Below are 115343 nucleotides of genomic sequence, written 5' to 3'. Positions count from 1 at the left end.
TGGCCACCGTGTACGGGGCGTCACTTCGATGTGACTGTCCGAACTCGCGGGCGAAGACATGGCCGCGACCGAATGACTGGATGTCACTAAGGCGTTCGTTCCCGCTTGTGGCCACCGCCTCCCGCGGCCGGTGCGGGACACGTGAAGGAATCCCGGGCAGAAGGTACCGTCGTCGATGAAGTCTCGGGCGAGCTGCTGCATGAGAGGGTCGGGATCTTCCATCAGTTCGGAGAGCCGGCGGCGGACCTGCCCGAGGGCTGGCAGCGTGATTTCTGTCCGGATCGAGTGCCTGATCGCTGATCGGCTTGGTGTTCAATGTCACCGCCGCCGAGTCGTCGCTGATGTATTCCAAAAAGCACTAGCGGCCGACGAAGCGGACGCGCGTCATCACCGAACCGTCGGCGTGGCATCGGTCCCGGACTGGACTCTGACCGCACGGCCCGGCCGACTGACTAAGATGGGCACCTAACAAATAAGGAGTCGCGATGGCCGGCGGAAGCCGCGAACCCGGCAGGACCGTGACCTCGAAGGTACTCTCGATCCTGGAAGCCTTCGAAAAGTCCCGCGGGGCCCTCAGCCTGACCGACATCGCCGAAAAGTCCGGCCTGCCGTTGAGCACCGCCCACCGGCTGGTCAATGAGCTCACCGGCTGGGGCTTCCTCTCCCGCGAACCCAACGGCCGCTACCAGCTGGGCATCCGCCTCTGGGAGCTCGCCCAGAACACGGGCCGCCAGCTGCGCGACGCGGCCCGCCCGTACATCCAGGACCTGTTCTCCCTCACCGGCGAAACCGCGCACCTGGCCGTCCGGTCCGGCCACGAGGTGCTGTACATCGACCGCGTCTACGGCTCCAAGCGCCTGCCCCGTGCCTCCCGCGTCGGCGGGCGCCTGCCCATGCACGCGACCGCGGTCGGGAAAGTCATCCTGGCCTTCGAGGAGGACTGGGTCCGCGACGCCTACCTGAACCGGCAGCTCGAGCGGCACACCGCGCACACCCACGTTGACCCCAAAAGACTGGCCGCCGAACTCACCCAGATCCGGGAACAGGGCTACGCCACCACCCTCGAAGAAGTCCGGCTGGGCTCCTGCTCGATCGCCGTCCCCGTCTTCCACACCGGACGGATCGGCGCCGCGATCGGCCTGGTGCTGCCCACCAGCCAGGCAGCCACGATGACCCGGCACATGCCGGTCCTGAGGGGCATCGCTGCGCAGATTGAACGCGCCACCGCGCGGATCCCCCTGGAATCCTTGCTGGGCAGCCACGCGGCGGGAACGGAGTAGGCCGGAACCCCGCAGCTGCAGGCCCGAACTGAACTGGCTTCCGCTCAGTGGAAGTCATTCCTGCCATCCCAAGGTGTTGGGGGCCACACTGGTGAAGAGAAACCCGCGGCAAGCACTGGCGCTGCCGGCGGGACCGAATACCAAGGAGCTCAGATGTCATCGTCGACTGAAACGGCCGGCCGCTGCCCCTTCGGGCACGGCGCCGAAGCCCCCGCCGGTCACCACGGCTACCAGCCGTTCCAGATGAAGGACCCCTTCCCGGCCTACGCCGAACTCCGGGCAGGGCAGCCCGTGATGTTCGACGAACGGATCGGCCTCTACGTCGTCTCCCGCTATGACGACATCAAGGCCGTCTTCGAGGACTGGGAGACCTTCTCCAGCGAAAACGCCCAGGCTCCGGTTCGCGAACGCGGCGCCGCCGCCAAGAAGATCATGGACGACGGCGGCTTCACCGCATACTCGGGCCTTTCCGCCCGCCGACCGCCGGAACACACCCGCATCCGCGCCGTGGTCCAGAAGGCGTTCACGCCCCGCCGCTACAAGGCCCTGGAACCCTTCATCCGGCAGAACGTCGTCGACCTGCTCGAAAGGATGCTCGCCCGGCCGGACCGCCGCGGGGACATGGTCAAGGACCTCGCCTACGACGTCCCCACCATCACCATCCTCACCCTGATCGGCGCCGACGTCTCCCAGGTGGACACCTTCAAGCGCTGGAGCGACTCCCGCGCCGCCATGACCTGGGGCGACCTCAGCGACGAGGAGCAGGTCCCGCACGCCCACAACCTCGTGGAGTACTGGCAGGAATGCCTGCGCCTGGTCAGGGTTGCCCACGACGAAGGCGGCGACAACCTCACCGCAGACCTGGTCAAAGCTCAGCATGAAGGCGCCGAAATTTCCGACCACGAGATCGCCTCGGTCCTCTACAGCCTGCTCTTCGCCGGCCACGAGACCACCACTACCCTGATCTCCAATGCGCTCCGCGAACTGCTGTCCCGCCCCGAGCAGTGGAAAGTGCTCGTCGAGGAGCCCAAAAAGATCCCCGCAGCCATCGACGAGGTCCTGCGCTATGCCGGCTCGATCGTCGGCTGGCGCCGCAAGGCCCTCAAGGATACCGAAGTCGGTGGCGTCGCCATCGAGGAAGGCGCTCAGCTGCTGCTCCTCATGGGCTCAGCCAACCGGGACGAGAACAAGTTCAGCGCTGGCGAGGACTTCGACATCACCCGCCCCAACGCCCGCGAGCACCTCTCCTTCGGGTTCGGAATCCACTACTGCCTGGGCAACATGCTCGCCAAGCTCCAGGCCAAGATCGCGCTCGAGGAAGTGGCCAGGCTCGCCCCGCAGCTGCAGCTCGAGGATCCGGACGGCATAGCCTTCCGCGAAAACCTCTCCTTCCGCGTCCCCGAGACCGTCCCCGTCAGCTGGAAGGCCTGAGAAATGCAAAGCAACGAATACATCCAGTTCTTCGACGGCGGCATCGAACCGAAGCTCGAAAACCTCGGCGGTAAGGGCGCCTCGCTGGTCACGATGACCTCCGCCGGTATGCCCGTCCCGCCAGGCTTCGTGGTCACCACCGCCCAGTTCGACGCGTTCATGAAGGAAGCCGGCATCACCCGGGATATCCACCAGCTCCTCGCCGGCCTGGACCCCGAGGACATGGGCCAGGTGGACAAGATCGCCGCCGGCATCCGCGAGGACATCCGCTCCCGCCCGGTGCCCCAGGCCATGCGCGAACTCACCATCACCGCCTACGAGTCCCTGATGTCCCGCTTTGAGGCGCCAGTCCCGGTGGCCGTCCGCTCCAGCGCCACCGCCGAGGACCTTCCGGACGCGTCCTTCGCCGGCCAGCAGGACACCTACCTCTGGCTAGACGGCGTCCAGGCCGTCACCGAGCACATCCGCCAGTGCTGGGCCTCGCTCTTCACCTCCCGCGCCATCATCTACCGGCTCAAGAACAACATCCCCAACGACGGCCTCTCCATGGCCGTTGTGGTGCAGAAGATGGTCAACGCACGCGTCTCCGGCGTTGCGATCACCATGGACCCCACCAACGGCGACCGCTCCAAGATCACCATTGACTCCTCATACGGGGTGGGCGAGATGGTGGTCTCGGGCCAGGTCACGCCGGACAACATCATGCTGGACAAGGTCACCCTGGCCGTCATCTCCGAACACCTCGGCGACAAGCACGCCGAGCTCGTCCCCGACTTGGTCGCCGGCCGTCTGGTGGAACGCGAGGTCGACGCCGAACGCCGCGGCCGCCGCAGCCTCACCGACGCCGAACTCACGGCCGTCGCGCAGATGGCCAAGCGCGCGGAAAAGCACTACAAGTGCCCCCAGGACATCGAATGGGCCCTCGACGCGGACCTGCCCGACGGCGGCAACCTGCTCCTGCTGCAGTCACGCCCGGAAACCGTGCACTCCTCCAAGCCGGCGGCGGTTGCCGCAACGGCTCAGCCGGGCGCCACGGCCGGCGGCTACTTCAGCGGACTCAGCCACCCGCCATCGACCACGTCCACGACGTCGGCAGGCACCACGCCGTCGTCCTCAACCGGCGGCCTCAACCTCGGCAGCATCACCGCCTCGCTGCTCAAGCCCTCTTTCTGACAAGGTTTTTACCCGCTAGTCCGCGCGATCACCCAGGCTCAACGCCGAGCCCGTATTGAAAGGACCGCCATGTCCCTGAAGTCCTTCCCCAAGCCCTCCGAGCTTCCGGTCCCCGCCGGGGCCGAGGGCTGGGAAAAGATCTACCCCTACTATCTGGTGTTCCAGGACAAGCTCAAGGAACAGGAGGACGCCAAGTTCTGGTTCTGCGACAGCCAGCATTGGCCCACCGTGTTCAAGCCCTTCGAGACGATCGGCGGCGAGTTCGCGGTCAAGTGCCTGGGCCAGTACAACGCCCGGCACCTGATGATCCCGAACGCAAACGGCATCGAGTTCCGCGTCCACCTGGGCTACCTCTACATGTCGCCGATCCCGGTGCCGGAGGACCAGATCGCTGCCCGCGTGCCCCTGTTCGAGCAGCGCGTGGGCCACTACTTCCAGAACTGGGACCAGCTCCTCAGGCAGTGGCACGTCAAGGTCCAGGGCACTATCGAGGAGATGGAAACCATTTCCTTCCCCAGGCTTCCGGACGTGGTCCCTATGGAGGACATTCTCTCCGGCAAAGGCAAGGATGGCTCCGAGAAGCTGCTGGAGAGCTACGACCGGCTCATCCAGCTGGCCTACCAGAACTGGCAGTACCACTTCGAGTTCCTCAACCTCGGCTACATCGCCTACCTGGACTTCTTCAACTTCTGCAAGCAGGCCTTCCCCAACATCCCGGACCAGTCCATCGCCACTATGGTGCAGGGCGTGGACATGGAGCTCTTCCGCCCGGATGACGAGCTCAAGCAGCTCGCCAAGCTCGCCGTTGAGCTGCAACTGCAGCCTCTATTCGGCAACACTGACGACGTTGGGGCCACCCTGGCGGCCGTCGCGGCCGCTCCGGGCGGGGACCGGTGGATCGCCCAGTACGAGGGCGCCAAGGACCCGTGGTTCAACTTCACTGTGGGCAACGGATTCTACGGCCACGACAAGTACTGGAATGAGCACCAGGAAATCCCGCTGGGCTACATCGCGGACTACATCCGCCGTGTGGACGAGGGCCAGGAAATCATGCGCCCGGTGGAGGCGCTCATCGTTGAACGCGACCGTATCATCGAGGAGTACCGCGAGCTGCTCGAAGGCGAAACCCAGGCCCTCTTCGACGCCAAGCGCGGGCTCGCCGCGACGGCCTACCCCTATGTCGAGAACCACAACTTCTACATCGAGCACTGGACCATGGGCGTCTTCTGGCGCAAGATCCGCGAGCTGTCCCGCATGATGCGGGCCGAGGGCTTCTGGACCGAACCGGACGACCTCCTCTACCTGGGCCGCAACGAGGTCCGTGACGCGCTTTTCGACCTTGTCACGGGCTGGGGCGTGGGTGCCAAGCCGATCGGTCCGGACTACTGGCCGGCCGAGATCGAGCGCCGCCGCGGAATCGTGGACGCGCTCAAGACCGCCCGGCCCGCCCCGGCGCTGAACACCCCGCCGGAATCCATCACCGAACCCTTCACCCGGATGCTTTGGGGCATCACCACCGAGCAGGTCCAGCAGTGGCTGGGCGCCGGCGAGGAAGTGGAGGGCGGGGGCCTGCGCGGCATGGCGGCATCGCCCGGCGTCGTCGAAGGCCTGGCCCGCGTCATCACCGACGCGGACCAGCTCTCCGAGGTGCAGCAGGGCGAAATCCTCGTCGCCACCGTCACCGCCCCGTCCTGGGGCCCGATCTTCGGGAAGATCAAGGCCACGGTGACGGACATCGGCGGCATGATGAGCCACGCCGCGATCGTGTGCCGCGAATACGGGCTTCCGGCCGTGACTGGGACCGGATCGGCATCCACCACCATAAAAACCGGCCAGCGGCTGCGGGTGGACGGGACCAAGGGCACGGTCCAGATCCTCGACGCCGAGGACGAACTGCTGGTGACCGGACCCGGCGCTCACAGTCACAGCCATGTCTGAAGCAAGAATGTCTGAAGCAGGAAAGACCGTCCTCATCACCGGTGCCGCCGGCGGGCTGGGCCGGGCGTTTGCGCTCGGCTTTGCCGGCCGCGGCTACCGCGTGGCGGTGGCCGACATCAACCTCGAGGGTGCTGAGCAGACCGCCAAACTGGTCCGCGAAAGCGGCGCCGAAGCTGCAGCGTTCTCAGCGGACGTCACCAGCGTGGACTCCACGGAGGACCTCGCGAAAAGTTGCGCGGACTTCGGAAACGGGAGCATCGACGTCGTCCTGAACAACGCCGCGGTGTACGCGGCGGTGACCCGCACCCCGTTTGAGGAGATCGATCCGGCCGAATGGGACCTGGTGATGAACGTGAACCTCAAAGGCCCCTGGCTGGTGACCCGCGCCGCGAGCCCATACCTGCCCGAGGGCGGGCGCGTCATCAATCTCTCCAGCGCCACCATCTTCAGCGGCTCCGAGCAATGGCTGCACTACGTCGCCTCCAAGGGCGGCGTGGTGGCCCTGACCCGGGTGATGGCCAAGGAGCTGGGGCGGCGGGGGATCACGGTCAACGCGATCGCCCCCGGCTTCACCCTCACCGAGGCCAGCTACGGCCTGATGGAAAATGCCGAGAACTACGGCGTGGACCGCGGTGCCATCAAGCGGGCCAGCCAGCCGGAGGACATCGTGGGAGCCGCGCTCTTCCTCGCCGGACCGGACAGTTCGTATTACACCGGCCAGACCATGGTGGTGGACGGCGGCCGGCAGTTCATCTGACCAGCCTGCATAGCTGACCAGCCATTCCACCAAAAACCAACTTCAACCCCAAGGAGGACCAATGCCAACGGTTCACTTCACCGACGCCGAAGGCGCCGTTCGCGACGTCGAGGGCAACGTGGGCGACTCGGTCATGGAAACCGCGGTGCGCAACGGCGTTCCCGGAATCGTGGCCGAGTGCGGCGGCTCGCTGTCCTGTGCCACCTGCCACGTTTTCGTCCGGGAAGACTGCGTCTCGCAGCTCCCGCCCATGGAGGACATGGAGGACGAGATGCTGTACGGCACCGCAGTGGACCGCGAGGACAACTCCCGGCTGTCCTGCCAGCTGCGCCTCACGGACGAGCTCGAACTGTTCGTCACCACCCCGGAATCCCAGGTGTAACCGTGGGCACGCACGCAATGGAGCAGGCGGCCGGCGCCACCACCGTCCCCACCCAGACCGGGCTCCTGATCATTGGCGCCAGCCAGTCAGGCGTACAGCTTGCCGTATCGCTCCGGGCCCTGGGCTTCGACGAACACATCACCCTGCTCGGGGATGAAGACCACCGCCCGTACCAGCGGCCCGCGCTGTCCAAGGAGTTCCTGCAGGGCACCGTGGAAAGCGATTCCCTGATTTTTCGCTCCAACGAATATTGGGCCGAGCACAACGTGGACCTGGTCAAGGGCGAGTACATCGCCCGGATCGACAAGGAAGCGGACGGTTCCGGGGTGGCGCACGCGTCCTCCGGCCGGGAGTTCCCCTTCAAACGGCTTGCCCTCACCGTGGGCGCCCGCGCCCGCAAACTGGACACCGAGGGCGCGGACCTGGACGGCGTGCTGTACCTGCGCAATGCCGACGACGCGCTGGCTCTCAAAGCCCGGGTAGGCGACGCCACGGACGTGGTGGTGATCGGCGGCGGGTTCATTGGCCTGGAGGCCGCGTCCAGCCTGCAGAAGATGGGCAAAAACGTCACCGTGCTCGAATATGGGCCGCGGCTGGTGGGTCGGGCGGTGGGGGAGGAGACCGCCGAGTACTTCCTGGCGGCACACCGCTCCCGTGGGTTGGACATCCGGCTCAACACGAGTGCGGCGCGCTTTACCCCCGCCGACGGCGGCACTTCAGTCGCCGCCGTCGAGCTTAAGGACGGCACGGTGTTGCCTGCCCAGATTGTGCTGATCGGCATCGGCGTCATCCCCAACACGCAGCTGGCCGAACAGCTCGGACTGGACGTGGACAACGGCGTGGTGGTGGACCGTTTCGCGCTCGCTTCGGACGGCACCACCGTTGCAGTTGGGGACGTGGCCAACATGCCCAACCCGGTACCGGGCTCGGAGCCGGGTGAGCGGATCCGGCTGGAAAGCGTCAACAACGCCATCGAGCATGCCAAGGTGGCCGCCTACTCGCTCACGGGCCGGCGGGAGGAATATGCCGGCATCCCGTGGTTCTGGTCCAACCAGGCCGACCTCAAGCTTCAGATCGCGGGTCTCTGCAACGGCTTCGACCAGACAGTCCTCCGGCGCGACGAGGCACGCGGAAAGTTCAGCGTCCTCTACTACCGCCAGGGCCAGGTAATCGCCGCCGACTGCGTCAACGCACCGCTGGACTTTATGGCAGTGAAGAACGCCCTGGCAAAGTGGCAGAACATCCCCGCCGACGCCGCGGCGGACCCCGCCACGCAACTCAAGACCATCACCACGGACAGCTAACTGCACTCAGACAATACGTCGGCCCACCCGAAGGAGCAATATGCGCACCCCCAAGACTCCGGTCGCTTCAGCCGGCCTCGCCGCTGAACCGGCGGACGTGCCGGCCGAGGCCTTCGCCGCGGAGTACAGCGTCCGGCCCGTACCCGCGGCCGGTCCGGTGGACACCACCGCCATCTGCAACACCCCCGCGGCCCTTGAGGAACTCGACGCGCTGTGGAAGGCCGTCGTCCAGGAAACCCGGACGCGCGGAAACGACATCCATCTGCCGATTTCCTTGGCCTACGCCGAAAGGCTGTGCCGAGCCTATCCCGGCGCCGACGCTGAACTGGTGCGCGTGGCCACCCTGCTGCACGACACCGGCTGGGCCCACGTTGATGAATCCCGCATCATCTCCGAGGGCTTCACCGGTGACTGGCGCAAGGCTGCCATCCGCTACGAACACGAGCAGCAGGGCTGCGAGGTGGCCCGCCGGGTGCTCCCGGGGCTGGGCTATTCGCCGGCCTTTGTGGAACGCGTCTGCGAAATCATCGACGGCCACGACACACGGCCAGTGGCCAGGTCCTTGGAGGACGCCTTGATGCGCGACGCCGACCGGCTGTGGCGTTTCGACCGTGCCGGGATCTCGCTGGCCTCCTCGTGGTTCGCCATGGACCCGGCAACGTACACCGACCGGCTGGCCACCGAGATCGTGCCCGAACTCATCACGCAGGCGGCCGTGGACATGGCGACGGCGGACCTCAACCGATCCAACGCCCTCCTCAAGACGGCGGTGATCCGATGACCTCCGACACGCATGGGGCTCCTGCCCTGGTTGCCCGAACGGAGCTTTCCCTGCCGCATACGCATGTGGACACGATCTTTGTCGGCGGAGCGTGGCAGCCTTCGCGGAGCACGGGCCGCAACCCTGTGACTGACCCCGCCACGGGCGAAGTGTGGGGCTCGGTGCCGGACGGAACACCGGAAGACGTGGACGCCGCCGTCGGCTCCGCCCAGCGAGCGTTTCAGGGGGAGTGGCCCCGGCTTACGCCGTCTGAACGCGCCGCTTACCTGCTAAGGATTGCCGACGAAGTGGAAAAGCGGGCTGAAGAACTGTCGCTGACCAACTCGCGGGAAAACGGCTCCTCGGTCTCCGAGTCCGCCGGCGCGGCCGCCAACGCGGCAAGCATCTTCCGCTACTTTGCCACCCTCGCCGAGTACCTCGAGCGCGAAGACGTCCGCCCCTTCCCACGCGGCGGCGGCGAGTCCGTAGTCCGGCGCGACCCGCTGGGAGTCTGCGCGCTGATCGCACCGTGGAACTTCCCCATCAACCTGGTGGTCATCAAACTGGCGCCGGCACTGCTGGCGGGCTGCACCGTGGTGATCAAGCCGGCGTCGCCCACTCCGCTGTCCATCCGGGTGATTATCGACGCCGTCGCCGCGGCCGGGGTCCCGGCGGGCGTGGTCAACTTGGTCACCGGTTCCGGCCGGCTAGGGGATGTGCTGGTCAAGCACCCGGGCGTGGACAAGGTGGCGTTCACCGGTTCGACGCCGGTGGGCCGGAAAATTGCCGCGGCCTGCGGTGAACTGCTGCGCCCGGTCACGCTGGAGCTGGGCGGGAAATCCAGCGCCGTTGTGCTGCCCGACGCGGACCTGGACGCCATGTCCAAGGTCCTGATCCGGTCCTCCATGCGCAACACCGGCCAGACCTGCTACATCTCCACCCGGATCCTGGCGCCCGCGAGCCGCTATGACGAGGTGGTGGACATGGTCACGGCCACGATTGCCGCCGGGACGCAGGGTGATCCGCTCGATCCGGACACCGTGTTCGGCCCCTGCGCAACGGAGTCCCAGTACCGGACCGTGCTGGAGTACGTGGAGTCAGGCCTGGCCGAAGGCGCACGGGCCACCACCGGCGGGCGTGCGGCGACGTTGGGCGGTGGCCTTGAAGGCGGCTACTTCGTCGAGCCCACAGTCTTCGCCGACGTCACACCGGAGATGCGGATTTCCCGCGAGGAGATCTTCGGACCGGTCCTGTGCATCCTAAAATACGACGACGCCGATGGCAGTGTTGACGCGGCCGTCGCGCTGGCGAACAACACCGAGTTCGGCCTGGGCGGGCTGGTGTTCGGGAAGGACGCGGACGCTGCTCTGAACGTGGCGGACCGGATGGACACCGGCTCCGTGGGCATCAATTTCTTCGCATCCAACCATGCCGCACCCTTTGGCGGCCGGCACGACTCGGGCCTTGGCACCGAGTACGGGATCGAAGGACTCAACGCGTACCTGAGCTACAAGTCCATTCACCGCCGTGCCTAACTATCGGGGTGTGGGCCTTACGCGGAGTCAGGCTGGTTGCGAGCACGACCCCGAGGCTGACCCGTCCATGTAGCTGCGCGTTCAGAGCCGGACGGCGGCGGGAGGTCCCGCGGCGGTCCGCCAAGCAATAGCTTTTTGAGACATCTCGCTCTATGCCAAGGGCCTGACAAGCAGAACAGGCTTGTAACCAAAGCGGTCGAGGTGGGTGCGCACCCGCCGTCGAACGCTGCTGTTGTCAGTCCCGAGCACCCTGCCGCCTGCACTGCCGCCGGACTAGGATGGCCCCAAAACGAAGGGCGTTCCGAATCGAGCGGAGAACGAGCGGATGGATCAGCAAGCGACGGCAGGCCCCGAAACCGGGTACGCCCCCGTTAACGGAATGCAGATGTACTACGAGCTGCATGGTGCCGGCGGCACACCGCTGCTGTTATTACATGGCGGGCTGTTCGATATCGAGCAGCAATTTGGCGCGTTGCTCCCGGGCTTGTCGGCGGGCCGCCGGGTCATCGCGATGGACTTCCAAGGTCACGGTCGAACCAACGACATCGACCGTCCGCTGAACACCCGCGACCTCGCCTCCGACGTCGTTGGGCTCCTTGAACATCTGGAGGTCCGGGAGGTGGATATCTTCGGATTCAGCGTCGGCGGCGCGGTCGCACTGCATCTGGCAGTCAACCGCCCGGACCTGATCCGCAAACTCATCGTTTCGTCCGTGTCATTCCGGCCCGACGGCGATCGGGGTGAAAACTCCGAAGCGGTCGCCGCCATGACCGTGGACATGATCGCCGGCACGCCCATGGAAGAGCGCTATCTGACGGTGTCGCCGCATCCCGACCGCGAGCATCTACAAGGACTCCTGGACAAGCTCGGGCGCTACGACGCGGGCGCGACGGGGTGGAGTGATGACGAGGTCCGGGGCATCGCGGCCCCCACCTTGATCACCGTCGGCGATTGCGACATGGTCAAGCTCGAGCACGCGGTGCGGTTCCTGCAGCTGCGCGGGGGAGACGTGAACGGCGACTTTGAGGGCGTGCCGGCGTCGCAGCTCGCGGTTTTTCCCGGCACGACACATTTCTTCGGGCTCGCGAAGACACCTCTGGTGCAGGAAGTTGTGACCACCTTTCTGGACTCGCCTCTCTTCCGCTGAAGGCCGCGCACCGCACTACTTGCAGCCGACCTGGCAGCAGGTTCTGTCCGCCTGTTTTAGCGGTTCACTGTCCGCGGACGCCCGCGTTCTCTGGCATGGGTGCGTCGGGCGTCTCCGGAGCGCGGACTGCGGTGGTGATCAGGGTGGACATGACTTCGACGGCGTCATCGTCGGAGAGCCCGTTGTCATGGCAAAGTGATCGCCAAGTCCAGAAGGAAACCGCGTGGCTGAGCGTGGCGTTAAACCTGGAATTCCTGTTCGGCTCGGGGAACGGCTCGAGAAGAATGTTCCGGAAGTGGGCGTTCGTGGATTCGAGGGCCGCGCGGTGTGTTTGGGGGAGCACATGCCAGTCCGCATAGATTCGGGTGAGCATGGCCTCGCCGCGGCGGTAGAACCGGTACAGATCGGTCAGGCCAACGGTCAGGCGTTCGAGTGGGTCGGTGTGCCGGGACCATTCCTCGGGGTCCGGCAGTTGCTGTTGCGAGAGCCAGTGCGAGGAGCAGGCGGAGAATAGGGCCTCGTCGTCAGGAAAGTGGCGGTAGACCGTCAGCCTGGTGACACCGGCCTTTTCGGCGATGCCCGCGATCGTGGTGCGGGCCGGCCCAATGGAACCGTGCAGCGTCACGGCCGCGTCGATGATGCGCTGGTGAGTGCCGCCTATCTTTTCTGTCCTCTTGCTCATTTCGTAGCGGCGGCTCTTGGATGAGCCGTGGTGTTCACTCAATGTATTGACTCGGCTCCTTCCCGGGCGGACAATTTCGGTAAACACCATTGTATATTGAAATTGGAGGGGTGGTCTGTTATGGACCTTGAAAGGGCTCCGCGGTTGACAGTTGTGCTGCCGGGCAAAGGGCGGGAGGGTCGTCTCGGAACAATCGGCGTTGTCTTCAAGCTCTTCGGCGAAGACACCAATGAACAGCTCTCGATTGTGGAGCACCCGTTCCCTGTCGGGGCTCTGGTCCCCCCGCACACCCATACGAGGGAGGACGAGTACTCGATCGTCCTTGAAGGCGAGATAGGGTTCCGGTCCGGCGATCGTGAGGCGGTGCTCGGAGCGGGAGGCTACATCACGAAACCGCGGGGGGAGCTCCACACGATGTGGAATGCCGGCAAAGTCCCCGCCCGTTTGATCGAGATCATCAGCCCGGCCGGGTTTGAGCATTTCTTCTGGGGACTGGCCGATCACTTTGAAGCGGGTCCGCCGGATCCCGAGGTTATTGCCAAAATGGCCGCCGAATACGGGCTTCAGTTCGGTGAGCCGCCCTGGCTGCCGGACATCATCGCCCGGTACGGGCTGACACCTCCGATGGGCTGACACGAGCCCAGGTGCAGAGGCGGGGGCCTGCTGTTTCACGGCGTCCGGGGATACCGTTTCCTACCCCTCCCGTTTCTCCCGTTGGAACGCCCTCACTGCTTCGCTCACTGTCGGGTAGAAATGGTCGGGAGAGAAGCGGGCGCCCATGCCGTACTGCAACAATCTGTCTTTGACCGGGTCTTTGAGCTCGGCGAATACCAGGTCTACGCCGTGCCGGTCCAGCCATTCGTCAAGCTGCACCAACTCGTCCAGTGCAGTCGTGTCGATTCCTGTCACTGGTTCTGCCGCGAGCACCACGCGTTCAGTGCCGTCCTCCGCCTGGTCCAGTTCGTTGCGTACGAAGGACCCCAGCAAGGCTCCGTTGCCGAAGAACAGGGGTGCGTCGAAGCGCAGGATCAACAGGCCGGGGATGCGTTCCCCTTCCGGATGACGGCTCACGTCGTGGTACCCGGGTATACCGGGCACGTCCACGAGTTCAGCGCGGTAGGGGTCCCAGGCCCGCCGTAGGAAGTCCAGAATTGCCAAGCCGATGGCAATGGCGATGCCCGGGAGGACGCCCAGTATGGTGACCCCCAGGAATGCCGCGAACATCACCAACGATTCACTGCGGCTCATGCCGATGAGCCGTCGCACACCGGCCGGGTCGGCCATTGCGGCGGCTGCGGCGATGACGATGGCGGCAAGGGTTGTGGCGGGCAGGAACTCGGTGACGCCGGGCGCCACGAGCATGAAGCCGAGCACCAGTACTGCGCCCGCAGCCCCCGTGAGCTGGGATTTCGCCCCGGACTCGACTGCTACCGGCGTGCGGGACGTGCTGGCCGACACCGGGAAGCCGCCCAGCAGCCCGGTGGCAGCGTTCGCCGCACCCAAGGCTGCCATTTCATGGTTGCCGGATACCCTGCCGTCCTCTGCGGCCGCCAGGGATTGGGACAGGGTTCCGGTATCAACGAAGACGATGAGGGCGATCGCGGCGGCGGCGGGCAACAGTGTCAGGACGTCAGCCCAGCCAATTCCGCCCAGGGCCGGTGCAGGGAGCCCCTGCGGGAGGGCACCTGTGACCTTCAAACGCTCTTGGAGTCCCAGCAGGGCCACGGCGATGCAGGACACCACTACCGCAATGAGCACGCCCGGAACCTTCCATTTCAGCCGGCGGGGAACCCAGATGAGCGCCAGCGAGACCAGGCCGAGCAGTAGTGCCGTCAAATTGGTCTCGCCGGCAAGCACCTTCGGCGCGGCGGCGATGAGTTTTTCCCAAGGTGTACTGCCTTCCACGGAGATCCCCAGGAGGGTGGGAAGCTGGGACACAGCCACCAGCAAGGCGATGCCGTTGAGATAGCCGAGCCGGATGGGCTTCGACAACAGTCCAGTGACGATTCCCAATCTCAGCACTGAGCCGAGCAGCAAGATGCCGCCAATCAGTATGGCCAGGAGACCGGCCAGGGCCACGGATTTCTGCTCGTTATCCGCGGCCAAGGGAACCAAGGCTGCAACGATCATCGGGGCGAGCGCGGAATCCGGCCCCAGCACCAGCACACGCGATGGCCCGACTGCTGCGTAGACAAGCAGGGGCACTACCGTCGCGTACAGGCCGGTCACCGGTGGAAGGCCGGCGGCCTGGGCGTACGCCATGCCCGCGGGGACCAAGATCGCGAAGAGCGCGGCGCCGGCCACCAGGTCGTGGCGCAGCCACTCGATCCTGTAGCCGCGCAGGGCTGGCGGGACCGCCCAGAATGGAATCTTTCCGGATCGGCGCATCTTCCGATCATGTCCCAACATGGCCCTGCTCGCCATCCATAATCGGGCGAACTCAGCCTTGCGCGGGACCAGTATTCGATGATCGGATCGTTGCGCCCCAGCCACCGCCGGTCTGCGTCGGCTCGGCCAGGGCCCGCCTCAATCCCGACGTCCTCGAGACAAAACTAATGATTTTGTCTCAGGAAGGGAACAACAGGCGCGCGAAGACGCTGATCGCGTACCAGCCCACGACCCCGAGGGCACCCAAAGTCACAATGGAAACTACCCAAAACCGGACGGAGCGTTTCGAGTTCGCGTTTTCATACATAACAACCACCCACGTTCAATCGGGATACGTCGGAATGCATCCTGCCAGAAGCGCCTTGCAAAAAGCTTGAATCGACACGGGGCCCAAGGTCACCCCCGTCGGTATGGGTCTGGCTAGCTGTTGGTTTGTGCTGTTTCTGGGATGGTTGTGGCCGCCCAGCTGGTGAGCAGCCTGAGGTGCTCCTCGTGGATGGTTCCGGGTTCGGCGGTGTAGACGCTGAGTTCGTGGACCGCGCGGGGGAGGGTGGGCAGGGCGAGGGACTGGTAGGTCAGTTCCAGGTATCCGGCAACGGGGTGCTGGAGCCGTTTGATGCCGTCGTGCCGGAATCGGATATCGTGCGATGCCCATAGGGTGCGGAATTCCGGGCTGAGCGTGGACAGTTCGCCGACGAGTTCGCGGAGGGCCTTGTCGTTGGGCTCGCGGCCGGCTTCGGTGCGGAGGAGGGCGGCGGTGGCTGCGGCGCCGGCGTCCCAGTCGATAAAGAAGTCCCGCGAGGTCGGATCGAGGAAGTGGAAGCGCGCGAAGTTCGCGTGGCCGTTCGCGGTGGTGGTGTCGCTGGCGAACATTGGAGCGTGAAGCGCCAGGCCCAGCGGGTTGGCGGCGACGACGTCGAGCCGGCCGTTGCGGACGAACGCGGCGGACATGGTGATGGAGTCAAGCAGCCACCGGACCCGGGCAGCCACCTCCGGCTCTTTGCTGCGGACGGGAGTCCGCTTTGCGGGCCGGGCCGCCCGGGCCAGTTCGAAGAGGTAGGCGCGTTCTTCATCGTCCAGGTGCAGTGCCCGGGCGACGGCTTCGAGGACATCTTCGGAGACGCCGCTGATGTGGCCTTTCTCGAGCCGCGCGTACCATTCGGTGCTCACCCCGGCGAGCACGGCGACCTCTTCGCGTCGCAGCCCCGGGACCCGCCGTCGGGTCCCGGCGGGGAGGCCGACCTGGTCCGGGTTGAGCTTGGCGCGGCGGCTGGCCAGGAAGTCCCGGATGTCGGTGCGGTTGTCAGGCAGATGGTCCATACGTCCACGGTAACCCCGGTTCACTTCGGTTAGGGGGAGACAGCTTCTTCCCCCCATAAACCCCGCCCCCACTCGCCAGATGCCTTGGATTGCCAATCCATGAGTCGCAGTCGGGACGGGTCGCCGCGCTTCGTGAGCATGCCCGCACCCGCCGATGTTCCGGCAAAGGGGGACCGTTTATACCCCGATAAACGCAGCCTTCTCCGCCCGGTGAGCAAACGGTTGAAATGGATACAAGACATTTTCCACTGCCTAAATGAGGAATGCGTATGAGCGTGCAGACAAAAATCAAGGACGGCATTACTGCCGGCAATACGAAAACCGGTGAGATCGGACGGCGGCCGAAGCTTCCGGTGGTGGTCTACGTGCTGGCACTGGGTACGTTCCTGATGCTCACGAGCGAGTTCGTGGTGGCCGGCATTCTTCCGATGATCGCGGGAGACCTGAAGGTGAGCGTCGCCCAGGCCGGATCGCTGATCACCGTCTTCGCGATCGGCATGGTCATAGGCGCGCCGCTGATGGCAATGCTGACGATGCGCATGTCCAGGCAGCTGACGTTGGTCCTGGCGCTCATCGTGTTCGTTATCGGCCACATCGTTGTGGCGCTTGGCCCGGACTTCACGCTGCTGCTGGTGGCACGGTTCGTCAGCGCCCTTGCCACCGGTGCGTTCTGGGCAGTTTCCGCTGTGGTGGCCACCCGCGCCGCGGGCCCGTCCTCAGGTGCCCGAGCGGTAGGGGTCGTGGGCGCCGGCGGGGCACTGGCCACCGTTCTCGGCGTGCCGCTGGGGGCATTCGTAGCGCAGCTCGTCGGCTGGCGCGGAACCTTCTGGGCCCTGGCGGCCGCCGCCGCAGTTGCCACTGTTCTCGTCGCCCGCCTCGTGCCGCACGGCGCCCCGGCGGCGCAAACAACTTCGATCCGTGCCGAACTGGCCGGTCTCCGCTCGGGCCGGCTGTGGCTGGCGCTGGCTGCCTGCGCCGCGACGTGCGGCGGCGTGCTCGCCGCCTACTCTTACATCGCCCCGATCCTGACGGATCAGGCCGGCGTGAACGCTGCCCAGGTCCCGCTGGTGCTCACCGGATTCGGTATGGGCTCGGTCATCGGCACCCTCCTCGCCGGCCGCTTCGGCGACGCCCACCCCGGGCCGATCACGATCATTACACCCGCGGTGACCACCATCCTCCTGCTGGGAATCAGCCTGCTGCCCGGTTCGCCATGGCTGACCAGCGCACTGGTAGTCCTGCTGGGCCTGTTCGGCCTCAGCGCCAACAGCGTGCTGATTCACCTGGCGGTCCGCTTCGCCGGGAAAGCCGCGACCCTCGGTTCCGCCCTGAGTGTCTCGGCGTTCAACGCAGGCACCGCCGTGGGCACCGCCATCGCCGGGGCAGCCCTGCTCTCCCCGCTCGGGACCACCGGTCCCGGCCTCGTCGGCACGATCATTGCCGCTTTGACCTTGATTCCCGCCATTGCACTCGCCATCGCCACCCGCCGTCGTGCCGCGCGGTAAAGCCCGACGGCGCTGCGCCTGCGGTTGCCTCCGGCGCCGCCGGCGTCTCATGAACGGGCCGACCGAGGGCGGTCCACTGGCCGGGTCCTTCTCGCGATTGTCCTACTTTTGTGGCAATGATTAGGTCGTCCGCGTACGGCGAGAGTGTCTTGTGTATCAGTTGGTCTGTGACGAAGGGGCCGTGAAGCCTAGTTGCTTGGCAAGCGTCATGTCACTTCCGCGAAATCCCAAGCCGTGCCGGATTAGAGGAGGCCGAGCTCGGCGAACGCGGCAACGAGCCCCTCCTGCCGCGGACCGGCGGCGGTGAGGTCCGCGATGGCCATAAGCTCGGGGGACGAGCCTTCGATGGCGATGCCGACACCTGCGTAGGCGATCATCTCCAGGTCATTGGCGCCGTCACCTATCGCAACTGTGTCTTCGCGGGAGATGCCGAGGTGGGCGATAACGGCCGCGACACCGTCAGCCTTGCTGATCCCGAACTGGTACAGTTCGCCGGCGTGCCGGCCCTCGTCGGCCACCGAATTGGCGACGACGGCAATGCCGTCGCCGATTTCCTGGACCAGGCGCTCCATGGCAACGGGCGACTCAAAGACGGAGACCTTGGCGAAGGGCACGGCCCCACGGTCCGCAGTGGTGCGCACCGCGCCGAGAATAGCGGAAGAACCCACCGGGCCCTCCTGCGCCTTGCTGAAATGGGCGTCGAGGATCGCTCGCAAACGCTGCATCGCCGCCGGTGAAACGTGCAGCGCCTCCTGCGCCTCCAGGACATACACGGCGTCGTGCGCGTCGAGTGCCCTAACCGTTCTGGCCGCGAGATCTGCCGGGAAGCGCCGGTCCACGAGCACGGTCCCGGCCACCTCCACGTAGGCGCCGGCGCTGGCCACGATGCCATCGAAGCCTGCCGCGAGGATACTGTCGGGCAGCATCGAGACCGGCCGGCCGGTGCATAGCAGGACCCGGTGGCCGGCTTCACGCACTGCCCGCACAGCGCGCGCATGGCCCTCGGGGACCACGCCGTAGTCCGCGTAGGTGCCGTCCACGTCAAGGAAGACAGCCCGGACGGTTCCTGTGGTGCTCGGCGTTGCGCTCATGATCCGCGATCATATCCCAGCACCATCCCGATCCAGCCGGGACTCCTTCTTGTGGATTTGACGTTCTCGCTGTTCCACTTCCGAATCGGCGGCTGGCCAGAGAGGCCCGGCATCGGGTGGCGCCCGTGTTCACACCGTGCCGCCGCACGGATGTCCTAACCCGGACCGGAGCGCCCAGATTGCAGGAGAGGGGAGTCGGTCCCTATGAACTGGTCCCCCTGGTGTCACGGGATCACATAGTTTTGCCCGTCCGGCGGACAGCCGTCGTTCACGCGACAGTTCCGCGCAGCGCTCGTACATCCACCGAGTCCATGCCTGCGTGCTGGGCCGCAGCGAGTCCCTCTTCACTGTCCTCAAAAACCAGGCAGTCGGCGGGGGAGACCTCCAGGCGTTTCGCTGCAGTCAGGAAGATATCCGGCGCCGGTTTCCCACGCTCGGCATCTTCTCTCGTGACAATGACGTTGAATAGATCCCGCAGCCCGAGCTCGTCGACGGTGGGCATCACAGTGGCCTTTCCTCCGCCGGTTGCAAGAGCGGTCAGAACCCCTGCCGCTGACGCTTCACGGAGAACGTTGACTACTGGCACGATTTCCCGGACGGACTCGAGCAGCTGCATGTATTCGCTGTTGCGCGCGCTCACGATCTGGTCCAGATTCAGGTCGATGTTCTGCTCGCCGCTGATGAGAGAGGCCATCTCCGGAGTGGACAATCCTGTTCGGGCATCGAACCACACCTTTTCCATTCGCGCACCCTGTGCGTTCAGGGCTGCGGCCATGGCCTGGTAGTTGGCCCCATGGCTGTTAACCAGGGTGCCGTCCCAGTCAAAAATCAAGGCGCGATAGCCGGTCCATGGCAGGGGCTCGCCGGGGGCGGCCTTGACGGTGGTGGGCAAATGCGGTTCCTCCGGATAGAAAGTAGCTCACTTCGCTGGTTTGAACTGGACGCTGAGGCAATTGCGCCAGCGGCGCCGGCCTGCACCGGCCAGCTGACGTCCGGGAGCCTCCTGATTCCTCCGGTGCAGCCCGGACGGCCCGGCCGGACCTGGTGATTGATTGATTCGAGCTGCTGAGGCCGGGTCTCGACCCTTGAAGTCCCGCCACAAGGCGGTCCAGTCAGGACGAAGGACGTTCCTGGCGAGGCCCGTTGCCCGCATCTGGTCCGGCACCCGGCGGGAATTTTCGGTCGGGGCCGGCGTTAGGTCTGAGTATGAAAGCTATCGTGTACCGTGCCACCGGCGACCCGTCTGTTCTCGAGCTCGTCGACCGCGAGATCCGCGACCCGGGGCGCGGGGAGGCACGCGTGCGGATCATGGTCTCCGCGGTGAACCCCACCGACTGGAAGTCCCGCCGCGGGGCCAAACCRGGCGAGCCCTTGCCCTTCGCGGAGGTCGTGCCGAACCAAGACGGTGCCGGAGTGGTCGACGCCGTCGGACCCGGCATCGAGCATCTCCACGTCGGTGACAGAGTTTGGCTGGCCTTGGCCGCCTACCAGCGCGCCGACGGCGGGACAGCGCAGGAGTTCGCCGTCCTTCCGGCCGAGCGGGTCTTTCCGCTGCCGGAGAACGCCGGTTTCGACGTCGGTGCAAGCCTGGGCGTTCCTGCGGTCACCGCTCACCGGGCCCTGACCATCGCCGAGGACGGCCCGCGGCGGCTGCACCCGGGAGCCTTGGACGGCAAGGTAGTTCTCGTCGCTGGAGGGGCCGGCGCCGTAGGCCATGCGGCGATCCAGCTCGCCAAGTGGGCCGGCGCCGTTGTGATCGCGACCGTGAGCGGACCGGCAAAGGCTGCGCTGGTCACGGCCGCCGGCGCCGATCACGTCATCAATTACCGGGAAACCCACGCGGCCGCAGAGATCCGCCGGATCGCTCCCGAGGGCGTCGACCAGATCGTGGAGGTGGCACCCGCGCAGAACGCGGAACTTGACCTGGCAGTGATCCGCAACCGCGGCTCCGTCGCGGTCTACGCCAACAATGGAGGCGATCAGGTGACCCTGGACGTGCGCAGGCATTTCAGCCTCAATATCCGCTATCAGTTCGTGTTGCTCTACACCGTTGGCATGGCGGCGGTGCACGCCGCCGCCGAGGACATCAATGCGGCCATCGCAGACGGCGCCCTTCCGGTGGGAGAGGCCGCGGGTCTTCCGCTGCATCGGTTTGACCTGGCTGACACTGCTGCGGCCCACGCGGCGGTGGAAGAGAGCATCGTCGGCAAGGTGCTGATCGATGTGTCAGCGGGCTAGGCGATAACGCTTCGGGAGCCTCGCGGAGGCGATCACGCGGTGCAGCCGCAGAACCGCGCGGGCCGAGCAGTCCGGACTGCGCACCGTGATGGATCAATATGGCCGCACTTTTGGGTCAACTCGGCGGACGGTCAGATATCGCGGGATTCTAGGGCTTCGGTGTCATTTTCAGGAGTCGTCTGCACGGAATGTCCGAAGTCCTCTGCACCGGGCAATCGGCCGCTGTAGAGTTGGCTGGCTCAGGGTCGGGTCCGACGCCTTAGGGCGACCCACAGCCCGCATCGCCGGCAAATGTAGGCAGGTTCGGCGCCGAGGGCATGAAGTTTCTCGCGCTGCATTGTCCGCCCGCAGCAGGTGCACTGGCAGTACGTATCAGAGGCCATGGTTCTTGAGGGCTTCCATGACTTGGACGACGGTCGGCACGCCCGCATGACCGCCGGGCGTGGGGTAGATCCGGCATGCGAGGTCACTGCTTGGTGCTCCGTCGGGGAAGATGTCGGTTCCGTCTGCGGTGATCGTGGGTGAACCGGCAAATCCGGTTCCGGCGGTATCTGCAGAAGACTTTATGGGCCGCAAATGGACGGGGACGTCACCACGCCCCAGGGCGGTCAGGGCTGCTTCGACCTGTTCGAGCGCTTTTGACGTGTTGGGGCAGTCATCGATGTGGAGCAGTTCTATTCTCATGCGGTCATTGTTCCTGTCCGGGTCAACCGGGCTATTTTGCGGCGTCGGCGAGTTTCTGGCGGAAGTCCGCTTCGCTGCTAAGGACGAGCTTTTCGCCGCCGAGGAAGAACGTGGGTGTCCCGGTCACGCCCAGGGCTGTGCCGTCGGTGACGTCTTTGCGGATCCGGTCCTTGGTCTGTTCATCCGTCACGGCGGCGTCGTAGGCGTCCAGGTCCAGGCCGAGCTCCTGCGCGAAGGTCCGGAACAGGGCGCCTTGGGAGTCCTGCTTTTCGCCCCACTGGGGCTGGGTTTCGAACAGCTTTGCGGCCATCTGTTCGTACTTGCCCTGCGCGGCCGCGGCTTCGACGGCGAGGGCCGCGGTTCCGGAGTTCCGGTGCCCGGGGAGCGGGAAGTAACGGTGGACGAACGTGATCCTGTCCCCGTATTCCTGCTTCAGTTGCTGCACGAGCGGCTCGGCGGCGCGGCAAGATTCGCACTCGAAGTCCAGGAACTCGACCAGCTGCGCCTTCTCCGTGGACGGAGATGTCACGCGGTGGCTGTCCTCCCGGACGAGCTGTGCGTGAGTGGCAGCATGCGGGGGTGTGGGTTTGGTGGCGGTGAAGACCGCGTACCAGATGACACCGCCGGCGACGATGACCCCCAGCAAGATCCATATCACCAGGCGGGCCGTCTTGGCCGGGTCGCTGGGGGCCGGGGTGTTTGTCAGGGTCCGTGCCATCAGTGGTGGATGCTTTTCTGGTCGCTGCGGCCTGGTTCTTTGGCATTCGCTTTTGGGGTCAGAGACAGGCTGACAGCTTTCGGTTCGGGACCGGATCCGCAGCCCTCGCAGCAGCCGGAAGCCGCACTTTGCCCGGCATCCGTATCCGGAACTGCGTGCACACCCGAACCGGCCGGTCCGCCGTCGTCGTTTGTGACGGGGCCGGGTTCGGGGGTGGCACAGCAATCGTCACCTTCCCCGTCGTGGCTTACCCCGGTATGCGGGACGGTGCAGCACACATCGCCGCGCCAGGCGTCGATGCCTTCCCGGACGGCGATCCCGGCGATGACCAGGGCTGCGCCGGCGTCTGCCCACCACCATCCCAGCGTGCTGTTCAGCACCAGACCGGCCAGCAGAACCGCGGAGAGGTACGTACACAGCAGCGTCTGCTTGGAATCCGCCACCGCGGTCCTGGATCCGAGTTCCCGTCCGGCCCGGCGCTGAAGCCAGGACAGCACGGGCATGATGGCCAGACTCAGGGCAGCGATGACAATGCCCGGAGTGGAATGCTGTGCCTCGCCGCCTCCGGTCAGCGACCTGACAGAGTCCACAGAGACGAACAGTGCCAGGGCGAAGAAGGAGATCGCGATGATCCGCAGGGTCAGGTGCTCGCGCCGTTCAGGGTCTTTAGCGGAGAACTGCCAGGACAGGGCGACCGCGGAGGCGACCTCGATCACCGAATCGAGTCCGAAGCCGATCAAAGCTGACGAGTCCGCGACGTTGCCTGCCCAAAGCGCGACGACGGCCTCGATGATGTTGTAAGTTATGGTCGCGGCCGCGAACAGCCGGATCCGCCGGCTCAAGACGGCGCGCCGGGAGGCCGCGTGCACGGGCTGAATTGTCGTGGTCATGCCAGGCACGTTCCGTCCGGGGCGCAGCAGGCCGGGTCAACGGCCAGCACCACGCCGAGCAGATCCCTGATGGCATGTCCCAACCGGGCGTCAGCGAGCTCATACCGGGTCCGCCGGCCGTCCGGGACAGCCACCACGAGGCCGCAGCCCCGCAGGCATGTCAGGTGGTTGGACATGCTCTGCCGCGAGACCCCCAGGGAATCGGCCAGCTCCGACGGGTACGCGGGCGCATCCGCCAGGGCCAGCAGAATCCGCGCCCGGGTGGGGTCAGAGACCGCGTAGCCGAACCGGGCCAGCACCGGGGCATGCGTGAGGGTTTCCATGCAACCAAAATACAGGCACCGATGTATTCACACAACTGTGTATTGAGGCGCTTTTCAGCCGGCGCTGCGCGGTGCGAACATGATCACGGCCACCCCGAGCAGGCAGATCACGGAGCCGGTGATGTCCCACCGGTCGGGCCGGAAACCGTCGAAAATCATCCCCCAGGCCAGGGAGCCGGCAACGAACACCCCTCCATAGGCGGCGAGGATCCGGCCGAAGTGCGCGTCGGGCTGCAGTGTCGCGGCGAAGCCGTAGACACCCAATGCCACGACCCCGGGTCCGGCCCACCACCATTCCTTGCCCTCGCGGACCGACTGCCATACGAGCCGGGCCTGAAAAGAAAAAAGAATTTCCGATCGGTGCGTAACCTTTCGGGCTACCCCAACGATTACCCCGTTGTAAGCGCCGCTCGGAGCCAGGACCCCCCATCGGKCACCGGCCGGCCCTGCACCGTAAGCGTCGGCCGGCGCCTTCCCCCCATCTGGTCTCCGGTCGACCCTTCACCGTCAGCGCTTGCCGGCGTCTGTCCCCATCGGGCGCCGGCCAGCCTTCCATGGCGAGCGCGGGCTGTCGACTGCCCCCATTAGGCCTCAGCCTGCTAGTTGGCAATGCTGCTTTCCTTGTCTTCGGCAATGGCGGGCGGGCCGGTTCAGTGGGCCGCGTTGGCGCCATGAGGGGCCTTCGATGACCAGGACCTACCGGACCTGGTGTGGAGTTCGGCGGTCACCCGCCGGGACGAAATGATGAACAGGAACTTGGGAGAACGAGCAGACCGTGACGGCAACAGCGAATAGATCGGCCCTGGACGTTGCCGTGGATGTCCGGTTCACCCCGGCCGGCACGCCACTGGCCATCCGGCACGAGGGCCGCATCTGGGCCGTGGCCGCCGATCCGGTGCACTGGTTCATCCGGGAGGCCTGGCCGGACGCCCGGCGCACGGCGGCCGTCGGCGGCGGCGACCTGGTGGGCATCGAATACTGGCGCATCCAGGTCCGCCTTAGCTCAAATTCCGCACTGCGGACCTTCACCCTGCGCCGGAACCCGCCCGCTACCCAGTGGCTCCTGGAAAACATCAGCGACGGCGGCTAGGCAACAGGGACCCAGAACCGCCTGCCCCGTCGGGTAGACCACGTATGAGTTGGCCGATCTTTTCAAGCACCAAGAGCCGGAATGGGTTCGACCCGGCGCCGTCGCGGGGCTCGGTCTAGTTGCGATAGGGGTCGAGGGCAGCATTTACGGTCGGCTCAGCAGTAGCTCCATCATGCTTTGAACTGGGTCTGATGCACGTCGTGTGGAATCGGCACGAGGTTGTCGAAGCCGTCGCTGCCTGCTTCTTCGGGAACCACTCCATCGAATCTCACGTGCCGATTGTGACGGACACGGCTGGTTGGCAACACTAACTCTGTCTGGATCCAGGTTCCTGCCGTGACGCAGGCGTTCAACTGAATGAAAACTCTCCCGCGACCAAGGGTGAAATCCGGGTTTGCCCAGGGTCCGCTTCAGGGGAGTCCCCGATCCTTCTGGACCATTAATCGCCCTAGTCTGAACGTCGTGCCCACAGCAACCGTGAACCAGCGCCCCCGTCCTTCGTTCCTCCTCCGCAACTGGCAGCACCTGTCCGCGCCAGCCAAAGTCCTCGCCGCCGTCGGCCTTATCATGGCCGTCTCCGCCGTCTTCCATACCTTGGTGTTCCTGCAGTCAGGCACTGCCTGGGAAGGCCCTGTCTCGTGGCGCAAGCCGATCACCTTTGGCTTGTCCCTGGCACTCACCGCCATCACGCTCGCCCTCATCGAATCTTGCCTACGGTTGCGCCCGTTGACCTCGTGGCTCCTTCTCGGCATTCTCAGCGCCGCGTTTGTGGTCGAGGCCGCGCTGGTGACCATGCAGGCCTGGCGCGGGGTACCCTCGCATTTCAACACCGCCACGCCCTTCGACGCCATGGTCTTCTCAGCTATGGGCATGACCGTCATGGTCATCGTCGTCGTGATTGTCAGCCTGGCCATCCTGAGTTTCACCTCAGCCAAACCCGGTGCCCCCGACCTCACGCTGTCCGTCCGGGCCGGTATGGTGCTGCTCGTCGCGGGACAGGTCCTCGGCGCGGCGATAATCGGCGTCGGCGAACCTGCCGTCCTGTCTGGCAACGAGGCAGCGGTCTTTGGTCCGGAAGGTGTCGTCCTCGGTGCCGCCGGCATCCTCAAATCTCCTCATGGCATCGCCCTGCATGCCATCCAGGTGCTGCCCCTGCTTGGGTGGCTTGTCCAGCGCTCCTCCTGGTCAGATGTTCGACGTCGGCACGCGGTGTGGAGCGCGGGCATCGGCTATTCCCTGGTCCTGGCAGTCAGCGTCTTCCAGGCCTACACTGGTCAGGCGCAGTTCGCCCTCAGCATCGGGACGCTCGCGGCAGCACTGGCGGGGGTCCTCCTCGTCGCAAAGCCCTACGCGGAGGCAGGCGTCCAGGTTCTCCGCGAACGCAAGGATGTTGCCGCAGGCCAAAGGCCGCGTCCACGCAGTTGACTGACCCAAGCACCAAAGCGGCGGACCCAGGCGCGGATACGCCTGAGCAGGCTGTCATTTCGTCAGTTGGCCGGTTTGCTCTGTTCCGCCGGCTTTGCGCAAAACCCTGCGCAGGGTTGCCGCCCATTCGTGGGGCATGTCGGTGTACGAGCCATGGTGACCCGGGAATGTCACCAGCTCACAGCCCAGCCGCTCTGCCAGGATGAGCGACACTTCAGCAAGCCAGGTCTTCCGTTCCTGGGTCCACTTGCCCACGGCCATAATGACCGTCACTCCGTTGCGATGAACCATTTGAACATCCGGGAGATAGTTCGTCACCGGCAGGAGTTCGAGCTTCATCAGGACACTGTTCGCGTCGAGCGAGCTGATGCGAGACTCGTGTTGCCGGAACTCTCTATGGCCGCGGGCATATCTCGCGGCTTGGGCATGTCCTTTGACAAGTTTCCTCACGGGAACCTGAATTCCGAAGATGAAACGAAGCCCTGCCAGCGAAGGGCCGAAGTGGTAGGCCGTTCGGTACACGTTGGCGAAGAAACGCTGCCACTTGGCAGCATTCGGGGATACCCTCGCACACGGCGGCTCGTGAGCGATGGCGGCCCGCACGGCATGGGGGTGGGTTCTCGCCGCATCAAGGGCAATGACAGCCCCGCTGCTGCTCCCGAAGATGAAGGCCGCCTGCTCACCGGCGGCATGGATGACTGCTACCGCATCCCGGCTTTGCTGGCTGATCTCGAAATTCTGGGGACTGTTGGAAGTGCTGCGGGCGTTCGCACGGCGGTCGTAGGTGATTACCTTGAATTCGTCTGAGAGGAGGTCCGCGACGGCCGCATACAAGTCCGCGTCCCCACCGGCTCCAGGGATCAACAAAAACGCCGGCCCGTGACCCCGTACTTCGAAGTACAGGTCATCGCCTTCCGACCTGACATGGTTCGTCGTCACCCTGACGTTGGGCTGTGGACTACCGGGTTCCCGCCCAGACGTCGTCATGATCGAACAGTACTCCAACTGGCCGGCGAGACGGCTTGAGGAGAAATCACTTCGGAACAACACTGTGACGAGCCAGGCCCCAGGGCGGACAACGTTCTGATCAAGTTACCGGGGTGGGCCGGGCGGTACCTCTGTCTCGGATAAATCGGAAGGACGCTCGCTTCCCTTGAGTTCTCCGACGTTCATGGGGATCAGGCTGTGCAGGACAGGTTGGGCGACGATCAGGCGGTCGGCCGTGACTGCTGGATCTCCGGTGCGATTCGCGCTCGCCGGGGCCTCATGGTCCAGGCGATTCCCGCCGCCCACACCAGAAGCAGCACCAGGGATCCCGCCAGGATGGTGTCCAGCACTTGGTTGGACACGGCAAACGCGACAGTCCCGGTGACCAGCATCGGGACGAGCAGCACTGCGATGGCGGGGACCCAGTGTGCGGTGAACCCATTGCGGCGCAGCACGGTGGTTACGGTAGCGACAAAGCCTGCGAGCAGCAGCAGCTTCAGGCTGTCGAGGCGGTCAATTGCGTGCACGAGTCCGAGTGTGTCCTCGGCTGTCATCGTGTCGACTTCGAGGACAGTCACCGCGGTGATGGCGGCCTGCACCAACGACGCGACCGCCGCGCCAACTCCTGCGGCGAGGGCCCATCTATTTGGACAGTCGGATCACCGTGAGAATGATGCAACGAGGCGGGCCAGCGGCGCAGGCGCATGTCCGGCCGGCAATGCGTCGACCAGCAGTGGCGCGTATCGGACCTTGTTACCGCTGCGTCCTCCGAAGAACCGGCGCAACTGCGCCGTTATTGGCCGATCTCGCAGTGACGGCTGGCGTTGGAGGAGCCGGAACGACGCGAGCTCGCCTTGAGCCGCGATGACTTTGAGCACGGCATCGATCCCAAGGCAGCGGATGAGTTCGTCCTCTAGATCGGCGTCACAGACGTAGAACCCAAGCTCGGCCAGCGAACCGGACCCGATACCTGCACGGCCGAGCGCGCGGGCGATGCCACGAGATTCCCCTGCATCACACAGGCCCAACAACCGGTGGCCTGCACCATTCGGGCCGTAGCGGTCGATGAAGTGGACGATGCTGGTCGCGCCTCCCATCGGTACGACCGACACCCGCAAGGCTGTCAGGTCATGGCCAAGGCGTAAGGCCAGCGTCTCGACCGCCAGCCGGTCACTCTCGCCCTCGACCAATACCGTCGTCGCCTGCATGGAACTAGTATGTCGGACGCCCGGCCGCGACAGGATACTCCCGGTAGATGGGTGCAAGGATTTCGCGAGTCGTCTTTCGGTGCGACCTGAATTCAGCAGTTTCACGCTCAAGGGCTGGTGAGGGCTCGCTTCGGGTTTCCGAATTCCAGCCGTTCCCGGTGATAAGTTGGTGAGCGTGACCACTGCCGACAACGAAGAATATGCTGGGCCTCGTCGGCAAGCGCCGGGTTCCCAACGCACGCAGTCTCCCAGGCAATCCCTGCGTGAGGTGCAGAAACAAGTGACCCGCGAGCGGCTGATCGAGGCCGCTTCGGAGGAATTCCGCAGCCGCGGCTTCAATGAGACGACTGCCGAGAACATCGCGAGTGCGGCCGGCGCCAGCCGCGCCACGTTCTACGTCTATTTCCGGACCAAAGCGGAGATCGTTGCCGAGCTGATGAGGCGGAGCCAGTCCGACGTGATGGCCGCCTACCGCCGCCTGGACGATTTGGAAGATCCGGACCAGGCCAGCATCCTCGACTGGCTGGACGACACCATCATGTTGTGGCGAGAGCGCTCCAGCGACTTCACCACCATGGAGCAGGCTCTGGCGAACGATGACCTTGTGACCGAGACGTGGATGACTATCCTCGGCGACACCTACAAGGTCATGCCGAGGACCTTTGCCCGGTATACGGATCCGGTGCAGCACGAACGCGCGCGGCTCCATTTGCTGACACTCCAGATGGCGCTGGACAGGACCATGTTCTTTACGATCCTTCGCGGCAGGCCACTGGACATGGCCCTGCTCAAGGACGTGTTGGCAATGCAGTGGCTGGCCTTCGTCCGCGGTGACGCCACCGCCAGCTAGACGGACAGAACCACACGTTAGAACCAGACGCCAAAGGCGCCGGACCATGGGCCCGGCGCCCTTGTTGTGGTTCAAATGCTCAGCTGAGCTGATTCAAACCGCGGTGATTCAACCTGCGCTGATCCATGTCAGCGGATCCTTCGACCTCAGTGGCTGGCCACTTCGGTCAGCTGCACGCGCTTGGAGAGGGTGAATGCCGCGATGATCGCCACGATCGAGACGATGGCCGCCGTCAGGAAGCCGGTGGCATAGTTTTCGGCCGGCGGAAGCGGAGCCGCGGGGGTTGTGTTCAGGCCGATGATGGCGGCGTAGACTGCCGTGCCGATTGCCGAGGCGGACAGCRCAATCCCCACGTAGATGGAGGCCGTGCCGGCGCCTTTCCCGGCCGGCGCTTCGGCGGCGATGATCGAGATGGCGATGGTCAGGACCGTGGTGTAGGCGACGCCGTAGAAGAGGATGCCGACGACGACGGCCCACAGCTGAGTGTGCATAAAGTACAGCCAGACAAAGGACAGCATCAGCAGGAACGCCCCGGCGGCGAGTGGGCCGCGCGGGGGAACACGGTGCAGCAGCCGCGGGATGACGGTGGAAACGACGATTCCGGCCAGGGTCATGGGGATGAACAGGAAACCGGCGGTCAGTGGATTGAGTCCGAAGCCGTAGCCGGCCAGCTCGGCAGGTGTCAGTGCCCAGCCCATCACGAAGTTGAACATCATGATGCCGGCGATGCCCAGGGTCACGAATACGGCGTAGGCGGGCATCAGTCGCGTGCTCAGCAGCAGGGAGATGTCAACGAGCGGCTGCTTGCTGCGGGATTCCGCTACAAGCGCCAGGCCAAGGCCCACGACGCCGGCGATCACCCAGGTCAGGGTGGCGGGCGAGGTGAAACCCCAGGCGGGGCTCTGGCTCAAACCGTTGCAGATGGCCGTAAGGGAGAAGCCGAGCAGGGTGACGCCGGCGACGTCGATGCGCTTGCTCTTGCCCCGGTTCCGCAGCGTGGCGTCCGAGTCCGAGCCCCATAGCAGCATTCCCGCCATGCTCAGGACGGTCAGGGCGGCGCCGATCCAGAAGGCGTGGCGCCACGTTGCGCCGACGACCACCATGAGTCCGCCCACGCCGAAGCCCAGCGTGACGCCGACGGCCTGGCCGCCCGCGATGATGCCGATGGCCTTTTTGCGGTCGAAGTTGCTCAGGCGGTCGTTCATGATGCCCACCACCAGGGCCTGTCCGGCCATGATGCCGGTCAGCGCGCGGCCGATCACCAGGACGGTGAAATCAGTAGCGAGTGCTGACATGACGTAGCCCACGAAGATGCCGACGATGCAGATGATCATCACCTTGCGGTGGCCGAAGACATCGCCCGCCTTGGACAGCAGGGCGATGGAGGCCGCCCCCATGAGGAGGGTGGCCAGCAGTGCCCAGGAGACCTGGGACGGCGTGAGGCCAAGATCCATGCTCATGGACTGGTAGAGCGGGATGGCCATCATGGCGCCCACTTCGTTGAGCATCTGCAGGCCGGAGAACGTCACGGCCATGAGCATGCCGGCGCGCTTCCAGGGGAGCCTTCTCTGTGTATCCGGCAGCTCTGCCGGGGCCAGTTGGACGGCCGGGGAGCCCGTCGTGGGAACTGTCATGCTTCTCCTTTGAAGAGAGGCCCGGGGGCCTCGAAGTTCTGTCTCTGGTACGGGGTCCCCGCAGCCGGCAGGCTCCAGAGCGAAGCGCCGGGAAGTGTGTTCAGACCCGGCCGGTGATGTGTGACCGTCCTCACGGGGATGAGAGAAGCAGAACACATTGGCTGGACTGTTGTCTAGTGATTCAACAAATGCTTTTTTATTTGTCGAACGTCCAGCATTTGGCTGGACATGTGTCTAGCGAACTGCAACACTGGTGCCCTACATCACAGCCCATGACCGCACTGCGGGGTGGACAGCAGAAAGGCACAACGTCGTGACTCTTGAAGGAAAAGTGGCATTCATTACCGGAGCGGCCTCCGGAATCGGCCTTGCCACCGCAAAGGCTTTCGCTGACGCAGGTGCCCGGGTGGTGGGTGCGGACATGTCCGATGAGGCGTTGTCCCGCGAGTTCTCCGCCATCCCCGGTTCACTCGCCATCGCGCTGGACGTCACCAGCAGCACGGCGGTCAACGATGCCTTTGCCAAACTCGACGCAGAATTCGGCCGCCTCGACGTGGTCATCAACGCGGCCGGCATCAACGCGCCGTCCAAGGCGGCGAACGACAAACTCGTTGACACCAACGTCCGGGCCTTCCGGGCAGCACGGGAAGGCGAGGAGTTTTTCCCCGACTTCCTCGGCGACATCACTGACGAAGACTTCCGCCGTGTCCTGGAAGTCAACCTGTTCGGTCCCTTCTATGTCATGCGGGCAGCGGCGCCCCTGCTGAAGCGCACTGGCGGCGGCTCAATCGTCAACGTCTCCAGCTCGGCAGCCCTGCTCGGCGTTCCGATGCCGCTGTACTACCCGGCGTCCAAGGCCGGAGTCCTCGGCATGACCAGGGCAGCGGCCGCCGAACTTGCCCCCTTCAATATCAGGGTCAACGCGATCGCGCCCGGCGCTGTGGACACCCCGTTGTTCCGCCAACAGCCCGAGGAAATCACCGGAATGCTGATCGGCATGCAGCCCATCAAACGCCCCGCAACCCCGGAGGAAATCGCCGCCACGATGGTGTTCCTCTCGAGCGAAGCGGGCGCCTACTACACCGGGCAGACCCTCTCGCCGTCCGGCGGCCTCCACATGTAGGGCTGCCGCTGCGCACCGTGGCAACGGTCCGCCGTCGGAAATTACGACGGCGGGCTGCCGCCACGCTTTTCATCCCCCCCTTAAAGCCAGGCACACAGGAGCAGGACCATGACCCACGGACTCAACGCCGAGACCATCGGACTACTAGAGCAGACCATCCGCAACGACATCAGCGCCGGCGACTACGACGGCGCCCGCATCATCGTGGCCCGCCACGGCGAAGTGGCCCTCGACGCCACTCTCGGATGGGCGGACCGCGCCGCCGGCCGCGCCATGGAAGCGGACAGCATTTTCAGGGTCCTCTCGCTGACCAAAGCCTTCACCAACGCCCTGGTGTACCAGGCCATTGGCGAGGGCAAGCTCGCCCTGAGCACCCGCGTGGTGGACATCATTCCCGAGTTCTACGGCAGCGACCGGTTCCGCGCCGGACGCAAGGACCGCGTGAACCTGGCCCACCTGCTGACCCACCGCTCCGGGATGCCGGCCACGCCCGAACCGCTCCCGAACGCCCGGCTGGGCAACCTCAGAGACGTCATTGCCGCCATCTGCGAACTCGACGTGGTCCACGAGCCGGGCACCAACCTCACGTACTCACCCGCGGTCAACCATGCGCTGATGGGCGAGATGCTCCGCCGGGTCTACGGTGCCGACTCGTTCCGCGACCTGGCCGGCAAGAACCTGTTCGGCCCGCTGGGCCTCAAGGACACCCGGTTCGGTCCGCTGGAAGACTGGAAGGACCGGATGGTTCCGCTCAAGGCCTACATCCCGGACTCCGGCTGGCTCTCGGCCAAGGACATCGAGGTCCTGGACGACGTCATCAACGAGGAAGCCGAGATGCCGTGGGTCGGGTCGGCCAGCACCGCTGCCGATGTCTTCGCCTTCGCCGAAATGATCCGCCGCAAGGGGGCCCATGACGGCCGCCAGCTAATTGCGCCGGCCGTCCTGGACGCCGCCACCACACTGCAGACCGGCGACATGACCAACGACCTGTACGCCATGATCGCCCGGATGCGCGGCTGGGAAGAGCCCCCGGGAAACTTCGGCCTGGGCTTCTCGCTGAGCGGCACCGGAACCCACCCCTCCTTCTTTGGGCCCTTTACCAGCCCCCGGACCCACGGCAACTACGGCGCGGGATCCACGCTTTTCTGGATCGACCCGGAACGCGACATGACCTTCGTCTGCCTGACCGCCGGCGTCATGGACGAGGGCGACAATGTCCTGCGCTTCCAGAAACTGTCCACCATCGCCGCGTCCGCGGTCCTCTGACACCCCTTCCTCCTGGAGCACACCATGTCCATCAACACGATCGCCCCTGCCCACCCCGGTCCGCTGGCCCCCGGCTTCGACGCCATGGGCGACGACTACTACCGCGATCCGGGCCGGCATTTCGCTGACGTCCGCGAGGGCAAGCCTGCCTTCTTCTACCCGTACCTGAACGCGTGGATCATCACCCGCCGCGCCGACGCGGAAACCATCCTGCCCGACTGGCAGAAGTTCTCCAGCGCCAGCAACGGCGGGCTGATCCCGGTCCCCGAGGCCTATCAGGAAATCATGCCGGCCGAGCTGATCTCCCGGATCCTGGTAGGTTCTGACCCTTCAGGGCACACCGTGGCCCGGCGCGTAGCCCAGAAGGCCTTCCTGCAGGAACGGATGGAAGCCCTTCGGCCCGAGATCGAAACCCGCGCCCACCGCATCATTGACCGGTTCGAGGCGGAGGGTCACGCCAACCTGATGGACGCCTACTGCCTGGAGCTCACCACGCAGACGCTCCTCGCCCTGATGGGTCTCGGCCCGGAATTCGATTCCATGATGCGCGGCCTCCGAGACGACTTCTTCCAGGTGCTCGCCAGCGCCCAGGAAAAGCTTGAAGAACCGCGCCGCTCGGAAGTATGGGACAGCTATGTCACGGCCCAGCTGACCCTGCGCGGCATTGTCCGCGAACGGCGGGACAGCCATGCTGACGACCTCATCTCCGTCATGGCCCGGGACAAGGACAGGGAAGGCAACTGGTCCCTGTCCGAGGAGCAGATCGCCCTGCACCTGAGTGAATTCGCCGCCGCCGGCACCGATACCACCGCCCAGGCCATGGCCAACGCGGTCATCTTCCTCAACGAAACACCGGCCGCGCTCACCGACGCCCTGGACGACCCCGCGCTCTGGCAGCGGGTCTTTGACGAGACCGTGCGGCGCCGCCCGTCGTCGACGTTCGCGTCCCGCCGGGCCAACGTGGATGTCACCATCGGGGACGCCCACATCAAGGCCGGCGATATGATCTGGATCGCCCTGGCCAGTGTTAATACGGACCCGCAATACTACGACCGGCCCTTCGAGTTCGATATCCACCGCGAGGACGCCCGGGACCACCTGGCGTTCACCAAGGGACGGCACACCTGCCTGGGCCAGCCACTGGCCCGCGCCCAGGGATCCACCGGCCTAAAGGTGCTCTTCGAACGCCTGCCCAGCCTGCGTCCCGCCAAGGACTGGGGCCTGGACTTCATCCGGTTCGCGCTGCTGCCGGTCCGCCGGAGCCTTGAGGTGCAGTGGGACGTGGCACCCAAGGCGGCGCAGCACGCTGTCGAGCTTCCCGCGGACCCGACGGCCACCCTGGAACTGACGGTGCGGGAACGCCGGGAGGAATCCGACGGCGTCGCATCCCTGACACTCGTGGACCCGGCCGGCCGCCCGCTGCCCGCCTGGCACCCCGGTGCACATATCGATGTCCACGTTGACGGGCATGTCAGGCAGTACTCGCTCTGCTCGCCCGGCGGGGACCAGTCCAGCTGGCGCATCGGTGTGCTCAAGGAAGCCAACGGGCGCGGCGGATCGCTGGCCATCCACACCACCGTGGAGGCCGGATCGACGCTGACCGTCAGCCAGCCGCGCAACAACTTTGTGCTCCAGCCGTCCCCGAACTATGTCTTTATCGCCGGCGGGATCGGAATCACCCCGATCCTGGCCATGGTGGCCCAGGCCGAACAGGAAGGCGCCGACTGGAGCCTCGTGTACGGCGGCCGGTCACGGGCCACCATGGCCTTCCTGGACGAGCTCGCAGAATTCGGTGACCGGGTGCGGCTCGTCCCGGAAGACACCGACGGCCGGGTGGACTTCGCTGCCTGCTTGTTGGACGTCCGGCCTGACACCCTGATCTACTGCTGCGGCCCGGAGCCGCTGCTGAACGTCGTCGAAGGCGCCTCGGCGCACTGGCCCGCGGGCAGCCTGCACGTGGAGCGCTTCGTGCCGAAGAAGATCGATGCCACCGGCGACGTTTCCTTCGAGGTCGAATTCGCGGACAGCGGCGTGACGCTTACCATCCCGGCAGATAAATCCATCCTCGAAGTCGCCCAGGCGGCCGGGCTCCCGGCCCTGTCATCGTGCAGCGAGGGGACCTGCGGCACCTGTGAAACCCCGGTCATCTCGGGTACTCCCGACCATCGGGACTCCATCCTGACGGACGACGAGAAGGCCAGCTGCGAGAGCATGTTCATCTGCGTCTCCCGGTCCCAGGGCGGCTGCCCGCTAAAGCTCGGACTCTGAGCCATGGGAATGGAGCAGCTCCCGTTTGATGCCCCGGTGCTTCGCTGGGGTATCAAACGGAGCTTCATCAGTTACCTGTCACGCCTTCCCGACGGGAGCGTCTCAGCAGATGCCGGGGCATCCATCGTCAGCGGGAGCTACTTCCAGTTTGCGCCCGACGGCGGCGGGCCGGCCGGTGAGGCAGGGTCACCGGCGGATCCTCGAACAGCAGAGGATCCGACGCCGGCGGGCATTGGAACAGCGGGCATCCGCAGGTTCCGCGGCCAGGTGCGGCTCAGCGGCCACCACGGCATGATGAGCCTGTTTGTGGCGGACCCGTGGCTCGAATTCGATGCCGAGGGCGCCGTCCTGAGCGTTGCGGACCCGGGGCAGGCGCCCGGCAGCGGTGCCCGGCTGGAGCTCCTCCGGCTGGCCGTCCCAAAGGTTGCCGGAACGCAGGTTGCAGGACCGGAGGCTGCCGGGACGGGCTGGACGGAACTGCCGGCACAATTGGCTCCGGCCGCCGTCGACCTTTTCAACGGCCAGTATGCGGCCGGTGAGGAAATGGATCCGGTGTTCCTGGGTCCTGCCTGATGCGGCCGTCCTGATGGGACCTGCGGGGGAGTGGCGTCAGTGCGCCTCGGGGCCGGTCCTCATCCGCACACTCTTTGCACGGGGACCCAGGAGCACCTCGGCGAAGGTTGCGGCAACCTCGGTCAGCTCGCGCTGGGCACTCCATACCGCCACGGCATGCAGCGGCGGCAGGGGCGGCTCCAGCTGGCGGGTCACCACGGTGGTCTTGGCGATCTGCTGGATCTCCGGGGGCATGATGCTGATGCCCATGTCGGCCGCAACGAGCGGGAGCGTGGTCTGCAGGCTGGTGACCGTCTTGAGCCGCGGCATGGACAGGCCGTTCTCCAGCCAGTAGTCAACCAGTAGTTCGGTGATGCCTGGCACGCGGATGTTCGGCGCGGGCAGGAGCCAGGTCTCATCCATCAGGTCTGTCAGGGCCACCGGCTTGGGTGCATCCCGAAAGCGGGTGGGCAGCACCGAGGACAGGGACATCTTGGAGATCGGTTCAATCACCACGTCGTCCTGGTACATGGTGCGCAGCCGGTCCGGCGCTCCCGTGGCAACAATGGCCACGTCCAGGGCGCCGGAGCGGACGCCCTCAATCACCGTGCCAGGTTCGACGTCGCTCAGGGTGACGTCCGCGTGGGGCGACAGTTCGCGGAAGCGTGCCAGGACCCGGGGCAGGTAGGCCCAGGCGAACGGCAGAATGACCGCGAGGTGAAGAGTGCCGCTGAGCCCCTTTCCCTGGCGGCTGAGCTCACGGGCGAGCTGGTCGGTTTCGTCCACGAGCCGGCTGCCTTTTTGCACCAGGAGTTCACCGGCGTTGGTGGGCACAATCCCGCGCGCGGTCCGTTCCAGGAGCTTGACTCCGAGTTCCTCTTCGAGGTTCTTCAGGGCGGCGCTCAGCGGCGGCTGGGTCATCTGCAGCACCTTGGCCGCCTTGGAGATGGACCCTTGCCGGGTGATCTCCAGAAAGTATCGAATGTGCCGAATGTCCATATTCAAAGTGTATACCTGCGCCGTGTGAGTTCCATGAAACATATGACTGAGGCGCCTTGGCCGCCTTACGGTGGGGAACAAGCAGTGATACCTATCACACGAGGAAAGCAAGGAGGCTGCATCGTGAGCGTTGATGCCGATACCCGGATCCCCAACGATGACTGGAACCCCATAACGGTGACCGACTACCCGGCAGAGTACACCAGGCTGCGCGCCGAGCGGCCGCTGGCCTTCACCAGCGACTACGACGGTTTCTATGGATACATGCGCTACGCCGACGTCCAGAAGGGCTCGCGGGACTGGCGCACTTACACCAGCGGCCAGCCGTTCCTGGAGTTCCCCGAGTTCATGCGGTCCATCCCCATCCAGGAAAATCCGCCCACCCACACGTTCTTCCGGAAGTTCCTGGCACAGTACTTCACCCCCGAACGGGTGGCGCTGCTGGTGCCGGATATCGAAGACCTAGTGGCCAAGAACCTGGACCCGCTGATCGAGGCCGGTGAAGCGGACATGATCGAACAGTTCGGCATCATCGTTCCCCAGCAGGTCCTCGCCAGGTTCCTGCTGCTCCCGGACGATGCGTGGGAGACCATGGCCGTGAGCCTGGCCAAAGCCGACGCCGTCCGCCACGACATCGCAGCAATGCGGGAAATCAACAAGAGTCTCTGGAACCCGACGGTGGAGGCCCTCATCGAGGACCGTCGGGCCAACCCGCAGGATCCTGCCATCGACATCATGTCCGGTGTGCTGGAACTGATGCCCGAAGGCAGGCCCGTGACGCAGGAGGAAGCCGTCGCCATCGGTGTGCAGATCTTCTCGGCAGGCGCGGACACCACCACCGCGGCGATCGGGTCCATCCTGTCCTACCTCGGCAGCCACCCGGAAGACCAGGCCGACCTGCGCCGCCGGCCCGAGCTCGTGGACTCCGCCATCGAGGAAATCCTGCGCCTCGCGCCGCCCCTGCACCACACCGGCCGGAAGGCCACCAAGGACGTCCAAGCCTTCGGTGCGGTCATTCCCGAAGGCGCCAAGGTGGGCCTCAACGTGTTTTCGGCCAACCGTGACGAAGACAAGTTCGTCCGGGGCAACGAGTACATCGCGGACCGCTCGCCCAACCCGCACCTGACGTTCGGGCACGGCCCGCACCAGTGCATGGGCTCGCCGATTGCCCGCGCCGAGCTCCAGGGGATGCTCCGGCAGATCCTGGCCAAGACCAGCAACTTTGAACTTTCCGGCCAGCCGGTATCCAACGGCAGGCCGCTGCGCACCGGCTGGACCTCCGTGCCCATCCGCTTCGAGAAGTAAAGGACAACCACCATGACATCGGAAACCATGCTGAGGACGCCTGCCACGCTCACCCGCCAGCCACTCCAGGTCCGGAGCAAGCGGTCCGCGTCCGACTGCGTTGTGGAACTTGAGCTGGTCCATCCGGACGGGGCCGCCCTCCCTGGGTGGCAGCCAGGCGCCCACATCGAGCTGCACCTGCCGTCCGGGCTGTCCCGCCAGTACTCCCTCTGCGGGAACCCGGACGACAACTCCAGCTACCGCCTCGGGATCCTGAACGACCCCACCAGCCGCGGCGGATCCAGCTACGTGCACACCGGCCTGGCCGAGGACGACAACCTGGAGGTCTCCGGACCCCGGAACAACTTCGAACTGGTGGAATCGCCGGAATACCACTTCCTCGCCGCCGGTATCGGCGTCACGCCCATGATGCCCATGCTGGACGAGGCCGAACGGCGCGGAGCCCGCTGGAAGCTGACCTACATGGGGCGCTCGCGATCCTCCATGGCCTTCTGGCAGGAACTCGCAGCCAAGTACCCCGGCAAGATCGACATCCACCCCGACGACGAGTTCGGTTTCCCGGACCTCGGCGCCTTGCTGGGAAAGCCGCGGGACGGCGTCAAGGTCTACGCCTGCGGCCCCGAAGGCCTGCTGCGCGCCCTCGAAGGAATCTGCGCCGGGTGGCCCGCCGGAACCCTGCACCTCGAACGCTTCGCCCCCAAGGACCCTGCGGCGGCCATGGCCCCGGCCATTTCATTCCGGGTCAAACTCGCCCTCAGCGGCATGGAACTCGAAGTGCCTCCAGGCCGCAGCATCGTGGAGGTGGCCGAGGAAGCCGGCGCGCCGGTCATCTTTTCCTGCATGGAAGGCACCTGCGGCACCTGCGAGACCCGCATCCTCAGCGGCGAGGCCGACCACCGCGACTCCGTCCTCAGTGACGAGGAAAAAGCGGCCAACGAGATGATGATGATCTGCGTCTCGCGGTCCAAGTCCGACGTCCTCGAACTCGAACTCTAGAAAGCCCGGAGACACATAGTGCGCACTGAACAGCAGAAACCCGAACAGCAGAAACCTGAACAGCAGAAACCTGAACAGCAGAAACCCGTCCTTATTGTCGGTGCCGGACCCGTGGGCATCCTCAACGCCCTGGGCCTGGCAAGGGCCGGGGTTCCCGTCCGCGTCTTCGAACGGGCCAGTACCGTGGCCAACGCGCCCCGCGCCATGGTCTACCACTGGTCCGTCCTGGACGGGCTGGAGCGCCTCGGGCTATTCGAGGACGCCGTGGCCCGCGGCTTCCTGAAGCAGGACTACACCTACAAGGTGCACAAGACAGGTGAAGAGATCAACTACGGGCTCAGATCGCTCGAAGGACGCGTCAAACACCCCTACAACCTGCACCTCGGCCAGAACGCCCTGGTGGAAATCGCCCTTGAACACCTGGCCCGTTTCCCCCACGCCGAAGTGCTCTGGGACCACAAGTTCACCGGCATGGACCAGGGGCCGGACTCCGTCACGGCACACTTCGCCACCCCGCAGGGAACCACCACGGTTGACGGTTCCTGGCTGATCGGCGCCGACGGCGCCCGCAGCAAGGTCCGCGAAAGCCAGGAGATCGCCTTTGAAGGCATCACCTGGCCTGAACGCTTTGTTGCCACGAACATCCGCTACCCCTTCGAAGCCGCCGGCTACAGCCAGACCACCATGCTGATCGATGACCGCTTCGGCGCCATCATCACCAAAATCGACAACAGCGGCGACACCGGGCTGTGGCGCTACACGTACTGCGAGGACGCAGCACTGCCGGAAGGCGGAATCGAAGAGCGCATGCCGGACTTCTTCGCCTCCATTGTGCGCGATCCCCAAAACGTGGTGGTGGACGCCTACTCGCCGTACAGCATGCACCAGCGGGCGGCGGCAACGTTCCGTGCCGGGCGGGTGCTGCTGGCCGGCGACGCGGCGCATGCCACCAACCCCACCGGCGGGCTTGGACTGACCAGCGGGCTCTTCGACACCTACGTGCTGTCCGAGGCGCTGGCCGCCGTCGTCAAGGGCACGGCTCCGGAATCGGTATTGGACGAATACGCCGCAGAGCGGCGCCGCGTCTTCGTCGACATCGTGAATCCCGCCGCGAGCAACAACAAGCGGCTTGTGTACCACTCTTCTGATGAGGCCCGGCTGGAAGAAGACCTGGCCGTGCTCCGGCAGCTCCCACTGGATGAGGATGCCGTGGTCAAGCGCCTGATGTTCCCCAAGAGCCTGGAAACCCGTTCCCTGATTGGAACGTGGTAGCGATGGCGGGCATCACCGAGTTCAGCGGTAAGACTGCCGTGGTCACCGGCGGCGCAAGCGGCATCGGCTTCGCCATGGCACGGCGCTTCCTGGAAGAAGGCATGCGCGTTGCCATTGCCGACGTCGAACAGGCAGCACTGGACACCGCCGTGCGGGAACTCTCCGCCTTCGGTGACGTGATGGGCCAGCGGACAGACGTCCGCAGCGTCGGGGACCTTGAGGCGCTCGCCGAGGCGGTGCTGGGCACTTACGGCCGGATCGACGTCGTCTGCAACAACGCGGGCGTGGAAACGGGTGGCAGCTTCCTGAGTATTCCGGAAGAGGCGTGGCGCTGGGTGATGGATGTGAACTTCTTCGGCGTCCTCAACGGCTGCCGGGTGTTCCTGCCCCTCCTGGAGGCCGGCGGCGGAGGACACATCGTCAACACCGCCTCCGTGGCTGCGTTCAGTTCCGGCACGGCGACCATGACGCCGTACTGCGCCTCCAAGTTCGCCGTGCTGGGCATGAGCGAATCGCTCGAGGTGGAACTGCGCACTGCCGGCAGCCCCGTGGGTGTTTCGCTGCTGGCGCCGGGCCCGGTCAGGACGCGGATGGTCGACGCCGAGCGGAACCGCCCTGCCGATGTGCCCTTGGCTGCCGAGCCCGGGAGGCTGGCGGTCATGGAGCGGCTGGCGGCCACCACCGCCGAGGTGGGGATGGACCCGGCAGAGGTGGCCGGGCAGGTACTTGACGCCATCCGCACCAACACCTTCTTCGTCCTGACGCACCCGGAGATGGCCCAGGCCGGCGTGCAGCGGCGGCTGGACTGGATGGCCACAGGCACCCCGCCGCCGGCACGCCAGGCCGGAAAATAATCCCCCACTACCGTTCAACGAGGAACAGACATGACTGAAACGAACATCCTCCCCGAGGTCATCGAGGCACCGGTCTCCGGCTACGATGCATTCTCGCTCGAAACGCTGCAGGACGTGCACACGTTCGACGCGGAACAGCGCGAGATCGCTCCCGTGGTCTACATGGAGAAGTATGGCTACTACGCCATCACCCGCTACGCCGAGATCCAGAAGGCGCTGCGCGACTGGCGTACCTTTTCGTCCACGGACCGGCCGTTCTACGCGCCGTCGGCATTCCGGCCGCGCACCCTGATCCTGGAGGATCCGCCGGAGCACACGGCATCGAAAGCGGCCGTGTTCAAGGTGTTCGACGCCGAGAACCTCGCCAAGATGTCCACCTACTTCAAGGCCGAGGCCGAACGGCTCATCGATAATCTCCTGGCGGACGGACCGGCGGAGATCAACGCGTACACCGACCTGTCCGTGAAGTACGTCCTCAAGGTCTTCCCGGACGTCCTGGGCCTCCCGGAGGAGGGACGCGAGCTGCTGCTGAAGTTCGGCGACGCCGTCTTCAACGTCTTCGGTCCGCCCAGCGACCTGCAGGCCGCCAAGCTCGCCAGCGGCACCGAGGCCATGGAATGGGTTGAATCCAACACCGCGCGCGACGTGCAGGCCGACGGCGGCATCGGCTGGCAGCTCTACTCCATGGCGGACGAGGGCAAGATCTCCGAGCACACCGCCCAGCAGATCCTCAAATCCATCTTCGCCGCGGGTTTCGACACCACCACCGCGTCGATCGCCTCGATGATCCGCGCCTTCGCGGACAACCCCGGGGAATGGCAGAAGCTGCGTGAGAACCCGGGCCTGGTGGACAACGCCTGGGAGGAAGCCATCCGTCTCTATCCCGCCTCACGCTACGGCGGACGCTGGGCCACCAAAGAGACGGTGCTGGGAGGCGTCCGCATTCCGGAAGGCGCCAAGATCCTCACCATGTGGCTGGGCGCGGGGCGGGATCCGCGCCAGTACGACGCCCCGGACGAGTTCCACGTAGACCGCGACCTCAAAAACGCGCACCTGTCCTTCGGGTTCGGGATCCACACGTGCGCCGGCAACCAGGTGGCCCGGCTCGAAGCCCGCACGCTGCTGCGCGCCATGGTGGAGCGGATCGAGAAGATCGAGCTCACCGGGGAACCGCGCAAGACCGTCAACTACCAGGCCTTCGGACATGATCATGTTCCCGTGCGGCTGACGCCCGCCGTGTCGGCGTAGGTCCCGTATGCCCACGACGACGACGGGTCCGTGTCCGGGCGCCGCTCAGCTGTGGTCCACTGAGCCGGGCGCCCCGCACCTGAACAAAACAGCGCGGACCGTGCGGACCGGCGGCTTCTTCCTCCCGGGAGACCTCCAGCAGTCCGACGCCGGTCCCTGTCAGTTGGGACCCGCCTGGGTCCAGTGGGAGGCGCCGGCTGACGGCACCGCCAGGACGCCTTGGGTTTTGGTGCACGGCGGCGGCGGACAGTCCACAGACTGGCTGGGGATCGACGACAGCGCGCCGGGCTGGGCGCCGCGGCTGGTGGATGCCGGGTTCCCGGCCTACCTCCTGGACCGACCCGGCCACGGGCGGTCACCGTACGATCCTGCACGGCTGGGCGGGCGTACCGGGTTTCCGGACTACGCCGGTGCCGGAGCAGTTTTTGCGCCGGAGCCCGGTTCCGATGCCATACCGGGTGCCGGCTCCGAACACTCCGCCTGGCCGTGGGGCCGCCGGCCCGGTTCGCCGGAACTAGACAGGTTGGTGGCCTCCTCGTCGGGCATGCTGACGGACACTGCGCTCGGCCAGGAACTCGATGCGCGCCGCATCGTGGACTTGCTCGAACAAGCAGGTCCGGCCGTGCTGGCCACGCATTCCGCCGGTGCCGCCGGCGGTTGGCTTGCCGCGTCCCGCTCCCCTCAACGGGTCCGGGGAATCGTCACCTTCGAACCCCTCGGCCCACCCTTCAGGGATTTGGGACCGCGGGGCAGCCTCGAACACGGGCTGACAGCTGTGCCGCTGGCCGGCGGCCGATCACTTGAGGGCCTGCCGGTGTTGGTGGTCTCCGGGGCGGCCTCGGGGCGTGCCGGTGGCGACGCCGAAACCGTCGAGTTCCTTAACCGCTCCGGTGCCACGGCAACGCACCTGCGGCTGGAAGGCCTGGGCATCGCTGGCAACGGCCATGGCCTGATTTTCGAAAACAACAACAAAGAGATCCTCGAACCGGTCCTGAAATGGCTGGCGGGGAACAACATCACCTAGGAGCACGCAATGACGCAGGCTACTCATCTGGCGGCACCAACCGGGAAGAACCCGGCAGCCAACATCCGCATGTGGGGGCTGGACGCCCCGAAGATGGACATCGACGCAGCACACCTGGTGGTCGGAGCCGAAGGGGCTGTCCGCATTCCCCTGCCCGCCTACCTGATTGAGCACGAGCAGGGCCTGGTCCTGTTTGATACCAGCATGAACCCGCTGGTGTGCGACGACCCCGCCCTGGTCTTCGGGGACCGGCCGGAGACCTCGATGATCGTGTCCAACCCGGAACAGCGGATCGACCGCCAGCTCGCCAAGCTGGGTTACCGTCCCGAGGACATCACGCACGTGGTCCTGTCCCATACCCACTCGGACCATGCCGGCGGCCTGTACCTGTTCCCCCAGGCCAAGTTCTTCGCCGGTCCCGGCGAATTCCAGTGGGCCGCGAACCCGGGCCCGGAATCGGCGCACCTCTTTAACCCCACCGATCTCACGGCCGAGGTCAAGGAGTTCGATTGGACCACCGTCCAGTCACCCAGCCAGGACCTGTTCGGGGACGCCGCCATCATCATCCACCACACTCCGGGCCACACTCCTGGTGAGCTCAGCGCGCTGGTCCGGCTGCCCAGCCAGAACATCCTGCTGACCGGCGATACGGTGCACCTGCGCGAAGCCATGGAATGGGGCGCCGTGGACGGTTCCGACTGGGACCATGACGAGGCCCGGCGCTCCATCGCGTCCCTCAAACGGATCCGCGACGAGGAATCGGCCTCCGTCTGGATCGCCCACGATCCCAGGGACTGGGAAGACTTCGGCGGCCCCCTGAAAGAGCTCGTCTGATGGCGCGCCTCCTCTTCGACTACCGCTGCACCGGCTGCCGCGCCGACGTCGAACTTTTCATGGACACTCCCGCCCCGGCAACCACGGCCTGTCCCGCCTGCGAGGGGGAGGCCCGGCGCCGTTATACGAGCCGGGGCCTGGCGCTGACCGGCCAGGGCCTGCGGGCCGTGGCCCCGGCGGCCGGCGGGATCGATTGCCGCGACAACCCGGACGTTCCCGGGCTGTGCCATGTTGCTCCGTCGGCCCGGCGCCGGCTCATTGCCCGGCACCGGGGGGACACTGACACCTACGAGGCCGAAACGAAACGCCAGACACGCGAATTCGAGGCCAAGGGCCCGGCCCCGCTGGACCAGGTGATCAGCCACGGCCACTGACCTGGCCTGAGCCACTGATCAGACATAAGCAAAGTGCCGCCCGGTGAGCATAACGCTCTCCGGGCGGCACTTTGCTTGCCGGACACTTCCGACGACGGCGATTTCAGGGTCAGGACGTGTGTCCCACCCAGCGCGCAATTTCCGTGTGGTCGGCACCGGGGTTCAGTTCGCCGTACGCTTCGCTCCACAGATCCACTGCGCGGCTTCCCAGCCGGCTGGGCCGACCCATTCCGTCCGCCAGGTCCGTGGCAATCCTCATGTCCTTGAGCATCAGGCCCAGGCCGAAGCCGGAGTCGTAGCCGCCGGGCAGGACGAAGTTGGGCCACTTGCTTTCTGTGGACCCGCTGCGTCCACTGGAGGCGTTGAAGACCTCCAGCATGGTGGACGGATCCAGCCCGAACTCCTGGCCGGCCACCATCGCCTCCGAGGTGGCCAGCAGGTGCGTGGCGGACAGCAGGTTGTTCAGGGCCTTGAGGGCGTGTCCTGACCCMACCGCGCCGGTGTGGCGGACGCGGCCCAGGACGGCCAGCACGTCGGCGAGTTCCGCGACAGTGTCCAGGTCGCCGCCGGTCATGATGGTCAGTGTCCCTTTTTCGGCGCCGCCCACGCCGCCGGACACAGGGGCATCCACCAGGCGGGCCAGCCCGTCAGCCGCGAGCTTCGCGGCGAGGGCCCGCGTGCGCAGCGGCTCCGAGGAACTCATGTCCACGATGACCGCAGCCGGCGGCAGCGCCGCGGCCACGCCGCCGTCGTGCAGGACCGTTTCCACAACGTCAGAGTTGGGAAGCATCAGGATGAGGACATCGGAGCCGGCCGCCACCTCGGTGGCGGTCTCGACGGCGGTGCCGCCGGCCTCTGCCAGGCGCTGCCTGTTGGCGGCCGCGAGGTCGGTGCCGGTCACTGCGTAGCCGGCTTCCAGCAGACGGCGGGACATGGGCGTGCCCATATTGCCCAGGCCGATGAAGCCGATGCGGGGCTTATACGGTGACATTCATTTCCTTCAGGGTTGCTTCGGCGATGCGGAATGATTCGAGTGCTGCCGGGACGCCGACGTAGATGGCCGTCTGCATCAGCACTTCCTGGATCTCCTCCGGCGTCACGCCGTTGTTGATGGCCCCCTTCACGTGGACAGAGAGCTCGTGGCCGCGGTTCAGGGCGGTGAGCATGGCCAGGTTGAGCATGGACCGGGTMTTGCGTTCCAGCCCGTCCCGGCTCCAGACGGCGCCCCAGCAGTACTCGGTGACGAGTTCCTGCATGGGCCGGCCAAACTCGCTGACGTTGGCGAGGGACCGTTCCACGTGGGCGGCGCCGAGCACCTCCTTGCGGATGGCCAGGCCGTCCTCGAAGGTCTCCTTATGCGTGTGCTGCAGTTCCATGGTGGCTTCCTTCCTAAAAAGCTTCGGTGGTGCGGGGGCCCGCGGGCGGCAGGACGACGTCGAAGCGCGCCTTTGTCCACGATTGCTCGCCAAGGTCACGGCGGTCGGGAGCGGGGGTTCCCGGCGGCTGGGCGGCGAAGTCCTTGATGAGGGATTCCTTCACACCGAAGACCGAATCGTTGTCCAGGTGGGCGCATCCCCTCACGAAGATGTGGGTCACCAGGGTGTTCTTCTCCGGGGCGGACACCATAAAGTGCAGGTGCGAGGCGCGGACGGGGGAGCGGCCGAAGTGCTCCAGCATCCCGCCCACGGGGCCGTCGTGCGGGATGGGGTAGGGGGTGGGCGTCAGTGCCCAGAAAGCGTACCGCCCGTTTTCATCGGTGAAGAGGTGGGCGCGGGCGGCGGTGCGGCCGTCGTTGTACTGCACGTCGTAGAAGCCGTCTTCGTCCGCCTCCCACACCTCGATCCGGGCGCCGGGCAGGGGATTCCCCTCGGTGTCCGTCACCGTTCCTTCCACCCAGCAGGGCTCACCCGCGGCGCCGCCGGCGATGTCCCCGCCGATCTGGATCTGCGGGGCATCCGCCACAAAGAAAGGTCCGAACACGGTGGCCTCGGTGGCGTCGCCGTAGGCCTCGTTGTTCACGGCAATGGTCTGCATCGAGACGCCGAGAACATCGGAAAGCAGCACAAACTCCTGACCGGTTTCGGTGGTGATTTGGCCGACGCGGGTGAGGAAGTCGATTCCTTTGGTCCATTCCGCCTCGGTGAGGCGGACGTCCCTGACGAAGGAATGCAGGTGGCGGACCAGCGAACCCATCACTTCACGGTCGCGTTTGCTGCCGCCGGTAAACGAACGGACCACCTCGTGCACGAGGCTTTCCTCCCGGGCGAATTGGGARCCGGCCCCGGAGTCGGTTGCTACTTCGCTAAGAGTCACTTTGTTCCTCCGTTCTGGACGGCGCCGGCCGCTGCCAGTGCGGCGGACCGGGTGGTGGGTTCTGTTCCGGCCAGGGCTGCGCGAAGAAGGCCTCCGATGTTTTCCCCTGTGGCTGCGGCAGGGTTCGACGCCGGCACCACCTTGAGGATCCGCTCCACGGCTTCGGGGATATCTGCTTCGGTGAAGCCGTAGTCGCGCAGTGCGGTGGGTGCCCCCAGGGTGCCCCGGAGGCTGTTCAGGAGCGCCAGGGCATCCTCGGCGGGTTCAGCGCCGGGCTCCTGGGCGGGGGCACTGGCCAGTCCCGCGCGGAGTGCCCCGGCGAGCCGTGCTGCCGCGTCCGGAGCTGCGGGCCCATTGAAGGCCACCACGTAGGGGAGGACGGTTGCGTGCGTCTCCGCATGGGGCAGGTTGAAGGTTCCGCCCAGGACGTGGCAGATCTTGTGGTGCAGTCCGGAACCCGCCGAGGCGAAGGACACGGCGGCAAGGTATGCCCCGTACAGAGCGGTCTCCCGGCCGGTCAGGTCCGACGGGTCCGCGGCGATGCGCGGAAGCCCGTCGGCGAGGGCTCGGATTCCTTCGGCAGCCAGCGCCTGGTTGATGGGATCGGCGCGCGGTGCCCACAGGGAATCAACGCAGTGCGCCAAGGCGTTCAGGCCAGAAGCGACCGAAAGGGAAACCGGCAGACTGAGCGTCAGCTCGGCGTCGTACACCACCGCGGCGGGCAGCACGCGGTCATCAACGCCTGTTGTTTTGGTCGCGTTTTCCGTCAGGCCCCACACGTTGGTCGCTTCGGACCCGGCGTAGGTGGTGGGCACGGCGACGATGGGGATGCCGGTGGTCAGCGCCACTGCCTTCGCCAGGCCAGTGGTGGAACCGCCGCCAACGCAGACGATCAGGTCGATCCCGGCGTCGGACGCTGCCTTCCGGGCCTTGTCCGCGGTTTCCGCCGGGACATGCTGGACAACATCCGTGTGCCAGAGGCCCACGCCGGCGAGGCTCAGGGCAGTCTCGGCGAAGGGCCGCTCGAATTCGGAGGTGATGCACATGATGTTGCGCGCACCGAGGCGTGCGGCCTCCTGGGCGACGTGCTCGGCAGCCCGGCCTGCTCCGAAGAGCACGCGCTGGCCCAGGGTGATGTGTTCGAACTTCATAATGTCCTTTTTCTGTAGTGCGTGGGCGAAGGGTCCGTTTAGTGCGTGGCAGCCAGGGGTAGGCTCTCCTGCTGGGCGGGGGACTCGGCGGCTTTCCGTGCCTGGGCCAGGGCCGCGAGACGGAGCAGGCAGACCAGCGATACGGCCAGGGTTGCCGCGACGAACATGGGAACGGAGTGGAAGTTTCCGGTAGTGTGCACCAGCMAGACGGCGATCATGGGCGTGAACCCGGAGCCGACGACGTTGGCCAGTTGGTAGCCCAGCGACATACCGGTGAAGCGGACCTCGGCCGGGAACGCGTCCGCGAAGAGGGCGGGCTGGAGGCCGTAGCAGATGGTGTAGAGCCAACCGAAACCGAGGGCGTACGCCAGGCCCACCAGCCAGGGCTGGGCACTGGCCACGGCAGCGAACATCAGGAAGATGGAGGCCACGGCAGCCAGGGAGCCAACGGTGATAAGGGTGCGCCGGCCATGCCGGTCGGACAGGTGGCCGGAGAGCAGGATCATGGGGATCTGGATGGCAAAGGCGACCATGGTGAAGGAGAGCATGGTCGAGGCGGGGATGCCCATCACGCTTTGGCTGTAACCCACCAGGTAGGTCATGACGATCACGGAGAAGGCGCCGAAGCCCAGGAAGCCGCCGGCCACCAGGAGCACGGCCCTCAGGTTGTTCTTCAGGACTGCCGCGATGGGCACCTTGACCTGCCGGCCCTCGGCCTTGGTGGCCTGGAACTCGGGGGATTCAGCGATCTTGAGCCGGATAAACATGCCCACGATGACCAGGACGAAGCTGAAGAGGAACGGAAGGCGCCAGCCCCATGCGAGCAGGTCCTCCTTAGGCAGCAGCGTGACCAGCAGGAAGGCGGCGTTGCCGAGCAGAGCACCTGTGGCCGGGCCCACTTGGGGGATCGCTGCAAAGAGCCCGCGGCGGTTCTCCGGTGCGTATTCGAAGGCCATAAGGATGGCGCCGCCCCACTCGCCGCCGAAGGCGATGCCCTGGAGGAAGCGCAGGCACGTGAGCATCACTGCCGCCCACATGCCCACTTGGTCGAACGTGGGAAGTACACCGATGGCCAGGGTGGCGAATCCCATGAGGAGCAAGGTGATGACGAGCATCGGCTTACGGCCCACCTTGTCACCGAAGTGCCCGAACACGATTGCGCCCAGCGGGCGTGAGATATAGCCGACGGCGAGGGTGCCAAAGGTGGCCAGGGTGGCTACGAAGGGGTCGCTCTGGGGAAAGAACAGTTGCGGGAACACCAGCGCTGCCGCAAGGCCGTAGATCGAAAAGTCGTAGTATTCGATCGCGTTGCCGGCGAGGCTGGCGGCGGCGACCCGGCGCAGGGCATTCCGCGGCGCCGGGGTTTTCTGAGTCGGGAGCGACATTGCTTCCTCCGTGATGACAGTGGTCTGAGGGATGAACCCCGGCTGCTCAATGTGCAGCAGGTCACTGTGATCGTAAGAGGGAGGATGCATACAAAACAACTAAGTCATAACAGTCTCATATACCATTTATATATGGGTCTGAGCGCGTTCAGGGCTGCATGCTTATGAACAGACATCTTGGCTACCTGGGACTTGTAGAGGCTGTTACGAGCCCGACCTATCCACTGGACACGTTTGAGCGTACAACGATGTCATGGGTGCCTTGGCTGCTTGGTGGCGTTCGCGTTCTTGGCCGCTCGGTGCCGTAACTTTCTCCGCGGCTTTGGTCCTCGCTGTGAGCGGTTGCGTGGGGGCCCCTCCCGGGCCGGCCCCGTCGAGCGTCTTCGCGACCCAGGCAGCGACGAATTCTCTGGAACGCAGGATCCAGCACTTCATGGAGGGCGGGGCGACGTCCTTGGTAGTGCAGATGAGATGGCCGGGCGGCGAATGGTCCAAGGCCTACGGCGTGCGAAACCTGGACAGCAAGGACCCGGCCCGGCCCCAGGACAGGGTATCCGTTGCCAGCATTACAAAATCGATGGTCGCCGTCTCCGTCCTGAAACTCGTCGACGAGGGACTTATCGGGCTCGATGACCCGGTGAACGGTGTCCTGGAGAGCTTCCGAACCACGCTGCGGCCGCCCGGACCCATCACCGTCCGCCAGTTGCTGAACCATAACTCCGGCATGCCCGATTTCGGCGACTCGGAATACGCGGCGGGACCACTGAAGCAGGTTGCGAACACGCGGCTCAGCATGCAACGAGGACTCGAACTGGCCGCCACTCTCCCCTGGGAGTCCAAGAACGTGGACCGCTTTTCTTACTCAAACTCCAACTACCTGGCTCTCGGCCAGCTGATCGAAAAACTGCGCGGACGGCCCGTCGCCGACGTGCTCAAAGAAGACATCTTCGCGCCCCTGGGACTTCAGCACACGTCGCTGGCCGAACCGGACCGCCAGGCTCCGGACAACATCCACGCCTACCTCATTGAGGGCGGCGAACGGGTCGATCTCACCCAGCCCGAGGCTCTTGTCGGCTCCCCCGCAGGCGGCGTCATCTCCACCACGCAGGACCTAAACACCTTCTACCGGGCCCTCCTGCGCGGCCAGCTCCTTTCCCCCGCCATGCTTGAGGAAATGAAGAAGAAGACCGAATTCTGGGACTACGGACTCGGTCTAGAGCGGTATCCTGACGCATGTTCCGGCGACTTTCGCTACGGCCATACAGGGCACATATTCGGCTACACGAGTATTTCCATCACGAGCGCCGACGGCGGCAGCCAGATCACGATGACCATGGCACTACGGCCGCTGGCCTGGCAGGACCCCGCATCCGCGCGCCGCATCGACCTGCTCCAGACGCAGATGCAACAGGCTGCCCAGGAAACCCTCGACCGCCTCTGCCAGTAAACAGAATGGGGAGCCGGGCCCGAGTGGAGCCCCTACCGTTGTGAACGGGCGACCGTGGCCGGGGACCGCCTGGCACGCGGGCTTATCCCATCCCAGCAATGCCAGCCCAAGCGCCACTCGCGCCGGTTCCGCCACCGCCACGGTCGTCGTCCTTACCGCAACGCCTGCAGCGCTTGTAGCGGCCGCCATCCTCGGTGGACTCCAGGTGCCAATCATGGCGCATGTTCAACTTACACAACAAGGTCCTGAGCATGACGCTCTCCGATCTGAGGCACGATCCACGCAAACCGCGATCCCTACCCAGCCAACGCCATTTTAAGCCCGCCCCCTTGTCGCCGCCAGTGAAACCCGTCCGTAGCAGATGCTCTCCAACCACCCGATCAGGCGGTGGCCATCGGGTTCCGCTGTTCAGGGCGGGCAGGTACTCCGGACTGCGACCGGTGCCTTTCCTGGCCGCGGGCTTTGCCGTATGGGGGGAGATGGTGCCTATGTCGCAGCAGAGAACCTGTCAGCCCGAAGTCCTGTTCTGGTTCCGGGCCTGACGTCGGGACTGGGTGTTCTGTCCTGGTTCAGCGGGGGAGTGCGGCGTCCCTGCGTGGACGGCGGTGAGGGATGCCGCGGGCCACGGGCGCCATCCCTCGTGAAGCCTGCAGCTGAGGGCGGCAGCGAGGGCGCGGCAGCCAAGGAGTGATGTGGCCGATGGCCCTTCAGCCAGTTGGGCTCAGCTGCTGAGTGCCCGTGCGGTCCGATGGCCGGCAGCGGGGTAGACGCCCAGGATACGCACCTCGGTGGTGAAGAAATCCAGCTCCTCGAGGGCCAGCCGCAGCGGCAGGTCCTCGGGGTGCCCCTCAACGTCCACCATGAACATGGTGGCGGCGAACTCGTCACCCACCATGTAGCTCTCCAGCCGCGTCATGTTCACACCGTTCGTGGCGAACCCGCCCAGCGCCTTGTAGAGCGCCGATGGGACGTTCCGGACGCGGAACACAAAGCTGGTCACTGCCGGCCCGGCCAACTCATCCCGGGTGGGCAGGTTCTTTTCCCGGGCCAGGACCACAAAGCGGGTGGTGTTGGAGGGGTCGTCCTCAACGCGCGATGCCAGCACCTCCAGACCGTAGATCTGGGCCGCCAACGGGGGAGCGAGGGACAGTTTGGCGGGGTCGTTCCATTCCCGGACCTCCCGGGCGGAGCCGGCGGTGTCGCCGGCGATGACGGGCCGGAGCCCGGCGTCGCGGATCAGCCGGCGGCACTGTCCAAGGGCGTGGATGTGACTGTGGACCTCGGTGGCACCTTCGATGGTGCTGCCCGGGATACCCAAGAGGTCGAAGTGTATGGGCAGGAAGAACTCGCCCACGATCTGCAGGTGCGACTGCGGAAGCAGAATATGGATGTCCGCCACGCGGCCGGCAATCGAATTCTCGATCGGGATCATGGCCAGCTCGGCCTCCCCGCTGGAAACCAGCTCGAAAGCGTCCTCGAAGCTGGCGCAGGGAACGCTTTCGAGCTCGGGGAACATCTGTTGACACGCGATATTGGAGTTGGCGCCGGGTTCACCCTGGTACGCAATCTTCTGGGCCATGGTCCGTATGGTTTCACCTCAGGGGCCAGCTCACCCAACTGGATACCCTCTGTGTCCCTTCGGGACGTCCGTCCGGGGCTGAAAATCAGCTGGTGTAGGGGACCTTCTTCCAGTCGAGCACGTTGCCGGTGGCGTCACTGTTCGCTGCCACGGTGAACTTCACATAGTTGGTGGCGTTGGCGGATCCGTCGACGGTGATGCGCTGCAGGTCATCGGCGGCGGTGTCCTGGCCGTAGACCCGCAGCCAGGGTGAGCCGTCGCCCAGGGGCTGGTCCTCGGCGAAGATGTGGCTGTCGCCGTTGACCAGGTAGACCGGGGCGTCGAAATTGTTGGTTTCTTTGACCAAAACGTCGATGATTTCGCGGAAGCCGGACAGGATTTTCGGGTCGGCCGTGGCGGCGGCCAGCAGTGAGGGGTCGAACATGTCGGCCTGGGTCATGATCACCACGGCCCGGTCGTTGCGCAGGGTGGCGTCGGTGAAGGTTGCGTGCAGTTGGTCGATGGTGGCGTCGATGCGGTGTCTGACTTCGGCCCGCTGTTCCGGCGTGGTTTCGGTCCGGCCCAGTCCGGTCCAGGGCTGCAGCGAGTTGTTGCTGCCCTGGATGTTCAGGACGGAGAAGGCCACGCGGTTGTGGGTGAAGCGGACGTTCTCGGGCAGGCCGAGGGCGTTCTGGGACTTGACCGGCATGGTCGCGCCGAGCGTCTTTCCGGGCGACGGGAAAAAGACTTCACGCACCTTGTCCAGGCGCTCCAGGGGGTTGTAACTGCCGTTGTTTTCCCGGTGGCAGTCCACCCACTCGTTGTCGCCCGGGGTGTAGACGAGGGGAAGTTCGAAGGTGTCGAAGGCGGCACGGATCCGGGCGAAGTACTCATCGGTGCAGGCCGAGGAGCCGTTCTTGATGTCGCCGACGTGGGCCACGAAGTCGAGGTCCAGGTCGGCGTTGAGATCGCCGATCCGGGACGGGAACAGCTCGGCTTCCTGCTGGCCGTAGGGGATGTCTCCGATCACGCCGAAGCTGAAGGATTCCTGCGCGGCCTGCTCGGCCGGGACAGGGGCCGCGTTGGCCGGGGCGAGTGTAGTGGTGGCCGTCAGCACGGCAAGGCCTGCGGCGGCAAGGATACGTAATGACATGGACGGACTCCTGCGTTCTGGGGGGCGGGACTATTTTCAGGCTGCACGACGTGGGCGTCCCGGGGCCGGTGACCGCCAAGGTGAATCCGGATTGGATGTCAACGAAGAGCACTTGGCCGCCGGCGCCGAGCGGACGCCTGCTTCGCAGACTATGGACGCGACCTTCCCGGCCCCGGACTCCTTGGCGTCCCCGCGGTGACGCGGAGATGAACAATCAGCAGGCCGCTGATCCGTCTACGGAACCGAAGCAACCCGGACTCGGCTGTTGCAGCCGCAAATGGTCGTTGAGATCCTCGGCCGTGGCCGCCGTGTCTGTCGCTCATGACCGTGCCAACGCGGCGCGGTCCCGTTCTTCTGCGAGGTCCTGTTCAAGTTCCTTGATATAGGTCAGGCATGCAGGGTGGGCCGGTAGATGAGCTCTTGGATGTTGCCGTCGAGCGTCCGGCTCTCGATCAGCTCGAGGTCGAAGTCGGCCGCACCCTGGAAGATCGGTTCCAGTCCGGTCTGGCCGGTGATCACAGGGAAGAGCGTCACCTGGACGCGGTCGACCAGACCGGCGGCCATCAGCGCCCGGTTCATCGACAGGCTGCCGTGCGAGCGCAGCGGCACCGAGGACTCCTCCTTGAGCCGGGCGACGACGTCGACGGCGTCACCGCTCACGACGGTTGCGTTCGGCCAGTTGAGCGGTCCTTCGAGTGTGGTCGACACCACTGTTGCCGGCAGGCTTCTCATCCGGGTGACCCATGGGTCACGCACCTCGGACTCCTCGGTGCTCGAGGCCAGCATCCGCGCGAACGCCCGGTACGTGTTGGCGCCGAAGACCATCCGCTGCTCCGCGGCGTACTAGGCGAGGCGGCGCTCGAGCAGCTCGGGGCCCTGTTTGCCCCAGTAGCCGGTCCAGTTGCCGCTGGCGGCGCCGAAGCCGTCGAGGCTGGAAAAGACGTCGAAGGTGTAGGTAGCGGTCATGATGCTCTCCTCGGGTGCGGTTGACCGGGTGTGTAGATACCGACTGGATACCACGGCGAATCGCATCGCCGTTGGACTCCTGGAGTCCAGGAAAACTCATCTTCCACATCGTCCTCGTCGACCACAGACTCCGCCGCGAGTAGGCGCCGTGCGCGCCGGGATCGCTCAGGGGGAGCCAAACAGTCGCTGGAGGGGGACAACTCAGGTTAAATGGTCGAAGTCTCCTCGCGCCCAAGCAGCGTGCCGTTGGGCGGAATCGCGCAGAACGGCCTTGGCTCCGGATGCGATGACATTGTTGAAGTTGCCGTAGATCCGGTCGAACTTGAGCTCTCCCAGCTGCGCCGCGATTCGCAACGCCACCGCGCCGGATAGCGGCAAGCGATTCGGGTAGCTGCGCATAAAGGCTATTGAGCGACGGTCTGGATTCGGAAACACGCTGTCGCCGGTCAGCAGAACTCCTCTGCCGCCCGATCCTGCGGACCAGTGCACCACCGCGCTGCCCGGGAAGTGCCCCCCGGTCTGGTGCAGTGTCAACCCTTCCGCGATAGCTTGACAGCCGGACCAATATTCGATGATCGGATCGGTGCGACCCAGCCATCGCCGGTCTGCGTCCGCCACAAGTACGGGGACACCACCGAGCCGCTGCGACCATTCGACCTGCACACCAAACATGTGTGGATGGCTAGCGGCGATGGCCAGGACCGGGCCCCGCTCGAGGACTGCCTGCACAGCGCCGTCATCGACATATCCGACCGGATCCCACAGCAGCGAACCCTCGTGTGTCACCACAAGCTGAGCGGTCTGGCCGATCCCGACTTTTGGCTCCGTCGTGATCCCGATCAGTCCCGGCTCGTTCTCCTTCGACACTGTCTGCTGGCCCTCCTGCGCCAGCCCGTCCAGTGTGAGCCACTTTTGTCCGTCCTCGGGCACATACTGCCGCTCATCGGCGCAGATCGGGCAGACTCCGGGCGTAGGTTCGTCGCGTTCGACGGCGCAAGTTGCGCAGATCAGCATGGTCGGTCCCTTCTAAGCCCCTTGTGTCCTGCTTTCCCGGCCTTCTTCACCTTCGGACGCAGGCTGGCGTGCCCAGACTATGGCACGCGAAAGTGTTCTAGGAAGAGAGATCCTTGCGGTATCAATTGAGTTGGCGGGCCGCCGTTCTCGCTGGCCGGGCGGACGGGCGTGCGTGAAGCCGGCGGGCCGGGTTATCAGCGCTCGGATGTCTTCGCGGCTTTGATGGCGGCCTTGGCTGCCTGCTTGCTGGCGCGCACTTTTCTCAGCGACTCCGCGTCCACGATGTCGGCGACAGAAAGAAATGCGCTCTCCTGGCCATAGGGGTGGGCAGCCTCACGCCAGCCTGGTGCCTGGAGTGCGCACTGCTTGCCGAGCAGTGCGAGGAAGATCTTTGCCTTTTGCTCGCCGAAGCCGGGCAATCCCTTCAACCTGCGCAGCACTTCCTGGCCGTCAGGATCGTCCTGCTTCCAGATGGCAGTTGCGTCGCCATTCCAATCGCGCTCTACGGTTGCGGCGAGGTCCTGGACGCGGCTGGCCATGGAGCTAGGGAAGCGGTGGATGGACGGACGCTCCTTGAAGACCTCAACGAAGCCTGCCGGGTCATATTCGGCGATTGCGGCAGGGGCCATGGACCCGATGCGCGTCTGGATCTTTTCCGGTCCGGCGAACGCAGACTCCATGGTCACCTGCTGGTCAAGCAGCATGCCGATGAGGAGTGCGAACGCGTCATTGCTGAGCAGTTGGTCGGCGGCGGGGTCGCCAGTGATGTGCAGTTCCATGCGCCCATCCTCCCACCTGCTCCGAGCCGCGTCATGGCACCTCCAGGGGTTGACGACGGCGGGGAACCGCGCAGGAACCGCATCCTCGGAGCGTGCGTCTCGCGCTCAGATGCCGTCGGGCGGAACGCGTTCCCCCCGTTCACCCCGGAAAACCGCGTGGTCGGTGGTTCGCATCCGTACCGCCACGACGATTCCCGAGGCCGCCGTCAGGGCGGCGACGACGGCGACGGCTGCAGGGATGCCGTAGGCGTCGGCGACGCAGCCGGAGAGCACGGCGCCGACGGCGAACCCGCCGTCGCGCCACAGCCGGTATATGCCGACGGACCTGGCCCGCCATGCAGGGTGGGCGACGTCGCCGATCGCGGCTAGCAGCGTGGGGTAGACCATGGCAGTGCCGGCACCGAGCAGGACGACAGCGGCCAGCCAGATTCCGAAGTCGTTTCCGAATGCGACCATGGCCAGCGCTGCTGCCTGGACGAGCATGCCACCGGCGATCAGGGGCTTTCGCCCGATCCGGTCCGAGAGGGCGCCGGTGATCAGTTGGCCCGCGCCCCAGACGGCGGGATACACGGCCGCGAGGATGCCGATGCGTTCTATGCTGAGCCCGCCRGCGGCGAAGAGGACGGGGAACAATCCCCAGGCCAGGCCGTCGTTGAGGTTGTTCACCATGCCGGCCTGACTGACGGAGGACAGTGACTTGTCACGGAAGCTTGTCAGCGTAAAGACGTCACGGTTGCTCAGCCCGGCATGGCTTCCGGCGTGGACCGGGACGTGGACGGCGGCTTCGGCGTTGGCATGGTGGTGTGTCTCGCGGATGGTCAGGACGGACAGCCCGAGGCCGACGGCGATGAAGGCGGCGCCGAGCAGGAACGGCCCTGGACGCAGCCCGTAGGCGGAGGCGATATAGCCGGTGGCCAGGGCAGTGCCGGCGACGCCGAGGTAACCGGCTGCTTCGTTCAGGCCCATCGCCAGGCCCCGGCGTTCGGGGCCGACGAGATCCATCTTCATCATGACCGTGGTGGACCAAGTCAGGCCTTGGCTGATGCCCAGGACGACATTGGCCGCCACGATCCAGCCCCAGGAAGGCCCGAAGATCAACAGGAGGGGGACGGGGAGGGCGATGAGCCACCCCGCCACCAGGACCGGCCTGCGTCCATAGCGGTCCGAGAGGGTGCCGGCGAAGTAGTTGGTGGCGGCTTTGGCCAGCCCGAACGCCAGAATGTAGGTCAGCGCGGAGGTGTGCAGGTCCAGGTGGAAGACCTTTTCCGCGAGCAGCGGCAGGACGGTCCGTTCCTGGCCCAAGGCGCCGCCGACGAGGGCGTTGACCGCAACGAGGAGGATGAACTGGGCCAGGTTCTGCCGCAGGCCCAGCGTGATGCCATCCTGCCGTCCTGGATGCTGTGGTGAAGYGGTGATGCGGGACGTCATGAACGCGCTCCAGTTGCCGGGGTGGCAGCGTGGGCGGCGGCCGGGTGTCCCGTGCCGCCGCCCATGCTGTCCATCAATATTTTCGGATGCTGCCTGAAGTCAGTTGCTGGAGACGGACTGCCGTGACAGCTGCCAGGCCGTCCAGCCTGCGTAGCTGCCGTCGAGCTCGACGATGTCGTAGCCGGCGCGGCGCAGGGCGCTGGCCGCGACGGAGTTCCGGACCCCGCTCTGGCAGTAGGTCACGATGGTGCCCTCGGTGGGGAGCTCGTCCAGGTGCCACATGAGGCGGCCGCCGCTGAGCTGGTGGGATCCCGGGATGTGCCCGGCGGCGTGCTCGGTGCGGTTGCGGACATCAAGCACCAGGGCCGCATCGAAATCAGCGAGGTCCGCGGGCTGGATCAGCTTCGGAGTGGTCGTCGGCAGACCGTCGAGGCTGGTGACGTAGCCGGCGATGTTGTCGATGCCGACGCGGATCAGGTGGTCCCACACCTCCTGCGCGGCGTCCTGGTCCGGGGCCAGGAGTACCAAGGGGTTCTTGTCGGTTTCGGGGTTCACCACCCAGGCGCCATAGCTGGCCACAGACTTGCCGGCGGGAACGTTCAGGGAGCCGCTGACGGTGCCTTCGTGGACTTCGGTGTTGGAGCGGGTGTCGATGAAGGTCACCCTGTCCCCGGCGAGGTCCTTGGCGACGGCGGCGGTGTCCAGTTCCGGCAGGGGAGCGCGTTCGCCCATGACGGCCGGTCCTTCGCGGTTTTCGCGCTTCATCCGGCCGAAGTAGGCGTGGGCGTCAGGCTGACCGTCGAGGAGCTCGTCGACGAAGCCCTGCTCGTCATTGGCGGCCAGATAAGGTCCCCACCACGCGTAAAGGCGCTCATAACCGACGGTGGAGGAGGGAATGGCGCCGAGGGCCTTGCCGCAGGCGCTGCCCGCACCATGGGCAGGGTGGATCTGGACGTAGTCCGGCAGGATCAGGAACTTGTCCCGCAGGCTGGCGAAGAGCTGCCTGGCGCCTTCGAAGCGGGTGTCCACGCCGCCGGCTGCCTCGTCGAGCAGGTCCGGACGTCCAAGGTCACCCGAGAAGACGAAGTCGCCGGAGAGCAGGTAGCCGGGCTGGTCGCTGAACGCACCGTCGGTGACCAGGAAGGACAGATGTTCGGGGGTGTGGCCCGGAGTGTGGAGGGCCTGGATGGTGATGTTGCCCAGCGTGATCTTGTCGCCGTCGTAGAGCCGTCCGCCGTCGAATTCGTACTGCCAGTCCGGGCCGCCTTCACCTGAGACGTAAATCTTGGCGCCGGTGGCGGCGGCCAGTTCGCGGGTGCCGGAGAGGTAGTCGGCGTGGATGTGGGTCTCTGTGACGGCCACGATCTTCATGCCGTTCTTCCGGGCCAGCTCCTGGTACACCGCGATGTCGCGGCGGCCGTCCACAACAACGGCCTCACCCTTGGCCTGGCAGCCGATCAGGTAGCTCGCCTGGGCGAGGTCTTCATCGTAAATGCGTTCGATAAGCATTGGTGCTCTCCTTCGTAAAGGGGGTGGAGGGGAAATGGTGGCAGTGCTCTTGCCTCAAGGCTGGATACCACCGGGGTATCCACTACCGCGTGTGCGCCCGCGGCCCACAGCCATGGTTTCTCCTTGTCTGTCAGGCGGTGGCGGTGCTTGCCGTGACCCAGGCCGCGACGGCGAAGATGAGAACGGCAAACGACAGGCGGACGTGTTTGTCTTTCAGCCGGCGGGCGAAGCGGGCTGCGAAGAGTGAGCCGAGGACCGCCGGGACTGCGAAGGCCAGAATGGTTGGCCATTCGATGGTGAAGCCGGCGGCATGGGCGCCGAAGCCTGCGGCGGAATTGATCACGATAATGGCCAGGGACGAGCCGACGGCTTGTTTCGTGCGCAGTCCGAGGAACAGGGTGAGGGCCGGGGTGATCAGGAATCCGCCGCCCACGCCCAGCAGCCCGGTCAGGAAGCCCACCAGGAGCCCGACTCCCACGGCTTTGGGGGCGCAGGTGCGGAAGGCCCTGGTGGGCCCGGTGCTGCACGAGCCCTCGGATTCGGTGGTGCTGGTCAGCATGCGGATTCCGGCGATCACCATGATCGCTGCAAAGGCGAGCATCAGGATGTTCGGGTCCAAAAGGCGGCCCACCGCCGTTCCGCCCCAGGCCGCGGGCACGCCTGCGGCGCCGACGAGCAGTACCACGGGCCAGTTAATGCCCTCGCGAAGCCGCGGGAGCAGGGCCGCCAGTGACGAGACACCGACCACCAGCAGGGACGTGGGAATGGCCTGCGCGGGGCTCAGTCCCACTCCGTACACCAGGGCTGGGACAGCGATGATGGACCCACCGCCGCCCACGACGCCGAGCACGATCCCGACGAGCAGCCCCAGTGCCAGGGCCGGGATCATGCCGCGGGGGTCAGCCGCGCCGCGGCCAGGGGCAGCTGCAGGATCGCGGTTTCGCGGGTGGGCTCCTTGGCGGCCTTGTTCCACGGCATTGCCGACAGAGCCTGGCCCATGGCGCAGGTATTGGTGGCGGCCGAGAAGGTCAGGCCCGCGCCGATTGTGCCGGCGAGAATGCGGATCTTGGGCGAGATGAATTTTCCTCCGGCCAGTCCCAGGACCACGAGCGAGCCCGCGGCGAGGCGGACCTGGCGTTCCAGATCCCAGCGGTTCTTCCCGCGGACGACGTCGCCGCCGGCCGCGGCGAATGCCGGCACCCCTCCGCTGAGGACGTACGCCGTGTCGATTCCGGCTCCGCCGAGGCGCTGGCGCGCCTGCTCGGCGCGCGCGCCGGACTGGCAAACCAGGACCACCCTGCTGCCCAGCCGGGCGGCGAGTTCCTGGGTGTGCTCGGACAGCAGGGGCAGGGGGACGTTGTAGGAGCCGCGGATGTGAACGGACTCGAACTCTGCGGCGGAGCGTACATCGATGACGAGGAGGTCGTGGTGCTCGGCGATCCAGCTGCTCAGGATTTCCGGAGCCAGCGCCGTTACCGCCGGTGTTGCTGCGGGCGAAGGGGGTGTCATGGGTGTCCTTTCGAGACAAGCGGGAAAGCAGGGTGAATACCCCACCGAGTATTGCAGATACCCCCAGGGGTATGCAAAACACCCCCGGGGGTATAGGATTGGGTGCATCACCCTGTGGCTTGGAGACTCCCGTGCAACTCGATTCAACCGAACTGACCCCCGTAGTGAACCGGCTCAAGCGCGCCCAGGGCCAGCTCGCGGCCGTGACCCGCATGCTGGAGGAGGGCCGCGACTGCAAGGACATCGTCACCCAGCTCGCGGCCGTCTCGAAGGCACTCGACCGGGCGGGCTTCGCAATCATCGCCAGCGGCCTGGAGCAGTGCATCGTCAGGAAAGACGGAAGCATGGACACGAAGGACCTGGAAAAGCTCTTCCTCTCGCTCGCATAGGTCGCGTCGGGTCCCTGAACGCGACCCGGCGCGGGGGAGCCGTGGGCTATGACCTCACTCCGCCAATGATCGGGTCACCGGACCGCGACTCGCGAGACTGCACATGACCATCCGGGCACAGGTTGGCTCCTGGCGTGGCATGGCCAGCATCCTGTGGTGTCAGGACGCAGGGCGCCCCGGCCACTTTTTGCCTGCCCATGGGTTGTAGTCAGCGATGAGCTCCTGCTGTGGCGGCCGCTCATTTTCGGGGACATGCTGCAGGTTCACCCGCACCCGGTACCAGAGGGAACTCGATCCGCGCATTCCGTCGACGAGTATGTCGGCGGGATGCAGGGCCGGGACGAGGTCCGCATGCCGGGTTTTCCATTCGTCGAGCGCCGCGAGCGCCTCGGGCTTGGTCTTGGTGCGTGCCACCTCGATAAGCGGCATCAGCGACTGCCGGCGGCCCACGCCGTCGCCGGCGCGCGGCGGTTTTTCTGCGGGGCCGAGCTCGGCAGCCAAAGTGATGAGTTTGTCGAGTGTCCCGGCCGCGTCGTCGATGCCGGAGTGGGGGTCGCCCATCACTGCGAAGCGCTCAAGCACCGTGGGCACCGTGAATTGTTCCGGCCGGGTGGAGGTCACCTCGTCCCACGTGAGCGGAGTCGAGACTCGGGCGTCGGGCAGGGGCCGGATCGAGTACGCCGATGCCACGGTGCGGTCCTTGGCGTTCTGATTGAAGTCGACGAACACACTCTCGCCGCGCTCCTMCTTCCACCACCGCGCGGTGGCGAGGCCCGGAGCTCGGTTCTCGACCTCGCGGGCGAGGGTCTCGGCGGCGAGCCGCACGTCGCGGTACGACCACTGGGGCGCGATGCGCACGAGGATGTGGAGTCCCCGCGAACCGCTCGTCTTCGGCCACCCCACCAGTCCGACGTCGTCGAGAACCTCCCGTGCGACATACGCGACATCAACGATCTGCTGCCAGTCGACCCCCGGCATCGGGTCGAGGTCGACCCGGAGTTCGTCGGGGTGCTCGAGGTCCTCGGCACGCACGGGGTGCGGGTTGAGGTCCAGGCATCCAAGATTCACCACCCACGCCAAGCCCGCAGCATCCCGGATGACGGCCTCTTCGGCTGACGTCCCGGACGCGTAGTGCAGCGTCGTCGTGTAGATGAAGTCGGGGTGGTTTTCAGGCACGCGCTTCTGGAAGAACGGCTCAGCGCCGATCCCCTTCGGGAAGCGTTTGAGCACCATGGGTCGTCCGCCGGCGCCCCGCAGCGCACCATCCGCGACGGCGAGGTAGTAGCGAACCAAGTCGAGCTTGGTCAGCCCGGGCTCGGGGAACACCATCTTGTCCGGACTCGAGATGCGAACCTCGTTACCGGCAATGTTGAGGATCTCGGCGGGGGTCTTCGACGAGTTCATTCCGCCACGCTAGCAATGATCAGATGTCCCAGCCAGATCCTGGAGCAATGGCCCTCTGAACAGATCCTGAACAGTTCCAGGGCACTCGGGCGTCCGGGGGGCGCGTACCCCGGGAATGCCAGGGAGGCAGGGAGCAGTCAGCTCCTACGGGGTGAGCTGCACGCTGCCTTGGGGTGGTGGCCGCGGGCGTTAGGCGCGGGAGGCGTGTGAGGTGCTGTTGCGAACGACGAGGCGCGGGGTCAGCACGTCGGTACGTGGCGGGAGGGAGCGGTCGGCGATGCGGGCGAGGAGAAACTCCGCGGCGCGGATGCCTACGTCCCGGCTGACGGGGTCGACTGTGGTGAGGGAGAGGTGCCGTATCCCGGCGAGATAGGTGTTGTCGTATCCAACGAGTGAAAGTTGTGAAGGAACGCTGATGCCGTGATCGTCGGCGGCCGAGAGCGCACCGACGGCAAGGATGTCGTTGGCGGCGAAGACCGCCGTGGGCGTCCGGCCGCCGTCGATAAGGCGGCGCATTGCCACAAAGCCGGAGTGTTCGCTCATGTCCGTGGGCTCCACCCGGATGTTGTCCTGCAGGCCGTGGCGGGTCATCGTGTCCCGGTAGGAGTCGGCCCGCACCCTAGCGGATCCGGTGGGGGCGGTGAGGAAGGCAATGTCTTTGTGGCCGAGGCCAATGAGGTGTTCGACGGCCATGCGGGCGCCGGCGGCGTCGTCGTTGGTGACACGGTCCGCTGCCGGCAGGTCGAAGGCGCGGGTGCCGGCGACGACGGCTGGGGTATGCAGTGTGGCACGGGTGAGATCTTCATCGGCGTTGAGATCCCCGGCGATGACGAGTCCGTCGACGCGCATTTCCATGAACGCGGACACCGGGCTTTCCCCAGGGCGGGCCAGATATTGGGAGTCGCCGAGGACCATCCTCAGCTTTTGCTCCCGGAAGATGCTCTGCATGCCGTCGAGCAGCTCCACGAACCACGGATTGGCAAGGTCATCCAGCAGCACTCCGACTGTTCGCGTGCGTCCGCTGGCAAGTGAGCGGGCCGCGTTGCTTGGCCGGTAGTCGAGTGCAGCCATGGCGATGGCGACGGCTTCTCTTTTTTGTTGACTTACCTTTGGCGAACCCTGGAGCACCAGGGACACCAGTGCCCGCGATACGCCGGCTTCCCGCGCCACATCCTCAATGGTGGCGCGCCTGGCCGCTCCATGTTGATTTAATGCATTCCCCGACAAGTGGCCTCCTGCCAGCTAGCGTATCGCGGGAAGGGCAACGGCTCCCGGCCGCCGCCCCCATGGGTGCGGGAACCGGCACCGCTGCTGCTGGGCCGCCGCGGCCGAGGACCGCGGCGGCCATGTGCCAGCCGGACCGGTGGGCTTACAGCGCTACGGCCTTCTCGCCGGGCGCCGCGGGGGGCGCGATGATCGGTATGCCTCCGGTGCGGAAGTGCACCTCCAACTCTTCCAGCGATTGTCCCTTTGTCTCCGGGACAAATTTCGCCACAAAGATCAGGGACAGGATGTTCACCAGCACGAACACGGTGAACGTGCCGGTTGAGCCCAGGGCGACGACCAGGATCGGGAACAGGAAAGAGATCGCCGCGTTCACGGTCCAGAGTGCGAACACCGCAATGCCCATGGCGAAGCCGCGGATTGCCAGCGGGAAAATTTCGGAAAGCAACAGCCACACGCAGGTTCCGATGAAGCACTGCACGAAGGCCACGAACAGCATCATCGCCGCCAGGATGGTGTAACTGACAAGGTCCGACTGGGGGAGCGTGAAAACGACGGCGAGCAGTGCCTGCGAAGCCACGACGCCGGAGAAGCCAATAACCAGCATGCGGCGACGCCCGATGAAGCCCAGCAGCCAGATGCCCAGGACGGTCATCAGCACCGACGTCACACCGACCGCGATGGTAGCCACGAGCGATGCGCTCACGCCGAGACCGCTGCGCTCGAGGATGGTGGGTGCGTAGTAGTTCACGGTATTGATGCCCGTTGCCTGCTGGGCCACGGCGAGCCCGATGCCAACCCAGAGGAGCCGACGCATCCAGGGATTGTTCTTCAGATCGCGCCAGGCACTGGAGCGCTCATTGCGGGCCATATTCGCGGACTCGACGATTTCCTTGTACTCGAAATCGGCTTCCTCCGGGCTGCGGCTGAGGTCGAGGATGCGCCGGCTGTCGTCGAACCTGTCACGGATAGCGAACCAGCGCGGCGATTCGGGCAGGACGAGCATTCCGATCAGGAGTGCAATGGCGGGGATGGAGGCAACGCCAAGCATGATGCGCCAGACCTCCGTGTCGTGGATGACGGCGTCGAGGAGGGCGTTGATGGCAAAAGCGAGCATCTGGCCGGTCACGATCATCAATTCATTGATCGTGACCATGCGTCCGCGCAGATGCGCCGGCGCCATTTCTGCAAGGTAGAGGGGGCACGTTACGGCGGCGGCACCGACTCCTAGGCCGAGGACGACGCGGGCCACCACCATGAATCCCACAGTCGGCGCGATGGCGCAGCCTATCGCTCCGAGAAGGAAAAGCAGCGCGCAGACAAGCAGCGTGCCGCGCCGTCCGAGCTTATCGGCGAGCCGGCCACCGCTTAGCGCTCCGACCGCGGCACCGGGAAACAGCAGTGCGCTGACGACAGTGGCCTCTTCTACGGGGCTCATGCTCAGGGAGTCCTGCATGTAGAGCAGCGCACCGGATATGACACCGGTGTCGTAGCCGAACAGGAGTCCGCCAAGTGTGGAGATGACAGTGAGACGCGCGAGATATCCGCGATGTTTTGAGCCCGATGCGCGCGAGCTTGCTGTGTGCAACGACATTGTTGACTTCCTCGATTCGGCCGACCTGAATGGCGGACTTTGAATTTGGAGAGCGTTCCCGGAGTGTGCTGGATCACGTGAACTCAACGTTAGAGCGCTCTAACGCAACCGTCAATAGTTTGTGCTGACATTCGACCAAAGTAGGAATAGGGGCGCCGCGATGGACGTCCCTGGTGCGCGTGCAGGGCGAAGTGGCACGGCGCCGCGTGGGGAAGCGATGCCTGCGATGCGGCAGTTTCCTGGAACTTCGGGCGCCGCCGGGCTTGTCTGACGTGAATCGGACTTGTTATTATGTCAGGACAAAGTATGCGAAGGAGACTACGCCTTTCGTGAAAATCGATATCGACACTAAGGCGGATCTAACATGACCGGTAACCGCTCGCTGCCAGCGTCCCGGGTTCCGGACTCCCGCGACGCGCCTCCGCTCCGGTGGGGGATCATGGGGCCAGGCTGGATTGCGGAACGCTTCACGGAATCCGTCCAGGCGCACACCTCACAGGTGATTGCCGCGATCGGATCCCGCTCGCTGGACCGCTCCGAAATATTTGCCGGACGGCACAGCATCCCTGCAGCCTTTGGCAGCTATGAGGAGCTGGCGGCCGCCGACGTCGACATCATCTATGTGGCCACGCCGCACAATTTCCACTACCAGGCTGCCCTCATGGCGCTCGACGCCGGCAAGCACGTCCTGATCGAGAAGCCGATCGGCATCAACCGCGAACAGGCGGCAGGCATCGCCAGCCGGGCAGCCGCGGCCGGCCTCTTCGCCGCCGAAGCCATGTGGACATTCTTCCTGCCCAAGTTCGACGTCATCCGGCAAGTGCTCGACACCGGAATGCTCGGGGACCTCACTACGGTCTTTGCTGAATACGGTGAGTATTTCGACCGCAGCCACCGGATCTTCGACCCGGCCCTGGCAGGCGGGCCTCTGCTGGATCTGGGAACCTATCCGCTTTCGCTCATCACGTCCATCCTCGGCGAACCGGACCGCCTCCTGGCGCTCGGTGAACCGCACGAATCCGGAGTCAACGCCCAGCTTTCAGCGGTGATGTCCTTTGCCGGCGGACGCCAGGCCATGATGAACACGCAACTGCACAATTTCACGCCGACGTCGGCCACCATCGTGGGCACGGAGGCTTCACTGACCATTGACGGTCCCTTCAACATGCCAGGCAACTTCAGCGTCCGCTTTCCGGACGGAACCCGGCTGGCTTATGAGGAGCCGGCCGGAGCGCACTTTGAGGGCCTGCACTACGAGGCCGCCGCCGTCGCCCGTGCCATTGTGGCAGGGCAGCTGGAAGTCCCGCAGCGGCCGCTGGCCGAATCCATCCGAACCATGGCAGTCGCCGATGCCATCAGGAACCAGCTCGGAATCGTTTTCCCCGGCGAACGGCCACGGGATCCATGAACCCGCGTGCAAGAGGCTGTTTCGAGGCTAACGCAGACGGCGAGGGGCTCCCGTGGAGGCTTCTGCAGCAGTCGTAAGATTCCCTGGCCAGGTAACTCAAGCCGGACCGGCCCAACTCCGATACCCCGGCAAGCTTCACTTCCGCGCCGCCGCCTCCCTCGTCGACGGCATGCTTCGCTGTTCGCTGGTGACTATTGACGAGCGGCGATGCCGTCGATGTCGATCAGGAGATGCGAGGGACCGCGGAGGAACGGGCTCGGCCGGTATGGGGGAGGATCGGAGACCAGCCGCGGGTTCTCGAGCCGGGTGGCGAAAGCGGTGAGGGCGATCTGGGCTTCGAGCCGGGCCAGGGGTGCGCCGAAGCAGAGGTGGATGCCGCCGCCGAAGCCGAGGTGTTGGTTGTTGCGCCGGTCCGGGATGAAGAGGTCGGGGTCGGTGACATGGGCGGGGTCACGGTTCCCTGAGGCCAGGACCAATGTGAGGCTGGCGCCGGCGGGGATGGTGGTGCCGGCGATGTCGATGTCGTCAAGGGCTGTGCGGAAGGGGACGAAATGGACGGGCGGCTCGTAGCGGAGCAATTCCTCGACCATCGGGATGGCAAGGTCAGGATCGTTGCGTAGCCGTTGGAGTTCGGCCGGGTGGCGGAGCAACGTCAGTGCGCCGTTGGCGATGAGGTTCACGGTGGTTTCATGTCCGGCGATGAGCAGAAGAAGCCCGGTGCTCACCAGTTGTTCGTCCGGCATGCGGCCTTCCGGGCCGTCATCGGCGGCCATCGCCGAGAGCAGGTCCGGGCCCGGTGTCCGCCGGTGGGCTTCGACCAGTTCCTCCATGAATGCGCGCAGTTCTTTGCCAGCCTCGGCCCTCTTTTCTTGCTGTGTTTCGGGATCGAGTTCGGGATCCGTGGATTGCAGGGCTACGTCCACCCAGACCCGGAAGCGCTGTTCGTCGCCCGGTGGCACCCCAAGCAATTCGCAGATCACCGTGACGGGCAGCGGATACGCCAGATCATCGACGACGTCGATCCGGGAGTGGGCCGTCATGTTGTCGACCAAGTCGGTGACAATTTCCGCCATCCTCGCCTCCATCCCGGCGACCCTGCCCGGCGTCGTAGGCGGTCCGAAGTGGCGCATGGTGATCCGTCGAAACTTGTCGTGATCAGGAGGATCCATGCTGAGGAAAGTCGGAGACATGCCCGGACCTTCCCCGTCGTCCCCGGCAGTGGCGCCAGCAGCAGCGGCAGCCGGGTTGCGGTTGATGTCGGAACTGACCCTCGGGTCGTGCAGCAGGGCGGCGATCTCCGCGTAGGTGCTTACGAGGTAGCTTCCGTCCGGAAGCCGCGTCACGGGGGTCCTGCGGAGCTCGTCGTAAAACGGGTAGGGGTTAGCCCGGTTGGAGAAGTCGAGGATTCGCTCCCAGATGCTGGCCTGGGTCATGGTGAAGGCTCCTTCGATCGGGGGGCGGTGCCTGTGGGTCTCCGTGAAGGCGTTTCACCGGCCGCGGTGTTGGTCAGTCTGGCGCGGCGTTCATTGGGATCGTGGCCGGTCACAACGACCGTCGCGTCCTGGGTGGGGCTGACCGCGGGCTTGAACCCGGCCGGCAAGGGCCGGGCTTGGTCTGACTCATCGATGTGGTGGAACGCCGGCGGGAAGGGTGCGGCCTGCTCGATCAGCGGCTCGTAGAAGTCGAGCCACTTGTTCTGGTTGAAGGCGACCGCCGCCACGATGCGGCCCTTGTAGCCATAGACGGCCAGGAATCGCCGCGTGTCCACCGATCCTTGGACGATGGCTACCTCATCGGCGACCGAGGGTACCCCGACGCTCTTTATTTCGGTGCCGAACTGGACTGACCAGAATTTCGGCACCTCCAAGTGGGGCCACCGTTCGGTCTCGCCGCTGACCATGTTGTGTGCCGCGACCTCGGCCTGGGAGATGGCGTTCCCCCAGTGCTCGACGGCAAGGTATTGATAGCCGTACATCGGCTGCGGGGCGCGCGCTATGTCGCCGGCGACAAACACGTCATCGGTGACCAACCCGTTTGCGTCGAACGCTCGGCAGCCGGCGTCGCAGGCGACGCCCCATACGCCGCACGCCAGGCCGGAATCTGCGAGCCATTCGACATTGCGGACGGAGCCCAGCGCGGCGACCGCCACATCCACCTCAAGCGTTGTGCCGTCGGACAGAATGGCCCGGCGCAGCTGTCCGCTGGCATCACCCTCAAGGGCCAGGACGCGGACGCCGCACCGCAGGTCCACGCCATTCTCGAGCTGCAGTTCCCCGGCGACTGCGCCGATCACCGCGCCAAGGGCAGCGACGAGCGGAGCCGGGCCAGCTTCTGCCACCGTGACCGTCAGGCCGAGTTCCCGGCACACGGACGCGACCTCGCAACCGATGAACCCGGCGCCGATGACCAGCACCCGACGCGGACGCCCCGCGAGGTGCTGTCGCAGGGTTGCGGCGTCCTCCCGGGTGCGCAATGTCATCACTCCTGCGAGGGCCGCCTCGACAGGGTTAGGCCATGGCCGTGCCCGCAGGCCGGTGGCGATCAACAGCTTGTCGAATCCGATTCGATCGCCGTCGGCAAGGTGGAGCTGCTTCGCAGCCAGATCCAGCCCGGTCGCCGCCATGCCCAGCCGCCAAGTGGCGCGGATGTCCCGGCGGCGTGGCAGGGAAGTGTCTTCCAAGGGTGCCGACCCGGCCAAGACCTGTTTGGACAGCGGGGGCCGGTCGTAGGGCTCGTGCGGCTCTTCGCCGACCAGAGTCAGCGATCCGGTGAACCCTTCCTCGCGCAACCGCTCCGCCGCGCGCAGCCCCGCCATCGATGCCCCCACGATGACGATCCGTCCAGTCCTCTTAAAAGTTCTCCCGCTGTCTTCGACCGGAGTAGCCGTCGCCGGTCGTGGGGCCGGGTGCAGCGACGTGTCCTGCCCGTCCGGCTGTTCAAGCCGGATGGCCTGAACCGGACACGCAGCGGCGGCCCGCCGAAGCCTCGTGAGATGCGCCCCGTCAGGGTGCGGGTTGTAGGTCAGTGCCTCGTCCCCCTGAATCGTGAAGACGTCCGGGGCGAGGAAGGCGCACTGGGCGTAGCCCTGGCATTTAGTGAGATCGACGAGGATCCTCATGCCGCACTTCTCCCTTTTAGCGCGCTTGCGTCGGCCGTCCGCCAACCAGTCGGCGCCTCTTCCGATCCAACCGGGCGGCCCCGGGCCTGTCAAAACTTCCGCTCCCCAAAGCTGGGCAGCGGAACGGAGCCTGCACTCGATTCGATTTCAAGAGTGTAGGCCCCGTGGGCACGCGGCGGAAGAGGCCTGCGACCGGACAGGGCGGGGCAGGGTCTGCGGCTGAATCCGGTCGCGAACGTTCCGACGTCAAGGCGATCGTTGACCAGTCGGCAGATCGTCAGGTGCCCGGGCAGCCCGGTTTCGCGCTCAAGGTAGCGGGGCGACTATTCCTGCGCCGTGATTCTGGACTCGTTGGCTGCTGACGAGGAATAGCCGGCGCTGCAGAGGTCTTGTCTAGATTGGGGCGTCGATGAACGGCTGCCTCGTGAAAGGACCTCCTTGCCCACTCCCTTTATCCCGTTCACCATGCGCGCTACCGTCCGCGAAGACCACAGGCGTTCCTTCCGCACGGATATAGAACGTCTTACAGGCGGCCACCGCGGGTGGGCGCCGCTGGACGTCGTCAAGTCCACCGACACCCAGGCGGTGCTGTGCGGAGCGATCGCGCAAAGCGTGCACACCGCCACCGACGCGAGCCTTGCCCGCTACCTCCAGGACCGCTTTGTCGCCGATAACGACATCTATCTGGATCTCACTGTCAGCATCGGGCGCTAACAGACGCCCAGGCAAGCCCCGGACCATGCTGGTCCGGGCTTTTCCATGCGACCAGCGGCCGCCCTTTATCGGTCGATCAACCGGCCAGGGACTATATCTTCTGGTCGAGGACGTCGATGGATTTCATCAGAAGGCCCGAGCCGCGGGCGGAACCTCCGTGATCGAGCCCGAAGACACGCAACCGGGCACGTGGCCGTGCGCGGCACACGGGGGGAGCGATGGCGATACGCTGGCACTGCGGCGACTGCGGCCGCGGCACGGGCAACACCGCCTTGGTGCGCGAGTCCGCATATCGATCGCTCTCCCACATCTGCAGGGTCGCATCTGGGGCGGGTCGGGCCAGCGAGTCGCCGGGCTGCAGGACGCGGCATGTCGGTCCCGCGACCCGGGAATAGGGGAGCCGTGGTGTGCGTTAAAGTCTGGTCAGAGAAGAACACCCGAAAAGAGAAGACTCAAGTGGCAACCGATTACGACGAAGTCCGGTCCGACGTCAAGGAATCACAGGACCGGTCCCTGGAGGCGTTGCAGTCCGCTAACGCACCGGATGCCCGCAGCGTCGTCCGTGAGCTGGACGAGTCCGACGCGCTGGATGAGGCCATGACCCCTGGCGGGGAGTTTGTCGCCGAGGAACTGACCGTTCAGGTCATTCCCCAGGCCGAGGACGAGTTCACCTGCTACTCCTGTTTCCTGGTCCGGCACCGGTCCCAGCTGGCGCGCGAAAAAGACGGCCACTCGTACTGCCTCGAGTGCGAAAGCTAGGACGCCCTCGCTCCAGATGACGGGACGCAACAGCGGCCTCAACAGCGTGACTTGATCCGCCCTACCGCAGTATTCGAAACGGAGAAGAGCGGAGCAGCAAGCGTGCGCGGAACGCGGCTGTCATTGCTGACTGGTTGGAACCAATGCGCCAAAAGCGTTGGCCGCATGAGGTTGGCGGTCATGAATATATTGATTAGGGACAGCGAAGTCACGGGGGTGACAGGATGGGCATGCCAGGGCTTTGTCATTTTCAGCAGACCATTGCACTGGTTGATTCAAAGCCTGCGGCACAGCTGACTTTAGGACGAGCCCCATAAGCTGGTCCGCAGGCATAATCCACGACAGAACGCTTTCTTCCAACGCCGGGGAGCTCAGCATGGACACCGAATTCGCTGATGTCATAGATCATGACGTCACCACCATCACCTGCGTATGCGGCAATACCGTCAGCAACGAGGGATTGATTCAGGCCAACTCACAAGGCATCCCCGTTCACATCGGCGGAAACGCGCCAGCGCCCGCAGGACTGGCTACGTGGCCTGACGACGAGGATCTCTACACCCTGTGTCCCTCATGCGGCCGCGTTTACCATGACGTGGTCATCGAAGAGACAGGGACCGCGCCCGTTGCTTTCCGAGTCGATATCACTGCTGGACCGATTGCAGAGGCGATCCGTGTCCACTGGGACCTCAACACGTAGTCCTGTGACCCTGTCCCACGTATGCCGGGGACCGGTGCGGGGGAACCCCCTCCACAGGGGAAGTTTGTGTACCTTGACGGCCGGCCTCGAGCTTGGCATCGTGGAAGTCGGATCGGGGAGGCGAGCACCATGCAAGAGAAGAGTTGGTCGGTGAACATCGTTATCGACGAACATGAAAACCAAACGCGGGCCACGGCACGATTGAGGGCCGAGAACCGGGCCGAACTGGAAGGTGTCGGGTTGGCCAGGCTGAATCCGATAGACTCCGATGTCCCGGAGATCGGGGACGAGTTGGCGACCGCACGCGCCCTGGCCGACTTGGCGCATCAGCTGATCGAAGTCACCGCGGCCGATATCGAGAAAATTACCAAAGAACCTCCGCATCTCCGCGCTTAGCCCTGCTTTGCTGAGCGCTGGTCCTGCTGGCCAGCTGGAATCCCCGTGATGAACTCGGCGACGCACCCGGCGATCCTGCTGACGACTGGGACATCGACCCCGCGATCGTGAACCGGCGCGGCGGCACAATCGCGTCGGCCTCGTTGGCGGTTCTCTCCTGTCAGGATCCCGGGCGAGTGGAGGTGGCCAAGCGACATTGCTGACGGCGTCGCCCGTATCCTTGATAGATGAGTGACATCGCGCATTCAACCGCCACATTTGATGGCCGCTTCGCCCGGGAGTTCAAGGAGATGGCCATTCCTTGGCGCGCGGAGGAAGCTCCCGACCCGCACCTTCTGGTGCTCAACGAGCGCCTCGCCACCGAGCTAGGTCTCGATCCGGCTTTTCTCCGGAGCCCTGAGGGTCTGCTTCTGCTGATCGGCAACGCCATCCCTGCGGAGGCCCGCCCGGTGGCGCAGGCCTACGCCGGCCACCAGTTTGGCTGGTACGCACCCCGTCTGGGCGACGGGCGCGCACTCCTGCTCGGCGAAATCGGCCACGCGGACGGGCAGCTCCGCGACATCCACCTCAAGGGATCAGGGCGCACGCCGTTTGCGCGAAACGGCGACGGCCAGGCAGTGGTCGGCCCTATGCTGCGCGAATATATCGTGAGTGAGTCGATGCACGCGCTGAATATCCCCACCACACGATCCCTCGCCGTCGTCGCGACGGGGCGTCCGGTGCAGCGCGAGACGCTCCTGCCAGGCGCCGTTCTTACCCGGGTTGCCAGCAGCCACCTGCGCGTGGGCAGCTTCCAGTACGCCCGGTCCACGGGCGACATCGGCCTTCTTCGCCGCCTCGCGGAATACGCAATTTCCCGTCACCACCGGGCCGCCGCGGAGGCCGAGAACCGTTATCTCGCACTATTCCAGGCGGTCATATCAGCCCAGGCTTCACTGGTGGCCCGGTGGATGCTCGTAGGGTTCGTTCACGGGGTCATGAATACCGACAACATGACGATTTCGGGTGAAACCCTCGACTACGGGCCGTGTGCCTTCATGGAAGGCTTTGACCCTGCCGCCGTCTACAGTTCGATCGACGAGACCGGACGCTACGCCTACCGCAATCAGCCGGTGGTGGCGGAGTGGAACCTTGCCCGGCTCGCGGAGTCCCTCCTGCCTCTGCTTCACGATGACCAGGAGCAGGCGGTGGACCTCGCGGTGGAAGCGCTCAGTGAGTTCCGCCTGCAGTACAGTGCGGCCTGGTCGGCAGGCATGAAGGCCAAGCTTGGGTTCCGTGAAGGGCCCGACGACGAAGTGACGTCGCCTCTTGTGGACGAACTTGTGGCCCTGATTCAGGAGTCACGGGCGGACTACACATCGTTCTTCCGGCACCTCGGCAAAGCCGCCCGCGGCCAGGCTGAACCTGCGCGGGGCCAGGTTCTGGACCCGGCAGGGTTCGATGCCTGGGTAAGGCGCTGGCGCGCCTTGGCGCCAGATGCTGACGCCATGGACGGAGTCAACCCCGTCTACATCCCGCGGAACCATCTGGTGGAGGAAGCCCTGACCGCCGCTACCGGCGGGAACACGGGTCCGCTGGAACGGTTGATGGACGCGGTAGCCTTACCCTTCGACGAGCGGCCCGGTCTCGAGCATTACGCCGCTGCCGCCCCGGAAAGCTTTGGCCCTTACCGGACCTTCTGCGGAACCTGAATGCTGAGGCAGGCAAATTACTCCAGTCCTCCCTTCCGGCAGACCCCATGGATGACCAGAGCTCAGGAGGCCCTGTGGCCCTACTCCAAGGGGACGCCAATAAATAGCATGGCGTCATGGAACAGCTGCAGGACACGGGTGCTGAAGAACCGCCGTTGTCTGCCACCACCGTTTTCGCCAGTCTCGCGGAGTTGAGGGACGCCCCTGGCTATAGCCCGGCAGCAATAGCCGAACGGCTAGTAAACTCGCTGGGCATGGATGCTGCGGCACCCCTGCTGGGCGTCGATGTGGAACTTCTGGATCGCTGGACATCGGGCCAGGATGCGCCGAATGCGGTTGGCCGGCTCCAGCTTGCGGACCTGGACGCCCTCATAGGGCACCTCCACTGTGCTTTCACGCCGGCCCAGGCCATGCTCTGGATGTGCAGCCCCAACGTGCAGCTTGGCTCCAGACCAATCGATGTTTACCGCACGCAGGGATCGGCGCCGGTGATCGGCGCCATCCGGGCCCATGTGCAGGAGGCCTTCGGCTGATCCGCTCACCAGATGGCGGGTGGGTACCCGGCCGGATCGTGGCTCGCTAGGCTTTGTCCATGGACGGGAGCGAGACATGACCCAACGGACCTACCCGCAGGGCGTTCCGTGTTGGATCGACACCGGGCAGCCTGACGTCGAGGCGGCCGCCGTGTTCTACGCCGGAATTTTTGGCTGGACGTTCGAGGACGCCATGCCGGCGGGAGCGCCGGGCCGTTACTTGATAGCAAAGCTCGACGGCCAGGACGTCGCTGGGGTGGCCAGCACTCAAGGTGCCGCGGCGTGGAGTACCTACGTATCCGTCGAGGACGCGGATGTCGCAGTGCAGCGACTGGTCGCTGCCGGCGCTGCGGTGCGAACGGCGCCTGCTGATGCGGGAGAGGGCGGCCGCAGTGCGGCGCTGACCGATCCGGAGGGCGCCGAGTTCCGCATCTGGCAGGCCAGGCGACGCTTCGGGGCACAAGTGGTCAATCAGCCAGGGGCCTGGAATTTCAGCGATCTCCACACGCCAACCCCCGGCGCGGCCATAAAGTTTTACGAGGACGCGTTCGGCTGGCAGGTCGACGACCTCGGCTTTGCGATGATGATCCGCAGGCCCGGTTATGGTGATCACCTTGAGGCGACAGTCGATCCGGGCATCAGGGCCAGACAGTCAGGGCTGGCCGCCCCGCCTGGCTTCGAGGATGCGATCGCCTGGATCGCGACCACCGCCCCCGCGGAACCGTCGCGCTGGCACGTCTCCTTCACCGTTGCCGACCGGGACCAGACGGTGGTTGATGCGGAGCGACTCGGCGCCCAAGTCCTTAGCCAAAACGACACCGAGTGGACGCGCACGGCACTGATCCGGGACCCCCAGGGAGCGGAGTTTACCGCCAGCCAGTTCACGCCCCCGTCGGGATGAGCGATCCTTGACGGCTGGCCGACTACTTCACGTCGTGGAGTGCTCCCGCACGCGCGCGAGCCATTCGACCACTAGGGCCTGCGTGAGGGCGGGCTGCTCGTGGAACAGAGCGTGGCCGGCGCGATCGAGTACAGCAAAGGTGGCGCGGGGGTAGTGCTCGGTCAGCTCCCACGGACCCGTGTGCCCGGCAGTTGCATCCTGTCGCCCTGCAAGTATTAAGACAGGATGAGGATAAGTAGTCGCCGCGTCCGGGCGATCCTGTAGCTCCCAGTTCGAAAAGATTCGCATCAGGCCCGATTCGTCAACGAGTGACGCTGCGGGAGCCACTAACTCCTGGAACCGGCTCAGCGTTTCAGACGTCTGCACCACGAAGTAGTTACGGTAAGAGGCCTCGAGCTCCGGGCCCAGTTCGCCGGTCGGGTCGGCCGCCGAAACAAGAACCTCGTGCTCAGGCACGTTGCCCGTATGCGCGCCCACCGGGCAGATTAACGCCAGTCCCACAACCTGCTCGGGTCGCCGATCGGCAATCGCACGGGCTAAGTACCCACCGTACGACTGGCCCATCACAAGCAACGGTTCGTCACCAATGGTGCTATCGATCAGGCCGAGCAGAATGTCCAGGACGTCATCGTTGCTCGTGATCGTCTCGGGCGCCGGGGTTCGGCCCATCCCCGGCAGGTCCGGATACAGCCGCCGAAAGCCGGGAACGTTGCAGAATATCGGTTCAAGAGCGCCGGCGATCTCGCGATGATCCACCCCCGCGCCGTGCAGGGCGAGAACCGGCGTGCCCCTGCCGTACTCGGCATATTGCACAGGCACTCCGCCGACCGTAGCTTCCATCCAGATAGTGTAGATCGCGCCGGCCCGCTAACCAGAGGGGTTTGAGAACATGGCGGGTACCGATACAGAAGCGTCGGCGTCGAATGCCCAGGGACTGGCTACCCGCGCGTCGAATTTTTGCATGTTCGGGCCTTGCCCGGCTGACGGTCCTAGTCCGCTGCGAGGTCCGGCGGCACTTCGTTCACCATGAACTTCACGAACTCCGGCACCGCCGTGTGGGACACCGGTTCCAGCCATGCCAGTGACACGGTGACCGGTGGCGCGTCGACAAGCGGCCGGTACACCACCCCAGGGTGCTGGTAGGTTTCCGCAGTCGAGATGCCGCTGATGCCAATGCCACGGCCGGAGGAAATCGCGAGCAGCCAGTCGTCAGTATTGTCCGTGGCCACCGTGTGCTTCGGACGTATCCCCACCGGCCACAGGTCCAGCCTTGTGAGCCCGGTGAGCGTATTGACGACCACAACCTCGTGGGACAGGTCAGCCAGGCGCGCCTCGTCGCGGCCGGCCAGTTCGTGGTCGGCAGGCAGGACAGCGAAGCGGGGCTCCTCGGCCAGTTCGCATTGCCGCATGCCGGCCGGGCCCCCGGCCACGGGTGTATCCCCCCGTATCAGGGCGACGTCGGCACGCCCGGAGGCCAGACCGCCGAACCGGTCATCCACGCGGTGCAATTCCACCGGCGTTCCAGGGTGCAGTTCGCGCCAGCGGCGCAGCAGGGGTCCAGTCCGGCGGCCGAGCGCGGACCACGGATACCCCAGCAGCATCGGCCGGACAGGTGTCCCTGCGGGGTCCAGTGCCGCGTCGAGGGCGGCGATCGCGGCGGCGGCGCGCGGACGCAGGGCCTCGCCGGCAGGGGTGATGGCGACGTGTTGGGTCGAGCGGTCAAACAGAGTGGCGCCAAGGTGTGCTTCCAGTTGCCGCAGCGTCCGGGACAGCGCTGGCTGGCTGACCCGCAACACGGCCGCAGCGGAACTGAATCCGCCCTCTTCGGCGATTGCCAGGAATGCCCTCAAATGCCGCGCCTCAACGCTCATGCGTCTAGGTTATAACAGCAACTCAAATGGCATTTCCCGCCGCGTGCTGACTTTCCTAACGTTGGAACTATGCAAATGACGACTTCCCGGGCCTTGCCCGGCACGCCGGCCCCCGGTTACGTCCCGGCGACCGTGCTGGTGATGGCCGCGGTGCTATGCCAGCAGCTCGGTGCAGCGGTGGCTGTGCTCGTCTTTCCCGCAGCCGGGCCGTTAGGCATCGTGACGCTGCGCCTGGCGTTCTCGGCCATCATCCTTCTTGCTGTTGCCCGGCCTAGGCTGCACGGGCACAGTGGAAGGGCCTGGCGGGCTGCAATCGGGCTCGGAGTGACCATGGCAGCGATGAACTCACTGTTCTACGAAGCCATCGCACGGCTGCCCCTGGGCACGGCAGTCACCATCGAAGTGCTGGGCCCGCTGGTCCTATCCGTCGTGGCCAGCCGACGCGCCAAATCCATGCTGTGGGCGGCGCTGGCCTTCATCGGGGTCGCCCTGCTGGGACAGGAAGGGCTGGCCGATCTCGACGTTGCCGGTGTCTGCTTCGCCCTCGGTGCGGCGGCGTGCTGGGCCTTATTCATCCTGTGCAACGCCAGAACCGGAGCAACGTTCCCACGGCTCGGCGGCCTGGCCCTCGGAATGGCCGTCGGGGCGATCGTCTCGCTGCCTGGCGCGATGCTAACGGCGGGGACTGCCCTGTTGGAGCCGGCGATCCTTGGCCTTGGCCTCGGCGTCGCGCTGCTCTCGACGGCTGTCCCATACTCCTTCGAGCTCATGGCCCTGCGCCGAATCCCGGCCGCCACGTTCTCGGTGCTGACCTGCACGGCACCGGCCGTGGCGGCACTGGCAGGCTTTGTGGTTCTCGGGCAGCAGTTCGGATATATCGACGTCATAGCGGTTGCCCTTGTAGTGGCTGCCAGCATAGGCGCCGTCCGGTCAGCAGGGCCGATCAAAGCTCCTAGGCCCGCCGAGACATGTTCACCGCAGCAGCATTCCGGCAAGGCGCCGGTTCGAAGGGACCGCGCGGACCAGAGAAAGGCCACACGGAAGTATCCCTAGACGGCGTCGGGCCGCTGGTCTCCCTTGTGGCTGCGCAGATTCTCCTGCACCTTGCCAAACAAGTCCTTGATGGTCGACTCCGTATTGGTGAGCATGTCCGGCTGGACGTAGACCTGTTGGGCGGGAGGCAGGCTGAAGTGGGAAGGCAGGCCACCCGTGCCGTCCACTCCTGCAAGCGCGATGGTCACGCCGCCCTCCTTGCGCGCAATGGCGCCGATCCGGCCGAAGACCACGGTGAATTCGTCCGGCTGGAAGCTCACGGTCAGTCCGATATGTGTCCGGTTAAGGTCGCTTGCTGCGACGGCCTTCTCGTTACCGGTGCCCGCATAGCTCATGTCCATCTCCTGCGACAGTTGGTGGCGTTGTACGCGAGCAGTCTACGTCTGTGTCCGGAAGCCGGGTAGGGACCCGCCGGCTGCCCGATGCCGGGCGGGGACCGTTCCTGGTGGAGAATGCGTTCATGACCAATGACGATCTTCGGCCTGTCTACTTCCTTTCGGACAGTACCGGCATCACCGCGGAAACGCTCGGCAATACCTTGTTGACGCAGTTCCCCGCTAATAACTTTGACCGCATTACGGTCCCCTTCATCACGACGGTCGAACAGGCCAAGACCGTGGTAGGTACCATCGACACGCTGGCCGCAACCGGCCCGCGGCCGATCGTCTTTTCCACGGCTGTCAGCAGCGACATCCGCCATGTCCTGGCGACGTGCCAGGGGATTATCGTGGATCTCATCGGGACCCATGTCGGACAGCTGGAGCAGGCCCTCGGCTCACTGGCCAGCGGGGAACCCGGCAGGGCCCACGGCCTCGGCAATGCCGAGCGGTATCAATCCCGGATGGCCGCCGTCGAGTACGCCATGGAGCACGACGACGGCCAGAGCCTGCGCGCGCTGGAAAAGGCCCAAGTCATCTTGGTGGCACCCTCCCGCTGCGGCAAAACACCCACCACCATGTACCTGGCGCTGCAACACGGAATCTTCGCCGCGAACTTCCCGCTGGTGGACGAGGACTTTGAGCGGGAGGGGCTCCCCAAGCCGCTGAGGCCTTTCGTTGAGAAATGTTTCGGTCTCTCCTCCAACCCCCTGCGCCTGAGCCAAATCCGCACCGAACGGCGCCGCGGCTCACCCTACGCGTCGCTGCGGCAGTGCGGCTTTGAGCTTCGCAGCGCCGAGCAGCTGTACGTCTCCCATAGGATTCCGTACCTGAATTCAGCCACGGTGTCCGTGGAGGAAATGGCCGCGACCATCTTGCAGCGGATGAATCTCAAGCATTAGGGAAAAGTTTCACAAACCCAGTGTGGCGCACGTCATATGGAAAGAGCGCTGGATACCTGTCAGTGTGGACAGGACTTGCGCCCAGCAACCGGCCATCGCCGCGAGCGGGGCGGCGCACTTGCGTGCCATCATCTGCAAAGGAGCAGTAACTATGACGACAGACATCCTGTGGTTCTCAGAACTCGGACTCAAGGACCTGGACCGGGTGGGCGGAAAGAACGCCTCCCTTGGTGAGATGGTGCAAAACCTGACCTCTGCCGGCGTCCAGGTTCCCGACGGCTTCGCCACCACCGCGGATGCCTACCGCAACTTCCTGGCAGATTCCGGCCTGGACCAGAAGATCGCCGACCGGCTGGTCGGCCTGGACACCGATGATGTCACCGCCCTGGCCGCGGCAGGGCAGGAAATTCGGGCCCTCATGCGCGAGACGCCCTTCCTGCCGGACTTTGAAGCGCAGATCCGGGACTCCTACCGGAAGCTGGTGGACAAGCACGGCGGTTCTGAGGACCTCTCCTGGGCCGTCCGTTCCAGCGCTACCGCGGAAGACCTTCCCGATGCCTCCTTTGCCGGGCAGCAGGAAACCTTCCTGAACGTCCGCGGCATCGAGAACATCCTGCTCGCCATCAAGGACGTGTTCGCGTCCCTCTACAACGACCGGGCCATCGCTTACCGCGTGCACCACAAGTTCGAGCACGCCGAGGTGGCGCTGTCGGCCGGCATCCAGCGCATGGTGCGATCGGACGTCGGGGCCTCCGGCGTCATGTTCACCATGGACACGGAGTCCGGGTTCCAGGATGCCGTGTTCGTCACGTCCTCCTACGGCCTGGGCGAGGCGGTCGTCCAGGGCGCCGTGAACCCGGACGAGTTTTACGTCTACAAGCCCGCGCTGCAGGCCGGCCGGCCCGCCATTCTCAAGCGCGGTCTGGGCGAGAAGGCCCTCCAGATGACCTACACGAGCAGCCGCGAGATCGGCCGCACCATTGACTTTGTGCCGGTTGAGGCCTCGTTGCGGAACCGCTTCAGCCTCAGCGACGACGACGTCGAGCAGCTCGCCCGGCACGCCGTCGCCATCGAGAACCACTATGGCCGCCCGATGGACATCGAATGGGGCAAGGACGGGATCGACGGCGGCCTGTACATTCTGCAGGCGCGCCCTGAGACCGTGCAGTCGCGCCGGGCCCCCGGCAGCCTGAGCCGCTTCCGCCTCAACGGAACCGGCCGGGTGCTGGTCGAGGGACGCGCCATCGGCCAGCGCATCGGCGCCGGCAGCGTCCGCATCCTCACGGCCATCGACCAGATGGCCGCCTTCAAGACCGGCGATGTCCTCGTCGCCGACATGACCGACCCGGACTGGGAACCGATCATGAAGCGTGCCTCCGCCATCGTGACCAACCGCGGCGGACGCACCTGCCACGCGGCCATCATTGCCCGGGAACTGGGGATTCCCGCCGTCGTCGGCACCGGGGACGCCACGGACGCCCTCTCCGACGGCCTCGACGTGACCGTCTCCTGCGCCGACGGCGAGACCGGCACCATCTACGAAGGGCTCCTGGACTTCAGCGTCGAGGAAACCGAGATCACCCAGCTGCCCGAGGCCCCCGTCAAGGTCATGATGAATGTCGGGACACCGGAGCAGGCGTTCACCTTCGCGCAGCTGCCCAACCACGGAGTGGGCCTGGCCCGGCTGGAATTCATCATCAACCGCCAGATCGGCATCCACCCCAAGGCACTGCTGAACCTGGACGAGCAGCCGGCAGACGTCGCCGCGGACATCCGTGAGCGGATTGCCGCGTACGACAGCCCGCGCGATTACTACATCAAGCGACTGGCCGAAGGCGTGGCCACCATCGCGGCGGCCTTCGCGCCGGAACCCGTGATTGTGCGCATGTCCGACTTCAAGTCCAACGAGTACGCCAACCTGATTGGCGGACCCGCCTACGAGCCGCACGAAGAGAACCCGATGCTCGGCTTCCGCGGGGCCTCACGGTACCTGGAGCCGTCCTTCCGGGACTGCTTCGACCTTGAGTGCGAAGCCCTGTCCTTCGTCCGCAACGAAATGGGGCTGACCAACGTCAAGCTGATGATCCCGTTCGTGCGGACCCTGGACGAGGCCCGCGGCGTCATCGAACTGCTGGCGGAAAACGGCCTCAATCGCGGCGAGAACGGGCTCGAGGTGATCATGATGTGTGAGATTCCGTCCAACGCGCTGCTCGCCGATGAGTTCCTGGACTACTTCGACGGATTCTCCATCGGCTCCAATGACATGACCCAGCTGGCCCTCGGCCTGGACCGGGATTCCGCGATTGTCTCCGGCGGCTTCGACGAACGCGACCCCGCCGTCAAGAAGCTCCTGAGTATGGCCATCAAGGCCTGCAGGGCGCGAGGCAAATATGTGGGCATCTGCGGCCAAGGTCCCAGCGACCACGAGGACTTCGCCGAGTGGCTGGTCGAGGAAGGCATCGATTCCGTCTCCTTGAACCCCGACACCGTGGTGGATACCTGGCTCCGGCTCGCCGGTGCGGCCGTCGGGGCAGGGGTCGGCGCCGAGGCGAACTGACAGCACGGCGCCTAGGAAAGGACAGCAGGACACCCGACGGGCAGCACGGTCTCGAATTCCAGACCGTGCTGCTGGGGCCGCATCGGCCGCTGGGCGGGGGAGCGCACACGTGGCATTAGGCCGCCTGGCTCCATTGGCCACAGTCAATGAATTTTCACGGCCTGTGTCGATTAACCCTCCCGTTGTTCGACCTGAGGGTGAGAAGGTCGGAGGGCGACCTTCCAAAACCTAGGAGATTGAAATGGCAAAGTACATGTTGATCATGCGCGGAACCGACGAGTCGTACGCCAATCTTGAGAAAGCCGACTTCAACGAAATCCTCGAGACCATGGGCAAATTCAACGACGAATTGATCCGCGCCGGAGTCCTGCTGGCAGCCGAGGGCCTGGATGATCCGAAAGAGGGCGTCGTGGTGGACTTTACCGGCGAAACCCCGGTGGTCACTGACGGACCCTACGGCGAAACCAAGGAACTGTTCGGCGGCTACTACATCCTCGATGTCGCATCCAAGCAGGAAGCCATCGAGTGGGCCAAACGGGCTCCCCTCACGGCGGGAACCAAGACCGAGATCCGCCGTGTGCCCGCAATCGACGAGTTCCCGCAGGACAACGAATGGATCCAGAAGGAACGCGCGTGGCGTGAGCAGACCGGCCAGCTCTGAACCGGCCAGCTCTGAACCGGCAGTGAGCAGCAACGAGGCAAGGGCCGCCGTCGAAGCGGTGTGGCGCATGGAGTCCGCCCGCGTCGTCGGCGCCCTTGCCCGCTATACGGGCGATTTCCCGTTGGCCGAGGACCTGGCACAGGAGGCGCTGGCCGAGGCCCTCGTGTCCTGGTCGGTGAACGGGATCCCCGCGGAGCCGGTGGGCTGGCTGCTGACCACCGGCCGGCGCCGAGCGGTGGACACCTTCCGGCGCCGTGCCGCCCGGGACGAAAAGTACGCCCTGCTGGCCCGCGACCTCTCCGAGGAGCTTCCGGGAGCCGATTCCCTGTTCGACCCCGACGCGATCGACGACGACGTGCTGGCGCTGATGTTTATCTCCTGCCATCCGGTGTTGTCCAGGGAAGCGCGGATCGCCTTGACGCTGCGCGTGGTGGGCGGCATGGGCACCGACGAGATCGCGAAGGCGTTTCTGGTTCCGGTGCCGACCATCCAGGCACGGATCACCCGGGCCAAGAAGACCCTGGCGGCCGCCCACATTCCGTTCGCCGTGCCAGAAACGCGCGACGTGCCAGAACGGCTGGGCTCGGTACTCCAAGTCGTGTACCTGATCTTCACGGAGGGTTCCTTCGCGTCCGGCGGTGACTCCTGGATGCGCATGGACCTGGCCGGCGAAGCGCGCCGCCTGGCCCGCGTGCTCACGCGGCTCACGCCGGAACCCGAAGTGTTCGGCCTGCTGGCCCTGATGGAACTGACAGCCGCGCGCTTCCCCGCGAGGCTCGATACGTCCGGCCGGCCGGTCCTCCTGGAGGACCAGGACCGACGGTTGTGGGACCAGTCGGCGATCCGGCGCGGCCGCGCCGCGCTGGCGAAGGCTGTGGCTGCCGGCCGCGGGCTCGGCGCATACGGGCTGCAGGCTTCGATCGCCGAATGCCACGCGGTGGCCCCGTCCGTTGCGGAAACGGACTGGCAGCGGATCGTCATCCTGTACGAGGCCCTGGGAAGGCTGGCGCCGTCGCCGGTCGTCGAACTGAACCGCGCCGTGGCCGTGGCCATGGCATCGGGCCCGGCGGCCGGGCTGGAACTGGTCGACGCGATCGCATCCCGGGGCGAACTCAACGGCTCGCACCTGCTGCCTGGGGTCAGGGGCGAGTTGCTGACACGGCTCGGCCGGCTTGGGGAGGCGGAGTCCGCCCTGCAGCAGGCGGTCGCACTGTGCACGAACGCGGCCGAACGCGCTGCGCTGGAACGAAAGATCGACGAGCTTGCCCGCCCGTAGTCCCGATGTGGGCATCTATTGACACCCCGATGTCGTGACTGCCATATTTCAAGTACGCGCTATGTGAATCGCGTTGTGTAATACGCAATTCACGAAGGCGTATGCGGGACGTGCCGTCACCCTCGAAGCCTAAAGCTTCGAGCGACGGGCAGAGGATTCCGAACCGCAACGAGTCGGCCAGACTGGCAACGCGTGTCCGTCGCCAAAGAGTCCCCCCGGGGACTCAGGAAAGGAACACAGGAACTATGGTTCACAAAGTAAGAGCGGTCATCGCCAAGGAAAAGAATGCCCCTGTTTCGGTCGAGAACATTCTCGTGCCGGATCCCGGACCCGGTGAGGCGCTCGTGGACATTCTGACCTGCGGCGTCTGCCACACTGACCTCCACTATAAGCAGGGCGGAATCACCGATGATTTCCCCATCCTGCTGGGCCATGAGGCCACCGGCGTGGTCAGCGCCGTCGGCCCAGACGTCACCGAAGTCGCCCCCGGGGACCGCGTGATCCTGAACTGGCGCGCCGTGTGCGGCGAATGCCGCGCCTGCGCCAAGGGGCAGCCGCAATACTGCTTCAACACCCACAATGCAACGCAGAAGATGACCCTTGAGGACGGCACGGAACTCTCGCCCGCGCTCGGCATCGGGGCCTTCGCCGAGAAGACGCTCGTCGCCGCCGGGCAGTGCACCAAAGTTGACGACGACGCCGATCCCGCCGCCGTCGGGCTGCTCGGCTGCGGTGTGATGGCAGGCATCGGCGCCGCCATCAACACCGGTGAGGTCAAGCGGGGCGAATCCGTCGCCGTGATCGGCTGCGGCGGCGTGGGCATCGCGGCGATCGCCGGCGCGAAGCTGGCCGGCGCCACGACGATCATCGCGGTGGATATCGACGCCAACAAGGTGGACATGGCCAAGTCCCTCGGTGCCACTCACGGTGTGGACTCCAGCAAGGAAGACCCGATCGAAGCCATCCGGGCGCTGACCGGCGGCAACGGTGCCGACGTCGTGATCGAGGCGGTGGGACGCCCCGAAACGTACAAGCAGGCGTTCTACGCCAGGGACCTCGCCGGTCGCGTGGTGCTGGTGGGCGTGCCGACGCCGGAGATGAAGCTTGAGCTGCCGCTGCTGGATGTCTTTGGCCGCGGCGGGTCCCTGAAGTCCTCCTGGTACGGCGACTGCCTGCCGTCCCGCGACTTCCCAATGCTCGTGGCGCAATACAAACTGGGCAATCTGGACCTGGACGCCTTCGTCACCGAGCGCATCACCATCGACCAGGTAGAAGAGGCCTTTGGCAAAATGCACGAGGGCAAGGTGCTGCGTTCCGTGGTTGAAATAGGCCCGGCCGTTGCCGGCGCGGACGGGGCGGCGTCCGCATGAGCGTCGTCATCGAGAACCTGGTCACCTCGGGCACGTTTTCGCTCGACGGCGGCACCTGGGACGTGGACAACAACGTCTGGATCGTGGGAAACGACGACGAATGCGTGATCATCGACTCCCCGCACGACGCGGAACCGATCATCCGCCAGGTCCGCGGCCGGAAGGTCCTGGCCATCCTGCTCACGCACGCGCACAACGACCACATCGGCGCGGCCCGGGCTGTGGCGGAGGCCGTGAAGGCACCGATCTACCTGCACCCCGACGACCTGGTGCTCTGGGAACAGGTCTATCCCGGCGTCAACCCGGACCGGTACCTCGCCGACGGCGACGTGTTCCAGGCGGGCGGGGCTACCCTGCGCGCCATCCACACCCCCGGCCACTCGCCGGGATCCACGTGCTTCCACCTCGAGGACGAAGGGACGGTCTTCGCCGGCGACACCCTGTTCAACGGCGGCCCGGGCGCCACCGGCAGGTCCTACAGCGACTACCCGACCATCCTCACTTCCATCCGCGAACGGCTGCTGACGCTGCCTGCAACGACCGTGGTGCGCACCGGCCACGGGGACAGCACCACCATCGGGGCGGAGCGGGACACGCTGGCCAAGGTCAGCCAATGAAGGGCGTTCCCAAGCTCGGCCGGCAGCCCGCTCCCGTCGCGGACATCAACGAGGACGAGCTCGAAGTCCACCCGCCGAAGAAGCAAGCCGCTGGCGTCAAGGCGGTGATGGTGGCGCTGGAGCGCGCCGTGGCCCAGGCCGGGGTATCCCGGACGGCCCAGTCGCTGCTGCGGCTGAACCAGCGCGGCGGGTTCGACTGCCCGGGCTGCGCGTGGCCGGAATCGGACAGGAAGCGCAAGACAGCCGAGTTCTGCGAGAACGGCGCCAAGGCGGTGGCCGAGGAAAACACCCTGCGTACCGTCGGGGCGGAGTTCTGGGCCCGGCATTCCATCGCCGAGCTGGCGGGGAAGACCGAATACTGGCTGGGTAACCAGGGCCGGCTCAGCGAGCCCGTGGTGATCCGCGAAGGGGAGACGCACTACTCGCCGATCTCCTGGGCCGACGCGTTCGACCTCATCGGCGAGCACATCCGGGCCAGCACGCCGGACCGCTGCGTCTTCTACACCTCGGGCCGCACAGCCAATGAGACCGCGTTCATGTACCAGCTGTTCGCGCGGGCCCTGGGCACCAACAACCTGCCGGACTGCTCCAACATGTGCCACGAATCTTCCGGCTCCGCGCTGAACCCCACCATCGGCATCGGCAAGGGCACCGTGTCGCTGGACGATATCCACGACTCGGAGCTCATCTTCGTCGTCGGACAAAACCCCGGCACCAACCACCCCCGAATGCTGTCGGCGCTGAAGGAATGCAAGGACAACGGCGGGAAGGTGGTGGCGGTGAACCCGCTGCCCGAGGCCGGACTGTTCAACTTCAAAGACCCCCAGACCTTCTCCGGGGTGCTCGGAAACGGCACACCTCTGGCCGACGAGTACCTGCAGATCAAGGTCGGCGGGGACCTGGCCTTGTTCCAGGCCCTGGGCCACCTGCTGCTGGCCGAAGAAGAGCGGAACCCCGGCACCGTGGTGGACGCCGCGTTTATCGAGGCGMAGACGGACGGCTTCGACGCCTACCGCACCGCCCGCCGGGAGCTGGACTGGGCGGAGACCGAGCAGGCCACCGGCCTGGCCCGGGCCCAGATCGAGGACGTCGCCGGAATGCTCATCCGGTCCAAGGCCACAATCTTCTGCTGGGCCCTGGGCGTCACGCAGCAGCCGCACTCGGTGGACACCATCAAGGAAATGGTCAACGTCCTGCTCCTGCAGGGCAACTTCGGCAAACCCGGGGCCGGCGCCTGCCCGGTCCGCGGGCACTCCAACGTCCAGGGCGACAGGACCATGGGCATCTGGGAGAAGCCCAAGGAATGGCTGCTCGAAGCCCTGGACAAGGAATTCGGGATCACCTCACCGCGCGGCCACGGATTCGACGCCGTGGAGGCCATGGAGGCCTTCGAACGCAACGACGTGGATGTCTTTGTGTCCATGGGCGGCAACTTCTCCCTCGCGTGTTCGGACACGGAGACCTTGGAAGCCGGGATGCAGCGGATCGGGTTGACGGTGCACGTGTCCACCAAGCCGAACCGTTCGCACGTGGTGCACGGGCGCACATCGCTCATCCTGCCCACCCTGGGCCGGACGGACAAGGACGACAAGCACGCCAACGGCGCCCAGTTCCTGTCCGTGGAGGACTCCATGTCCGTGGTCCACTCCACGCAGGGCCGGCTCCAGCCGGTATCCGAGCACCTGCTCGCCGAGCCGGTGATCATCGCCCGAATGGCCGACGCCACCTTCGGCGAGGACCATCCGGTCAACTGGAAGGCCATGGCCGCGGACTACGACGTGGTCCGGGACCACATCTCCCGCGTCATCCCGGGCTTCCAGGACTTCAACGCCCGGATCCGGACCAGGAACGGCTTCGTGCTGCCCAACCCGCCGCGGGACACCCGGTCCTTCAAGACGGACATCGGCCGCGGACGCTTCACGGTCAGCCCGCTGGAGTACCTGACCCCGCCGGACGGCCACCTGGTCCTCCAGACCATCCGCAGCCACGACCAGTACAACACCACGTTCTACGGCCTGGATGACCGCTACCGCGGGATCTCGGACGGACGCCGGGTGATCATGGTCCATCCCGAGGACCTGGCCGAACTCGGGTTCCGCGACCGGGACCTGGTGGACGTGGTGAGCACGTTCCGCGGACACGACCGGCAGGCGGACAAGTTCCGGCTGGTGGCCTACCCGACGGCCAAGGGCTGCGCCGCGGCCTATTTCCCGGAAGCCAACGCCCTGGTCCACAAGGAGAACGTGGCCAGGGAATCCAACACCCCCGGCTTCAAGGCGATGTTCGTCCGGTTCGTGCCGCATCCTGCGGAAGCTGAGGCCGCCGGCGTGCTCGGGGCGGCCACGGTGGGCTAGGCACTACCAGAGCGGCCCCGCTTCCCGGTTGGAATCCAGTCCGGGAGGCGGGGCCATTCTGTTGCGCTTCTTTTGCTCCAGGTGGCAGATGACGGCAGTGTCCGACGCCGGGACTGCCGTCAAGTGCCATCTGGCGGCGGGAAGCGGGGCCATTGCCTGTTCGCGCGAACGGCCCGCCGGCCTGGGGGTTGCCGGTCTTCTAGCCGGCAACCCCCAGTTCGCGTCAGCCGCGGAGCCGCTCCATGCCGGGATCGAAGAGCGGCTCGGCCGTTACGGTCGCCGCGATGCGCTTGCCGAAGTACTCAACTTCCACGGAATCACCGATCCCCACGGCGGCAGGCAGCCAGGCGTAGGCGATCGGCTTGCGCACCGAGTAGCCGTACGCCGCGCTCGTGACGTATCCGGCGGCTTCACCGTTGACGTACACCGGTTCCTTGCCCAGCACCACCGACGTGCCGTCGTCCACGGTCAGGCACCGAAGCGCCCTGGTGGCCGGCTGTTCCTTGCGGGCGGCCAACGCCTCGCATCCCACGAAGCCTTCCTTGTCCTTGGCGATAGAGAAGCCCAGGCCGGCCTCGTGAGGGTGGTGCTGGGAGGTCATGTCCGTGCCCCACAGCCGGTAGCCTTTCTCGAGCCGCATGCTGTTGAACGCGCCGCGCCCGGCCGCGATGATGCCGTGCTCCTTTCCGGCCTCGAAGAGGAGATCCCAGAGCTTCAGCCCGTAGTCCGCCGTGGTGTAGAGCTCCCAGCCGAGCTCGCCGACATAGGAGAGCCGCATGGCCGTGACCGGGAGGCCGCCCACCGAAATCTCCTTGGTCCGGAAGTATTTCAGGCCGTCGTTGCTGAGGTCGTCCCCGCTGACCTTGCCGATCACCTCACGGGCCAGCGGACCCCACAGCCCGATGCAGCACGTGCTGCCCGTGATGTCGGATACGTGCACCCACCGGGCCGGATCCGCTGACGATTGCTTCCTGGCTTCGACGCGCAGGTAGTCGAAGTCCACATTGCTGTTCGCGCCCAGCTGGAATTTTTCCTCCGCGAGGCGGGCAACGGTCACGTCGCTGCGGATGCCGCCGTCGTCCGCCAGCAGGAGGCAGTAAGTCACGGCACCCGGCTTTTTGGCGATGTTGCCCGTGCTGAGCCGCTGCAGCAGGCCCATGGCCCCGGGGCCGGTGACCTCGAGCCGCTTCAGCGGCGTCATGTCATAGAGCCCGACGGCGGTGCGTGTCTTCCACGCTTCGGCCGCCGAGATGGGGGAGTGGAACATGGCGGACCACTCGTCCCGCTCCGGTGCCTGCCATTGCGGCGGCAGCTCATCGAGCAGGCCGCGGTTGGCCTCGAACCAGTGCGGGCGTTCCCAACCGGCGGACTCCAGGAAGAACGCTCCCAGCTCCTTCTGCCGGACGTTGAAAGGGCTGACGCGCAGGTCACGGGGGGATTCCTTGGGCTGCAGCGGATGCAGGATGTCGTAGATCTCCACGAAGTTTTGCTGGGACGTTTCGCTTACGTACTGGTCGCTGGTCTGGACCTTTTCGAAGCGCGTGAGCTCGCAGCCGTGCAGGTCGGTGCGGGACTGTCCCTCGATGAGCAACTCGGCCATTGCCCTGGCGACACCGGCCGAATGCGTGACCCAGACGGCCTCTGCCACGAAGAAACCCTCGACGTCGGGGGACTCGCCCATGAGTGGCCCGCCGTCGGGAGTGAAGGAGAAGATGCCGTTGAAGCCGTCGTCGATCTGCGCCCCGCGGAGGGCGGGAAGGAGGTCCTTGCTGTCCTCCCACGCCGGCAGGAAGTCCTCCATGGTGAAGTCCAGGCGGGAGGGCATGCGGTGATCGGACATCTCCTCCGCGCCGACGCGGGGCAGCTGTTCCATGTCCACGGGCATGGGGCGGTGCGCGTAGCTGCCGATGCCGATCCGGTCGCCGTGCTCGCGGTAGTACAGGTCCTTGTCCTGGTAGCGCAGGATGGGCAGGCGGGCGCCGTTGGGCAGTTCGTTCCGGCCCTCCAGCTCCGGAAGTGACGTGGTCTTCACATACTGGTGCGCCAGCGGCAGCAGCGGCACCTTCAGGCCCACCATCTTGCCGAGTTCGCGGCCCCAGAATCCGGCGCAGGACACGACGATGTCCGCCGGGATGACGCCGTCGGCCGTTTCGACGCCCGTGACCTTGCCTGCGGTCTGTTCGATGCCCGTCACGGTGGTGGAGCCGAGGTACGTCACGCCGGCTTCGCGGGTGCGGCTGATCAGCAGCTGGACGGCGCGGGCCGCGGAGGCCAGGCCGTCCGTGGGGACGTAGAGGCCGCCGAGGACCTTGTTGCCGCCGGAAAAGCTGCCGGTGTTCAACAGCGGGTAGTGCTTCTCGCACTCGTCGGGGTCGATGATCCGGCCTTCGATGCCCCAGGAAGTGGCGTACCCCAACTTGCGCTTGAGGTCCTGCAGCCGCGCCTCGGTGGTGGCCAGCTCGAGCCCGCCCAGCTGGTTGAAGCAGGACTCTCCGCCGGCGCTGAGGAGCTTGTCCACCGTGTAGCTGGCGAACTCCGTCATGGTCTTGGAGGGGTTGGTCTGGAAGACCAGGCCCGGGGCGTGCGAGGTGGAACCGCCGGCCAGTTCCAGCGGCCCCTGTTCGACCACCGTGATGTTGTTCCAGCCTCGGCTGGCGAGTTCATCCGCAAGGTTGGTGCCGACGATGCCGGCGCCGATGATGACGACGCGTGGTGATGCGCTCATAGTGTTTCTCCTGGTTCGCGTTAGCGGAATACGACGGTGCGGGTGTTGTTGAGCAGGACACGGTGCTGGCAATGCCACTTGACCGCCCGGGACAGAGCCTGTGATTCAGCGTCCCGGCCCACCGTCACCAAGGCATCGGGGTCCAGGCTGTGGTCCACGCGGAAGACCTCCTGCTCGATGATCGGGCCTTCATCGAGGTCCGGCGTCACGTAGTGCGCAGTGGCCCCGACCAGCTTCACACCGCGGTCATAGGCCTGGTGGTACGGCTTGGCGCCCTTGAATCCGGGCAGGAAAGAATGGTGGATGTTGATGGCCCGGCCGCGCAGGCTAGTGCACAGATCGTTCGACAGCACCTGCATGTAACGTGCCAGGACCACCAGGTCGGCGCCGTACTCGGCGACGAGTTCCAGCAGCCGCGCCTCGGCTTCCGGTTTGGTTCCGGGCGTCACCGGAACGTGGATGAAGGGCAGCCCCGCGTTTTCGGCCATTGACCGCAGGTCCTCGTGGTTGGAAACCACGACGGCGATCTCCGCACCCAGGCTGCCCGCCCGCCAGCGGAAGATCAGGTCGTTCAGGCAGTGGCCGAACTTGGAGACCATGACCAGCAGCCGCTTGGGCCGGCCGTCGTGGAAACTGAAATCCATGCCAAACTCGCCGGCCGTCGCCCCGAAATCGGCCGTGAGGAGTTCCACGTCCTTGTTGTCGGGCTTGTAGTCGAGACCGTCGAAACCGGGCTCACGACGGACCCGATCACCGTTGCCGGAACCCCCTCCAGTGAAGGCCGTGCGCAGGAAGAGGTTCCCGCTGACGTGGTCATCGAACTGCTGATGCTCCACGATGTCGAAGCCGCGGTCGGCCAGGAAACCGGTGACTGCCCGGACGATGCCGGGTCTCTCCGGGCAGGCCAGGGTGAGGACGAAATCGGCCGTGCGGGTCCCGCGTGCTGAGCGGGCGGCAGCGGCCTCGGCCGTCACGGGGGGAATTGCGCCGGCTTGGCGGCTTTCAAGAATTGTGGTCACGATTGACTCCTAGTTGGTGTCGACTAGTTGGTGGCGCCGGCGGATTCGCTGCTCTGGGCCTCGTTGACTTTGGCCTCGTTGACTTGGGCATCGTTGACTTTGGCCTCGCCGGGGCAGCGCGTGTCCTCGGCACACCGCCCGTCGCATTCATGCTTGGTCACCAGATCGAACTGCACGCCTCCGTGCTGTTCCACGCCGGTACGGATGGCGCGTTCGACGACGGTTGTGGCGAGCCGCTGTCGCAAGGCCAGCGGATCGCGGCGCAGGTCACGGGCCAGGGCGATGCATAGCAGCAGCATCACCACCACGAAGGGCAGGGCGGCTACGATCGTGATGCGCTGCAGGCTGGACAACGCTTCGGACGGTTCATCTCCGCCGGCAAGGAGCATCACGGCGGCCACCCCACCGGTCAGCAGGCCCCAGAAGATCACCAGCCCGCGGCGGGGTTCGCTGGATCCGTTGGAGCTCAGGGAAGCCATGATGATGGAGGCTGAGTCCGCTCCGGTGATGAAGAAGATCGCCACCAGGACCATGGCCAGGACGATGACTGCAGCGGTGGCCCAGTCGGGCATGTTCAGGTTCTTGATCAAGTCAAAGAGGGCGCCGTCGAAGGATATGGAGGGTGCGCCGTCGACCATTTTGACGAGGCCGTCGGCGGGGTTCTCCGTCTTGTCGGCTTGCTGCTGGATGCCAAAGGCAGTGCCRCCGAAGATGCCGAACCAGATCACGCTGACAATGCTGGGAACCAGCAGTACTCCGGTGACAAATTGCCGGATGGTGCGGCCCCGGCTGATGCGGGCGATGAACATGCCAACGAACGGTGTCCATGACAGCCACCAGGCCCAGTAGAAGATGGTCCAGCTGGACATCCAGCTCCGCAGTGCCTCGTCTCCCACAGCCTCGGTCCGGGAGGACATTTCCGCCAGGTCCCTGGCGTAGTCTCCCACCGCGGCGGGGATCAGGTTCAGGATGAAGAGGGTGGGGCCGGCAACAAAGACGATGAGGGCCAGGACGACGGCCAGGACCATGTTGATGTTGGACAGCCACTGGATGCCGCGGCTGATGCCGGATACCGCAGAGGCCACGAAGCAGGACGTCAGGATGGCGACGATCACCACGAGCACAGGGGTACCGATTTCCCCGACCCAGCCGTTGGACGTCAGGCCGCTGCCGATCTGGAGAGCGCCAAGGCCCAACGAGGCAGCGGTGCCGAACAGCGTGGCGAAGATGGCCAGGATGTTGATGAACTTGCCGACAGGGCCTTCAACCATCCTGATACCAAAGAGCGAGGTGAAGGCCGCGGAGATGAGCTGCTTGCGGCCCAGGCGGTAGGTGCCGTAGGCCATGGCGATGCCCACCACGGCGTACATGGCCCACGGGTGCAGGGTCCAGTGGAAGATGGAGGTGGCCATGGCGGTCTGGATGGCTGCGGGGGTCCGTCCATCCACGGTTCCGGGCGGCGGCGAAACGTAGTGGTAGAGGGGTTCGGCCACGCCGTAGAACATGAGCCCGATGCCCATGCCGGCGGCAAACATCATGGCTACCCAGGAGATGGTGCGGAATTCGGGTTTTTCGCCGTCTTTGCCCAGCGGAATGTTGCCGAACTTGCCGAGGGCCAGCCACAGGACAAAGACCACGAAGAGCGAGGCCAGGACCATGAAGAGCCAGCCTGTGTACTCCATGACCCAGTCAAGAACGCCTTGCGATGTGGCAGAGAGGCTGTCCCTTCCGAGGAAGCCCCACAGCACGAAGGCGACGGCGCACGCTCCCGTGATTCCGAAAGTGACCTTGTCGAGGGTGAGCTTGCGGTTCCGGCGTTCCGTCACCGCCCGCTCGGTCTTGGTATGACGCAGCTCCTGCAGGAGCTGCTCACAGTCCTCCGTGTCCAGGGTTGCGGGAGGGAGGAGGGCGGGGGCGTTGGTGCCGGTGTCCGCGTCGATGTCGCTGTCTATGCCGATGTCACTGTTCAATGCCATGAGGAAGTCCTTTGTTCGGATTCATGGGCTGGTGCTAGACGTGGCGGTCCACGGTCAGGCCAGGAGGGAGGTTGGGAACCTCGTCGGATTCGGTGATCATGATGTCGCCGTCGATCACGCTGACTTCGTGCCGGCGGACGGGCAGTTTGGCGGGCGGGGCGTCCACCCCGCCTGTGCGCAAATTGAACCTGGAGGCGTGCAGCGGGCATTCGACCCAGCAGTCCTCCACCCAGCCGTCGGCCAGGGAGGCGTCCTGGTGGGTGCACGTGTCATCAAGGGCAAAAAGTTCGCCGTCTTCCGTGTGGAACACCGCGATGGGCGGCGACGTGTTTAGGCGGAGCGCTTCCCCGGGTGCCAGTTCGCTGAGCGGGCATGCCTTGTGCATGGATGGACCTCTTTTCCGGTAGGGGGATCCTGGGCAACCGCCGGAGCGTTGTTCCGCAGGGATCAACAGCGATCGCAATAAGCAACAGAGTGCGGTAGGTCACAGGGGTTGTCAAGACTTTTCCTCTCTATTGCGGACCCTTGTCTTCTCGGCAGGAAGACCCTTGACAGTGCCCGTGGCATAGATCACTCTGTTGCATATAGCGATTCTTGTTGCGTAAGAAGCAATTGAAAGGAGGCGTCGAAGTGCAGACGCTTGCGATTGTGGGAGCCTCCCTGGCAGGCCTTTCGGCCGCACGGGCAGCCCGCGCCCAAGGCTTCACCGGACGGCTGGTCATCATCGGCGATGAGCCGCACCGTCCGTATGACCGGCCGCCGCTGTCCAAGGACTTCCTACTCGGTGCCATCACTGCCGCGGACCTCTTCCTGGAATCCGACGCCGACGAGCTTCAGGCTGAATGGCTGCTCGGTGCCGAGGCCGTGTCCCTGGATTCCTCCTCTCGGACCATCGTCCTTAAGGACGGCCGCACCGTTGAGGCCGACGGCATCGTCATTGCCACCGGCGCGAGGGCCAGGCAGCTGCCCACCCTGGCCGGACTGAGCAATGTGTTCACGCTGCGCACGCTCGCGGACGCGCAGAGCCTCGCCCCGGAGCTCGTGCCCGGCAGCAGGATGGCCGTGATCGGCGCCGGCTTCATCGGCGCGGAAGTTGCATCGGCCGCCGCATCGCGTGGCATGGAAGTCACCATGATCGACACCAAGCCGGTTCCGTTCGCGGCCCAACTCGGCACAGAGATGGGCGGCGCCGTGGCCGGGCTGCACGCCGCCAACGGCGTGGAACTCATTTCCTCCGCCGTTATAGAGGACTTCCATAGCGGCGAAAGCAACGTCACCGGACTCCGGCTGGCCGGCGGACGCTATGTGGCCGCCGACGTCGTCGTGGTGGGCATCGGCGCCGAACCGAACACCAGCTGGCTGGACGGTTCGGGAATTGCGCTCGACGGCGGCGTTCTGTGTGACTCAATGGGCCGCACCAATATTCCGGGAATCGTGGCCGTAGGGGACTGCGCCGCCTGGTTCGACCAAGTAGCGGGCACTCACCGCCGGGTGGAGCACTGGACCGGCGCCCTGGAACGTGCGGCCCTGGCCGTTGAGGCGCTGCTGGACGCTGACGCCGCGCCGAAGCCGGCCAAGCCACACTATTTCTGGTCCGACCAGTATGGCGTCAAGCTGCAGTTCGCAGGCCACTGCGCCGGCTACGACCGTCTGGAGGTCGAAGTCGGCGACGTCCTGACGCACAGCTGTCTTGCCGTGTATTACCGCGGTGATGTCCCGGTGGCGGTCCTCGGGATGAACCAGCCGCGGCTGTTCACCAAGTGGCGGCGCCTGCTCGCTGCACCCGTCCGGCCGCTCGGCCCGCCCAGCGGGCAAGCTGCCTGTGCGGACGCCTCCGCGCTGGTGGGGGCCGCCGTCGTGTCCTGAATACCGTGTTCCTGAGACCTGTCCCTACAATTTCCGCTGCGTTGTTTCGTTGATCTTTTGTTCGTTAGGAGGACATATTGTCTGTTGAGGTAAGTGCCCCGAGTCTGATTCCCACGCTGCCCGGTTACACCTACGTGGATGAGGCCGTGTTCCGGGCCGAGCAGGAGCGGATCTTTGAGCAGATGTGGTTCTGCGCCGTGCGGTCCGCCGACCTGGACAAGGCAGGCGCCTGGCGGACAGTCCAGATCGGGCGGGAGAGCGTGCTGATCAGCCGCACCCGCAAGGGCGGAATCCGTGCCTTCTACAACATCTGCCGGCACCGGGGCGTCAAGCTGTGCATGGAAGAGCAAGGCGAAGCCGCACGCTCGTTCCAGTGCCCATACCACGCCTGGACCTATGACTTCGAGGGCAAGCTCATCGCGGCCCCCAACCTGACCAAGATGCCGGACATCGACCGGGACGAGTACGGCCTGGTGAAGGTCCATATCCGTGAATACCTGGGTTACGTATGGGTGTGCCTGGCCGATGAGCCGCCGTCATTCGAAGAAGAGGTTATGGGTGCCATCGAGGAACGGCTCGGTGACCTCAAGGCGATCGAAGGCTACGACGTGGCCAACCTCAGCCTGGGCCGCCGCATCCGCTATGACGTGAAGGCGAACTGGAAGCTCATCATCGAGAACTTCATGGAGTGCTACCACTGCGCCACTATCCACCCGGAGCTGACGGAGGTCCTGCCGGAATTCGCTGACGGCCTGGCTGCGCAGTACTTCGTGGGCCACGGGGCCGAATTCGGCGAGGATGTCAAGGGCTTCACGGTGGACGGTTCGGAAGGGCTGGACCTGATTCCCGGGGTGAGCGAGGACCAGGACCGCCGGTACTACGCCATCACCATCAAGCCCACAGTGTTCGTGAACCTGGTCCCGGACCACGTGATCATCCACCGCATGTTCCCCATGGCCGCGGACCACACGATCGTGGAGTGCGACTGGCTGTACGTGCCCAGCGTTGTGGAGAGCGGCAAGGACGTCAGCGCTTCTGTGGAGCTGTTCCACCGCGTCAACCAGCAGGATTTCGACGCCTGCGAGCGGTGCCAGCCGGCCATGGGCTMGAAAGTCTACGCCAAGGGCGGGGTGCTGGTCCCGAGCGAGCACCACATCGGCGCCTTCCATGACTGGGTGCAGGAGAAGGTGGGGGACATCGTGCCCCGTTCCTGAAGCTTCACCGGGTTGCGGCGCTTCGCCGTCGCTTAGCGCGGAAGTCCCTCCCCGACACTGGCAAGCTCGCGTCGGGGCCCTCGGGACGCCGCTTCGGCCGAAAGGCGTCACGAAGGTCGCTGGGCGACCTTCGTGGCGCGTTCGACCGCGATGCGCTCCTACGCGAAGGACCGCAACCCGGCTTGGGGCTCGATCACCGATGCCCGGTGTAGCCCATCTTCGCGCTGATCTGCAGCCCCGCCTGTTTCAGCGCTTCGAGGAGTCCCGGCGCCGTCTCCGGATCAAAACGGAAGGCCGGCCCGGAAATGCTGACTGCGCCGATCACGGCCCCCACATGGTTGTACACCGGCACAGACATCGAGTTGAGCCCGATTTCGAACTCCTCCCGGACCACTCCGTAGCCGTCTCGGGCCACGTCCAGGAGCTGGGTTTCGAGCTTGTTCCTGTTGGTGATGGTCCGCGGCGTCCGGGCCGGAAGCCCGGTCTCCTTCAGGACGCGGTCCCGCTCGTCCGCGGACAGTGCTGCCAGCAGGACCTTTCCGCTGGAGGTCGCGTGGAGCGGCGTCAGGCTGCCCACCCAGTCGTAGGTGGCTAGTGTTGACGGGCCCATGGCCTGGTCCACGTTGACGGCGTAGTTGGAGCGCAAGACGGCGAGGTTCACGGTCTCCTTGAATTCCTCAGCCAGGCTTTCCAGTATGGGACGCGCCTCGCGGACCAGGCTGAGCCGCCCGGGAATCGAGCTTGCCAGCCTCAGGATGCCGAAGCCCAGCTGGTACTTTCCGCGCTCAGTGTTCTGGTGGACCATTTCCCTGCTCACCAGCGAACCCAGCAGCCGGGAGACTGTGGACTTGTGGATGCCCATCTCGTCGGCGATTTCGCTCACGCCCGCATGGCCGTCCCGCGCCAGGATTTCCAGGACCATAAGGGCCCGGTCCACCGACTGGACGCCGCCGTGCTGGCCTGACTCCCCATCGATGTCGGATTCGGGGTCATTTTTCGAAGCCATGATCCATACTCTCAAGTAGTTTCTGCGGCTTGCTTACCCGCCACAAGGCCGCCTGTAGCGTCCTCTCGGTTAGTTCCACAGTTTCGATCCTATGCCGTGAGGTGTGACGGGGCCGACATTGCGTTAAGTGGATTGACGCGTCCTGCAATCAAGGCAGTTCCAGGCGCATGAGCACGCGGGGAAACCCATTAATCACGGAGTCGGTGTCGGCAGCCTTCGTGAACCCGGCCCGTTCGAAGAGCTTCCGGGTGCCAACGTAGGCCATGGTCAGGTCGACGTGGCTGCCCTGGTTGTCGACGGGGTAGCCCTCGATGGCAGGCGCACCGTGGCTGCGGGCAAAGTCGACCGCACCGTGTAGCAGCTGATGGGCGATTCCCTCGCCGCGGTGCCCGGGCCGCACCCGGATGCACCACACCGACCACACGTCGAGGTCGTCCACGTGGGGAATTTTGCGGTTGCGGGCAAAGTTGGTGTCGGAGCGTGGATGGACGCCGGCCCAGCCCACCACGTCGTCGCCGTCGTACGCGAGTACCCCGGGCGGCGGATCCTGTCCCACGAGTTGCTTCATGAGCGCGCCGCGCTCCGTGCCATGCAACTGCACGTTCTGCTTGGAAGGGATGCGGTAGCTCAGGCACCAGCACACGGTCGCATCGGGCCGCTTGGGTCCAACCACTGTTCGTACGTCCTCGAACTGCGTCGCCGGACGAATCTCGATTGCCAATATCGTGGATGCCTCCCGGTCCCGGGCCTAACGCAGGCCGTCGCTGTGGGCCATCGCGATGGCTTCGGTGCGGGAGGTGGCGCCATGCATCCCCTGCAACAGGTCCTCGCGCAGGCGTTGGAAGGCGGTGGCGGTGGATGCGTCGGTAAGGATTACCACCTGCCCAGTTTATGCATTCTCAGGAGTAGGGTTTGCCTTGGCAGACGAGGGGGTCCAAATGAGCTATAAATATCGAACCGTCCGGGTTCGCGGCACCGACTTGATTGGAACCATTGCGCGAAAGCACGGGAGCGCGCCCGAGATCTACGAGACCTCGAAGGACGCGAACACTTCAGTAGTTCCAGTGTTTTTCCAGGCGACGGGCGAGCTCCGTTTCTTCGACAGGTCAGTGCTGGAGGACGTCGTGACGCCGGCCAGTTAGCCGCGGTGGCGCATCGTTGGAACTGACCGAGAGGGTCGAAACCCGGGTCAGTCGGTGCCGGTTTCCGGGGGAGCGATGCCCCGGTATCTTGTGGCTCGTCGCACCCCTCCGTTCGAAGCGCAGGGCGGCCCAGAATGGCCTTTTGCATAGGCCGCCGCCCAGCGTTGACACTGCTCAGGGCCGCGAGGAGACTTTCTTTTGGGGGTGCCACTTCGAAAGGAGCCCCAAATGCCGTGGCATGTCGAGGGTACATATTTTGAGAATTGCAATTGCGACATGGTCTGCCCGTGTTCGACTTCAGGGCTGACCGCACCGGCGGATAACGAACGCTGCAACGTGGCTTTGGCATTCCACGTGGAAACTGGCGAAGTAAACGGTGTCGACGTCGGCGGTCTGACAGTCTGCGTAGTAGCCGATACTCCGGCCGTGATGAGTGACGGGGGCTGGAAAGTCGGAGTTCTGATGGATGCCGCTGCCTCAGCTGAGCAGGCCGAAGCGCTCGGTGGAGTCTTCGGTGGTCAGCTCGGCGGACCCATGGAGGGCCTCGCCCCTTTGATCGGTGAAATGGCGGGAATGGAGTCCCTGGAAATGGCCTACGCCGACGACGGGCGTATCCACCAGGTCCGTATTGGCAGCGCCGTCGACATGGCGGTCGAGGACTTCGTGTCTCCCCTGGATCCCACAGGACGAGGAGTGAAAGTCAGCGGGATCGGATTCCCGGCCGACACTCTGGCAGCCGGCACATCCAGCACCGCCCGCGTCGACGTGTTCGGGATGACTTGGGATAATGCCGGGAAGAACTCTTTCTCGGCTCCCTTCGCCTGGTCCGCTTAGGTGGCGGGCAGGAGTGGCCTGACAGTTAGCCACCATGCCGGTGAGTTGGCGTTGATCGGGTGCGCTGCACTGGCGTGGTACCTCACTTTCTTAGGCCTCGCCGACATGTCCACAGACGCGGGAACCATGGGACTGAGGCTCTGGGGTTTCCTGGGCGTGTGGGCGCTGATGATGGCAGCCATGATGTTGCCGGCGCTGGCACCTCTCACTTCGGCGTACCTCAGGTCCATCCGTGCCGTACGCAGCAGCAGGGTCAGGGCCATCCGGACAACTGCCTTGGTCGGCGGTTATCTTCTGACATGGATCGGATTTGGAGTCGTTGCCTACGCGGCCGCGGCGTTGTCTGCGCTGCTGGCTGAGGATGCGCCGGATCTAGCACCTTGGGTGGGGGCTGGAGTGCTGGTGGCGGCGGGCGTGTACCAGCTGACCCCGCTGAAGGATTTCTGTCTCCGGCACTGCCGGTCGCCCATAGCATTCCTGTTGCACGTATCCGGATACAAGGGCCGCCTGCGGGATGTCCGCGTGGGCGTGTACCACGGCGTGTACTGCGTCGGATGTTGTTGGGGGCTGATGGTCGTGCTGATCGCTGTCGGCGTGATGAACCTGGCATGGATGGCGGCGATCACGGTGGTCATCTTCCTGGAGAAGACGTGGAAATACGGACCCGCCTTCAGCCGGATCACTGGAGTCTCGCTGATCGTCTTCGCGTTCTTCGTCCCGGCGCACCCTGAGCTGCTGCCCGGGCTCCACATGGCTGCGCCCATGTGAGAGGGAGACGGCGGGGGAGCGTGTCAGGTGATCTGAGTGGTGGGCCCCTTTCGAAGGGAGGACACCGTCGACGTCGGCCTCGCCCCCGCACCATCGGCGAATCTCAGCTATGCACCCTGGGCGGGGCCGCGCGAAAACAGCGTGCTGACGAGCCGGACCCCAAAGCTTTCATCCAGCGGTGAACCACTCAGGAAGAATCGATAGTAGATCGGCCCCAGCAGGAGATCGGTGAGCATCTCGGCGTCGACGTCCGGCCTCAGGTCTCCCCGGGAGATGCCCCGCTCCACCAGACGGCGCACATCCGCCACCCGGCGGTTCACCACCCGCTCCCGGTAAGCAAGGGCGAGCTCAGGGTCCGCAGCGATCTCCGATACGAGGCCCTGCATGATGCGGCCTATCAGGGTGGAGCTAAGAAGCTCGATGGTGCGGTCAACTACTTCCGCCAGTTCGGCGTAGGTATCCCCAACATCCGGCGTGGTCCCCAGGTATTCGACCGAGTCAAGCAGGACGGCCAGGGCGAGGTCAGTTTTTGACCGATACCGGCGGTAGATGGTCGTCTTGGCCACGCCGGAACGGTTCGCCACGCCCTCGACAGTCAGGCCGTTGACTCCGACCTCCGCGAGCATCTCCCGCGTGGCGTCAAGAATCAACTTCTCCGTCCGTGCGCGCCGACCCGTGTCTGCGGGTCGGGCGGCCTCGACGATTCCGTCTTCGCCCGCCCCTGTGGGACTAGCCACATCCACGCCCCTTCCAGTTGTGCGCCTGAAGCGCTAAAGTTAATACTAACGCTACGCAACGTAGCGTTGCTAAATTGGTTGAAGCAGGCCGGCACCCGACACGCCCACAACCACCCTACGCAATTTAGGAGCGCCGACATGGCCACAGATCGATACCAGCGCGGACTCGACCGCATGATGGAGCTCGTCTCCTCCGAGCACACCAACACCTTCGACCACGTCAAGCTCGTGGAGTCTTACAAGAGCTTGGACGAGGACCTGTCTGACTACATCGTCTCCTTCGCCTTCGGAGACATCTACTCCCGGACCGGCCTGACCCAGCAGGAGCAGACGATGGTGACCATCTCCACGCTGGTCGCCCTGGGCACCGAGCCCCAGTTGAAGCTGCACATCAACACCGGCTTCAACGTGGGCCTGACAAAAGAGAAGATCGTTGGTGCCCTGATCCACTGCATCCCCTACATCGGGTTCCCGCGCGTGCTCAACGCCCTGACCCTCGTCAAGGAAGTCATGGCAGAGCGCGGCCTGACCCCGGAGACCCCCACGGACTGAGGCGGTTCCCCCGCTCCGACGTCCTCATGACACCCGCCGATCCAGCTGGCAACCTGGATAACCCGTCAGTCCGGCCCGGCATCCCCCCGCACAACCTCAACTCCCACACATAAGGAACGCTCATGCATCTGGTAATTGGACTCGGACCCATCGGTGGAAACATCGGCGCACACCTCGCCGAACTGGGACAGACGGTCTACGGCTACGACTTCAACCAGGACCGCATCCGCGAGTGGTCGGAGGAGAACAAATCGCCGGCCGGCAGTGACCTGGCGGCTGTGGACTGGCCGTCCGTGGACAGTGTCCACATTGCGGTGCGGTTGGCGGACCAGGTCTCGTCCGTGTTCGAGGCCCTCCAGGCCCACACCGAGCGGCCACTGACCGTCTTCGTCCACACAACGCTCGCGCCGGCGGACGCCCGCAGGATCTTCTCCTCGGCCCCCGGCTCCTGGCGCGCGTTCGAGGCCCCGGTCTCAGGCGGCCCCCAGGGGGCACGCCACGGCACGATGACCATCTTCCTCGCAGGACCCGCCCCCACTGAGGCCGAGGACAAACTGCTGGCCGACATCTCCGGCCGTGTCTTCCGGATGCAGTCCTACGGCCAGCCCGCACTGGTGAAACTCCTCAACAACGCCCTGGCCACCTACAACCTGGCCGCCACCGCACGGATGCTCAACCTCGCAGCCGAGCACGGAGTACCCGCCTCGGACCTCTTCGAGGTGGTAGGCGTGTCGACCGGACAGAGCTGGATGAGCGATAACCTCGTCGACGTCCAGTACGATCTGCTGCTCAAGGATGTCGGGCTGCTCCGCGGTGAACTCGGCTCACTGCCCACCGGAGACCTCAACGACGACGTCGAACAGGCAATCCTCCAGGCGCGTTCACTGCTGGGAACCGATTCTGCAGACGGGTGAGCCGGATGATGGCCAACGGGGACACGCCGCGGGGGAGCGGGATCAGGAGGCTGTGGCGGAGTCCAATTGACGCGCGTGGTCCGCCGCTCGTGGGCCACCGAGCAGTTCCGTCGGGGTCTTGGACGTCTCGCGCAGTCCGATCACCGCGATCGCGGCGATTCCGGCGGCTACGGCGCCAAAAATTGCCACCGGAAGCCAGCCCGACGGGCCAGGCTTAAGGAGAATTGCAGCGACCATCGGAGCGAAGCCGGCCAGGAGGTTGCCGAGCTGGTTGCTGACGGCCATGCCAGTGAACCGAACGGGTGCCGGGAATTGCTCGGCGAAGAACGACGTCCACACGCCGTTATAGCAGCTAAAGAACAGTGACATGTTGAGGAACGCGAAAATCGCGATCAGCAAGATATCCGTCGTCGAGATCGCCCAAAGATACCCGAAGATCGTGAGCGAACAGCCCGCAGAGGCGATCAGCATGGTTCGCTTCCGGCCGATGACGTCGGAGAGGTAGCCGGCCGCCGGGATGGTGACAATCGACAGGGCAATTGCTCCGGAGATGATGGCGAGCATCGCGCTCCGGTCCACCCCGACTGAAGTTGCGTACGAAAGGCTAAACACAGCGAACAAAGTCTGCATCGCTGCCATCAGTGATGCTCCGGCGACACGGATCACGTCGCGCCAGTGATGCTTGAACACGTCGTTCAGCGGCAGCTTGCGAACAGCGCTTTCTTCCTTCGCCTCGGCGAACACCGGCGTTTCGTCCAGGTGGCTCCGCACGTAGTAGGTAATAACGACGACGACGGCGCTGAGCCAGAACGGAATCCTCCAGCCCCAGCTGTAGAGCTGTTCGGCGGGCAGGAGCGCCACCGGCAGGAATACGATGGTCGCCAGCGAGCAGCCGACTGCGTAGCCAACCATAACGAAACTGGTGAAGAACCCACGGCGCCCGACCGGGGAATGTTCAACGGTCAATGTTGAGGCTCCCGCCGACTCGGCCCCCGCGGAGAAGCCTTGAACCACGCGCAGGACCACCAGCAGTGCCGGAGCCAACAGGCCTACCTGGTCGTACGTCGGGAGACAGCCGATGGCGAAGGATGCGATGCCCATCATGACGACTGTGGCAAGCATGACGCGTTTGCGGCCGATTCGATCGCCGAAGTGTCCCATCACCACCGCACCGACAGGCCGTGCCACGTAGCCCACCGCGAAGGTGGCGAACGATGCGATCAGCGCAACGGTGGGGTCGCCGGATGGAAAGAACAGCACGTTGAAGACGAGGGCGGCCGCGGCGCCGTACACGAAAAAGTCGTAGTACTCGAGGGCGCTGCCGAGGAGCGCGGCTATCGCTGCTCGGCGGGGAGTCATCGCGGGCCGCGATGCTGTTGTGCTTGTCATTTGTTTCTCCTTTGAAACAGAACCGTTGGGGGGAATTGCCGGCCAGTGTGGCCTCGTGCCTTTGGGGGAGCGCACGACGCAGGCGTCGTTTGCGCGGTGTTTCGTGCGGCAGCGGGCTCTGGTGTAACCGCCGCGCTGTGCCTTCTTCCACCATAGAAGTGTGGTGTAGCTCACAGGTGTTCCACTTTGAAACACCGGCGGCATCCAGGCCTGCTTACAACCCGTGAGCCCTTAACGACAAAGCACGGCCATCCAGTGCGGATGGCCGTGCTTTGTTCTAGAGAAAACGAAACAGATCAGGAGAAGGCCGAGACGCCTGTGATTTCCCGCCCCAGGATCAGTGACTGGATGGAGTCGGTACCTTCGTAGGTATGGACCACTTCCATGTCGGTCAGGTGGCGGGCCACATGGTTTTCCAGCAGGATTCCATTCCCGCCGAACATGTCCCGGGCATCCCGGCAGAGCGTTCGTGCCTTGTCCCCGGTGAACATCTTGGCCAGGGAAGCCTGCTCGTTGCTGAGCCGGCCCTCGTCCTGAAGCGCCGCCGTGCGGAAGCAGATCAGCTGCATGGCTGTGAGGTCCGCGAGCATGTTGGCGAGTTTGTTCTGCACCAGCTGGTAGCTGGCAATCGGGTGACCGAACTGGACGCGTTCCCGGGCGTATTTGACCGCCATCTCGTAGGCGGCAGTGGCATGGCCGAGCGATTCCCAGGCCACGGTGCTGCGGGTGGTGTTGAGCACCGCTCCGACGTCGCGGAAGGACTTCGACTTGGCCAGCAGGTTTTCCGCAGGGATCCGCAGGCCCTCGATCTCGATCTGTGCCTGCTGGATGGCCCGCTTCGCCATCTTTCCCGTGATGGCCTCGGCGTGGTAGCCGGCGGGGTAGGTGCCGTCGTCGTTCTTTTCCAGGACGAACGCCTTCACCTTCTGGTCCGCGGTGTCCCGGGCCCAGATGATGACGAGGTCCGCAACATGGCCCAGCCCGATCCAGCGTTTGGATCCGTTGATGACGTAATGGTCGCCGTCCAGCCGCGCTGAGGTTTCCAGCGCCACAGAGTCCGAGCCGTGCGCCGGTTCCGTCAGCGCGAATGCGCCCAGCTTTTCCAGTTTGGCCATGGGCGGCAGCCAGCGCTGTTTCTGCTCGTCGCTGCCGAGCAGGTTGATGCTGCCCATCGCCAGGCCTGAATGGACCGCGTTGAAGGTGTTGATGCTCCCGTCCCCGCGGGAGAGTTCCATCGCGACGAGGCCGGTCTGCAGCCGGGTGAGGCCCGGGCAGCCGTAGCCCTGGATGGCGGTGCCGATGATGCCCAGCTCCGCGAACTTTGGTACCAGCTGATACGGGAAGTCCGCTTTCTCCCAGTATTCGTTGATGATGGGGGTGACGTCCTGCTCGACAAAGGAACGGACCCGGGCGATCAGGGCACGGTCTGTGTCGTTGAGGTAGTCGTCCAAGACATAGAAATCGGAATTGACGGACAGGTCCGTTGCGGTGGTCATCAGTGCTCCTGTGGGGATCGTGTGGGAGTGCCGGCAATGGCGCCGGCCAAAACGTGTTCGTCCGCGCCGAGCCAGGTCCGCACCAGCTCCGCGCCGCTGTCCAGGTCGGGCGGTGTGAGGTCGTAGCTCACCGGGGTCTTGGACAGCCGGATGGGGTTGCGCACGCCGGGCTGCGCATTCTCTCCGTGGCCCACCGTCACAACGGGCTCAAGGCCGATCCGCTCGGCGAACTCGATCCCGGCCTTCAGATCCTGGATCGGTGCGCAGGGCAGTTTCGCTTCGGTGAGGATGTCGAACCACTCGGAGGCGGTCCGGGTGGAGAGGCACTCCACCAGGAGCGGCCGCAGTTCCGTTCGGTTGGCGCTGCGCAGCGGCGCCTTCTCGAAACGCGGATCCACGGCCAGCTCCGGCCGGCCGATGGTGGCACAGAAGGTGCGGTACTGGGAGTCGTTGCCGATCGCAATGACAAGCTTCCCGTCGCCGGTGTCGAAAGGTTCGTACGGGTAGATGCTTGGGTGTTCGTTGCCCAGCCTGGCCGGAGCGGTTCCACCCAGCACCACTGCCGCTGTCTGGTTCACCATGCCGGAGAGCGCGGAGGACATCAGGTTCATTTCCACCAGCTGGCCTTCCCCGATGCGGTCCCGGTGCCGCAGGGCAGCGAGGATGCCGATGCAGGCATGAAGGCCGGTGATGACGTCGAACACCGCAACTCCGGATCGGAAGGGCTCGGTGTCCGGCGCCCCGGTGAGGTCCATCAGTCCGGACAGCGCCTGGATCAGCAGGTCGTAGCCGGGGAGCTGTGCGCCGCCGGCGGTCCCGAAGCCCGTGATCGAGGCGTAGACAACGTCCTTATTGGTCGCGGCGACGGTGTCGTAGTCCAGCCCGTAGCGCACCAGGTCACCTGGCTTGAAGTTTTCGACCACGACGTCGGCCCGTTCCGCGATGCGCTGGGCCGTCCTGCGGTCGTCCGGATCGCGAAGGTCGAGCTTGATCGAGGTCTTGTTGCGGTTGATCGAGAGGAAGTACGTCGAGTCATTTCCGCGGGTGGGCGGGCGCCATGCCCGGGTCTCGTCACCGGCCGGGCTCTCAATCTTGATGACGGTGGCGCCGAGATCGGCCAGCAGCATGGTGCAGTACGGCCCGGCCAGCACCCTGCCGAAATCTGCGATCAGGATGCCGCTGAGCGGACCATCTGAACTGCGGCCGAATGCCGACGTCTCAGAGGTGGCGGAGTGTTGGCTGTCCATCAATGGGCTCCTCGCATAGTGTTCTCTCCATCCACCATGACGGACGGCATTGCTATCCGTCCAATACTTATTAATGGCCCTTTTGTTGCGTCAGGTGCAATAATCACTTGCATGGAAATCCAACAGATCCGCGCCTTCCTGGCGGTGGCAGAAGAGCTGCACTTCGGCCGTGCCGCAGAAAAACTGCACATGGCGCAACCTCCGGTCAGCCGCAGTATCCAGCAGCTGGAACGTGAGCTGGGAACCCGCCTGTTCGACCGAAGCACCCGCAGCGTCAAGCTCACGGGCGCCGGAGAAGCGTTCATCGGACCGGCAACGGAGATCATCGATGCCACGCGCCGGGCGAGCATCGCGGTCCGTGCCGCGGACAAGGGAGAAGTCGGGCGCGTCCGGGTTGCCTATGCCGGCGCCTCTACCCACACCCTCGTGGGCCGGCTCGCCCGGGAGGTCCGGCGCGACCACCCGGGTATCCAGATCGAGCTCTTCAGCCAGAATTTTGCGCAGCCCGCCATGGACCGTGTCCTCAGTGGCGACATGGACATCGCCCTCGGACGCTGGGACTACATTGCTGCCGGTATCGAAACGCGGCTGCTTGCGGCGGAGGACCTCGTCGTCGCCGTACCGGCAAGCCACCGCCTGGCCGATGCCGCCGAGGCCCGGATGGCTGACTTCCAAGGCGACACCTTTGTTTCGCTGCCGCCGCATGCAGGGGCCGTGTTGAACGACCGGCTCCGCCGGCTTACGCACGCCGCCGGGTTCGAGCTCGACATCGTTCAGATAGTCCCGGATTCCTGGACGGCACTCTCACTGGTAGCGGCGGAGGTGGGCTGCACGCTCACGCTGTCCTCCGTGGCTGAATCGGTGACGGATTCCCATGTGCGTTTCGTGAAGCTTGTGGACAAGACGATTCCGGTGGAGCTGCGTATGGCCTGGCGCCGGGATAACTCCAGCCCTGCCTTGCGGGCGGTCCTGGAGTTGGCTGAGAGGATCCTGCCCCGCGCCGGATGACACGTCAGGTCGCCATGGACTCGGGTGTCTCGATCCCCAGAACGCGGAGTTTCCGGTAAAGCGTGGTTCGGCCCATGCCTAAGGATTCCGCGGCGACCGAGCGGTTCCCCCCGCTGTGTTCGAGTGCGGCTACGATCGCGTCGCGCTCAAGGGATTCGAGTTTGGAGAGCTTGCGCCTGCCCGTGTTCCTGAGATGTTCAGGGAGGTCATTGGCTTGCAGTACGCGTCCGGGATGTGCTCGCGACAGCGACTCGAGGGTGGCTCGCAGTTCGGCAACATTCCCAGGCCACCGCCAGCGCATGAGTCCCTGCAGTGCCACTGCGGAGAGTGTGGACCTGTCTGCAGGTGCGGCCGCGTCCAGGAAATGTGCTGCCAGCACGGGGATGCGTTCCTTGGTCGCGGATAGGGACGGCACATCCACACGCGCAGCGATTTGGGACACCACGTCCGAGACGAAGTCCGGGCACGCCTCGGGATTCATAGTAAGAACCAGGCGGGCCGGAGAAGGAGCGGCAGTGGCTGTCGGCGGCCCATCCGGCCGCTGGCGCACCGCCGCATCCAGGGCCTTGAGCCTGTTCAGCTCGCTCCGGGGAAGATCCTCAAGGTGCCGCAGGACAACGCTTCGGCCTACTGCGATGGCCTCGCGGCAGTCAGAGAACCAGGTGGCGTCCTTTTCCCCGGGAAGCAGGCAGGCATCGAGGATGAGCGGGTTCGGACCGGAGTCCTGCCCATTGAGCCAGGCGAGTGTGTGGTGGAGCTTGCCGGAGCCGCCCTGCCCGCAGACGGCAATCGCCCCGGGCCCCTGACCTGCCCGGTCAAAGGCATTGCGCATGACGTGTGGAAACGCTGCTCCCACGCCCGAGGAATTGCCGCCGGACCCTTCTGGCTCGGCCTTCCGCGGATTACTGGCGGCGTCCGGAATGCGGGAGAGCTCCAGGGCGAAGGCCGAACTCCCGCCGGAATCGTCAATTCGCTGGACCGTGGCATCCACGTTCAGGGACGGAATTTCGATGGTTTGTTTGGCGCCGGTCCACTCAAGGCCACGCAATTGTTCCCACAAGGTGGTGTGCAGTTCGCTGCTCATAACGGCCAGGCCGGAGACGTTGGTCATGACTGCCTGGGCGTCGAGCATGATGACCGGGGCCGTGGAGGAGCTCAGACGCAGTTGCGACATCCCCAGGGCGAGTCCCGTTGCGCTGCCGAGATCGAGCAATCGACGTTCGATCTGGCTGCCGGCCTCCCGGGCCATGGCCAGCATGAGCGGGTTGTCCAAACCGGTATCGCAGGCGAAGGAAATGGACCCGATCACCCGGCGTGTGACGGGGTGCAGGATCGGTGCCCCGGAACACGACAGGGGTGCCAGTGCCTCGTTGAAATGCTCGGCTCCGCGGACAAACACGGCTTGGCGCCCTTCGATGGGGGTACCCAGCCCATTCGTGCCGACAGAGCGTTCCGAGAAACTGAATCCTTCGGCGGCAAATGCCTCGTCGAACCGGTTGCCGTGCGCCCTGTCACCGAGCCTGCGGGCAATTATCTGACCGGACTGGTCACTGAGGAATAGGGAAATGCCCATACCGTTGAGGCTTTCCAGCCAGTGGTCCATCACGCTCTTGGCCGCCCGGATAAGGATTCCGTCCGGATCGAAATCGTTGACGAACAGGAATGCCTCAGGCCTTGCCGAAGCCTCCACACCGATAGAGCGGCGCCAGCTGTTTTCAATATCAGGGGAGACGATTTCCGTCAGCTGGATCCCATCCCGGAGGCCACGGCGGATGAGATGTTCCCGGGCAACGCGCAGGGCATCATCGGGCACCTTCCGGGGATTTTGCATGGCTGGTCAGCCCCGGGCTCCGACTGCCGCACGCAGCACAACGCGTCCGGGGACGCTACCGTGCGTCAGCTTGTCCAGGCTCTCGCCAACAGATTCGGCGGAGAGCTCGGCATCGATGATCGGGATGTGGGGAATGGCGTCCTGCTTGGCCAGGGCGATGAGCTGGTTCAGCTCCTCCGGGGTCCCCACGAAGCTGCCCTGGATCGTGAGCATCTTGAGGGCCATGAGCGCGGTGGGTACCGTCAGTTCTCCGCCGAAGAGCCCGACCTGGATCAGCCGGCCGCCCTTGCGCAGGGAGTCGAAGGCTACCGGTGCCGTCTGGCTGTTGTTCACGAAGTCAATCACCGCTGCCACGGGGCCGTCGGTGGCCGCGACGATCTTCGCGCTGAGGCCTTGATCTGTGGTTTGGACCGTGATCGTGGCGCCAACCTGCCGCGCCAGCTCGAGATTCCGTTCGGAAAGGTCGACGGCGCAAATGGCCTTGTGCCCCAGCGCGCTGAGGGTCGCGATGGCAGTGAGCCCCACTCCGCCGGCGCCGATCACCACGACGGGTTCGTCGGGTCCAAGCGGAAGGACCTTGTTCACGGCGCTGAAGGCCGTCAGCCCGGAGCAGGCCAGCGTGGCCGCCCAGCTGAGGTCCAGGCCCTCGATATCCACCAGGTACTTTTCGTCGCGGACCAGGATCTTCTCGGCGTAGCCTCCGTGCTCCGCGACTCCGAGGTTGCGACCGTTGGCGCAGACGTTGTCGCGGCCGGCAAGGCAATCCCGGCAATGGCCGCAGCCGATCCACGGATAGACCAGCCTGATGTCCCCGGCTTTGGACCCGTGCACGCTGTCCCCGACCTGCTCGACGACGCCGACGACTTCGTGCCCCATGACCAGCGGGTAGGTGACGCCGCGGTCAACCAGCTTCAGGGCCCCCCGGCTGCCTAGATCGTAGGAGCCCTCGCGAAGGTGGGTGTCCGTGTGGCACACGCCGGAACGGATGACCCTCAAGAGGACTTCGGTTCCTGTCGGCACGGGGTCCGGCAGTTCGATGTCCTGGATCTCGGGGCTGTCTTGGAAAACGGCAAAAGCGTGCATGGTGACCTCGCATCGTTGCGCAGACTGTATTGATTCAAGAATGACACCGGTTCTGATAAGTATCCAATACTAAATCGCGGCCCCTTTTATGCGCAGGCGGCAATAGTCCATGGGCAGGTCGCACGCACTTCTCGTCGGTACCGAAGAGGCTGCTAGTCGCCGCCGAAGAGGCCAAAGTCGTTGTCACCGACGTCAGGGAAGCCGCCGGGAAGGCAGTGGCCGAGGAGATCAGCGGACGCCGGAGGTTCCGCTCACTTCATCACGCATGACGTCACCCGGTCAGCCGACTGGCAGCAGCCATCTACGGGCTCATTGGGGCACCCGGTACAGCGGCTTCCCAGGCTTCCAAGGGCGCAGTGCGCCTGCTCTCCACGGGCTGCAACCGTTGACCCGGCCCGGTGTTTCAAAGTGGAACACTGAGCCGACACAGATGTGATCCACGCTATATCTAGCGGCAAATCGCACCAGGATTCCGATCCACTTCACCTCCGGGCCACTCCCGGGATGTTCTCCATACGAAGGAGTATGAGATGTCAATCTCAACCGACGCAGACGTCACTGAAACAGTTCAGGCGACCGACCCCCTCCGTGACCTGTACGCCGACTGGTCCGAAATCATGGCCACCACCCCGGACCTGACCATGCGGCTTTTCCGCAGCATGTTCGACGAGTGGCACCAGCCCACCCGGGAACCCGAAGCGGTCACGTACAAGGAAGACGTCGTCGGCGGCGTCCCGGGCATCTGGGCATTCCCGGAAGGCGCGGACCGAACGAAGGTGCTGCTTTACACCCACGGCGGCGGCTTCGCGGTCGGGTCCGCCGCAAGCCACCGCAAGCTGGCCGGCCACGTTGCCAAGGCAGTCGGCGTCGTCACGTTTGTCCCTGACTACCGCCGTGCACCCGAGCACCCGCACCCGGCCCAGGTTGAAGACGGCGTGGCCGTGTTCAAGGCCCTCGTCGAGAGCGGAATCCACCCGCACGACATCACCACGGTCGGTGACTCTGCCGGAGGCAACCTGGCGATCGCCATAGCGTTGGCGCTCAAGGAGCAGGGCGAACCGCTTCCCGGCCAGGTCATCGCTTTCTCACCATGGCTGGACATGGAGAACAAGGGCGAAACGTTGGTCACCAACGACGCCACGGACGCACTGATTAGTGCTCCGCTGCTCGAGGGCATGATTGCCGGTGTCCTGGGAGCTTCCGTGAGCCCGCAGAACCCTCTGGCCAACCCTCTCTATGCCGACTTCACCGGGTTCCCCCGCCTGTACCTGACCGCAGGCTCGGCCGAATCCCTCCTCGACAACGCCACCCGGCTGAACGCACTTGCCGAAGCGGCCGGCGTCGACGTGACCCTCTCCATCGGCGAAGGCCAGCAGCACGTCTACCCGTTCCTGGCCGGTAACTCCGGAGTCGCCGACGCCGAACTCGCCCGCATCGCCGGCTGGTACAAGTACTGAACCGTACTGAGCCCGGCCACTTCACAACACAAGACCTGAAACACAAAGGAGTATTTCATCATGGCTGAAGAGCAGGGGCGCACCGCCCCCAGCACTGAACTCGACGCCGTCGTCGTTGGCGCAGGCTTTGGCGGCATCTATATGCTGCACAAGTTGCGCAACGAACTGGGCCTCAGCGTCCGCGCCTTCGACCGCGCCGGTGGCGTGGGCGGCACCTGGTACTGGAACCGGTACCCGGGTGCCCTGTCGGACACCGAGAGCTTCGTGTACCGCTACTCGTTCGACGACGAACTGCTGAACGAATGGAACTGGAGCCACAAGTATGTGACCCAGCCGGAAATCCTCAAGTATCTGGAACACGTCGTGGACCGGTACGAACTGCGCAAGGACATCCAGCTCAATACCGGAATCACTTCCGCCCGGTACGACGAATCGACTAACCGATGGGTGATCGGCACCGACACCGGCGAAACCATCACCGCGAAGTACATTGTCAACGGCCTCGGCCTGCTCTCGGCCACCAATGTTCCCAAGATCCCGGGCATCGACTCGTTTGAGGGCAAGATCTACCACTCAGGTGCGTGGCCCGAAGGAGTGGACCTTACAGGCAAGCGGGTCGGAGTAATGGGCACCGGATCCACCGGCCTGCAAATCATCACCGCGATCGCGCCCAAGGTGGGACACCTCACTGTCTTCCAGCGCTCCCCGCAGTACAGCGTTCCGGTCGGCAACACCCTTGTCACGCAGGAGTACGTCGATTCCGTCAAGAAGGACTACGGAAAAATCTGGGAGCAGGTCCGAGGCTCCGGCGTCGCCTTCGGATTCGAGGAAAGCACCGTGCCGGCCATGAGCGTCTCCGAAACAGACCGCCGGGCCGTTTTCCAGAAAGCCTGGGAAGAAGGCGGCGGGTTCCGCTTCATGTTCAACACGTTCGGCGACATCGCCACGGACCGGGAAGCCAACGAAGCCGCCGCATCATTTGTCCGCGGCAAGATCGCCGAGATCGTCAAGGACCCGGAGACGGCCCGCAAGCTTACTCCCACCGATCTTTACGCCAAGCGCCCCCTCTGCGACAGCGGCTACTACGCCACGTTCAACCGGGACAACGTCGAGTTGGTATCGGTGAAGGAGACGCCGATCGTCGAGCTGACCCCCAAGGGCATCAGGACCTCGGACGGGGTGGAGCACGAGCTCGATGTGCTGATCTTTGCCACCGGCTTCGACGCCGTCGACGGAAACTACACGCGGATGGACATCCGTGGCCGCAATGGTGAGACCATCCAGGAGCACTGGAAGGACGGTCCCACCAGCTACCTCGGTGTCACCACCGCAGGATTCCCGAACATGTTTATGATCCTGGGCCCCAACGGCCCCTTCACCAACCTGCCGCCGAGCATCGAGGCCCAGGTTGAGTGGATCTCCCAGCTGATCAACGACGCCGAAACCGGCCAGGTGGCGTCCGTGGAGCCGACGGCCGAGGCCGAAGAAGCCTGGACCGTCACCTGCCAGCAGATTGCCGACATGACGCTCTTCCCGAAGGCCGACTCCTGGATCTTCGGTGCCAACATCCCGGGCAAGAAGAAGACGGTCATGTTCTACCTTGGCGGCCTTGGCAACTACCGGAACAAGCTTGCCGAAGTCCGCGACGCGGGCTACGAAGGCTTCGAACTGAAGGTGCTCGTTCCGTCGGAGTAACCACAATCAGACGCTAGCGACGGCGGCTGCCACACCTTGGGGGAGTGGTGGCCGCCGTTCTGCGTTGGGCGGTACCTCCGATAGGCATTTCCCGGATCTGCCGGATCATGACGGGGAGCTCAGCGACCCGGCCTCAGCCTCTAGACCGTAAACCAGTCTCGGTGCCTTGGCCGGGGCCGGCGTCGCGCTGCATTGCAGACAGTGTCATCTTTATTGTCGGTGCGTCCTGAGATGCTGTGGGTATGGACAGCAGGACAGCTCACAGCAGGACAGCATGGAGTGCGGAGAGCAGGGCGGCCGTGGAGGCCGTCGCCGCGTCCGCTGCCGCGCTTGCTGGCCTGATCGGGGCCGGCGCGGACCGCTCCGATCCGCCCGGCGCCGACCCCGTGAGTGAGGCCGATCCGCTGCGGAGCGTGGCGGACGGTTGCCTGGACGGGCTCGCCGAGGC

The 115343-nt window shown here is 65.3% G+C and carries 107 protein-coding genes and 1 pseudogene (1 of these 108 running past the window's edge); 58 read left to right on the top strand and 50 right to left on the bottom strand.

Annotated elements, in window-relative coordinates:
• From AC1D2F_RS16455 to AC1D2F_RS16405, 11 genes are all read left to right on the top strand, one after another.
• A protein-coding gene (locus AC1D2F_RS16455; RefSeq protein WP_476967208.1) for an SDR family oxidoreductase crosses the window boundary here: on the top strand, positions 1 to 34 show its 3' portion. The gene continues 647 nt to the left of window position 1, outside the view; only the last 34 of its 681 coding nucleotides appear in the window; the start codon falls outside the window, past its left edge; the stop codon is at positions 32 to 34.
• Between the two features lie 451 nt (positions 35 to 485).
• A complete protein-coding gene (locus AC1D2F_RS16450) occupies positions 486 to 1280 on the top strand; it encodes an IclR family transcriptional regulator (RefSeq protein WP_476967207.1) in 795 nt (264 codons plus the stop codon).
• Between the two features lie 153 nt (positions 1281 to 1433).
• A complete protein-coding gene (locus tag AC1D2F_RS16445; RefSeq protein WP_476967206.1) occupies positions 1434 to 2711 on the top strand; it encodes a cytochrome P450 in 1278 nt (425 codons plus the stop codon).
• A gap of 3 nt (positions 2712 to 2714) precedes the next feature.
• Positions 2715 to 3884, top strand: coding sequence for a PEP/pyruvate-binding domain-containing protein (locus AC1D2F_RS16440; protein WP_476967205.1), 1170 nt, complete (start codon positions 2715 to 2717; stop codon positions 3882 to 3884).
• 69 nt (positions 3885 to 3953) lie between these two features.
• The gene (locus AC1D2F_RS16435; protein WP_476967204.1) at positions 3954 to 5822 is read left to right on the top strand and encodes a PEP-utilizing enzyme; all 1869 of its coding nucleotides are present in this window, start codon (positions 3954 to 3956) and stop codon (positions 5820 to 5822) included.
• Positions 5823 to 5829: 7 nt separating this feature from the next.
• On the top strand, positions 5830 to 6579 hold the full coding sequence (locus AC1D2F_RS16430) for an SDR family NAD(P)-dependent oxidoreductase (RefSeq protein WP_364742637.1): 750 nt from the start codon (positions 5830 to 5832) through the stop codon (positions 6577 to 6579).
• Positions 6580 to 6640: 61 nt separating this feature from the next.
• Positions 6641 to 6961, top strand: coding sequence for a 2Fe-2S iron-sulfur cluster-binding protein (locus AC1D2F_RS16425; protein ID WP_229995180.1), 321 nt, complete (start codon positions 6641 to 6643; stop codon positions 6959 to 6961).
• A 2-nt stretch (positions 6962 to 6963) separates the two neighbouring features.
• On the top strand, positions 6964 to 8265 hold the full coding sequence (locus AC1D2F_RS16420; protein ID WP_476967203.1) for an NAD(P)/FAD-dependent oxidoreductase: 1302 nt from the start codon (positions 6964 to 6966) through the stop codon (positions 8263 to 8265).
• A 40-nt stretch (positions 8266 to 8305) separates the two neighbouring features.
• Positions 8306 to 9046 (top strand): HD domain-containing protein, encoded by a 741-nt coding sequence (locus tag AC1D2F_RS16415; RefSeq protein WP_229995178.1) that lies wholly within the window; start codon positions 8306 to 8308, stop codon positions 9044 to 9046.
• Entirely contained in the window at positions 9043 to 10560 is a 1518-nt protein-coding gene (locus AC1D2F_RS16410) for an aldehyde dehydrogenase family protein (protein ID WP_476967202.1), read from the top strand. Before AC1D2F_RS16415 ends, AC1D2F_RS16410 begins: the two co-directional genes overlap by 4 nt.
• Before the next feature lie 325 nt (positions 10561 to 10885).
• On the top strand, positions 10886 to 11707 hold the full coding sequence (locus tag AC1D2F_RS16405) for an alpha/beta fold hydrolase (RefSeq protein ID WP_476967201.1): 822 nt from the start codon (positions 10886 to 10888) through the stop codon (positions 11705 to 11707).
• Between the two features lie 64 nt (positions 11708 to 11771).
• On the opposite strand, the gene AC1D2F_RS16400 is transcribed toward AC1D2F_RS16405, so the two are convergent.
• Positions 11772 to 12431 (bottom strand): TetR/AcrR family transcriptional regulator, encoded by a 660-nt coding sequence (locus AC1D2F_RS16400; protein ID WP_476967200.1) that lies wholly within the window; start codon positions 12429 to 12431, stop codon positions 11772 to 11774.
• 111 nt (positions 12432 to 12542) lie between these two features.
• Between AC1D2F_RS16400 and AC1D2F_RS16395 the strand changes: the two genes are divergently transcribed.
• The gene (locus tag AC1D2F_RS16395) at positions 12543 to 13022 is read left to right on the top strand and encodes a cupin domain-containing protein (protein ID WP_476967211.1); all 480 of its coding nucleotides are present in this window, start codon (positions 12543 to 12545) and stop codon (positions 13020 to 13022) included.
• Between the two features lie 60 nt (positions 13023 to 13082).
• On the opposite strand, the gene AC1D2F_RS16390 is transcribed toward AC1D2F_RS16395, so the two are convergent.
• Both AC1D2F_RS16390 and AC1D2F_RS16385 read right to left on the bottom strand, forming a co-directional pair.
• Positions 13083 to 14777, bottom strand: a complete 1695-nt coding sequence (locus tag AC1D2F_RS16390; protein WP_364742652.1) for a SulP family inorganic anion transporter — start codon at positions 14775 to 14777, stop codon at positions 13083 to 13085.
• A gap of 420 nt (positions 14778 to 15197) precedes the next feature.
• Positions 15198 to 16097, bottom strand: coding sequence for a helix-turn-helix transcriptional regulator (locus AC1D2F_RS16385; protein ID WP_476967199.1), 900 nt, complete (start codon positions 16095 to 16097; stop codon positions 15198 to 15200).
• 269 nt (positions 16098 to 16366) lie between these two features.
• On the opposite strand from AC1D2F_RS16385, the gene AC1D2F_RS16380 reads away from it, so the two are divergent.
• Positions 16367 to 17602, top strand: coding sequence for an MFS transporter (locus AC1D2F_RS16380; RefSeq protein ID WP_476967198.1), 1236 nt, complete (start codon positions 16367 to 16369; stop codon positions 17600 to 17602).
• Positions 17603 to 17844: 242 nt separating this feature from the next.
• On the opposite strand, the gene AC1D2F_RS16375 is transcribed toward AC1D2F_RS16380, so the two are convergent.
• Positions 17845 to 18693: an HAD-IIB family hydrolase gene (locus tag AC1D2F_RS16375; RefSeq protein ID WP_290369402.1), complete on the bottom strand. Its 849-nt coding sequence runs from the start codon at positions 18691 to 18693 to the stop codon at positions 17845 to 17847.
• A gap of 268 nt (positions 18694 to 18961) precedes the next feature.
• Entirely contained in the window at positions 18962 to 19585 is a 624-nt protein-coding gene (locus AC1D2F_RS16370; RefSeq protein WP_229995526.1) for an HAD family hydrolase, read from the bottom strand.
• Positions 19586 to 19899: 314 nt separating this feature from the next.
• On the opposite strand from AC1D2F_RS16370, the gene AC1D2F_RS16365 reads away from it, so the two are divergent.
• Positions 19900 to 20931 (top strand): NADPH:quinone reductase, encoded by a 1032-nt coding sequence (locus tag AC1D2F_RS16365; protein WP_476967197.1) that lies wholly within the window; start codon positions 19900 to 19902, stop codon positions 20929 to 20931.
• A gap of 372 nt (positions 20932 to 21303) precedes the next feature.
• Here AC1D2F_RS16365 and AC1D2F_RS16360 read toward each other — a convergent pair whose 3' ends face one another.
• From AC1D2F_RS16360 to AC1D2F_RS16340, 5 genes are read right to left on the bottom strand one after another with little or no spacing between them, the layout of a single operon-like run.
• Complete coding sequence (locus AC1D2F_RS16360; protein ID WP_476967196.1) at positions 21304 to 21615, bottom strand: thioredoxin family protein; 312 nt, start codon at positions 21613 to 21615, stop codon at positions 21304 to 21306.
• Positions 21616 to 21646: 31 nt separating this feature from the next.
• The gene (locus AC1D2F_RS16355) at positions 21647 to 22333 is read right to left on the bottom strand and encodes a DsbA family protein (RefSeq protein ID WP_476967195.1); all 687 of its coding nucleotides are present in this window, start codon (positions 22331 to 22333) and stop codon (positions 21647 to 21649) included.
• The gene (locus tag AC1D2F_RS16350; protein ID WP_476967194.1) at positions 22333 to 23223 is read right to left on the bottom strand and encodes a cation diffusion facilitator family transporter; all 891 of its coding nucleotides are present in this window, start codon (positions 23221 to 23223) and stop codon (positions 22333 to 22335) included. Before AC1D2F_RS16350 ends, AC1D2F_RS16355 begins: the two co-directional genes overlap by 1 nt.
• Positions 23220 to 23546, bottom strand: coding sequence for an ArsR/SmtB family transcription factor (locus AC1D2F_RS16345; protein WP_229995532.1), 327 nt, complete (start codon positions 23544 to 23546; stop codon positions 23220 to 23222). The genes AC1D2F_RS16350 and AC1D2F_RS16345 overlap by 4 nt, the downstream gene beginning before the upstream one ends.
• 54 nt (positions 23547 to 23600) lie before the next feature.
• Entirely contained in the window at positions 23601 to 23936 is a 336-nt protein-coding gene (locus AC1D2F_RS16340) for a YnfA family protein (RefSeq protein ID WP_476967210.1), read from the bottom strand.
• 385 nt (positions 23937 to 24321) lie between these two features.
• Here AC1D2F_RS16340 and AC1D2F_RS16335 point away from each other — a divergent pair, with 385 nt between their 5' ends.
• Both AC1D2F_RS16335 and AC1D2F_RS16330 read left to right on the top strand, forming a co-directional pair.
• Complete coding sequence (locus AC1D2F_RS16335) at positions 24322 to 24636, top strand: hypothetical protein (protein WP_476967193.1); 315 nt, start codon at positions 24322 to 24324, stop codon at positions 24634 to 24636.
• 462 nt (positions 24637 to 25098) lie between these two features.
• Positions 25099 to 26061 (top strand): hypothetical protein, encoded by a 963-nt coding sequence (locus AC1D2F_RS16330; protein WP_476967192.1) that lies wholly within the window; start codon positions 25099 to 25101, stop codon positions 26059 to 26061.
• Between the two features lie 54 nt (positions 26062 to 26115).
• Here AC1D2F_RS16330 and AC1D2F_RS16325 read toward each other — a convergent pair whose 3' ends face one another.
• The 3 genes from AC1D2F_RS16325 to AC1D2F_RS16315 all read right to left on the bottom strand — a co-directional run bounded on the left by AC1D2F_RS16325 (position 26116) and on the right by AC1D2F_RS16315 (position 28256).
• A complete protein-coding gene (locus AC1D2F_RS16325; protein WP_229995535.1) occupies positions 26116 to 27048 on the bottom strand; it encodes an alpha/beta fold hydrolase in 933 nt (310 codons plus the stop codon).
• 221 nt (positions 27049 to 27269) lie between these two features.
• Positions 27270 to 27647, bottom strand: a complete 378-nt coding sequence (locus AC1D2F_RS16320) for a hypothetical protein (protein ID WP_476967191.1) — start codon at positions 27645 to 27647, stop codon at positions 27270 to 27272.
• Between the two features lie 60 nt (positions 27648 to 27707).
• Entirely contained in the window at positions 27708 to 28256 is a 549-nt protein-coding gene (locus AC1D2F_RS16315) for a TOPRIM nucleotidyl transferase/hydrolase domain-containing protein (protein WP_229995537.1), read from the bottom strand.
• Positions 28257 to 28431: 175 nt separating this feature from the next.
• Here AC1D2F_RS16315 and AC1D2F_RS16310 point away from each other — a divergent pair, with 175 nt between their 5' ends.
• Positions 28432 to 29106 carry a TetR/AcrR family transcriptional regulator gene (locus AC1D2F_RS16310; RefSeq protein WP_476967190.1) on the top strand — a complete coding sequence of 225 codons (675 nt, stop codon included), beginning with the start codon at positions 28432 to 28434 and terminating at the stop codon, positions 29104 to 29106.
• A 146-nt stretch (positions 29107 to 29252) separates the two neighbouring features.
• Here the strand turns inward: AC1D2F_RS16310 and AC1D2F_RS16305 are convergent, their stop codons facing one another.
• Entirely contained in the window at positions 29253 to 30740 is a 1488-nt protein-coding gene (locus tag AC1D2F_RS16305; protein ID WP_476967189.1) for an MFS transporter, read from the bottom strand.
• A gap of 331 nt (positions 30741 to 31071) precedes the next feature.
• Here AC1D2F_RS16305 and AC1D2F_RS16300 point away from each other — a divergent pair, with 331 nt between their 5' ends.
• The 4 genes from AC1D2F_RS16300 (at position 31072) to AC1D2F_RS16285 (ending at position 35970) form a co-directional block, all read left to right on the top strand.
• Positions 31072 to 31863: an SDR family NAD(P)-dependent oxidoreductase gene (locus AC1D2F_RS16300; protein ID WP_229995540.1), complete on the top strand. Its 792-nt coding sequence runs from the start codon at positions 31072 to 31074 to the stop codon at positions 31861 to 31863.
• 108 nt (positions 31864 to 31971) lie between these two features.
• The gene (locus AC1D2F_RS16295) at positions 31972 to 33129 is read left to right on the top strand and encodes a serine hydrolase domain-containing protein (RefSeq protein ID WP_476967188.1); all 1158 of its coding nucleotides are present in this window, start codon (positions 31972 to 31974) and stop codon (positions 33127 to 33129) included.
• Positions 33130 to 33153: 24 nt separating this feature from the next.
• Positions 33154 to 35397, top strand: coding sequence for a cytochrome P450 (locus AC1D2F_RS16290; protein WP_476967187.1), 2244 nt, complete (start codon positions 33154 to 33156; stop codon positions 35395 to 35397).
• A 3-nt stretch (positions 35398 to 35400) separates the two neighbouring features.
• On the top strand, positions 35401 to 35970 hold the full coding sequence (locus tag AC1D2F_RS16285; protein ID WP_476967186.1) for an HtaA domain-containing protein: 570 nt from the start codon (positions 35401 to 35403) through the stop codon (positions 35968 to 35970).
• 36 nt (positions 35971 to 36006) lie between these two features.
• On the opposite strand, the gene AC1D2F_RS16280 is transcribed toward AC1D2F_RS16285, so the two are convergent.
• Positions 36007 to 36948, bottom strand: coding sequence for a LysR family transcriptional regulator (locus tag AC1D2F_RS16280; RefSeq protein ID WP_229995725.1), 942 nt, complete (start codon positions 36946 to 36948; stop codon positions 36007 to 36009).
• A 123-nt stretch (positions 36949 to 37071) separates the two neighbouring features.
• Here AC1D2F_RS16280 and AC1D2F_RS16275 point away from each other — a divergent pair, with 123 nt between their 5' ends.
• Genes AC1D2F_RS16275 through AC1D2F_RS16240 form a run of 8 tightly spaced genes read left to right on the top strand, consistent with a single transcriptional unit; the run spans position 37072 to position 44855 of the window.
• Complete coding sequence (locus tag AC1D2F_RS16275; RefSeq protein WP_229995726.1) at positions 37072 to 38253, top strand: cytochrome P450; 1182 nt, start codon at positions 37072 to 37074, stop codon at positions 38251 to 38253.
• Between the two features lie 12 nt (positions 38254 to 38265).
• A complete protein-coding gene (locus tag AC1D2F_RS16270; RefSeq protein WP_229995727.1) occupies positions 38266 to 39249 on the top strand; it encodes a PDR/VanB family oxidoreductase in 984 nt (327 codons plus the stop codon).
• An 18-nt stretch (positions 39250 to 39267) separates the two neighbouring features.
• Positions 39268 to 40521: an FAD-dependent oxidoreductase gene (locus AC1D2F_RS16265; RefSeq protein WP_476967185.1), complete on the top strand. Its 1254-nt coding sequence runs from the start codon at positions 39268 to 39270 to the stop codon at positions 40519 to 40521.
• 2 nt (positions 40522 to 40523) lie between these two features.
• Positions 40524 to 41375: an SDR family NAD(P)-dependent oxidoreductase gene (locus AC1D2F_RS16260; protein ID WP_229995729.1), complete on the top strand. Its 852-nt coding sequence runs from the start codon at positions 40524 to 40526 to the stop codon at positions 41373 to 41375.
• A gap of 30 nt (positions 41376 to 41405) precedes the next feature.
• Entirely contained in the window at positions 41406 to 42623 is a 1218-nt protein-coding gene (locus AC1D2F_RS16255) for a cytochrome P450 (RefSeq protein WP_476967184.1), read from the top strand.
• 7 nt (positions 42624 to 42630) lie between these two features.
• Positions 42631 to 43647, top strand: coding sequence for an alpha/beta fold hydrolase (locus AC1D2F_RS16250; protein WP_364742709.1), 1017 nt, complete (start codon positions 42631 to 42633; stop codon positions 43645 to 43647).
• A 9-nt stretch (positions 43648 to 43656) separates the two neighbouring features.
• Positions 43657 to 44481, top strand: a complete 825-nt coding sequence (locus tag AC1D2F_RS16245) for an N-acyl homoserine lactonase family protein (protein WP_476967183.1) — start codon at positions 43657 to 43659, stop codon at positions 44479 to 44481.
• Positions 44481 to 44855: an FmdB family zinc ribbon protein gene (locus AC1D2F_RS16240; protein ID WP_229995733.1), complete on the top strand. Its 375-nt coding sequence runs from the start codon at positions 44481 to 44483 to the stop codon at positions 44853 to 44855. Before AC1D2F_RS16245 ends, AC1D2F_RS16240 begins: the two co-directional genes overlap by 1 nt.
• 109 nt (positions 44856 to 44964) lie before the next feature.
• On the opposite strand, the gene AC1D2F_RS16235 is transcribed toward AC1D2F_RS16240, so the two are convergent.
• Genes AC1D2F_RS16235 through AC1D2F_RS16215 form a run of 5 tightly spaced genes read right to left on the bottom strand, consistent with a single transcriptional unit; the run spans position 44965 to position 49704 of the window.
• A complete protein-coding gene (locus AC1D2F_RS16235; protein ID WP_229995734.1) occupies positions 44965 to 45846 on the bottom strand; it encodes an NAD(P)-dependent oxidoreductase in 882 nt (293 codons plus the stop codon).
• On the bottom strand, positions 45833 to 46231 hold the full coding sequence (locus AC1D2F_RS16230) for a carboxymuconolactone decarboxylase family protein (protein ID WP_476967182.1): 399 nt from the start codon (positions 46229 to 46231) through the stop codon (positions 45833 to 45835). The genes AC1D2F_RS16235 and AC1D2F_RS16230 overlap by 14 nt, the downstream gene beginning before the upstream one ends.
• A gap of 13 nt (positions 46232 to 46244) precedes the next feature.
• Positions 46245 to 47168 (bottom strand): dioxygenase family protein, encoded by a 924-nt coding sequence (locus tag AC1D2F_RS16225; RefSeq protein ID WP_476967181.1) that lies wholly within the window; start codon positions 47166 to 47168, stop codon positions 46245 to 46247.
• Positions 47165 to 48319 carry a maleylacetate reductase gene (locus AC1D2F_RS16220; protein ID WP_476967180.1) on the bottom strand — a complete coding sequence of 385 codons (1155 nt, stop codon included), beginning with the start codon at positions 48317 to 48319 and terminating at the stop codon, positions 47165 to 47167. The genes AC1D2F_RS16225 and AC1D2F_RS16220 overlap by 4 nt, the downstream gene beginning before the upstream one ends.
• A gap of 38 nt (positions 48320 to 48357) precedes the next feature.
• Positions 48358 to 49704 carry an MFS transporter gene (locus tag AC1D2F_RS16215; RefSeq protein WP_476967179.1) on the bottom strand — a complete coding sequence of 449 codons (1347 nt, stop codon included), beginning with the start codon at positions 49702 to 49704 and terminating at the stop codon, positions 48358 to 48360.
• 334 nt (positions 49705 to 50038) lie between these two features.
• On the opposite strand from AC1D2F_RS16215, the gene AC1D2F_RS16210 reads away from it, so the two are divergent.
• Positions 50039 to 51151: a serine hydrolase domain-containing protein gene (locus AC1D2F_RS16210; RefSeq protein ID WP_476967178.1), complete on the top strand. Its 1113-nt coding sequence runs from the start codon at positions 50039 to 50041 to the stop codon at positions 51149 to 51151.
• A 721-nt stretch (positions 51152 to 51872) separates the two neighbouring features.
• On the opposite strand, the gene AC1D2F_RS16205 is transcribed toward AC1D2F_RS16210, so the two are convergent.
• From AC1D2F_RS16205 to AC1D2F_RS16165, 9 genes and pseudogenes are all read right to left on the bottom strand, one after another.
• Entirely contained in the window at positions 51873 to 52730 is an 858-nt protein-coding gene (locus AC1D2F_RS16205) for a prephenate dehydratase (protein ID WP_364742728.1), read from the bottom strand.
• A gap of 85 nt (positions 52731 to 52815) precedes the next feature.
• Entirely contained in the window at positions 52816 to 53862 is a 1047-nt protein-coding gene (locus AC1D2F_RS16200; RefSeq protein ID WP_364742731.1) for a hypothetical protein, read from the bottom strand.
• Positions 53863 to 54249: 387 nt separating this feature from the next.
• Positions 54250 to 54828 (bottom strand): annotated as a pseudogene (locus AC1D2F_RS16195) (dihydrofolate reductase family protein).
• Between the two features lie 201 nt (positions 54829 to 55029).
• Positions 55030 to 55842, bottom strand: coding sequence for an MBL fold metallo-hydrolase (locus AC1D2F_RS16190; protein WP_364742734.1), 813 nt, complete (start codon positions 55840 to 55842; stop codon positions 55030 to 55032).
• A 194-nt stretch (positions 55843 to 56036) separates the two neighbouring features.
• Positions 56037 to 56621, bottom strand: coding sequence for an HhH-GPD-type base excision DNA repair protein (locus tag AC1D2F_RS16185; protein ID WP_476967177.1), 585 nt, complete (start codon positions 56619 to 56621; stop codon positions 56037 to 56039).
• Between the two features lie 105 nt (positions 56622 to 56726).
• Entirely contained in the window at positions 56727 to 58049 is a 1323-nt protein-coding gene (locus AC1D2F_RS16180) for an MFS transporter (RefSeq protein ID WP_476967176.1), read from the bottom strand.
• Positions 58050 to 58148: 99 nt separating this feature from the next.
• Positions 58149 to 59558, bottom strand: a complete 1410-nt coding sequence (locus AC1D2F_RS16175; RefSeq protein WP_364742742.1) for an MBL fold metallo-hydrolase — start codon at positions 59556 to 59558, stop codon at positions 58149 to 58151.
• Positions 59559 to 59688: 130 nt separating this feature from the next.
• On the bottom strand, positions 59689 to 60447 hold the full coding sequence (locus AC1D2F_RS16170; protein ID WP_364742745.1) for a sulfite exporter TauE/SafE family protein: 759 nt from the start codon (positions 60445 to 60447) through the stop codon (positions 59689 to 59691).
• Complete coding sequence (locus AC1D2F_RS16165) at positions 60444 to 61067, bottom strand: rhodanese-like domain-containing protein (RefSeq protein ID WP_364742748.1); 624 nt, start codon at positions 61065 to 61067, stop codon at positions 60444 to 60446. The genes AC1D2F_RS16170 and AC1D2F_RS16165 overlap by 4 nt, the downstream gene beginning before the upstream one ends.
• A 131-nt stretch (positions 61068 to 61198) precedes the next feature.
• Here AC1D2F_RS16165 and AC1D2F_RS16160 point away from each other — a divergent pair, with 131 nt between their 5' ends.
• Positions 61199 to 61456, top strand: coding sequence for a metal-sensitive transcriptional regulator (locus AC1D2F_RS16160; RefSeq protein ID WP_229993070.1), 258 nt, complete (start codon positions 61199 to 61201; stop codon positions 61454 to 61456).
• A 159-nt stretch (positions 61457 to 61615) separates the two neighbouring features.
• Here AC1D2F_RS16160 and ligD read toward each other — a convergent pair whose 3' ends face one another.
• The 3 genes from ligD to AC1D2F_RS16145 all read right to left on the bottom strand — a co-directional run bounded on the left by ligD (position 61616) and on the right by AC1D2F_RS16145 (position 65678).
• The gene (ligD, locus tag AC1D2F_RS16155; RefSeq protein WP_476967175.1) at positions 61616 to 62860 is read right to left on the bottom strand and encodes a non-homologous end-joining DNA ligase; all 1245 of its coding nucleotides are present in this window, start codon (positions 62858 to 62860) and stop codon (positions 61616 to 61618) included.
• A 189-nt stretch (positions 62861 to 63049) separates the two neighbouring features.
• Positions 63050 to 64030, bottom strand: a complete 981-nt coding sequence (locus AC1D2F_RS16150; protein WP_290369341.1) for a LacI family DNA-binding transcriptional regulator — start codon at positions 64028 to 64030, stop codon at positions 63050 to 63052.
• A 199-nt stretch (positions 64031 to 64229) separates the two neighbouring features.
• Entirely contained in the window at positions 64230 to 65678 is a 1449-nt protein-coding gene (locus AC1D2F_RS16145; protein WP_476967174.1) for a sugar porter family MFS transporter, read from the bottom strand.
• A gap of 364 nt (positions 65679 to 66042) precedes the next feature.
• Here AC1D2F_RS16145 and AC1D2F_RS16140 point away from each other — a divergent pair, with 364 nt between their 5' ends.
• On the top strand, positions 66043 to 67086 hold the full coding sequence (locus AC1D2F_RS16140; RefSeq protein ID WP_476967173.1) for a Gfo/Idh/MocA family protein: 1044 nt from the start codon (positions 66043 to 66045) through the stop codon (positions 67084 to 67086).
• A gap of 191 nt (positions 67087 to 67277) precedes the next feature.
• On the opposite strand, the gene AC1D2F_RS16135 is transcribed toward AC1D2F_RS16140, so the two are convergent.
• Both AC1D2F_RS16135 and AC1D2F_RS16130 read right to left on the bottom strand, forming a co-directional pair.
• A complete protein-coding gene (locus AC1D2F_RS16135; RefSeq protein WP_476967172.1) occupies positions 67278 to 68519 on the bottom strand; it encodes a cytochrome P450 in 1242 nt (413 codons plus the stop codon).
• Entirely contained in the window at positions 68516 to 70204 is a 1689-nt protein-coding gene (locus tag AC1D2F_RS16130) for an FAD-dependent oxidoreductase (protein ID WP_229993064.1), read from the bottom strand. The genes AC1D2F_RS16135 and AC1D2F_RS16130 overlap by 4 nt, the downstream gene beginning before the upstream one ends.
• A gap of 438 nt (positions 70205 to 70642) precedes the next feature.
• Between AC1D2F_RS16130 and AC1D2F_RS16125 the strand changes: the two genes are divergently transcribed.
• The 7 genes from AC1D2F_RS16125 to AC1D2F_RS16095 all read left to right on the top strand — a co-directional run bounded on the left by AC1D2F_RS16125 (position 70643) and on the right by AC1D2F_RS16095 (position 75898).
• Positions 70643 to 70918, top strand: coding sequence for a hypothetical protein (locus AC1D2F_RS16125; RefSeq protein ID WP_229993063.1), 276 nt, complete (start codon positions 70643 to 70645; stop codon positions 70916 to 70918).
• Between the two features lie 456 nt (positions 70919 to 71374).
• A complete protein-coding gene (locus tag AC1D2F_RS16120) occupies positions 71375 to 71677 on the top strand; it encodes a DUF4193 domain-containing protein (protein WP_229993062.1) in 303 nt (100 codons plus the stop codon).
• A gap of 376 nt (positions 71678 to 72053) precedes the next feature.
• Positions 72054 to 72377, top strand: a complete 324-nt coding sequence (locus AC1D2F_RS16115) for a hypothetical protein (protein WP_229993061.1) — start codon at positions 72054 to 72056, stop codon at positions 72375 to 72377.
• 150 nt (positions 72378 to 72527) lie between these two features.
• Entirely contained in the window at positions 72528 to 72773 is a 246-nt protein-coding gene (locus tag AC1D2F_RS16110; protein WP_229993060.1) for a DUF1876 domain-containing protein, read from the top strand.
• 227 nt (positions 72774 to 73000) lie between these two features.
• Complete coding sequence (locus AC1D2F_RS16105) at positions 73001 to 74464, top strand: protein adenylyltransferase SelO (protein WP_229993059.1); 1464 nt, start codon at positions 73001 to 73003, stop codon at positions 74462 to 74464.
• Positions 74465 to 74580: 116 nt separating this feature from the next.
• The gene (locus tag AC1D2F_RS16100) at positions 74581 to 74997 is read left to right on the top strand and encodes a hypothetical protein (protein WP_229993058.1); all 417 of its coding nucleotides are present in this window, start codon (positions 74581 to 74583) and stop codon (positions 74995 to 74997) included.
• Positions 74998 to 75073: 76 nt separating this feature from the next.
• Positions 75074 to 75898, top strand: a complete 825-nt coding sequence (locus tag AC1D2F_RS16095; protein ID WP_229993057.1) for a VOC family protein — start codon at positions 75074 to 75076, stop codon at positions 75896 to 75898.
• Positions 75899 to 75925: 27 nt separating this feature from the next.
• On the opposite strand, the gene AC1D2F_RS16090 is transcribed toward AC1D2F_RS16095, so the two are convergent.
• On the bottom strand, positions 75926 to 76738 hold the full coding sequence (locus AC1D2F_RS16090; RefSeq protein ID WP_229993056.1) for an alpha/beta fold hydrolase: 813 nt from the start codon (positions 76736 to 76738) through the stop codon (positions 75926 to 75928).
• A gap of 149 nt (positions 76739 to 76887) precedes the next feature.
• Positions 76888 to 77769, bottom strand: a complete 882-nt coding sequence (locus AC1D2F_RS16085; protein WP_476967171.1) for a LysR family transcriptional regulator — start codon at positions 77767 to 77769, stop codon at positions 76888 to 76890.
• Between the two features lie 75 nt (positions 77770 to 77844).
• Between AC1D2F_RS16085 and AC1D2F_RS16080 the strand changes: the two genes are divergently transcribed.
• Positions 77845 to 78822, top strand: a complete 978-nt coding sequence (locus AC1D2F_RS16080) for an EamA family transporter (protein ID WP_476967170.1) — start codon at positions 77845 to 77847, stop codon at positions 78820 to 78822.
• Here AC1D2F_RS16080 and AC1D2F_RS16075 read toward each other — a convergent pair.
• Positions 78819 to 79157 (bottom strand): hypothetical protein, encoded by a 339-nt coding sequence (locus AC1D2F_RS16075; protein WP_229993054.1) that lies wholly within the window; start codon positions 79155 to 79157, stop codon positions 78819 to 78821. The genes AC1D2F_RS16080 and AC1D2F_RS16075 overlap by 4 nt on opposite strands.
• Before the next feature lie 125 nt (positions 79158 to 79282).
• Between AC1D2F_RS16075 and AC1D2F_RS16070 the strand changes: the two genes are divergently transcribed.
• The 7 genes from AC1D2F_RS16070 to AC1D2F_RS16040 all read left to right on the top strand — a co-directional run bounded on the left by AC1D2F_RS16070 (position 79283) and on the right by AC1D2F_RS16040 (position 88936).
• On the top strand, positions 79283 to 80101 hold the full coding sequence (locus AC1D2F_RS16070) for a pyruvate, water dikinase regulatory protein (protein WP_229993053.1): 819 nt from the start codon (positions 79283 to 79285) through the stop codon (positions 80099 to 80101).
• A gap of 151 nt (positions 80102 to 80252) precedes the next feature.
• Positions 80253 to 82658 carry a phosphoenolpyruvate synthase gene (gene ppsA, locus AC1D2F_RS16065; protein WP_229993052.1) on the top strand — a complete coding sequence of 802 codons (2406 nt, stop codon included), beginning with the start codon at positions 80253 to 80255 and terminating at the stop codon, positions 82656 to 82658.
• Between the two features lie 241 nt (positions 82659 to 82899).
• Complete coding sequence (locus AC1D2F_RS16060; protein WP_229993051.1) at positions 82900 to 83319, top strand: YciI family protein; 420 nt, start codon at positions 82900 to 82902, stop codon at positions 83317 to 83319.
• Between the two features lie 22 nt (positions 83320 to 83341).
• Positions 83342 to 84595, top strand: coding sequence for an RNA polymerase sigma factor (locus AC1D2F_RS16055; protein WP_476967169.1), 1254 nt, complete (start codon positions 83342 to 83344; stop codon positions 84593 to 84595).
• Positions 84596 to 84840: 245 nt separating this feature from the next.
• Positions 84841 to 85965: an S-(hydroxymethyl)mycothiol dehydrogenase gene (locus AC1D2F_RS16050; protein ID WP_476967168.1), complete on the top strand. Its 1125-nt coding sequence runs from the start codon at positions 84841 to 84843 to the stop codon at positions 85963 to 85965.
• Entirely contained in the window at positions 85962 to 86582 is a 621-nt protein-coding gene (locus AC1D2F_RS16045) for an MBL fold metallo-hydrolase (protein ID WP_476967167.1), read from the top strand. Before AC1D2F_RS16050 ends, AC1D2F_RS16045 begins: the two co-directional genes overlap by 4 nt.
• The gene (locus AC1D2F_RS16040) at positions 86579 to 88936 is read left to right on the top strand and encodes an FdhF/YdeP family oxidoreductase (RefSeq protein WP_476967166.1); all 2358 of its coding nucleotides are present in this window, start codon (positions 86579 to 86581) and stop codon (positions 88934 to 88936) included. The genes AC1D2F_RS16045 and AC1D2F_RS16040 overlap by 4 nt, the downstream gene beginning before the upstream one ends.
• 223 nt (positions 88937 to 89159) lie before the next feature.
• Here AC1D2F_RS16040 and AC1D2F_RS16035 read toward each other — a convergent pair whose 3' ends face one another.
• From AC1D2F_RS16035 to AC1D2F_RS16020, 4 genes are read right to left on the bottom strand one after another with little or no spacing between them, the layout of a single operon-like run.
• A complete protein-coding gene (locus AC1D2F_RS16035; protein WP_476967165.1) occupies positions 89160 to 91661 on the bottom strand; it encodes a GcvT family protein in 2502 nt (833 codons plus the stop codon).
• A 20-nt stretch (positions 91662 to 91681) separates the two neighbouring features.
• Complete coding sequence (purU, locus tag AC1D2F_RS16030; protein ID WP_476967164.1) at positions 91682 to 92680, bottom strand: formyltetrahydrofolate deformylase; 999 nt, start codon at positions 92678 to 92680, stop codon at positions 91682 to 91684.
• Positions 92681 to 92703: 23 nt separating this feature from the next.
• Positions 92704 to 94656 carry a BCCT family transporter gene (locus AC1D2F_RS16025; protein ID WP_476967163.1) on the bottom strand — a complete coding sequence of 651 codons (1953 nt, stop codon included), beginning with the start codon at positions 94654 to 94656 and terminating at the stop codon, positions 92704 to 92706.
• Between the two features lie 34 nt (positions 94657 to 94690).
• Positions 94691 to 95041, bottom strand: a complete 351-nt coding sequence (locus tag AC1D2F_RS16020) for a bifunctional 3-phenylpropionate/cinnamic acid dioxygenase ferredoxin subunit (protein ID WP_476967162.1) — start codon at positions 95039 to 95041, stop codon at positions 94691 to 94693.
• Positions 95042 to 95286: 245 nt separating this feature from the next.
• Between AC1D2F_RS16020 and AC1D2F_RS16015 the strand changes: the two genes are divergently transcribed.
• Together AC1D2F_RS16015 and AC1D2F_RS16010 are read left to right on the top strand one after the other, a co-directional pair.
• Positions 95287 to 96522: an NAD(P)/FAD-dependent oxidoreductase gene (locus AC1D2F_RS16015; protein WP_476967161.1), complete on the top strand. Its 1236-nt coding sequence runs from the start codon at positions 95287 to 95289 to the stop codon at positions 96520 to 96522.
• Between the two features lie 77 nt (positions 96523 to 96599).
• The gene (locus AC1D2F_RS16010) at positions 96600 to 97736 is read left to right on the top strand and encodes an aromatic ring-hydroxylating oxygenase subunit alpha (RefSeq protein ID WP_476967160.1); all 1137 of its coding nucleotides are present in this window, start codon (positions 96600 to 96602) and stop codon (positions 97734 to 97736) included.
• 193 nt (positions 97737 to 97929) lie between these two features.
• Here the strand turns inward: AC1D2F_RS16010 and AC1D2F_RS16005 are convergent, their stop codons facing one another.
• The 3 genes from AC1D2F_RS16005 to AC1D2F_RS15995 form a co-directional block, all read right to left on the bottom strand.
• Positions 97930 to 98742, bottom strand: coding sequence for an IclR family transcriptional regulator (locus tag AC1D2F_RS16005; RefSeq protein ID WP_229993042.1), 813 nt, complete (start codon positions 98740 to 98742; stop codon positions 97930 to 97932).
• 148 nt (positions 98743 to 98890) lie between these two features.
• Entirely contained in the window at positions 98891 to 99463 is a 573-nt protein-coding gene (locus AC1D2F_RS16000) for a GNAT family N-acetyltransferase (protein WP_364743720.1), read from the bottom strand.
• Between the two features lie 27 nt (positions 99464 to 99490).
• A complete protein-coding gene (locus tag AC1D2F_RS15995; RefSeq protein ID WP_290369340.1) occupies positions 99491 to 99622 on the bottom strand; it encodes a hypothetical protein in 132 nt (43 codons plus the stop codon).
• A 58-nt stretch (positions 99623 to 99680) separates the two neighbouring features.
• Here AC1D2F_RS15995 and AC1D2F_RS15990 point away from each other — a divergent pair, with 58 nt between their 5' ends.
• From AC1D2F_RS15990 to AC1D2F_RS15980, 3 genes are all read left to right on the top strand, one after another.
• Positions 99681 to 99884, top strand: a complete 204-nt coding sequence (locus tag AC1D2F_RS15990) for a hypothetical protein (RefSeq protein WP_229993040.1) — start codon at positions 99681 to 99683, stop codon at positions 99882 to 99884.
• A 228-nt stretch (positions 99885 to 100112) separates the two neighbouring features.
• Complete coding sequence (locus AC1D2F_RS15985) at positions 100113 to 100718, top strand: DUF1326 domain-containing protein (protein WP_229993039.1); 606 nt, start codon at positions 100113 to 100115, stop codon at positions 100716 to 100718.
• A 105-nt stretch (positions 100719 to 100823) separates the two neighbouring features.
• Entirely contained in the window at positions 100824 to 101486 is a 663-nt protein-coding gene (locus AC1D2F_RS15980; protein WP_476967159.1) for a DUF2182 domain-containing protein, read from the top strand.
• Positions 101487 to 101593: 107 nt separating this feature from the next.
• Here AC1D2F_RS15980 and AC1D2F_RS15975 read toward each other — a convergent pair whose 3' ends face one another.
• Entirely contained in the window at positions 101594 to 102223 is a 630-nt protein-coding gene (locus AC1D2F_RS15975) for a TetR/AcrR family transcriptional regulator (protein ID WP_476967158.1), read from the bottom strand.
• Positions 102224 to 102361: 138 nt separating this feature from the next.
• Between AC1D2F_RS15975 and AC1D2F_RS15970 the strand changes: the two genes are divergently transcribed.
• On the top strand, positions 102362 to 102775 hold the full coding sequence (locus AC1D2F_RS15970) for a carboxymuconolactone decarboxylase family protein (RefSeq protein WP_229993036.1): 414 nt from the start codon (positions 102362 to 102364) through the stop codon (positions 102773 to 102775).
• A gap of 122 nt (positions 102776 to 102897) precedes the next feature.
• A complete protein-coding gene (locus AC1D2F_RS15965) occupies positions 102898 to 103689 on the top strand; it encodes an NAD(P)-dependent oxidoreductase (protein ID WP_476967157.1) in 792 nt (263 codons plus the stop codon).
• Between the two features lie 42 nt (positions 103690 to 103731).
• On the opposite strand, the gene AC1D2F_RS15960 is transcribed toward AC1D2F_RS15965, so the two are convergent.
• From AC1D2F_RS15960 to AC1D2F_RS15950, 3 genes are all read right to left on the bottom strand, one after another.
• Complete coding sequence (locus AC1D2F_RS15960) at positions 103732 to 105078, bottom strand: MFS transporter (protein ID WP_476967156.1); 1347 nt, start codon at positions 105076 to 105078, stop codon at positions 103732 to 103734.
• A 296-nt stretch (positions 105079 to 105374) separates the two neighbouring features.
• Positions 105375 to 106574, bottom strand: coding sequence for an acyl-CoA dehydrogenase family protein (locus AC1D2F_RS15955; protein ID WP_476967155.1), 1200 nt, complete (start codon positions 106572 to 106574; stop codon positions 105375 to 105377).
• Positions 106574 to 107821, bottom strand: a complete 1248-nt coding sequence (locus AC1D2F_RS15950) for a CaiB/BaiF CoA transferase family protein (protein WP_229993032.1) — start codon at positions 107819 to 107821, stop codon at positions 106574 to 106576. The genes AC1D2F_RS15955 and AC1D2F_RS15950 overlap by 1 nt, the downstream gene beginning before the upstream one ends.
• A 111-nt stretch (positions 107822 to 107932) precedes the next feature.
• On the opposite strand from AC1D2F_RS15950, the gene AC1D2F_RS15945 reads away from it, so the two are divergent.
• Entirely contained in the window at positions 107933 to 108829 is an 897-nt protein-coding gene (locus AC1D2F_RS15945; RefSeq protein WP_229993031.1) for a LysR family transcriptional regulator, read from the top strand.
• Positions 108830 to 108833: 4 nt separating this feature from the next.
• On the opposite strand, the gene AC1D2F_RS15940 is transcribed toward AC1D2F_RS15945, so the two are convergent.
• Together AC1D2F_RS15940 and AC1D2F_RS15935 are read right to left on the bottom strand one after the other, a co-directional pair.
• Positions 108834 to 110660, bottom strand: a complete 1827-nt coding sequence (locus AC1D2F_RS15940; protein WP_229993030.1) for a sigma-54-dependent Fis family transcriptional regulator — start codon at positions 110658 to 110660, stop codon at positions 108834 to 108836.
• 6 nt (positions 110661 to 110666) lie between these two features.
• A complete protein-coding gene (locus AC1D2F_RS15935) occupies positions 110667 to 111743 on the bottom strand; it encodes an alcohol dehydrogenase (protein ID WP_476967154.1) in 1077 nt (358 codons plus the stop codon).
• Between the two features lie 530 nt (positions 111744 to 112273).
• On the opposite strand from AC1D2F_RS15935, the gene AC1D2F_RS15930 reads away from it, so the two are divergent.
• The 3 genes from AC1D2F_RS15930 to AC1D2F_RS15920 all read left to right on the top strand — a co-directional run.
• A complete protein-coding gene (locus tag AC1D2F_RS15930; protein ID WP_229993028.1) occupies positions 112274 to 113200 on the top strand; it encodes an alpha/beta hydrolase in 927 nt (308 codons plus the stop codon).
• 60 nt (positions 113201 to 113260) lie between these two features.
• On the top strand, positions 113261 to 114895 hold the full coding sequence (locus AC1D2F_RS15925) for a flavin-containing monooxygenase (RefSeq protein WP_229993027.1): 1635 nt from the start codon (positions 113261 to 113263) through the stop codon (positions 114893 to 114895).
• Positions 114896 to 115137: 242 nt separating this feature from the next.
• Positions 115138 to 115343: hypothetical protein (locus AC1D2F_RS15920; protein WP_476967153.1), on the top strand; the 206-nt coding region annotated here is incomplete at its 3' end.

It is taken from the genome of Arthrobacter sp. P1_B3 (assembly GCF_056406615.1).
Note: the sequence above shows the minus strand (reverse complement) of the source record. Positions and strands in the feature narration are given on the sequence as shown.

Coding starts and splice junctions, on each gene's coding strand:
- AC1D2F_RS16075 (WP_229993054.1), bottom strand. CDS start 79,157: ATGAGCTATGCGGGCACCGGTAACGAGAAGGCCGTCGCAGCAAGCGAC.
- ppsA (WP_229993052.1), top strand. CDS start 80,253: ATGACGACAGACATCCTGTGGTTCTCAGAACTCGGACTCAAGGACCTG.
- AC1D2F_RS15970 (WP_229993036.1), top strand. CDS start 102,362: ATGGCCACAGATCGATACCAGCGCGGACTCGACCGCATGATGGAGCTC.
- AC1D2F_RS16430 (WP_364742637.1), top strand. CDS start 5,830: ATGTCTGAAGCAGGAAAGACCGTCCTCATCACCGGTGCCGCCGGCGGG.
- AC1D2F_RS16250 (WP_364742709.1), top strand. CDS start 42,631: ATGCCCACGACGACGACGGGTCCGTGTCCGGGCGCCGCTCAGCTGTGG.
- AC1D2F_RS16050 (WP_476967168.1), top strand. CDS start 84,841: ATGGTTCACAAAGTAAGAGCGGTCATCGCCAAGGAAAAGAATGCCCCT.
- AC1D2F_RS16200 (WP_364742731.1), bottom strand. CDS start 53,862: ATGTCATTACGTATCCTTGCCGCCGCAGGCCTTGCCGTGCTGACGGCC.
- AC1D2F_RS15960 (WP_476967156.1), bottom strand. CDS start 105,078: ATGACAAGCACAACAGCATCGCGGCCCGCGATGACTCCCCGCCGAGCA.
- AC1D2F_RS16425 (WP_229995180.1), top strand. CDS start 6,641: ATGCCAACGGTTCACTTCACCGACGCCGAAGGCGCCGTTCGCGACGTC.
- AC1D2F_RS16005 (WP_229993042.1), bottom strand. CDS start 98,742: ATGGCTTCGAAAAATGACCCCGAATCCGACATCGATGGGGAGTCAGGC.
- AC1D2F_RS16095 (WP_229993057.1), top strand. CDS start 75,074: ATGACCCAACGGACCTACCCGCAGGGCGTTCCGTGTTGGATCGACACC.
- AC1D2F_RS16290 (WP_476967187.1), top strand. CDS start 33,154: ATGTCCATCAACACGATCGCCCCTGCCCACCCCGGTCCGCTGGCCCCC.
- AC1D2F_RS16270 (WP_229995727.1), top strand. CDS start 38,266: ATGACATCGGAAACCATGCTGAGGACGCCTGCCACGCTCACCCGCCAG.
- AC1D2F_RS16140 (WP_476967173.1), top strand. CDS start 66,043: ATGACCGGTAACCGCTCGCTGCCAGCGTCCCGGGTTCCGGACTCCCGC.
- AC1D2F_RS15945 (WP_229993031.1), top strand. CDS start 107,933: ATGGAAATCCAACAGATCCGCGCCTTCCTGGCGGTGGCAGAAGAGCTG.
- AC1D2F_RS15965 (WP_476967157.1), top strand. CDS start 102,898: ATGCATCTGGTAATTGGACTCGGACCCATCGGTGGAAACATCGGCGCA.
- AC1D2F_RS16350 (WP_476967194.1), bottom strand. CDS start 23,223: ATGACCACGACAATTCAGCCCGTGCACGCGGCCTCCCGGCGCGCCGTC.
- AC1D2F_RS16260 (WP_229995729.1), top strand. CDS start 40,524: ATGGCGGGCATCACCGAGTTCAGCGGTAAGACTGCCGTGGTCACCGGC.
- AC1D2F_RS16355 (WP_476967195.1), bottom strand. CDS start 22,333: ATGGCACGGACCCTGACAAACACCCCGGCCCCCAGCGACCCGGCCAAG.
- AC1D2F_RS16165 (WP_364742748.1), bottom strand. CDS start 61,067: ATGACACCCCCTTCGCCCGCAGCAACACCGGCGGTAACGGCGCTGGCT.
- AC1D2F_RS16255 (WP_476967184.1), top strand. CDS start 41,406: ATGACTGAAACGAACATCCTCCCCGAGGTCATCGAGGCACCGGTCTCC.
- AC1D2F_RS16240 (WP_229995733.1), top strand. CDS start 44,481: ATGGCGCGCCTCCTCTTCGACTACCGCTGCACCGGCTGCCGCGCCGAC.
- AC1D2F_RS16280 (WP_229995725.1), bottom strand. CDS start 36,948: ATGGACATTCGGCACATTCGATACTTTCTGGAGATCACCCGGCAAGGG.
- AC1D2F_RS16380 (WP_476967198.1), top strand. CDS start 16,367: ATGAGCGTGCAGACAAAAATCAAGGACGGCATTACTGCCGGCAATACG.
- AC1D2F_RS16100 (WP_229993058.1), top strand. CDS start 74,581: ATGGAACAGCTGCAGGACACGGGTGCTGAAGAACCGCCGTTGTCTGCC.
- AC1D2F_RS16345 (WP_229995532.1), bottom strand. CDS start 23,546: ATGGAAACCCTCACGCATGCCCCGGTGCTGGCCCGGTTCGGCTACGCG.
- AC1D2F_RS15935 (WP_476967154.1), bottom strand. CDS start 111,743: ATGCACGCTTTTGCCGTTTTCCAAGACAGCCCCGAGATCCAGGACATC.
- AC1D2F_RS16070 (WP_229993053.1), top strand. CDS start 79,283: ATGACCAATGACGATCTTCGGCCTGTCTACTTCCTTTCGGACAGTACC.
- AC1D2F_RS16390 (WP_364742652.1), bottom strand. CDS start 14,777: ATGCGCCGATCCGGAAAGATTCCATTCTGGGCGGTCCCGCCAGCCCTG.
- AC1D2F_RS16175 (WP_364742742.1), bottom strand. CDS start 59,558: ATGCTTATCGAACGCATTTACGATGAAGACCTCGCCCAGGCGAGCTAC.
- AC1D2F_RS16135 (WP_476967172.1), bottom strand. CDS start 68,519: ATGACCCAGGCCAGCATCTGGGAGCGAATCCTCGACTTCTCCAACCGG.
- AC1D2F_RS16360 (WP_476967196.1), bottom strand. CDS start 21,615: ATGAGAATAGAACTGCTCCACATCGATGACTGCCCCAACACGTCAAAA.
- AC1D2F_RS16285 (WP_476967186.1), top strand. CDS start 35,401: ATGGGAATGGAGCAGCTCCCGTTTGATGCCCCGGTGCTTCGCTGGGGT.
- AC1D2F_RS15950 (WP_229993032.1), bottom strand. CDS start 107,821: ATGGACAGCCAACACTCCGCCACCTCTGAGACGTCGGCATTCGGCCGC.
- AC1D2F_RS16190 (WP_364742734.1), bottom strand. CDS start 55,842: ATGCTGATCTGCGCAACTTGCGCCGTCGAACGCGACGAACCTACGCCC.
- AC1D2F_RS16315 (WP_229995537.1), bottom strand. CDS start 28,256: ATGCAGGCGACGACGGTATTGGTCGAGGGCGAGAGTGACCGGCTGGCG.
- AC1D2F_RS16445 (WP_476967206.1), top strand. CDS start 1,434: ATGTCATCGTCGACTGAAACGGCCGGCCGCTGCCCCTTCGGGCACGGC.
- AC1D2F_RS16220 (WP_476967180.1), bottom strand. CDS start 48,319: ATGAAGTTCGAACACATCACCCTGGGCCAGCGCGTGCTCTTCGGAGCA.
- AC1D2F_RS16375 (WP_290369402.1), bottom strand. CDS start 18,693: ATGAGCGCAACGCCGAGCACCACAGGAACCGTCCGGGCTGTCTTCCTT.
- AC1D2F_RS16385 (WP_476967199.1), bottom strand. CDS start 16,097: ATGGACCATCTGCCTGACAACCGCACCGACATCCGGGACTTCCTGGCC.
- AC1D2F_RS16105 (WP_229993059.1), top strand. CDS start 73,001: ATGAGTGACATCGCGCATTCAACCGCCACATTTGATGGCCGCTTCGCC.
- AC1D2F_RS16245 (WP_476967183.1), top strand. CDS start 43,657: ATGACGCAGGCTACTCATCTGGCGGCACCAACCGGGAAGAACCCGGCA.
- AC1D2F_RS16295 (WP_476967188.1), top strand. CDS start 31,972: ATGACCCACGGACTCAACGCCGAGACCATCGGACTACTAGAGCAGACC.
- AC1D2F_RS16080 (WP_476967170.1), top strand. CDS start 77,845: ATGACGACTTCCCGGGCCTTGCCCGGCACGCCGGCCCCCGGTTACGTC.
- AC1D2F_RS16060 (WP_229993051.1), top strand. CDS start 82,900: ATGGCAAAGTACATGTTGATCATGCGCGGAACCGACGAGTCGTACGCC.
- AC1D2F_RS16020 (WP_476967162.1), bottom strand. CDS start 95,041: ATGCACAAGGCATGCCCGCTCAGCGAACTGGCACCCGGGGAAGCGCTC.
- AC1D2F_RS16410 (WP_476967202.1), top strand. CDS start 9,043: ATGACCTCCGACACGCATGGGGCTCCTGCCCTGGTTGCCCGAACGGAG.
- AC1D2F_RS15955 (WP_476967155.1), bottom strand. CDS start 106,574: ATGACCACCGCAACGGACCTGTCCGTCAATTCCGATTTCTATGTCTTG.
- AC1D2F_RS16145 (WP_476967174.1), bottom strand. CDS start 65,678: ATGTCGTTGCACACAGCAAGCTCGCGCGCATCGGGCTCAAAACATCGC.
- AC1D2F_RS16090 (WP_229993056.1), bottom strand. CDS start 76,738: ATGGAAGCTACGGTCGGCGGAGTGCCTGTGCAATATGCCGAGTACGGC.
- AC1D2F_RS16415 (WP_229995178.1), top strand. CDS start 8,306: ATGCGCACCCCCAAGACTCCGGTCGCTTCAGCCGGCCTCGCCGCTGAA.
- AC1D2F_RS16440 (WP_476967205.1), top strand. CDS start 2,715: ATGCAAAGCAACGAATACATCCAGTTCTTCGACGGCGGCATCGAACCG.
- AC1D2F_RS15985 (WP_229993039.1), top strand. CDS start 100,113: ATGCCGTGGCATGTCGAGGGTACATATTTTGAGAATTGCAATTGCGAC.
- AC1D2F_RS16405 (WP_476967201.1), top strand. CDS start 10,886: ATGGATCAGCAAGCGACGGCAGGCCCCGAAACCGGGTACGCCCCCGTT.
- AC1D2F_RS15990 (WP_229993040.1), top strand. CDS start 99,681: ATGAGCTATAAATATCGAACCGTCCGGGTTCGCGGCACCGACTTGATT.
- AC1D2F_RS15980 (WP_476967159.1), top strand. CDS start 100,824: ATGTCCACAGACGCGGGAACCATGGGACTGAGGCTCTGGGGTTTCCTG.
- AC1D2F_RS16085 (WP_476967171.1), bottom strand. CDS start 77,769: ATGAGCGTTGAGGCGCGGCATTTGAGGGCATTCCTGGCAATCGCCGAA.
- AC1D2F_RS16045 (WP_476967167.1), top strand. CDS start 85,962: ATGAGCGTCGTCATCGAGAACCTGGTCACCTCGGGCACGTTTTCGCTC.
- AC1D2F_RS16170 (WP_364742745.1), bottom strand. CDS start 60,447: ATGATCCCGGCCCTGGCACTGGGGCTGCTCGTCGGGATCGTGCTCGGC.
- AC1D2F_RS16435 (WP_476967204.1), top strand. CDS start 3,954: ATGTCCCTGAAGTCCTTCCCCAAGCCCTCCGAGCTTCCGGTCCCCGCC.
- AC1D2F_RS15925 (WP_229993027.1), top strand. CDS start 113,261: ATGGCTGAAGAGCAGGGGCGCACCGCCCCCAGCACTGAACTCGACGCC.
- AC1D2F_RS16035 (WP_476967165.1), bottom strand. CDS start 91,661: ATGAGCGCATCACCACGCGTCGTCATCATCGGCGCCGGCATCGTCGGC.
- AC1D2F_RS16205 (WP_364742728.1), bottom strand. CDS start 52,730: ATGGCCCAGAAGATTGCGTACCAGGGTGAACCCGGCGCCAACTCCAAT.
- AC1D2F_RS16130 (WP_229993064.1), bottom strand. CDS start 70,204: ATGAGGATCCTCGTCGATCTCACTAAATGCCAGGGCTACGCCCAGTGC.
- AC1D2F_RS16450 (WP_476967207.1), top strand. CDS start 486: ATGGCCGGCGGAAGCCGCGAACCCGGCAGGACCGTGACCTCGAAGGTA.
- AC1D2F_RS16185 (WP_476967177.1), bottom strand. CDS start 56,621: ATGGAACTGCACATCACTGGCGACCCCGCCGCCGACCAACTGCTCAGC.
- AC1D2F_RS15940 (WP_229993030.1), bottom strand. CDS start 110,660: ATGCAAAATCCCCGGAAGGTGCCCGATGATGCCCTGCGCGTTGCCCGG.
- AC1D2F_RS16115 (WP_229993061.1), top strand. CDS start 72,054: ATGGACACCGAATTCGCTGATGTCATAGATCATGACGTCACCACCATC.
- AC1D2F_RS16325 (WP_229995535.1), bottom strand. CDS start 27,048: ATGACGACGTCTGGGCGGGAACCCGGTAGTCCACAGCCCAACGTCAGG.
- AC1D2F_RS15930 (WP_229993028.1), top strand. CDS start 112,274: ATGTCAATCTCAACCGACGCAGACGTCACTGAAACAGTTCAGGCGACC.